This is a genomic window from Halomonas sp. C10-5 (assembly GCF_057169305.1).
In genome coordinates this window covers 1,012,406-1,124,748 of record NZ_CP175665.1, presented here as the reverse complement: position 1 = coordinate 1,124,748, position 112,343 = coordinate 1,012,406, and the positions used below count along the sequence as shown (strand labels likewise).

Genomic DNA, 112,343 nt, shown 5'->3' with positions numbered 1-112,343 from the left:
GAATCTCATCCTCCCAGAGAATCAACGTGGCCAGCGCATGTCCACGGGCCGCCCAGTGCTCGGCGGCATCCTGCATCAACTCCAGGAAGGCGGCCATGGCGGCCACCTCGGCAGCAGCGACCGGCACCACCACCACCCGGGCCCTCCCCGCCTCCCACTCCAGTTCCGTCAGGCAGTCCCAGGCGGCATCCCAGTTGCGCCCGAAGTACTCGGGGAACCCCAGGCTCTCGGCCAGGCCATCGAGCAGTGTCTCGCGGCTCCAGAACGGCGCCGATCCCAGGCGACGGCAGTCGAGCCCCACCGTGCCGGCCGCCTCCGCGTCCAGCCCCGCGGCATGCGACGCCTCGAGGCCATACACCCCGGCATGGGCCGGGTCTTGCAGATAGCGAGCCAGGGCTTCCAGCGAGGTCAGAGGGGCAGTCAACGTCGATCCTCCAGCACCCGGAACGAATCGTAGTGGTCATCGGTGTAGTAGAAGACCTCGGGTGGCTGGCCACCGGTCACGATGCGGCGAGCCCCGCGATGGGATAGCCCCGGGGTCTCCACGGTGTATTCGCGATAGTAGCCCCGTGGTTCCTGCGGCAAGTGGCCCTCGCGGTTGAAGAAGGTGGTGCCGTCCTGGGAGTGGGGGAAGGGACCGCCGCGCTCGATCAGCCCAAGGGTCGCGTCGATCTGCGCCTGCCCCGGCAGTTGCTGCTCCACGGCGGGTGGCTCACCGCCGCCACGCCAATCCAGCGACCCCTCGAACCAGGAGAGACCCGCCAGGGCCAGCAGCGCCACCAACAACACTCTCTTCATCACGACCTCGTTACCAAGCCAAACGGCTCCCATGATGCCGCGGGGTGCCGACAACCGCCAGCGCACGCTCCTGCACGCCTGGGCAGGGGGCCCGGCCTGGGGTATGGTGCCGACAGGGACACTCCCTGCCACTTCTTCTGATTCGACCCGAGGAGCCGCCCATGACGCTCGCCATCACACTGCACGTTCTCGCCGCCGTGATCTGGGTGGGCGGCATGTTCTTCGCCTGGGTCGTGCTGCGCCCGGTGGCCGCCAGCCAGCTCGAGCCACCCGCTCGCCTGACCCTGTGGCGCGGCGTGTTCGCGCGTTTCTTCCCTTGGGTGTGGGCCGCCGCCGCGCTCCTTCTGGCCACTGGCCTGTGGATGCTCTTCGCGGTGTTCGGGGGCATGGCCGGGGCACGCTGGCATATCCACCTGATGCTGGCCCTGGGCCTGGCCATGATGGCCATCTACCTGCACCTGTGGTTCGTGCCCTGGCAGCGCCTGCAGCGGGCCGTGGATGGCGAGGCCTGGCCCGAAGGCGGCCAGCAGCTGGCCAGTATCCGCCGCCTGGTGGGCCTCAACCTAATCCTCGGCCTGTTGACCAGCGCCATCGCCGCCGGCGGACGCTATCTGGCCTGACATCTAGCCGTCACGCTTCTGTCACATTGGCATGACAATGTAATCGCCTTCCACCCTTCTGACTCGGGAGATGCCCCTTGCGCATGCTGGCCCTCTACAGCATCAAGGGCGGCGTCGGCAAGACGGCCTCGGCGGTCAACCTGGCCGCCGAGGCGGCCGCCGACGGTCAGCGTGTCCTGCTCTGGGACCTCGACCCCCAGGCGGCCACCACCTTCTATCTGCGTGCCAAACCCAAGGTGCGCGGCGGGGTCGCCCGGCTGGTCAAGGGCAAGGCCGCCTACGACAAGGTGATCCGCGCCACCCAGGTCGAGAACCTCGACCTGTTGCCGGCGGCGCTGGCCTCACGCGAACTGGACCACCTGCTCGCCGAACGGCGTGACAACCAGCTCCGGCGTATCCTCAAGCCGATCCGCGATGACTATGACCTGGTGATCCTGGACTGCCCTCCCACGCTCTCGACCCTCTCCGAGAGCGTCTTCGCCAGCGTCGATGCGCTGCTGGTGCCCATCGTGCCCACGGTACTCTCGCTGCGCACTCTGGAGCAGCTGCGTGCCTTCCTGGACGAGCGCGATGTGCCCTGCCCGGTCTGGCCCTTCGTCACCCTGGCCGACCGCCGCCGCACCCTGCACCGTGAGATCATCGACTCGTTGTCCGAACGCTGGCCGCTACGCCTCTCGCAAACCATTCCCAGCGCCAGCGTGGTCGAACGAATGGGACTCGAGCGCGCCCCGCTGTGCAGCTTCGCGCCGCGCACTGCCGCCGCCCAGGCCTACCGCCGGCTATGGGAGGAGATCGCCCAGCGCTTGGCCTGAATGCCCGGCCCTTGGGTCAACTAGAGACTCTGCCCGCAGGCCACGCCGCTGGCCCAGGCCCACTGGAAATTGTGCCCCCCCAGCTCCCCGGTCACATCCAGCACCTCGCCGATGAAGCGCAGCTGGGGCAGCCCCGCCACCGCGAAGTCCCGGGACGAAATGGCACGAGTATCGACCCCGCCCAGGGTCACCTCCGCGGTGCGCCACCCCTCGGTGCCGGCGGGCTTGAGCCGCCAGCGGTTCAGCGCCTCGGCCCAGGCCTGTAGGCGAGCGTTGCCGCACTCCGCCAGCACCCCGTCGTCGCCCTGCCACTCCACCATTGCCTGGGCCAGCCGTTTCGGCAGGCGCTCACCGAGCCAGGTGGAGAGGCGCCGCTTCGGCGTCGCGTCGCGGGCGGCGCACAGCGCCGCGAAGGCGTCCTCGCCGGGCAGCAGGTCGATGGCAATCTCGTCGCCGGGTTGCCAGTGGCTCGAGACCTGCAGCATGGCCGGGCCGGAGAGGCCGCGGTGGGTAAACAGCATCGGCTCACGGTAGCGTCCGTCTCGGCAGCTGGCCTCCACCTCACAGCTCACCCCGGCCAGCGCCTCGGCGCGCGCCTTCCACTGCGAGGTCAGGGTGAAGGGCACCAGCGCGGGGCGCGTGTCGGTCACCGCCAGGCCGAACTGGCGGGCGATCTCGTAGCCGAAGCCGCTGGCCCCCATGCTGGGAATCGACAGGCCACCACTGGCCACCACCAGGGCACCGGCATCGACCCTACCCGCGGACGTCGCCAGACGGACGCCCTCCCCCCGCCGCTCCACCGTGTCGATGTGCGTCTTCAGGCGAATCTCGACCCCCGCCCAGTCGCACTCGGTGAGCAGCACGCGCACGATCTCCTTGCTGGAGTCGGCGCAGAACAGCTGTCCCGGGGCCTTCTCCACATACTCCACGGCGTGGCGCTCCACCAGCTCGACGAAGTGCTCGGGTCGATAGCGCTTAAGGGCCGAGATACAGAAGTGCGGATTGCCCGAAAAGAAATTGGCCGGCGTGGAGTTGAGGTTGGTGAAATTGCAGCGCCCGCCGCCGGACATCAGGATCTTCCTGCCGGCCCTGTTGGCATGGTCCAGTACCAGCACCCGGCGCCCCGCATAGCCGGCACTCAGGGCGCACATCAACCCCGCGGCACCAGCGCCGATCACCACCACGTCATATGTCACCCTGCAGCCCTCCCGGCTATTGCCTGTACCGCCAACGGCGAGGCGCGCATTCTAGCAGTCGCACCACCAGGCGCCGAGGGTGGTCTGTCATGTACAAACCTTGTACGTTATTCATTCGGGGGTAACTTGTGCATTGTTGCCATACTCCTGCCGCCGCCATCCGGTTAGGCTTAAAGCACGCCAGCAGGATCGCTGACGTCACTCTCGTCCACCGACCAGAAATCCCCCCCATGTCCCAACGACGCCCTGTTTCACTTCTCTTGCCACTGATAGCCCTGCTGCTCGCCTCGGCGGCACCGCTGCATGCCCAGCAACCCACCGCCGTGATCGCCGCCGAAGTTCGCCAGGAGCCGTGGTCCGATCCCCTGGAGTCGCTGGGCACCCTGCGCGCGGATGAAAGCGTCACACTCTCGGCCACGGTGACCGATGTGGTGCGGGAGCTGAACTTTCGCGATGGCGACAAGGTCGAGGCGGGGCAGCTGCTGGTCCGCCTCGCCGATGACGAGGCCCAGGCCGACCTGCGTGCCGCCCAGGCCCTGCGCGAGGAGCGCCGTAACGCCGTCAATCGCCTGAGCCAGCTCCAGGAGCGCAACCTGGCGCCGCGCGGCGACCTGGAGGATGCCCAGGCGCGACTTCGCCAGGTCGAGGCCGAGATCCAGGCCCTGGAGGCACGGCTCGCCGACTACCGGCTTCGCGCCCCCTTCGCCGGGCGGGTCGGCTTTCGCAACGTCAGTGTGGGGACCCTGGTGACCCCCGGCACCGAGCTCGTCACCCTCGACAAGCTCGACGTAATGAAGCTCGACTTCACGCTTCCCGAGCGAACCCTGGGCGAGCTCATCCCGGGCATGGCACTGACAGCCACCGGTGCCGCCTATCCCGACACCAGGTTCAGTGGCGAGATCGACACCATCGGTACTCGCGTCGATCCCGTCAGCCGCAGCATCACCGTACGCGCCCGGATCGACAACCCCGACGACCGGCTGCGCCCCGGCATGCTGATGAACGTGGCCGTGGAGCGTGAGTCCCGCCAGGCCCTGGTGATTCCCGAGTCATCGCTGATTCCCGAGGGACGCCGCCAGTTCGTGCTCACCCTCGACCCAAGTGACGAGCACCGAGTGACACGCCGCGAGATCACCATCGGCGCCCGTCGCCAGGGCGAGGTCGAAGTCCTCGAAGGTCTGGATGCAGGCCAGCTGGTGGTGGCCCATGGCACCGAGCGTGTGCGCGACGGCCAGCCGACCCGCCTGCTGGGCATCCTCGACGAGAGCACCAGCGTTCCCGAGCTGCTGCGCCAGGACCGTGATGCGGCGGAGGCCAGCGGCTGATGCGACTCTCCGATATCTCCGTCCAGCGGCCGGTGCTGGCAACCGTGCTGGCCGCCCTGATCGTGGCCTTCGGCCTGCTCGCCCTGCAGCGCCTGCCGTTGCAGGAGTATCCCTCCATCGACCCGCCCATCGTCAGTGTCGATACCCGTTATCCGGGCGCCTCGGCCAGCGTGGTGGAGACCCGCATCACCCAGGTGCTGGAGGATCGCATCGCCGGCGTCTCCGGCATCCAGGTGATCTCCTCCTCCAGCCAGGACGGACGCTCCAGCATCAACATCGAGTTCGGTCTCGACCAGGACATCGACTCGGCGGCCAACGATATCCGCGATCGCATCTCGGATGCCGCCGGCAACCTGCCCGATGAGGCCGACCCGCCCGAGGTCGAGAAGGCCGACTCCAGCTCCGAGGTCGTGATCTGGCTGTCGCTCTCCGGCGAGGGCTACACCATGGCCGAGCTCACCGATTACGCCAACCGCTATCTGGTGGATCGCTTCTCGATCCAGCCCGGCGTATCGCGGGTGATCATCGGCGGTGGCCGGGAATATGCCATGCGGGTTTGGCTCGACGCCGATGCCATGGCGGCCCGCGGCCTCACCGCCGGTGACGTGGAGGACGCCCTGCGCGCCGACAACGTCGAACTTCCCGGTGGCTCCATCGAATCCAGCGAGCGCCAGTTCGTCGTGCGCCTGCCACGCGGGTTCGCCACACCGGAGGACTTCCGCAGCCTGGTGCTGGACGAGGCCGATGATGGCTACCTGGTACGCCTCGGCGACATCTCCCGGGTGGAGATCGGCGCCGTGGAGGAGCGCACCATCTTCCGCGGCAACGGCACCCCCATGGTGGGCCTGGGCATGGTCAAGCAGTCCACCGCCAACGTGCTGGAGATCTCCCGAGAGGTGCAGGCCGAGATGGCGCGGCAGCAGCCGGGACTCCCCGAGGGCATGACGCTGGCGCTCAACTTCGACTCCTCGGTATTCGTCGAGGGCGCCATCTCCCAGGTGGTGCAGACCCTGTTCATCGCCATGGGCCTGGTGGTGGTGGCGATCTTCCTATTCCTGGGCAACCTGCGCACCACCCTGATCCCCGCGGTCACCGTGCCCATCGCCCTGATCGGTGCCTTCGGCGCACTGGCAGTGATGGGCTTCACCATCAACCTACTCACCCTGCTGGCCCTCGTGCTGGCCATCGGCCTGATCGTCGACGACGCCATCGTGGTGCTGGAGAACATCCACCGGCGCATGCACGACCACGGCGAGACGCCGCTGGTGGCGGCCTTCCGCGGCACCCGTCAGATCGCCTTCGCGGTGATCGCCACCACCCTGGTGCTGATCGCGGTATTCGTGCCGCTGAGCTTCCTCGAGGGCGATATCGGCCGGCTGTTCTCGGAGTTTGCCCTGACCCTGGCCGCCGCCGTGGCCATCTCCAGCCTGCTGGCGCTGACCCTGACACCGATGATGGCATCCAAGATCCTCAAGTCGGGCATGCACGAGGGACGCCTCGCCCGTGGCGTGCAGTGGGCACTGGAACACTCTCGCTGCATCTATCGTCGCCTGCTCGAGCGGGCCCTGAAGCTGCGCCTGCTGGTGGTGGCTCTGCTCCTCGGGGTGATCGGCGGCATGGTCTGGCTGAATGCCGAGCTGCCCAACGAATACACCCCCCAGGAGGATCGCGGCAACTTCTGGGTGCTGGTCAACGGCCCACCGGGCGCCACCTATGACTACATGCTCGACTACATGGACGAGATCGAGGCCCGGCTGCTGCCGATGCTCGACACCGGTGAGGTCGACCGCGTGGTGGTGCGCGCGCCACGTGGCTGGGGCAATATCGAGAACTTCAACAGCGGCTTCGTGATCGTCAACCTGGCCGACTGGGGGGAGCGGCGCTCCGCCTGGAAGATCATGGAGGAGATCCGACGCAACCTCGCCGACCTGCCCGGCGTACGCGCCTTCCCGGTGATGCGCCAGGGCTTTGGCTCGAGCGTCGAGAAACCGGTGCAGTTCGTGCTGGGTGGTGGCACCTATGAGGAGCTCGCCGAATGGCGCGACACCCTCTTCGAGCACATCCGGGAAGACAACCCGCGGATCACCGAGCTGGACAGCGACTATGAGGAGAGCCAGCCTCAGCTCGAGGTCGACATCGACTACGAGCGAGCCGCCGAACTGGGCGTCACCGTCAGCGAGATCGGCCGCACCCTGGAGACCCTGCTCGGCGGACGGACTGCCACCCGCTATATCGACGACGGCGAGGAGTACGACGTCATCCTCGAGGGCGAACCCGGCGCCCGCCCCAGCCCCCAGAGCCTGGAGAGCCTGCGCGTGCGCTCACAGCGAAGCGGGGAGCTGATTCCCCTAGCCAGCCTGGTGAACATCTCCGACTTCGCCGGCCCCAGCACCCTCAATCGCTTCAACCGGGTGCGCGCCATCACCCTCGACGCCGACCTGGCCGACGGCTACCCACTGGGCGAGGCGCTGGAGTATCTGGAGCAGACGGCGCGGGAGCTGCTTCCCGCCGAGGCCCAGACCGACGTCAAGGGCGCCTCGCGGGACTACCAGGAAGCCAGCGGCGCCACCGGCTTCCTGCTGGGTCTGGGCATCCTCGTGGTGTTCCTGGTGCTGGCCGGCCAGTTCGAGAGCTTCGTTCACCCCTTCGTGATCATGCTCACCGTGCCCCTGGCGATCTGCGGTGCCCTGCTGGGTCTCTACGTCACCGGCCAGTCGCTGAATATCTACAGCCAGGTGGGACTGGTGATGCTGGTGGGACTCGCCGCCAAGAACGGCATCCTGATCGTCGAGTTCGCCAACCAGCTGCGCGACCAGGGCTGGGCCTTCCACGAGGCGCTGGTGGAGGCCTCGGTGACCCGCCTGCGCCCCATCGTGATGACCGCCGCCACCACCATGGCCGGCGCCGTGCCGCTGATCATCTCCAGCGGCGCCGGCGCCGAGACCCGCCTGGTGATCGGCATCGTCATCCTCTGTGGCCTGGCAGCCGCCACCCTGTTCACGCTGTTCGTGGTGCCGGTAGCCTATGACCTGCTGGCACGCCGCACCGGCTCTCCCGGCGACGTGGCCAGGCGCCTGGAGCAGGAGATGGAGGCCACCCCGGAAGGGCATTGAACCCACTCAACGCAAGACGGCCACCTCGGGGTGGCCGTCTTGCGTTGCAACCAGCGTGATCGCTGTCAGCAGTCGCCGATGCGACGGCCCTCGACCTCGGTGACCATCTCCATCTCACCCATCTGCGGCGACTGGACGGTCACCTCCACGCGACCCTCGGTGGTCTCGCCGAGGAAGTCCATATGGCCGACGATGTCCGCCTGACCACCCTCGGCCTCACAGACCATGCGGTAGTCCATGCCATCGACACCGACATTGTGCTCGAGCAGCTCGCACCCCTCCTCTTCCTCGATCATCTGGAAGTCGGGATCGGCGAGGTCGCCCTGAGCGATACACTCGCGGGTCGTCTCGGCCTGGTCGGGGATCGGCATGTCGCCGGAGACCGAGGTGGTGCTGGTGAACTCCCACTCCCCGGGCACGATGTTGGGCGTCTCGGCCAGGGCGGTCATCGGCAGTACCAGCAGCAGGCCGGCAAGCATGGGGGGCAAAGACATGGTACGTAAGGACATGGGACTCTCCCTGTCGTGGATTCGCCCCCAGCATAGCGGACCGGCGCACCCCGGCACAGCCCGGGACGCTACGCAGCCCCCGAGCCGCGGGTACCACCAGTCGAAGCCAGGAAACCGCTTGCATTCGCGCACTTAGGTCGATAATATATGCGCCGTTCTAACGCGAAAGGCCCAGCTGCCCGGGCGTGAGAACCACAATGCGGAGGGGTGTCCGAGTGGTCGAAGGAGCACGCCTGGAAAGTGTGTAAGTCGAAAGGCTTCGAGGGTTCGAATCCCTCCCCCTCCGCCAACGCATTGCAAAAAGCCGCTGAGAAATCAGCGGCTTTTTCTTTGCCTGACGGTTTTCCCTCGTAGATCTCCGCTGTGGCTGTATGCCGTGATGGGCCACACCCGTCCGTTAGGCGTGCTCCTCCAGCCAGCGCCATCACACAGGTTGATCTCTCTCATGTAGCCGCTCTCGCAGCATCGGCTCCATCACCACCTGACCGAAGTTCTCGCGGTTGGTCAAGGCGAGATCATCCACCGAGCCGGCCAGGAACTCCCAGCCCTGACCCACCAGCTGATCGATGAATGGCTTCTCTACGTCCGTGTACTCGGGTCCTGCCATGCCGTGGCTCCCTGAATGAATTCACTCTTCTGAGCATACCAGTCCATGGGCCAGCAGCCCGTTTCGGATATTGCGAGTTTTGTTTATTTCGAATAGCCTGTTAGGTAACGATAAAACACGAGACGGCAGCCAGAAGTAGCGGGCTGCGTGGAGGTCATACCATGAACACCGCCACCCAAGATGCAATGCCCGACAACCTCGAGCTCACCCGTCTGGCCAGGGCCAGCGCCACCGAGCTCAGCCAGCTTCTCCGCGAGCGGCCTGATAGCGACCGGGCGCATATCAAGCTGGATGGGGCGGATCTGGTGCTTCCCCGTCAGGCGCTGGTGCTGCTGCGTGACCTGCTGACCGAGATGGCCCAGGGCAATGCCGTGACCATCTTGCCTACCCATGCCGAGGTGACGACCCAGGAAGCCGCCAACATGCTCAATGTCTCGCGGCCCCATCTGGTCAAGCTATTGGAAGAGGGCGCGATTCCCTTTACCCGGGTGGGCACCCATCGCCGGATTCGCCTGCAGGACCTGTTGGCCTACAAGCGCCAGCAGGAAGAGGCCTCCGAGGCGGCCCTGCAGGAGCTGGCCGACCAGGCTCAGGACCTGGATATGGGCTACTGATGCGCTTAGTGGTCGTCTACGACGCCTGCGTGCTTTATCCCACACCATTGCGGGACCTGCTGATGCGCCTGGCCACCTCGGGGCTGTTCGCCGCACGCTGGACAGAGCAAATCCACGACGAGTGGACGCGCAACCTGCTCAACAAGCGCCCCGAACTGGCGCAGGCACTGCCGCGAACTGTCGAACTCATGAATCGTGCGGTGCCGGATGCCCTGATCACCGGGCACAAGCCGCTGATCCCCGCGCTCGAGCTGCCCGATCCCGATGATCGCCACGTGCTGGCCGCGGCCATTCGCGCCGGTGCGCAGTTGATCGTCACCTTCAACCTGAAGGACTTTCCCGCCGATACTCTCGCTGGTTTCGGAATCGAGGCCGTCCATCCCGATACCTTCCTGGAGCAGCAGTTCGAGCTGAATGAGGGGCTGGTGCTCAGGACCGTCCATCGCCACCGGGCCAGCCTACGCAAGCCGCCGAGAAGCGCCGAGGAGTACCTCGATACGCTTGCAGCCTGTGGCCTGATCGTCACGGCAGATCGGCTGCGAGAGTTCATCGAGGTGCTGTAACAGACCTCAGGCTTCCTTTATCGCCTCCTCGCGGCTCATGTCGCTGCAGGGCGTCAGACGGCTCAGCCACTTCTGATCCAGCTCGCCAGCAGAAAGTGCAGCTGCCTCGCGGAACAGCAACTGTCGGTGCTACGCGCCATGCCTGGCGCACAACGAAGGAAGACGGCGCCACAAGGGCGCCGTCGGGAGCATGGCTTATCAGGTTAGAACGAGACGTCGAAGACCAGTGGCACGATGGTGTAGAGCGCCACCATGATCACCAACAAGCCGATCACATTGAGCCAGATGCCAGCGCGGATCATGTTCTTGATCGGCAGGTCCCCAGTGGCAAAGGCGACGGCGTTGGAAGGTGTCGCCACCGGCAGCATGAAGGCACAGCTGACGGCGAAGGTCACCACGATGGTCATCAGGAAGGGCTCGATACCCAGCCCGACGGCAATGGCGCCCATGATCGGGAAGAAGGCCGCCGCCGTGGCCGTGTTGCTGGTCAGCTCCGTGAGCAGGATGATCACGATGGCGGTGACGGCCAGGATCATGATCGGCGGGAGTCCCGACAGGCCCGAGACGCTCTCGCCGATCCAGACGCTCAGCCCGGTGGCCGTGAACTGCGCGGACAGGGTCAGGCCGCCCCCGAACAGGATCAGTACGCCCCAGGGGACGTCGCGGGTGGCCGTCCACTCCAACAGTGCGCCCTGCCCCTTGGAGGCCGGAATCACGAACATCAGGATCGCGGCCAGGATCGCCACGCTGGTGTCGTTGATGTTGGACAGCCACGGCAGCGCGCCCTGCACCGCAGGAATCCTCGCGATCAGCGGCAGGAACACCCAGCAGAAGACCGCCCCGGCGAAGACCATCAGCACCCGCCCCTCTTCCGGGGTCAGTCGACCCATGGCCTTGAGCTCGGACTCGATCATCTGCCGGCCGCCCTGAATGTCCTCGACCTCGGCGCGGAACACGATCTTGTTCAGCACGAACCACGCCAGGACCAGCATGGTAGCGGAGAACGGCACGCCCATCAGCATCCAGTGGCCGAAGCCGATGGACAGACCATGGGTGTCTTCCATGTAGGCGCGCATCAGCGCCATGGGAGGCTGACCGATCAGTGTCGCCATAGAGCCGATGGTGATGGCGTAGGCGATACCCAGCAGCACGGCGGCCGAGAACTTGGGCGTGTCCTCACCATTCCCCAGCGACTTCACCAGGGCAATGATGGAGCCTCCGATTGGCACCATGATCACCGCGGTGGCGGTGTTGCTGACCCACATGGTGATAAACCAGCTGGCAAACATCAGCCCGAAGACGATCTGCGCCGGCTTGGTGCCCACCGTCAGCACGGTCAGCAATGCGAAGCGTCGATGCAGGTTCCAGCGCTGAGTCGCCAGGCCGAGCAGCACCCCGCCCAGCACCAGGAAGACGATGCTGTGCGCGTATGGCGAAGCCGTGGTCCCCACCGAGGCGATGTCGAAGAAGGGGAACAGCACCAGTGGCAGCAGCGAGGTGGCAGGGATCGGGATGGCCTCGGTCATCCACCAGGTGGCCATCAGCATGGCGATGGCCGCCACGACGCGAGCGTTGACGGCCAACGACTCGGGCAACAGGAAGAACACCCCCAGGCCAATGACGAGTCCCAGCACGAGGGAGAATGGCTTGAAGGCAGCCGCTTCGGTATAGGGCGTCCGTTCGGCCACACCGGTGGAGTTCGACATGATGGTCACCTGCAAGGGAGTAACAGTGCAGACGAGTGTCACGGCTAGGGAAGCGCACCTCCAATACCTCCCGGGTTGGCTCGCATACTCAACAGGACGGAAACCCATCAACTCACACCACGGACTTCATAAAGAATCAGTCGGTTAAATACGTCCGAGGTGGAACCGACTCATCAAGCCCTCACAATCATCCCGCTGGCCAAGGTTCATCCAGCGGCGTGACCGCTGATAGCCTACGACTAATGGATTCTCTGAGCCTACAGCCGGTGGCCAGGAAAGAGGCTGTGAAGTACGCCGAGGCCTGCAGGGTGGCCGACCTGCTGCTCGACAACAGCGACGTGGCCCTGCTCTCGATGGGCAGCCCATCAGCGACGTGCCGGCAGGCCAGGCGGTTGGTGGCGTGGCGCTGGCACTAACAGCTCGAGCGCTGAAGTCCACCCCCGATGCAGCATGGCCTCAGCCGTGCGGGCCGGGGGGTTGGCCTGGCGGCGAAGTCACGTGGTCTTCAGCTTTGCCCGGCGCACGCTGGGACCTCATCATTTCCTCTCGTTCGCCGCCTATGAAGGGGCACGACGTCCGCTGGTTCAGGGGGCATCTGCTGCGCATGACGGATTGTCAGGTGGGCTATACGCTGCCCCCCACGAAGCGCGAGAGCTACCTTCTCTGAAGGAAAATGCGAGACGCCTTCTGCAAACGTCCAAAGCTGTTCGATTGACGGAGGTAGTCCCGGCTTTCCTCCCAGGCCCGCTGCCTGCGCACCCCCTACTCCATCCGCCTATTAAATTTCGCCTTGGTGGACTAGGCTGACCCGGGGCAAGGTTTGATCGGCAACATCCAAGGACGAAAGATGACCGCCACCGAACAGGACCCCGGCACCCGTTTGTCGGGCGCCCATTGTGACGCCTGCAGCCTGCATGGTGTCTGCCTGACCCAGAACCTCTCCGAGGATACTCTGGAGAGCCTCGATGCTCTGCTCGACCAGCCCCGTCCTCTCAAGCGCGGTGAACCGCTGATCACCCAGGGAGACGCCTTCACCAGCCTCTACCTGGTTCGCAGCGGCAGCCTCAAGCAGGTGGTGAGGCCGCTTGGCCAGGAGCTGGAGCACGTAGTGGGCTTCTACCTGCCGGGCGAGACGGTGGGCCTTGAAGGGATCGGCGAATCGCGCTGCCCCGCCTCGGTGGTGGCAATGGAAACCACCTTCGTCTGTGCGCTGCCCTATGCTCGGCTGCGTGAGCTCTACTACAACCACCCTACCCTCAGTGAATCCCTGCTTCGCCACATGAGCCGCGAGCTGCGCGGCGAGAAGCGACAGCTCTGCCTGCTCTCGGGGCGCACCGCCGAACAGCGCCTGGCTGGGTTCCTGCTCGGGCTCTCCGAACGCTTCCAGCAGCGGGGCTGCAGCCGCTATCAGTTCCGCCTGGCCATGTCCCGCGGCGACATCGGCAGCCACCTGGGCCTGGCCCTGGAGACGGTCAGCCGTGTGCTGGGGCGTTTCCAGCGCCAGGGCCTGATCCAGATCGCTACCCGGGAGCTCACCATCCTCTCCCTCGAGGGACTACGTAACATTCTTGAGGAGACGTGACCTGCCGGGTCACGAGTCCATGATATCCTGAGCTCACGACAGCCACCGACGGCCGGGACTTGCGGCTCGGGCACTGTGAGGGACCATGGGATCGACACGACACGGCAAGGCAGGCCCCGCCGGCAGCATTCGCCACCCTCATGTCATCAGGCTGTTGCTCTCCAGTATCACGCTGACGTTGCTCTATTGCCTGGCAGCCAGCTACTTCATATCCAGTAATGCCGAAGCCGAGCTCGAGGTGCTTCAGGCCCGGGAGATGGCCGCAGTGGAAACCGCCGCCGGCATGCTTGTCCATCGCCTCGAGATGGTGGAGGCGGATACGCGCTTTCTCGGCCAATGCCCCGGCCGTGCAAGCCTGGCTCTCCGGCCAGGAGGGCGCGCTGGCACAGGTGGAGGAGTTGCTGCTGGCCTTCGCCGGCGCCCGACACGAGTATGCCCACCTGACCCTTCACGATGCCGCGGGCCATGAGGTCGCGCGCATCAATCGCCGTGAAACGGGCGTGCAACGAGTTTCCCCAGCGCGGTTACAGGACAAGTCCGACCGCTACTACTGGGCCCCCACTGCCCGGCTGGAAAGCGACCAGGTGTATCGCTCGCCCCTCGACCTTAACGTGGAGGACGGCCGGGTAGAGACCCCCTATCGCCCGGCGCTACGCAGCGCGACTCCGCTCCACGACGCCAGCGACCGGCTCGGCGGAATACTGGTCCTGAACCTCGATGCCACGGACATGCTGGCCCGCTTCCGCGAGCTGATGAGCAGCACTGGCGACGCCATGCTGCTCAACCATGACGGCGACTGGCTGGTCGGTCCCCGGGACCAGGAGTGGGGCTTCATGTTCGGAAACCCTGAGGCCTTTGCGCGTCGCTATCCCGAAGCCTGGAGGCAAATGCAACAGTCGCCGCGCGGTCAGCAGTGGACCGACGACGGCCTGCTGCTGCATGCCACCCTCAGCCCCCTGAGTCTGCATCAGCATGCTGCCACAGGCGCGCCGCTTGCCAGCGCCTCCGAAGAGGAAAGCGAGTACGTATGGACGGCGGCCTCCCTGATACCACATCACGCGCTGCCCTCCCGCGGCCTGCTGGCAACCCCGCTGCGTGGCGGCCTCTTCCTCGGCGGCCTCGGCGTGGTGCTGGTCGCCAACCTGGTCACCCTCTACCTGCTGGCCCAGCGCCGCCAGGCCCGCCAGCTGAGCCTGCGCGAGGCCCATCGCCATGAACAGATCACCGCCAACCTCGCCGAGGGGCTCCTGGTCATGGATCGCCAGGGGCGCATCGTTGAGACCAACCCCGAGGCGGAACGACTGCTCGGCTGGCGGCGCGCGGAGTTGCTCGGTCACGATGCCCATCGCACCGTACACCAGCCGCCGGGGGCGGCGGATGACCCCGGCGACGAGTGCCACATCCAGGCCGGGACCCTGGCGGGCGAGCACTATCGCAGCGATCGCGAACGCTTCTACCGCCGTGACGGCGAATCCCTGCCGGTCAACATCAGCGCCGCGCCGCTGCGTGACAACGACACGGTGATCGGCGCTGTGGTCGCCTTCCACGATATCACCGAGCGCCTCGACCAGGAGGCAGCGATCCGGCGCCTGGCCTACCACGATACTCTGACCGGCCTGCCCAACCGGCGCCAGCTGATGGATCGACTGGAGCAGGCCGTGGCGGCCCACCATCGCCATGGTCGGCGCCTGGCGCTGGCATTTCTCGACCTGGATCACTTCAAGGAGGTCAACGACAAACTCGGGCACGAGGCCGGCGATGCCCTGCTGGTGGCGGTCGCCGAACGCCTGACGCGCGTTACCCGCGAGAACGACCTGGTATGCCGCCAGGGAGGCGACGAGTTCGTGGTGCTGCTCGACGGCATCGCCAGCTGCGCAGAGGCCGAGCTCACCGCGGCCAAGCTGATCGAGGCGCTGCAGCGCCCGGTAGAGATCGGCGAGCACCGCATCCTGCCCGGGGTCAGCCTGGGCATCGCCTTGTTGCCCGACCACGGCGAGGACGCCGACAGCCTCATGAAGGCGGCCGATGCCGCCATGTATCGCGCCAAGCAGGCCGGCCGCAACGGCTATCGGCTGGCCGAGAGCTGATCCAGCGGCGCCGGCCGCGCATAGAGGTAACCCTGGAAGCGCCGGCAACCATGCTCCCGCAGCCAGTTCGCCTGCTCCTCGGTCTCCACGCCTTCAGCGATCACCCGCATTCCCAGCCTGTCGGCCAGGGCGATGATGGTCTCGACAATGGCGGCATCGGCGGGGCTGTCGAGCAGATCCCGTACGAAACTCTGGTCGATCTTGAGCTCGTCGAGGGGAAGACGCTTGAGGTAGCCAAGCGACGAGTAGCCGGTGCCGAAATCGTCCAGGGCGAAGCGCACACCCAGGGTGCTGAGTGCCAGCATGGTATCGCGGGCCAGCTCCGGATCCTGGAGGAACAGCGACTCGGTTACCTCCAGCACCAGGTGGCGCGGATCGGCACCGCTTCTCGCCAGTATCTCGCGCACACTGTCGACGAAACCCGCCTGGCGAAACTGCACCGGGCTGACGTTGACCGAAATGGTCAGATCCCGTCGCTGTGGCTGTTCGGCCCATTGCGCCAGCTGCTGACAGGCGCTCGCCAGTACCCAGCCACCGATGGCCACGATACGGCCACTCTCCTCGGCCAGGGGGATAAACACCCCGGGCGAGACCATGCCGCGAACAGGGTGCTCCCAGCGCAGCAACGCCTCCAGCCCCACGGTGACGCCCGTGGTATCGACCTGGGGCTGGAGGAAGAGCCTGAGCTCGTTGCCCTCCAGGGCCCGGTCCAGATCGGCCTCCAGATGAGCCCGCTCTGTCACGCTAGTCTGCATGGCATGGTCGAAGAAACGCAGCGCCGCACCACCCTCGCGTTTGGCTTCGTACATGGCCAGCTCGGCCTGCTGAATCGCCTCGGCGCCATCCAGGTCGTCGTCATGAAACAGCGAGATACCGATGCTGGCCGTGAGTGGCAGGCTCTCGTCGCCGCCACCCGCTGTGCAGGCGATCTCGCGCAACAGCTTCTCCCCCAGCCGTTCGGCCCCCCGGGCGGCGTGGGCCGGCTCGTCCCCCAGGTCCTGAACCAGCAGGGCAAACTGGTCACCGCCCCAGCGCGCCAGGGTGTCACTCTCGCGCAGGCTGCCACGCAGCACCTCGGCCAGGCGGCGCAGCAGGGTGTCGCCGCTGGCGTGCCCGAGGGGCGTGTTATAGGCCTTGAAGTTGTCCAGGCCCAGCAGCAGCAGGGAGGCGTAGTGGTTGCGGCGCCGGGTGTGGCTGACCACCTGCCCCAGGCGGTCGAGCAACAGGCGACGATTGGGCAGGCCGGTCAGCGGATCGTAAAAGGCCAGGCGCTGAATGGTGGACTCAGCCGCCTTGGCCTCGGAAAGATCGCTCAGGGTCGCCACGTAGTGGCGGACTTCGCCCATATCGCCTCGCATCGCGCTGATGGTCAGCCACTGGGGGTAGACCTCGCCGCTCTTGCGGCGATTCCATACCTCCCCCTGCCAGCTGCCCTCGGCGGCAATGGTCTGCCACATCTCGGTATAGAAGGTGGAATCGTGACGACCGGAGGCCCACATGCTGGGGTTACGACCCTTGACCTCATCCGCGGCGTAGCCAGTGATACGGCTGAAGGTGGGGTTGGTACGCAGCACCCGACCCTCGGCATCGGTAATGAACATGCCGAGATGGGTATCGAAGGCCATGGCGGCGATCTTGAGCTCCGCGGCACTCTCCTCGACACGCCGCTGAGCCTCGGCGCGGTGCCGCGTCTCCTCGCGCAGGTGGTCCTTGGCAGCCAGCAGGCTCAGGTGCCGGCGCAGGGCGACAAGGCCCACCAGGGCCAGGAACAGCCAGCCTCCTCCCAGGAGGGCGACCTGATGCCAGAGAATCTGTTGCAGACTGCAATCGGCAAGCGCCGGATAAGCGTCGGTGCCAGGACCACAGGAAGATAACTGGAGCGTCACGCTCCTGAGGGACCAGCCCATCACCAGGCCGGTGACGGCCAGCACGGCGCCATAGAGCAGAAAGGCACGGGCACGCGAGACACACGGCCGCGTGCCGGGGGAAGTGAGTGTGGAGGATGGCAACGGGATTACCCTTGGATTAACCGTCACCAAAGCTTGTCACGCATCAAGGAATCGACACAACCCAAGATTCAGCCCGGCCTGCAATAGCATGACGTGCATCAAACCTGGGCCAGCACCGCGTAGTCGCCGCGGGCTTCCAGGCAGAGGGTGTCGCCGCACCACAGGCGCTGCACCAAGGCGATGCGCCCGCGGCCCTTGTCGGCCAACCGCGCAGCGAGGCGCTCGGGCCCCGCTTCGTCTTCGGGCAGACACTCCAGACGGTAGTCGCCGGTCACCGGGGCCATGAAGCGTTGGGTCGCCTCGGCCACCACGACATCGCGGGAGAGCCCGTGACGACGCAGCCAGAGGGTAGTCCAGCACCAGCCGAGCAGGGTCGTCTGGGCGGCCAGGGCCCCGCCGAAGCCGGTGCCCTTGTCGTTGAGGCTGGGAGCGAGGGCCAACTCCCAGGTGAGCCGGGCGCCGTCGCGACGCATCTCGCGGATGCCGAGATAGCGCACCATGGGAATCGCCTCGCCGAGCCAGGTCAGGAACTCGGCGGGGTCATCCTCGCCGCCGGGAGACGGCAGCGGGAGGCGCGGATGGGGAACACCGACCTCGCGCATCTCAGCGCCAGCGCTCCACGAAGCTCTCGATATCATGCTCGGGGATCGGCTTGTGGCGCCCACCCAAGGTACCCAGGTAAATAAAGGCCACCACCTCGTCCTCTTCCTCGAGCCCCAGCCCCTTGCGCACCACCGGATCGAAGGCGTACTTGCCGCTGCGCCACATGGCGCCGAGGCCGAGGGCGTGGGCGGCGAGCAGGATGGCGTGGGCGGCGCAGCCGGCGGAGATCACCTGCTCCATCTTCGGCACCTTGGGCACGTCCGGGGTCACCCTGGCGATCACCGCGATCACCATGGGCGCGCGCAGCGGCTTCTTGCGGGCGGCGTCCAGGGCGGCGTCACCGACGTGGGGGTCCTCGCGGTAGTCCGCCTCCGCGAACAGTTCGCCCAAGCGCTCGCGGCCCTCGCCGGAGAACTCGATGAAGCGCCAGGGGCGCAGCTCCTTGTGGTCCGGCGCACGCAGCGCCGCCCGGTAGATGGCCTCGAGCTGCTCGGTGTCGGGCGGCGGCCCCATCAGCTTGCCCATGGAGCTGCGTTCATGCAGCAGCGTCATCGCATCCATCGGTCTCTCCCTTGGCTGTCGTCCCACGAGAATCTTTCTCGCTACTCTACCAGCGTGCCGGGGGGGCTGTCGTGCCGACCGCTACTGCCTGGCCAGGCGCAGCGGCGTCGGCGGATGCTCTCCCGGGGTGGCGCGCCAGGGGCTGATGTCGAGCCCGCCGCGGCGTACGTAACGCGCCTGCACCAGCAGCCGCTCGGGCCTGGCGCGGGCCATCAGGTCCATGTAGATATGTTCCACGCAGTGCTCGTGGAAGTCCTGGTGCTGGCGGTAACCCACCAGGTAGCGCAGGAATCCCTCGCGGTCGAGGCGCGGCCCGCGATAGCGGATCAGCACGCTGCCCCAGTCTGGCTGCCCTGTGACCGGGCAGTTGGACTTGAGCAGGTGGGAGTGGAGCGTCTCCTCCACCACCTCGTCGCCGACGCACAGGTGCTCGGCGCTGGGGGTGTAGTCGTCGATGGCGATATCCAGGTCGTCCAGGCACTCGCCAGGCAGCCGGCGCGGCGCGAGCGCCTCATCGTCGACCGCGAAGAGCTCCACCGACACCGGCGCCCCAGCGGCCCGCGACAGGTCCCGCCCCAGGATCTCGATGACCGCCTGACGGCTGGCGAAGCGGCTCTGGTTGAAGCCGTTGAGGTAGAGCTTCCAGGACTTGGACTCGATCAGGTTCGGCGAATCCGCCGGCAGGCGGAAGCGCGCCACGGCCACCACTGGCTTGCCGCGGGCGTTGAGCCAGCTGACCTCGAAGGCGTGCCACTCGTCCTCGCCGACGAAGGGTAGCACGCCCTCCTCGATGCCCAGCGGCGCGCGGTTGGCGGCGCGGGGGATGGGATAGAGCAGCCCAGCATCGTAGTGTCCGGGGTAGGCGGACTCGCGCCCCAGGGGGGCGTCGGCGAGGGTTTCGGGGCGCCGGTTCATGAGCGGATCCCCTGGCCGCGCTCCAGCATGCGCAGGGCGATGGTGAAGAGCACCGCGATGAAGGCGAGGATGGCGGCCAGCGCCCAGCCCACCGGGATGTCCGAGACGCCCAGGAAGCCGTAGCGGAAGACGTTGACCATGTAGAGGATGGGGTTGAGCATCGACACCCCCTGCCAGAACTCCGGCAGCAGCGAGATCGAGTAGAAGACCCCGCCCAGGTAGGTCAGCGGCGTCAGGATGAAGGTCGGCACGATGGAGATGTCGTCGAACTTCTTGCCCAGCAGCGCGTTGATGAAGCCGCCGATGGCGAACAGCGCCGCAGTGAGCACCACCACCAGCAGGGTCAGCAGCGGGTGGGCCACGCTGATGCGGGTGAAGAACAGCGACACGATGGTAACGATCAGCCCCACGCCGAGGCCGCGGGCCATGCCGCCGAGCACGAAGCCGGAGAGGATCACCCAGCTCGGCATCGGCGACACCATCATCTCCTCCACGCTGCGCTGGAACTTGTTGGAGAAGAAGGAGGAGGCGACGTTGGAGTAGCTGTTGGTGATCACCGACATCATGATCAGCCCAGGGACGATGAAGTCCATGTAGCTGTAGCCATCCATCTCGCCGATGCGCGAACCGATCAGGTTACCGAAGATGATGAAGTACATGGTCATGGTGATCGACGGGGGCAGCAGGGTCTGCGGCCAGATGCGCGTGAAGCGCTTGATCTCCTTGACCACCAGGGTCCACAGGGCGATGGCGATCTGACGGGGATTCATGCGCGCGCCTCCTTGTCCTTTCCGGCATTGGCCTCAGCGGCCCGGTCCAGGGCCTCGTTGCCCTGCTCCACCATGCTGACGAACATCTCCTCCAGCCGGTTGGCACGGTTGCGCATGGAGACCACCTGGATGCCCTGCGCGGAGAGCGCCTCGAAGATGTCGTTGAGCCGCTGGCCGCGATGCACCGCCACGCTGAGCTGGGCGGGCTCCGACTGACTGACCTCGAAGCCGGACACCTCCGGCACCTGCTCCAGCGGATGGGCCAGGTCGAACAGGAAGGTCTCGGTATCCAGCTCCATCAGCAGGTCGCGCACGCTGGTGTTACGGATGATCTCGCCATGGTTGATGATCGCCACGTTGCGACAGAGGCTCTCCGCCTCCTCCAGGTAGTGGGTGGTGAGGATGATGGTGGTGCCCTCCTCCCGGTTGATGCGGCGCATGTACTCCCACATGCTGCGGCGCAGCTCGATATCGACGCCCGCGGTGGGCTCGTCGAGGATCAGCAGTCTCGGCCGGTGCATCAGCGCCCGGGCGATCATCAGCCGGCGCTTCATGCCACCGGAGAGCATCCGTGCGCTGCCGTTGCGCTTGTCCCACAGCCCCAGGTCACGCAGCAGCTCCTCGGCACGGGGCAGCGCCTCGCGCCGCGACATGCCGTAGTAGCCGGCCTGGGCGAGCACGATGTCGATGACCTTCTCGAACTGGTTGAAGTTAAACTCCTGGGGCACCACGCCGAGGTGATACTTGGCGCGGGCGAAGTCGCGGTCGATATCGATGCCGAAGATCGACACCTGGCCGGCGCTCTTCTGCACCAGCGACGAGACCACGCCCAGGGTGGTGGACTTGCCGGCACCATTGGGGCCGAGCATCGCGAAGAAGTCCCCCTCGGCGACGTCGAGATCGATGCCCTTCAGGGCCTGGAAGCCATTGCCGTAGACCTTGGTCAGGCCACGGATGGACAGAGCCGGTTCGGCCATGCGCAATCCTTGAAACGGTTCGGGGTTCGATGGCGGGCATGCCGCAAAGGCATATCGATATGGGGACGCCTGGCATGAAGTTCAAGCCGGCGACGGCCACGCCCAGATGTCAGGCACGCGAAATGGCCTGCGCATTGGCAGACTGAATCAACATCGTATAGGAGGGGGGGGGGACGATTGGAGCGGGAAACGAGATTCGAACTCGCGACCCTCGCCTTGGCAAGGCGATGCTCTACCACTGAGCTATTCCCGCTTGATCGGTACCGCTGAGCGAGCGAGGTGGCGTCCCATAGGGGGTTCGAACCCCTGTTCCCGCCGTGAAAGGGCGGTGTCCTGGACCACTAGACGAATGGGACGCAAAATCTTCTTTTCAAGAAGATGGAGCGGGAAAGGAGATTCGAACTCCCGACCCTCGCCTTGGCAAGGCGATGCTCTACCACTGAGCTATTCCCGCTTGTCTCGCACTACTCTTTCTCTTTCAACCGGTACCCTCGACGACTCGCTGCTGCAGCCGAAGAAGTGGCGTCCCATAGGGGGTTCGAACCCCTGTTCCCGCCGTGAAAGGGCGGTGTCCTGGACCACTAGACGAATGGGACGCATGGAGCGGGAAACGAGATTCGAACTCGCGACCCTCGCCTTGGCAAGGCGATGCTCTACCACTGAGCTATTCCCGCACTCCGGTTACCTGATGAGTCGAGTGGCGTCCCATAGGGGGTTCGAACCCCTGTTCCCGCCGTGAAAGGGCGGTGTCCTGGACCACTAGACGAATGGGACGCAATGTCTCGCCTCGTCGAGGTGGCGCGCATATTATCGAGCCCTCGGCAGGGTGTCAAGCCTTGGCATGCCTTCCATATCAGGCAGTTGACAGCCCGCCCCGCGGCAGATAGAGTACGCGCCGCTGGCTACGTAGCTCAGCTGGTTAGAGCACATCACTCATAATGATGGGGTCCCCTGTTCGAATCAGGGCGTAGCCACCAGCCAGACACCGAAAAGCCCGCCTGACATTGTCAGGCGGGCTTTTTTGGCTTCGGGCTTCGCGCAACAGGCAGCCGGCGCCCGACAGGGGTCAGGCCAGCTCGGCGCGATTGCAGAAGGCGGCCAGCACCCGCGTCAAGTAGGCCACGTCCTGACTGCCCGCGGTCTCGCGAATCGAGTGCATGGCCCACTGGGGCACCCCCACGTCCAGGGTCGGCACACCCAGCTCGGTGGCTGTGATCGGCCCGATGGTGCTGCCGCAACCCATGTCGGCGCGGGTCACGAAGCTCTGCACCGGCACCTCGGCCTCGCGACAGAGGTCGCGGAACAACGCCGCGGTAGCGCTGTTGGTGGCGTAACGCTGGCTGGCATTGACCTTGATCACCGGGCCCCCGTTGAGCGCCGGTCCATGCGCGGCATCGTGCTTGTCCTGGAAGTTGGGGTGCAGCGCATGGGCGTTGTCGCAGGAGATCATCCTGGAGGCCTGGATCAGGCGGATGAAGCCCTCCTCGCTGCCGTCGCCAAGCCGCTCGCTGATCCGACGCAGCACGTCCCCCAGGAAGGGCCCCTGGGCGCCGCAGGCGCTGGCGCTCCCCACCTCCTCATGGTCGTTGGCCACCAGCAATGCCCCTTGCCGGCCATCGCTGGCCAGCAGCGCCTCCAGGCCGATAAAGCAGGAGAGCAGGTTGTCGAGCCGGGCGCTGGCGATCAGTTCACCGTTGATCCCCACCCGTGCCGGGGGCTGCATGTCATGGAACCCCAGCTCGAAGTCGAGCAGCTCGACGTCGGCCAGGCCGTGCTGCTCGGCCATCCACGCCTTGAGCAGCTTTTCGAAATCGCCCAGCTCGCCACCCTGCAGCAGCACCGGCGCCATCTCGGTCTGGGCGTTCAGTGTACGCCCGTTGTTGGCCTCGCGGTCGAGATGGATGGCCAGGCTGGGAATGATCGCCACGGCGCGGTCGACATGCAGCAGCCGTCCCTCGAGACGCCCGTCGGGGTGGCGCACATGGACGCGTCCGGCGAGCCCGAGGTCGCGGTCGAACCAAGGGGCGAGCAGCGCCCCGCCGTAGACCTCGACGCCGAGCTGCAGCCAGCCGGCCGCGGCCTGGGCGGCATTGGGCTTGAGCCGCAGCCCGGGGCTGTCGGTGTGTGCGCCGATCATGCGTAGCGCCTCGAGCCTGCCTTCGGGGAGCCGCAGGGCGATGATCGACGAGTCGTTACGCGTCACGTAGACCCGCTCGCCGGGCGTCAGCGCCCAGGCCTCGCGCTCATCGAGGCGCCGGAAGCCGGCCTCCTCGAGGCGGGCGGCCATGTTGGCGGTGGCATGCCAGGGGGTAGGCGAGCGATGCAGGAAGTCGAGAAGCCGCTGGAGCAGATCGTCCTGAGACAACATGGGTTCCTCTGGGGGGTGGAGATGATGGGCGCAGCAGGTAAGCTGCTACAATGCATCCTCGGTCCGCGCAACTCACGGGCCGGATAGGGGTCAAGGGAAATGAGTGTACATCAAACCGGGAGTGCTTCATCGATGAGCCCGCTTGCCCATACGGGACGATCCATGGCCGTGCTGGCAGGCCTGCTGCTAGCCGCCGGCGTCGCCCTGGCACAGCCAGAACCCACCGACGCCCAGCGCCAGGTCGCCACCGAGATAGCAGAATCGCTGCGCTACGGCCACTACGCCGACGTCAGCCTGGACGACAGCTGGTCACGCCAGGCCTTCGAGCGCTATCTCGACGTTCTCGACGGCCAGCGTGCCTTCCTGACCGAACAGGACGTGGCGGAGTTCCTCCCGCTGGAAGAGCAGGTCGATGATGCCCTGATCGATGGCGAGCTATCCCCCTTCTTCGCGCTCTATCAGCGCTACCACGAGCGCGCCGAGGCACGCTTCGAATGGTTGCTGGCGCGCCTCGACGAGGGCCTCGACTTCACCTATGACGGCCAGAAGCGCCTGGAAGTGGACCGCGAGGATGTTCCCTGGGCGGAGGGCACCCAGGCCCTCGACGAGCTGTGGACCCGCCGCCTCAAGAACGCCGCCCTGACTCTGGCGATCAGCGACCAGGACGACGAGCAAATCGAGACCAATCTTCGCCAGCGTTACGAGGGCCAACTCAACCGCCTGCGCCAGACCAAGCCGGAAGATGTCTTCGGCCTGCTGATGGCCGCCGTCACCAGCACCATCGACCCCCACAGCGAGTACCTCTCCCCCCGCCAGGGGGAGTCCTTCGATATCCAGATGCGTCTGTCGCTGGAAGGCATCGGCGCCCTGCTCCAGGCCGACGGCGAATACGTCAAGGTATCGAGCCTGGTGCCCGGCGGGCCGGCGGAACGGGCCGGCGTGCTCGAGCCCGCCGACCGCATCGTCGGGGTCGGCCAGGAAGAGGGCGAGATGGTCAACGTGGTGGGCATGCGCCTGGACGAGGTGGTGGAACTGATCCGTGGCCCCAAGGGCTCGGTGGTCCGTCTCGACGTGGTACCCGCCCAGGCGGTGGACATGACCCGCTCCAAGGAGGTGCAGATCACCCGGGACACCGTGAAGCTCGAGGACCAGGCCGCCCAGAGCGAGGTGATCGAACTCGAGCGTGACGACGGCACCCACCGTGTCGGCGTGATCTCGGTCCCCACCTTCTACGTCGACTTCGACGCCTGGCAGGCCGGCGAGGAGGATTACCGCAGCACCACCCGCGACGTGGCCAAGGAGATCGAGTCTCTCCAGGAGCAGGGGATCGAGGGTATCGTGCTCGACCTGCGCAACAACGGTGGCGGCGCGCTGCAGGAGGCCAACTCGCTGATCGGGCTGTTCATCGACCGCGGGCCCACCGTCCAGGTGCGCGACGCCCGCGGGCGCATCAGCCTCTACGGCGATACCGAGACCGGCGCCGCCTACGACGGCCCGCTGGTGGTGCTGGTCAACCGCCTGTCGGCCTCCGCTTCGGAGATCTTCGCCGGCGCCATCCAGGACTACGGTCGCGGCCTGGTGGTGGGCACCCCCACCTTCGGCAAGGGCACGGTGCAGACCCTCAACGAGCTCAGCCACGGCGAGATCAAGCTGACCCGCGCCAAGTTCTACCGCATCTCCGGCGAGAGCACCCAGCACCGCGGTGTGGAGCCGGACATCATCTTCCCTAGCCTGATCGACCCCGAGCTGATCGGCGAGAGCAGCCTCGACAATGCCCTGGACTGGGACACCGTGCGCTCGGTGCAGTATCGCGAGTACGGCGAGCCGTGGCGCTTCCTGGAGTCGCTGCGCGACCGCCATCGCCAGCGCGCCGAGGCCCACCCCAACTTCCGCTATCTCGAGCAGCAGGCCGAGTTGAACCGCCGGATGCGTGAGGAGACCACCAGCCTCAGTCTCAACCGTGAGCTCCGCCAGGAGGAGGCCGAGGCTCAGGAGGCCGAACAGCTCGCCCTGGAGAACCAGCGCCGCGAGGCCCTGGGCCTGGAACCCCTGGAGGAGTGGATCGACGCCCGGGGCGAGGAAGAGGAGAGCGGCGAAGAACAGGAGGAGGAGCCGGTGGAGCAGGTGCAGGTGCAGGAAGCGGCCCAGATCCTGCTCGACTACGCCCAGCTGGAGAGCAACTTCCGCTTCGCCCACCGCGACTGAGTCGCCCCACCCTGCCGATACACGGCCGTCGCCCCCGGGCGGCGGCCTTTTGCATGGCGGCAGATTGCCGGCACCGCCAACGGACGGACACACGGAAACGCCGGGGCGTGGCCGGACGGGAGTCGCGATGCATGGGTGTGGCTAGTGCAGGGGGAAGAAGGTGGCTCCCGGAGCAGGACTCGAACCTGCGACCCAGTGATTAACAGTCACTTGCTCTACCAACTGAGCTATCCGGGAATGACCTGAGGTGGCGATGACGGGCGGTTGGCTCCTCGAGCAGGACTCGAACCTGCGACCCAGTGATTAACAGTCACTTGCTCTACCAACTGAGCTATCGAGGAATCACGCCGTATCGCTGTGTTGCTGGCGCCGTGTTGGCTCCCGGAGCAGGACTCGAACCTGCGACCCAGTGATTAACAGTCACTTGCTCTACCAACTGAGCTATCCGGGAACGGCGTCGAACACGGGGCGTAGTATACGGATCCGTCCGGCCAGGTCAAGGACCTCCATGATGATCCGTGTTCACCCCCATCAAAACGCACAGCGCCCGCGCGACGGTTGCCGGGCGGGCGCTGGGAGGATCCTGGTGGCTACGCCCTGATTCGAACAGGGGACCCCATCATTATGAGTGATGTGCTCTAACCAGCTGAGCTACGTAGCCTTTTCACAAGATTGCCCGACCTCGGCCGAGCAATGGAGACGCATTATGCACGCGGGCTCGCCGCTTGGCAAGCCCGGCGGCCATCTCCTCAGGAGTCGATATCGAGTGACTCGCGCACCGCGGCAAGGCCCGCCTCGCCATCGAGGGTCTCGACGCCCTCGAGCCACGCCTCGAGCACCTCGGGGTTGGCCTGCAGGTAGGCGCGGGCGGCGTCACGGGGATCCTCACCCTCGTCCATGATCTCGCCCATCAGCTGGTTCTCCATCTCGAGGGTGAACTCGAGGTTGGAAAGCAGGGTGCCGACGTTGCCGCACTCCTCGACGAAGCCGCTACGGGTGTTGGTATAGACCGTGGCACCGCCCAGGTCGGGGCCAAAGTAGTCGCCGGCACCCTCGAGATAGGCCATGTCGAAGTTGGTGTTCATCGGGTGGGGCTCCCAGCCCAGGAATACCATCCACTCCTCGTCCGGCACCCTGGCACCCAGTTCGGACAGCATGCCCGCCTCGCTGGAGTCGATCAGCTGCCAGTCCCCCAGGCCGAAGGCATCGTCGTCGATCATCTGCTGGATCAGCTGATTGCCGTCGTTGCCGGCCTCGATGCCGTGAATGGAGGAATCGAACTTCTCGGCATGCTCGGCGAGATCCTCTACCGAGGTGACCCCGGCATCGTGGACGTACTGCGGCACCGCCAGGGTGTACTTGGCGCCCTCGAGATTGGCACCCAACCGATCGACGCTGCCGTCCTCGACGTAGGGGTCGCTGATCGATGCCATGGAGGGCATCCAGTTGCCCAGGAAGATATCGAAGTCGCCATTCTTCATCCCCTGGTAGGCGATGGGCACGGAGACGGTGTCGATGCGGGTGTCATAGCCCAGCGCCTCGAGCACCTCGGTGGTCAGTGCGGTAGTGGCGGTGATATCGGTCCAGCCGACCTCGGCGAAGCGAAGCGTGCTGCAACTCTCGGACTCCTGGGCGAACAACGGGGTCGCGCCGAGGGCCAGGACAGTGGCGCCCAGGCCAAGGCTGAGGCGGCGATTCAGGGGAGATGCGCTCATGAAATATCCTCCGGTAAGGGGAGTTGAGTATTGTCGGCGTCTGCCACAATTTTATTGATTGAACGTTCAATAAAGAAATGGCAAGCTGTGCCTATCCTAACCGCACATACCGGTGTGGTGGCAAGTCACCCGGACAAGGGAGGGCTCAACGATGCCCAAGGTCGGAATGGAACCCATCCGCCGTCAGCAGCTGATCAAGGCGACCATGGCGGCCATCGATGAGGTCGGCCTGGCCGACACGACCGTGGCACGCATCGCGCGGCATGCCGGCGTCTCCGCCGGCATCATCAGCCACTACTTCGGCGGCAAGGATGGACTGCTCGAAGCCACCATGCGCCAGATCCTCACCGACCTGGGCGATGCCGTTGCTGCCTGCCGCCGCGAACTGCCGCATGACACCCCGCGGGCCCGATTGGAGGCGATCATCGAGGGCAACTTCGACCGCAGCCAGGTGACCGATCCTGTCGCCAAGACCTGGCTGGCTTTCTGGGCCAGCAGCATGCACAAGCCGCGCCTCGCCCGGCTGCAACAGGTCAACGACCGACGCCTCTATTCAAACTTGTGCGTCCAGTTCCGACGGCTGATGCCGCATGAGGAGGCACGCCTGGCGTCACGCACGCTGGCGGCAGTGATCGATGGCCTGTGGCTCCGCGGGGCGCTGACCCCGGAGGGCCTGGACGCCGACGGCGCGCGCCGCGCGGCACTCGCCACCCTCGACCGGCTACTTGCTGCCTCCGCTACCGACACCTCCCCAAGGAGAGACTAATGACCGACACGCCTAGCCTGCCTCTCTACATCGACGGCCGTCACACGGCCGCCACCTCCGGCGAGACCTTCTCGGTGGTCAACCCCTTCGACGGCTCGCGGCTTGCCGAGGTGCAGCAGGCGGCCGAGGCGGACGTGGATGCCGCCGTGGCCGCAGCCCGCAAGGGCCAGCGCGTCTGGGCGGCGATGTCCGGCATGGAGCGTGGCCGCATCCTGAACCGTGCCGTGGCACTCCTCAGGGAGCGCAATGACGAGCTCGCCGAACTCGAGACCCGCAACACCGGCAAGCCGATCAGCGAGACCGCTTCGGTGGACATCGCCACCGGCGCCGACGTGCTCGAGTACTATGCCGGCCTGGCAACGGCCATCGAGGGCAGCCAGATCCCGCTGCGCGAGGACTCCTTCGTCTACACCCGTCGCGAGCCGCTGGGGGTGATCGGTGCCATCGGCGCCTGGAACTACCCCATCCAGATCGCCTGCTGGAAGGCCGCCCCGGCACTCGCCGCCGGCAACGCGGTGGTCTTCAAACCCAGCGAGGTCACCCCGCTGACCACCATGAAACTGGCCGAGATCTTCACCGAGGCCGGCCTGCCCGACGGTGTGTTCAACGTCATCCACGGTGACGGTAGCGTCGGCGCTCTGATGACCGGTCACCCCGGCATCGACAAGATCTCCTTCACCGGCGAGGTGGGCACCGGCCGGAAGGTGATGGCCGCCGCCGGGGGCTCCACCCTCAAGGACGTCACCATGGAATTGGGCGGCAAGTCGCCGCTGATCGTCTTCGCTGATGCCGACCTCGACCGCGCTGCCGACGCCGCCATGATGGCCAACTTCTACTCCAGCGGGCAGATCTGCACCAACGGCACCCGGGTCTTCGTCGAGAGCGCCGTCAAGGAAGCCTTCGAGGCCAGGATCGCCGAGCGGGTGGCGCGCATCAGGGCCGGCGACCCCCTGGACCCCAGCGTCAACTTCGGCCCCCTGGTGAGCTTCGAGCACCAGGAGAAGGTGCTCTCCTATATCGCACTGGGCAAGCAGGAAGGCGCCAGGGTGCTGGCCGGCGGCGATGCCTGGAACCAGGGAGAAAAGGCGAACGGCGCCTGGGCGGCTCCCACGGTGTTCACCGACTGCAGCGACGAGATGCGCATCGTGCGCGAGGAGATCTTCGGCCCGGTGATGTCGATTCTCGCCTTCGAAGACGAGGAGGAGGTGATCCGCCGCGCCAACGACACCCACTACGGGCTGGCCGCCGGTGTCTTCACCGAGGGCCTCAACCGTGCCCATCGGATGATCCACCGCCTCGAGGCGGGCATCTGCTGGATCAACACCTGGGGCGAGTCCCCCGCCGAGATGCCGGTGGGCGGTTACAAGCAGTCGGGCGTGGGTCGCGAGAACGGCCTCGAAACCCTGGCCCACTACACCCAGACCAAGTCGGTGCAGGTGGAGATGGGCCCCTTCGAGTCGGTATTTTAAGGAGACCCCATGCCCCAGATCCGTGAATTCGACTACGTCATCATCGGCGCCGGCTCGGCCGGCAACGTGCTCGCCACCCGCCTCACCGAGGACTCGGACGTCTCGGTACTGCTGCTCGAGGCCGGCGGTCACGACCACCGCTTCGACTTCCGTACCCAGATGCCGGCGGCCCTGGCCTATCCACTGCAGGGCAAGCGCTACAACTGGGCCTTCGAGACCGACCCCGAGCCGCACATGAATGGCCGGCGCATGGAGTGCGGCCGTGGCAAGGGGCTGGGGGGCTCCTCCCTGATCAACGGCATGTGCTACATCCGCGGCAATGCCCTGGACTACGACCACTGGGCCGAGGCGCCGGGGCTTTCGGACTGGAGCTACGCCGACTGCCTGCCCTACTTCAGGAAGTCCGAGACCCGCGATATCGGCCCGAACGACTATCATGGCGGCGACGGGCCGGTGAGCGTGACCACCCCCAAGGAAGGCAACAACCCCCTCTACCACGCCTTTATCGAGGCTGGGGTCCAGGCCGGCTACCCGGAGACCGAGGACGTCAACGGCTACCAGCAGGAGGGCTTCGGCCCAATGGACCGTTTCGTCACCGCCAACGGGCGGCGCGCCTCCACCGCCCGTGGCTACCTCGACCAGGCGAAGCAGCGAGCGAACCTGACCATCGAGACCCGCGCCATCACCGACGTCATCGAGTTCGAGGGCAAGCGGGCGGTGGGCGTGCGCTACCGGCGCCGCGGCCAGGAGCAGCGGGTACGTGCCCGCCGCGAGGTGCTGCTGTGCGGCGGGGCGATCGCCTCGCCGCAGATCCTGCAGCGTTCCGGCGTGGGGCCCCGCGAGGTGCTCGACGAGTTCGGCATCGAGGCGGTGCACGTCAACGACAACGTCGGCGCCCACCTCCAGGATCACCTGGAGATGTACATCCAGTACGAATGCACCCAGCCGATCTCGCTTTACCCGGCATTGAAGTGGTGGAACCAGCCGAAGATCGGCGCCGAGTGGCTGTTCCTCGGCCGCGGCATCGGCGCCAGCAACCAGTTCGAGGCGGCGGGCTTCATCCGCTCCAATGACCAGGAGGCGTGGCCCAACCTGCAGTACCACTTCCTGCCCATCGCCATCAGCTACAACGGCAAGAGTGCAGTGCAGGCCCACGGCTTCCAGGCCCACGTGGGCTCCATGCGTTCCGAGAGCCGCGGCCGCATTCGGCTGACCTCACGGGACCCCGAGGCGGCGCCGAGCATCCTGTTCAACTACATGTCCACCGACAAGGACTGGCAGGAGTTCCGCGACGCCATCCGTCTGACCCGCGAGATCATCAATCAGCCCGCCTTCGACGCCTACCGCGGCCGGGAGATCTCGCCGGGGCCGGACGTGCAGTCCGACGCCGAGCTGGACGCCTTCGTGAAGGCGCATGCCGAGACCGCCTACCACCCCTGCGGCAGCTGCCGAATGGGCGAAGGTGACGACGCCGTGGTGGATGGCCAGGGTCGGGTGCACGGCGTGGCGGGACTGCGGGTGGTGGATGCCTCGCTGTTCCCGCAGATCCCCACCGGCAACCTCAACGCGCCGACCATCATGCTGGCCGAGAAGATCGCCGACCGCATCCGCGGCCGCGAGCCGCTGCCGAAGAGCGACGCTCCCTACTACGTGGCGGGCGACGCCCCCGCTCGCGGCGAGCCGCTGCGCCGCCTCGAGGCATAGCGCCGCCCCTCGCTGCCCCAACGCCCCGCCCTGCCCTGCAGCGCGGGGCGTTTTGCAAAAGACGATGCCGTTACCTGCGGCGAGAGCGAACTCCCCCTCCCCCCGATCAAGCCTAGCGCCGGGAAAGCCTTGAGCATGTAGGTCATGAGTGCCGAGGCCAAGATGTTTCGTGGGCACTGGCCGGTTGCAGCGATGTGGGCTAACCTGCAAGAATTCAAACATCTGTTCGAATCCTTGCGACTTACAACAACCGGAGTCTCTCCATGCTCACCTTGATCCTGCTGCTTGCGGCCATCGTCGGCCTGCTCGCGGTGATGCGCCGCGAGGCGGGCGCCCTGCCCGCCCTGGCGGTGCTCGCCGTCACCGGTCTGATAAGCCTGCTCGTCGCCTCCGCGGTGCTTGGCGTCATCCTGCTCGCCGCAGCCGCGGTCATCGCCGCGGCCGGCCTGCCTGCCCTGCGCGGCAAGTGGCTGACCCCGCGCCTCTTCGCCATGTTCAAGAAGGTCTCGCCGAAGGTCTCGGACACCGAGCGCACCGCGCTGGAGGCCGGCAGCGTGGCCTGGGACGGCGAGCTCTTCACCGGCAAGCCGAACTGGCAGGCGCTGCTGGACTATACGGACGATGGCCTTACCGAGGAGGAGCGCGCCTTCATCGACCACCAGTGCTCCGTGGCCGCCGGCATGTGCAACGCCTGGGATATCGCCAAGGAGCGTGCCGACCTGCCCCAGGAACTCTGGGACCACCTCAAGCAGGAGCGCTATTTCGGGATGATCATCCCGAAGGAGTACGGCGGCCTGGGTTTCTCCGCCAAGGCCCAGTCCCTGGTGCTGCAGAAGCTCTCCATCAACGAAACCCTGATGGTCACCGTGGGCGTGCCCAACTCCCTGGGCCCGGGGGAGCTGCTGCTCAAGTACGGCACCGACGAGCAGAAGAACCACTACCTGCCGCGCCTGGCCGACGGCCGCGAGATCCCCTGCTTCGGCCTCACCGGCCCCCGCGCCGGGTCTGACGCCACCTCGCTGCCCGACACCGGCGTGGTCTGCAAACAGGAGATCGAGGGCAAGGAGGTGCTCGGCGTGCGCCTCAACTTCGAGAAGCGCTGGATCACCCTGGCCCCCATCGCCACCGTGGTGGGCCTGGCCTTCCGCCTGTTCGACCCGGAGAAGCTGCTGGGCGACGAGGAGGACCGCGGCATCACCCTGGCGCTGATCCCCCGCGATACCGCGGGCATGGAGATCGGCCGTCGACACCACCCCATCGGCAGCCCCTTCCTGAACGGCCCGATCAGGGGCAAGGATGTCTTCGTGCCGATGGACACCATCATCGGGGGCGAGGCGATGATCGGCCAGGGCTGGCGGATGCTGGTGGAGTGCCTCTCGGTGGGCCGCTGCATCACCCTGCCCTCCGGCGCCACCGGCACCGCCCGCTACGCCATCGGCTGGAGCGGCGGCTTCGCCCGAATCCGCCGCCAGTTCAACGTGCCGGTGGCCGAGATGGAGGGGGTCCAGGAGCCCCTGGCCCGCATGACGGCGCTGGGCTATATCGCCCAGGCGGCGGTCTACCAGACCGCCAACACCATCGACCGCGGCGAGAAGCCGGCGGTGCCCTCGGCGATCCTCAAGAGCCAGCTCACCGAGTTCCAGCGGGTGATCCTCGGCGATGCCATGGATATCCACGGCGGCAAGGCGGTGACCCTGGGCCCGCGCAACTACTTAGGGATAGGCTACAGCGCCAATCCGGTGGCAATCACCGTGGAAGGCGCCAACATCATGACCCGCAACCTGATGATCTTCGGCCAGGGAGCGATCCGCTGCCATCCCTATGTGCTGGAGGAGCTGGCCGCCAAGGATGCCGACGATATCCAGGCCTTCGACCGCGCCTTCTTCGGCCACGCCGGCCTGATCTTCGGCAACGCCGCCCGCGCCTTTACCCAGGGGCTGGGCATCGGCAAGCCGGCGGTCCCCTTCGATGGCGAGGCGCAGCACTACGCCCAGGAGATCGCCCGCCTCTCCGCCGGCTTCGGGCTGTGCGCCGATGCCGCCATGGCGAGCCTCGGTGCCACCCTCAAGCTGCGCGAGATGCTCTCGGCACGCCTCGGCGACGTGCTGTCGAACCTCTACCTCGCCTCCATGGTGCTCAAGCAGTGGCACGAGGGGGACAAGGTGGAAGGCGAGGAGGCGCTGCTGCACTACAGCTGCCAGCTGCTGCTGGGCCGTGCCGAACAGGCCCTGGGCGAGCTGTTCGACAACCTGCCCAACCGGCTGCTCGCCGGCGTGCTGCGCCGGGTGGTGATGCCGCGCGGCAAACGCCTCAAGCGCCCCCACGACGACCTGGCCCGCAGCATCGCCCAGGCGGTCTCACGGGACAGCGCCCTGCGCGAGAAGCTGCTGGCCAATACCTGGAGCGCCGACGACGGCGAACAGGCGAACCCCCTGGCGCAGTACAACGCCCTGCTGGCCACCCAGGAGCGTGCCGAGACCCTCTACCGCACCGTCAACAAGGCCTACGCCAAGGGCGAGCTGCCTACCGAGGCCCTGCATCCGGAGCAGCGTGTGGAAGAAGCGGCCAGGGCCGGCATCATCAGCGAAGAGGATGCCGCCTTTATGCGCGAGCGCGAGGCCCAGGTGCTGGAACTGCTTACCGTGGACGACTTCGAGTACGATGCCTTCGTCACCGACAAGGCCAAGGTACTGCGCCACCACGCCGCCTGACAGTTCTCATCCCCGCCAACCCCACGCCCCGGCCATGTGCCGGGGCGTTTTCATAGCGGCCACACCAGCAAGATCATCGGAATGGCCACCGCCAGCACCACCAGGGAGAGCGGCAGGCCCAGTTTCCAGTAATCGCCGAAGCGGTAACCGCCGGGCCCCATCACGAGGGTGTTGGACTGGTGGCCGATGGGGGTCAGGAAGGCGCAGGAGGCGCTCACTGCCACCACCATCAGGAAGGGGTCCACCGAGGCATCGAAACCGGTTGCCAGGCTCGCCGCGATGGGCGCCATCAGCAGCGCCGCGGCGGCGTTGTTGACGATATTTGAAAGCACCATGGAGAGCAGGAAGAGCACCACCAGGGTGACCACCACCGGCCACTCGCTGCCCCAGGCGAGCATCGCCTCGGCGACCAGCGCCGCCCCGCCACTGGTTTCCAGCGCCTCGCCCACCGGGATCATCGCCCCGAGCAGCACGATCACCGGCCCATCGATGGCCTGGTAGCCCTCGCGTAGTGGCAGCACCCCGACCAGCAGCGAGACCAGTGCCGCCGTGGAGAGCGCTACCGCCGCCGGCAGCAGGTCGAAGAGCATGGTGAGGATGGCGATAGCGAAGATCGCGATGGAGACCAGCAGCATGCGGGGCTGGCCCAGGGTCAGGTTGCGGTTGGCCAGTGGCAGGCAGCCCAGGGTGGCCAGGCTCTCGGCCAGTTCGCTCTCGCCGCCCTGCAGCAACAGGACATCACCGGGGCGAAAGCGGATCTCGTGCAGGCGCTGCTTGAGGCGGCCGCCATCCCGGGCCACCGCCACCAGGTGCAGGCCGAACTGGTTGTGCAGGCGCAGCTGGGTAACGGTGCGATTGACCATCATGGAGTCGTTGCGCACCACCGCCTCGACCAGTTGCAGTCCCTCGGTGTCGACACCGCTCCTGTCCTCCTTTTCCTTCTCCTTCTTCTTTCGCTCCCTGACCTGGTCTTGCTCCTCGTCCATGTTGTCCGGCTCGCTGCTGTCGGTCGGCTGTCGGCCCTGCTCACCTGCCTCTGCCTGCTCCGCGTTGTCTGCTTCCCGCTCTTCTTCTTCCGCTTCCTGTTCCTCTTCCTCGGCTTCCTTGCCCAGGCGCAGGCCCGCCTTGTCCTCCAGCAGCTTCATCTCCTCGGGACCGGCCTCCATCAGCAGGATATCCCCCTCACGCAGGTTGCCGAAGAAGGCGTGACCCGCCCGACGCCTGTCGTCGCGCACCACGGCCAACACCGGGATGGTCTCCTCCAGCTCCTGCTGGAGTTCGCGCAGGCTCATGCCGTTGGCCTTGGAGTCTTCACCGACACGCAGTTCGACCAGGTAGTGGGCGGTATCGAACATCGCCTCCGTGGAGGCCTTGCCCGCCCGCTGTGGTACCAGCCGCCAGCCCAGCAGCAGGATGAAGGCAAACCCCGCCAGGGCCACCACCACGCCCACCGGCGAGAACGAGAACATGCCGAAGCTGTCGCCGGTGACGCTGCCACGGTAGCTGGCAATGATGATATTGGGTGGGGTGCCGATCAGGGTGGTCAGTCCACCCAGCAGCGAACCGAAGGCCAGCGGCATCAGCAGCAGCGACGGTGAGGCGTCGTGCTCACGGGCCAGGCGCATGGCCACCGGCAGCAGCAGGGCGAGGGCTCCGACGTTGTTCATGATGCCCGAGAGCACCACCACGGTGCCCACCAGCACCAGCAGCTGGAGGAAGAGTCGCTCCCCCACCTTGAGCACCTGCTCGGCGATGACATCCACCACCCCGGAGCGCTCGAAGCCGCGGCTCAGCACCAGCACCGCGGCCACGGTGATCACCGCCGGATGGCCAAAGCCCATGAAGGCCTCGTCGCCGGGCACCAGGCCCAGCATTACCGAACCGAGCAGCGCGGCCAGGGCCACCAGGTCGTAGCGGAAGCGGCCCCAGACGAAGGCGACCAGGGTCAGCCCGAGCACGATAAAGACCAGGGTGCTGTCGGCCATCGGTTCACCTCCCTGTGAGATCGGATGGCCCCAGCATCGCCAGGCCGGCGGATGGCGACAAGGATTATTTCGCCATCTTCTCCAGCATGGCGTTGACCGCCTCCAGGTGCTCGGGCTCGTTGTGGCACATGCCCTGAAACACCGCGCAGAGGTCGAGGAAGTCCTTGAGCTCGGTGCGCTGCGCCATCTTCATCAGCCGCTTGGTGAGACGCGTCGCCCTGGGCGGCTGGGCGGCGATGCGGCCGGCCAGCTCGCCCACCTTCTCCATCAGCGCCTCGGGCTCGGTCACCTCCAGCACGATGCCGTACTCCTTCGCCTCCTCGGCGTCGATCACCCGGCCCGAGAGCGTCAGCTCGAAGGCGCGCTGGTAGCCGATCAGGCGCTGCATGAACCAGGCGCCGCCGTCGCCGGGGATGATTCCCAGGTTGAGGAAGGTCTCTCCGAACTTCGCGCGGGAGGAGGCGATGCGGATATCCGCCATGTTGGCCAGGTCGAAGCCGGCGCCGATGGCCGGGCCGTTGACCGCGGCGATGATCGGCACCTCCACCTCGGCAAGCGCCAGCGGGATGCGCTGGATGCCGCGACGATAGCGCGCCGACACCTCGGCCACGTCGCCGGCGAAGTCGCCGCCGCGGCTGGCCATGTCCTTGACGTTGCCGCCGGCCGAGAAGGCGCTGCCGGCGCCGGTGATCACCAGCACCGAGACCTCGTCGCAGGCGTTGACCCATTGCGCCACGGCGATGATGTCATCGACCAGGGCCGTGCCGGTCAGGGCATTGCGCACATCGTGTCGGTCCAGGGTCAGGGTGGCCACCCGCCCCTCCAGGGTAAGGCGGGCATCGGTCAGCTGCGGCTGGTGCTGGCTCATGCGTCTGCGTCCTTGTCGTTGGGTTCGGCGTCACGGTCGACGATAACCCGGGCATCCACCACAGCATAGCCGTCGGCGTTGACGATCACCGGGTTGAGGTCGAGCTCGGCAAGTGCCGGGTAGGCCTCGACGATGCGCGATACCTTGAGCAGCAGGTCGACCAGCGAGGCCTTGTCCACCGCCTTCTCGCCGCGCACCCCACCGAGGATCTTCTTGGCCTTTATCTGCTCCACCATGGACTCGGCGTCGTGGCGCGAGAGCGGGATCGAGCGGAAGGCCACGTCCTCGAGGATCTCGACGAAGATGCCGCCGAGGCCGAACATCAGCACCGGGCCGAAGATGGGGTCGCGGATCACCCCGAGGATCACCTCCACCCCCTTCTTCGCCATGGGGGTGACCAGCACGCCCTCGATCTCGGCGCTGGCGTCGTACTCACGGCAGGAGGCGAGGATCGCCTCGCGGGCATCCCGCATCGCGGCCTCGCCCACCACGTTGAGCTTCACGCCACCGGCATCGGACTTGTGCAGGATGTCCTTGGAGACCACCTTCATGGCCAGCGGTGTCTCACCGCTCTCTCCAGCAAACCGACCGGCGGCGTCCGCCAGTTCCGCCTCGTTGCGCACAACCAGCTCCAGCGGTACCTCGATGCCGTGGTCGCGAAGCAGGCGCTTGGCCTCGTACTCGAAGAGGTCCCTGCCCTCCGCCTGGGCCTGCTGGAACATGGCGCTGAGCTCGGGGAGCGGCTCTACGCTGCGCTCGCGACTCTGGCGATGGTACTGGGCCAGATACTGGCCACGCTCGCCCAGCGCCGAGAGCACGCGCACCGCATGCTCGATGGAGGCGTAGACCGGCAGCCCCGCCTCGTGCAGGCGGCGCAGCGCCGGCGGCTTGACCGGGGTATACAGGCTGTAGATCACCAGCGGCTTCTCGGTGGCATTGGAGAGGTCCACCATCGCCTCGGCGCCACGCATCTCGTCACCTAGCAGCGACTCGGCGAAGCGCTGGCTGTAGCCGCCGAACATGCCCACCAGGAAGACGCTATCGACGTTGTCATCGGCGGCGACGATCTCCATGCAGGTGGCCAGCAGCGAGGGATTGGCGTCGGTGGAGCCGGCCACGTCCACCGGGTTGACGGTGGAGGCCTGGGGGAAGAGCACCTCGCGCAGTTTCGCCCGGGTCGCCTCGGAGAGCTCGGCCAGCTCCAGTCCGGCCTCGGTCAGGCGGTCGGAAGCGATGGTGGCCTGGCCACCGCCGTCAGAGACGACGGCCACCCGCTTGCCGCGCGCCTTCTGCAGCAGCCCCAGCCCCTCGGCCACGGGCAGGATCTCGTCGGACTGGTGGACCACGCTGACACCCGACTGCTTGAGCAGGTCGACCGTCATGGCGTAGCTGCCTGCCAGCGCCCCGGTGTGGGAGCTGGCCGCCTTCTGGCCCGCCGCGGTGGAGCCCGACTTGTAGACCACCACCGGCTTCATGGCGGCGACCTCGCGGGCCACCTCCAGGAACTTGCGCCCGTCGCGGAAGCCCTCCACGTAGAGGGTGGCGACGCGTGTGTGGTGGTCCTCGCCGAGGTAGCGCAGGTAGTCGTTGAAGCCGATGTCGCTCTGGTTGCCGGGGCCGACATAGGTGGAGAAGCCCACCTGGCCGTTGTGCTGCGCCTCCAGCGCCAGCGACAGCAGCATGTTGCCGGACTGCGAGATGATCCCCACGTCACCGGGCATGACGTTGTCCAGCGACAGCAGGTTGACCTTGTGGTGCAGGTTGAAGATGCCCGAGGTATTGGGGCCGATGATCCGCACGCCGTGGGCGCGCGCCTTATCCATCATCTCGCGCTCGAGCGCTGCGCCCTCCTCGCCGGTCTCGGCGAAGCCGCTGGCGAGTATCACCGCCCCCTTGATGCCGCGCCGGCCGCACTCGGCGATCAGCCCGGGTACCGAGGGTGCCGGGGTGCAGATCAGCGCCAGCTCGGGATTGCCGGGGATGGCGGTGACCGAGGGCCACGCCTTGACCCCGAGGATCATGTCGGCCTTGGGGTTGACCGGGTAGATCTCGCCCCGGTAGCCATCCTTGATCAGACCCACCATGGCCTTGTAGCCGCGCTTGGTGGGATCGGCGGAGGCGCCCACCACGGCGATGCCGCTGGGGGCCAGGATGTCGTGCAGCGGGCTGCGGGTGGGGAGGTGTCCTTCGATGGGATTCATATGCTGGCTGACCTTGCCCTCGGGGGCGAATGACGAGTTTGGTTCCGGCCCGGCGGTGGCCGGGCGATAGAGATTCGACGGTGTGTGGCGCCGTGTGTCAGCGGCCCTCGAAGCGCGGTGCGCGCTTCTCGGCGAAGGCGTCGATGCCCTCCTGCCAGTCCCGGGTCGTGCCGACGAACATCATGCCCTCAAGCTCGGCGGTCAGGCAGGCATCCAGGGTACGCTCGCCGGACATGGTCAGCTGCTCCTTGGCCAGCGCCATGGAGAACGGCGCCTTGCCGGCCACCTTCTCGGCAAATGCCAGGGCGGCGTCAAGAAAGTCCTCATCGGGATAGTGGCGATTGGCCAGGCCGATGCGTACCGCCTCGGGACCGTCGATGCGCTCCCCCAGGAAGACCAGTTCGCGAGCCTTGGCCAGGCCGACCAGGCGCGGCAACAGCCAGGTGACACCACCGCCCAGGAAGTTTCCGATGGAGACCTCGGGCAGGCCGATCTGGGCGCTGTCGGCCATCAGCAGGAAGTCGGCGGCGAGGGCGATCTCGGCCCCGGCACCCAGGGCGAAGCCATTCACCGCGGCAATCACCGGGGTCTTCATCTGCATCAGGCGTTTGCAAACGATCTGCTCACCCTGCAGGTACTGGCGGCGATCGAAGGCGGTGCGCCCGGCCTTGTGCTCCTTGAGGTCGGCGCCGACACAGAAGGCGCGACCCTCGCCGGTGATCACCACCACGCGCACCTCGGGATCCTGCTCGGCCACGGTCAGGGCATCATTGAGCTCGTCGTAGAGCTCCTGGGTCACGGCGTTGAGGCGATGGGGTCGGTTGAGGCGAATCTCCTGCACCTGCCCGTGGCGGCGAAGGATGAGGGTCTCGGGGTCTGACGAGGCAGCATGGCTCATGGTGTCGAAAGCGCTCCGGCATGTGGTGATCAAAAACGCGGCGATCAATAACGGGTGACGGACGTTTCCGCCACTGAAAACAAACGTGTCATTATCGATGGGTTTTCAGCACGCTTGTTTTGCCTGCATCCTAACCAAGGGCCGCCCCATGGTCAACACGTGCGTGCCACATGTATTGATTTACAGAAACGATTGTTTCACCACCATGCCGAACACATCGGTTACAATGCGCGCCCCTGCCTCATCCACGACCACTCAGGAGACCGCCGTGCTGGAAAACGATCGCCAAGACGACGCCCCGGTGGACGCCAGCCCGAGCCGCCTGGACGCGGTCAACCAGCAGCTCGCCGAGGCCTATCCCGAGCTCAGCCCACAGCTCAAGCTGGCCGCAGGCTACGTGCTGGAACACCCGGTGGAGATCGCCTTCCAGTCGATCCGTAAGTCGGCCTCGGCGGCCGCGGTCACCGCCTCGTCGCTGGTGCGCCTGGCCAAGCGCCTGGGCTTCGACAGCTATGAGCAGTTTCGTGAGGTGTTCCAGTCGGCGGTACAGGCCGGCCCGGTGGAGCTCTCAGGACGCGCCAGCCAGCTGCGCAGCCTGGCCAGCCAGACCGATGACCAGGTGTTCCTCGATGTGGGGGATGCCGCCTTCGACAATATCGGGCGGCTGTTTACCGCGGACAACCAGGCACGGGTGCGCGAGGCCGCCCGGCTGCTGCTGGGGGCCGACAGGATCGCCGTGGTGGGGTTTCGCGACACCTTCGCCTGCGCCTACCACTTCGCCTATGTGGGGCGCATCGCCATGCCCAATATCCAGCTGATCCGCGGCCAGGAGGGGGGGCTGCTTACCGAGCTTGCGCCCTTCGGCGAGGGGGACGTGGTGGTGGCCTTCGGTTTCGAGCCCTACTGCGCCGAGACCATGCGGGCTCTCGAGATCACCCGGGCGGCGGGGGTAAGTGCCATCGTCATCACCGACACCCTGCGCTCGCCGCTGGTGCCGGGGGCCACCATCACCTTCCCGGTCGCCAACGCCACGCCGCACTTCTTCCCGTCGATCCTCTCCGCCATCACCCTGGTGGAGACGCTTCTCGCCGAGTGTGTGGCCTTCGGCCCGGACGACCTGGTGGACAACGTGGCAAGCTTCGAGTCACGGATGCGGGCGATGGGCGCCTATGTGGAGAGCGGATAGCCACAAGGAGAAAGCCGCAAGCCATGAACAGGGCAACCGCAGTTAGCCATGCTGCGATAGCGAAAGGCGCCGGGGACAGGTCGGAGAGGGGGTCCGAGGACCAGGGACGGCCGAGGTAGCGTACAGGGAGGTATTCATAGCGCCCCCTCGAAGACCTGTCGCCGGGGAAGCCTTGAGCGGTGTCGCCATCTGCGATAGCACTTAAGCCGCAAGGGGTTCCCTTGCGGCTTGCTCCTTGTCACTGGCCGCAGGCCTTCAGGGAAGGAGGATGGTGGAGCCGGTGGTCTGGCGGCCCTGCAGGGCGTCCTGGGCCTTGCCCGCCTCGGCGAGCGGGTAACGGCTCGAGATATCGACCTTCACCTTGCCGCTCTCCAGCATCTCGAACAGCTCGGCGGCCATCGCTTCCAGGCGCTCGCGGGTGTCGGCATAGCCGTTGAGGCTGGGACGCGTGGTATAGAGCGAGCCCTTCTGGTTGAGGATCCCCAGGTTGACGCCTTCCACGGCGCCGGAGGCGTTGCCGAAGCTGACCATCAGCGAGCGTGGCTTGAGGCAGTCCAGGGAGGTCTCCCAGGTATCCTTGCCCACTGAGTCGTAAACCACGTCGCACATCGCGCCGTCGGTCAGCTCGCGCACCCGCTCGACCACATCCTCCTTGGTGTAATCGATGGTCGCCCAGGCGCCGTTCTTCTCGGCCAGCGCCGCCTTCTCCGGCGAGCTGACGGTGCCGATCAGCCTGACACCCAGCGCCCTGGCCCACTGGCAGGCGATGGAGCCCACCCCACCGGCGGCGGCGTGCCAGAGGATGGTCTCGCCGGCCTCGACCCGGTGGGTCTGACGCATCAGGTACTGCACGGTCAGGCCCTTGAGCATGCTCGCCGCGGCGGTCTCGAAGTCGATGCCGTCGGGCAGTACCACCACCTTGTCGGCGGGAAGGGTGTGCAGCTCGGCGTAGGCGCCCAGGGGGCCCTGGGCGTAGGCGACGCGATCGCCCACCTGGAGGTGGGCCACACCATCGCCCACGGCGTCGACCACGCCGGCCGCCTCGGTGCCCAGCCCGGAGGGGAGCGAGGGTGCCGGGTAGAGGCCGGTGCGGAAGTAGATGTCGATGAAGTTGAGGCCGACGGCACGGTTGGCGACCCTCACCTCGCCGGGGCCCGGCTCCGCCGGGGTGACGTCGACGAGTTCGAGGACCTCCGAGCCGCCGGTACGGGCAAACTGGATACGCTTGGCCATGAAGGTATTTCCTTGTGCTGCCTGCTGGATGAGCCCACCAGTCAAGCGCCATGGCCCGGCAGGGTCAAGTCACCCCGCCTTTACAGTGTGGCAGGAAAGGCCTCCAGGCCACGGATGAAACGCGCCTTGTAGTCATCGAACTGCTGGCGATCCTGCTTGAAGGACTGGATCACCGCCGCCTCGTCGAAGGTCAGTGCCCGGGGCAGGTCCTCGAGGGAGCTGGCCGGATGCCTGGGACCCAGCCCGATACGCAACCCGGCCTTGCCGTCCAGCCAGCGCGAGATGCCCGCCTCGCGAAAGCGTGCCTCCTGCTCGACGTCCCGGGCATCGACACGCAGGGGAGCCTTCTGCGCCAGCTCGGCGACCAACCGCTCGGCGGGTCTGTCCACGCCCGGCGGTTCCTGGTCGAGTTCGGCCAGCAGCATCACGGTCATGCTGCTGCCACGCTCGTCGAGCACCAGCAGCGCCAGTGCCACCGGGCGTGAATGATCATCCACCAGCGCCAGCACCCTGGCTGCCTCCTGCTCGATCAGTACCCCCAGGGTACCGGCGAAGGTCGCCAGCGGCCGCAGTCCCGCCTCATGGCCATAGGATTCGGCACACAGCCGGGCCAGACAGGCCTCGCGCTGGCCGGGATTCTTGATATGCACGACTCTCATCTCGCTCTCCTCGCATCGTGGGTACCGCTACCACCAGGGCCCAAAATCGCGCAGCCTACCATATCCAGGCCGGGGTGGATGGCGCTACGCTACCGGAAGGTTCCCCGCCGCCAGTGACGGCGCCTCGCTGACCAGGATGACGGCCCATGCCCCACCCCGACATTTCGCTCCCCCGCCTGATCGCCCACCGTGGCCTGTCCGCCCATGCCCCGGAGAATACCCTGGCCGCCGTGCGCGCCGCCCACGCCGCCGGCTGCATCTGGGTCGAGCTGGATGTGCAGCTGCTGGGCGATGGCACCCCGGTCATCTGGCACGATGCCGGGGTGCGCCGCTGCTCGGACGCCAGCGGCCGACTCACCGACCTGGACCTGCCCACGGCCCGCCAGCTCGATGTGGGGGCCTGGTTCGGCGACGCCTTCCGTGGCGAGCGCATCGCTACCCTGACCGAGATGCTCAAGCTGATCGACGAGTGCGGGATGGGACTCAACCTGGAACTCAAGGTCAACCGCGGGCGCAGTGCCGCGGCGCTTGTCGAGGAGGCGGTACCCGCCGCCCTCGATGCCCTGCCGCCGGAGCGGCTGATCGTCTCCTCCTTCAATGACGATGCCCTGGCCTGCGCCCGCGAACTAGCGCCCGCCTCACGGCTCGCGCTGGGTGTGCTCTTCGAGGGGATCGGCCGTGGCTGGCGGAGCCGCTGCACGGAGCTGGAGGCATTCAGCGTCCACGCCGACTGGCGTCGCCTGAGCCGGCGCGGGGCCACGGCGGTCAAGGATGACGGCTACGCCCTGCTCTGCTATACGCCCAACGACCCGGCAGCCTTCGCCCACCTGTGGCAGTGGGGCGTGGATGCCGCGATCAGCGACGATCCGAGCCGCTTCATCTCCCACCTGCCCTGACTCTGCACCGCGCTCCTCCAACACGACGACGGGCCGCCCAAGGGCGGCCCGTCGTGGCGCGAACGCGGCACAATCAGCGTGTGACGGGCTCTGGCTCCTCGCTTTCCACCGCCATGTCATCCTCGACATGGATCGGCTCCTGCTCTTCGGCCTCGCGGGCGCCCCGCAGGCGGTGCTCGACCATGAAGTAGAGCACCAGCCCGACGCCCAGACCCCAGGCGGCTCCGTGGGTAGCCAGCACCACGCCCATGATCCCGGCCACGCCCATGGCGGTGGCGTTCTTGATCTGCTCGACGGCCACGGCGATGCACAGGTAGCCGGTGATCAGCAGGGTGATGGAGAGCGCGATGGGCAGCACCGGACGGAACAGGGTGATCAGCGGCAGCATGAACAGGGCCAGGAAGCCGACGATCCAGAACACCGAGGCACCACCGTAGATGGTATCCATCGCCTTGCGCCCATACCGGTAGCGCTCGGCCACGGTGGCCATGGCGCCGGTGAACAGAGGGCCGGCCAGGCCCGGATAGGGGGCCAGCAGCGAGTGCATCAGGTTGCGCAGGCCGGTGATCAGGTGGACCCGGTCCACGTTGACCTCGATCTGCTCGTCGGGGCGCAGGTGGTCGACGCGCTTGATCAGGCTCTGGCCGACGATGATGTCGCCGAAGGCGATGATATAGGCGATGATCGCGGTGGGGATCGCGGCAATCAGCAGCTCGACGCCGGGTAGCCCGACCGTGAAGGGCAGGTAGGCCCAGATGCCGCTGAAGTCGGGCACGGCCACGCCCCACTCGACGGTGGGCAGCGGATACTCGCCCATGCCCCAGCCGATGGCCATGGTCACCAGCATGCCGGGGACCATGCCGTAGGCGGCGATGTTGCGCGCCCAGCGATACTTCTCGGTGAGGTCGCGGAAGGAGAGCGAGAACAGCACGTAAAGGGTCACCAGGCCACCGATTCCCAGCGAGATCGGCGTGTTGTAGAGACGCCCCCCTTCGCTGATCTCGCCGCTGATGGCGGCGATGCCGGCGCCCAGCAGGATACCCGCCTTGATCGAGTCCGGCACGTTGTTGACCAGCTTCGAGCCGAGTCGGGTGACCGCCATGATCAGGAAGATCGCGGTCACCACCAGCTGCAGCGCGACCATGGCACGAATCGCTTCCGGGCCGGGCGTGAAGTCGCTCAGGAACAGCAGCACCACCGGAATCGCCGGGGTAATCCAGCCGGCGATAAAGGGCACGCCCAGCAGCGGCGGCAGCATGAAGCCCACCCCGCACACCACCACGTATGCCAGCGCCACCTCGTAGGGCAGCCCCAGATACTGCTCGAGCAGCGGGATCATGCCCATGGCGATGACGAACATCACCAGCGCCTGGATGGTCTCGGGAATCTCCCAGCGGAAATGGATGAAGGGCAGGCGGAGCTTGAAGGGGCCCAGCGGCCAGTAGGGGTGTTCCTCACCGTGTTCGCGTTTCAGCAGCACGTCGTATCCTCATGAATTCTGGTTATTCACCTGTAGGTCCTCTCGTCGTCGTTGTTGTTATGGTCATGGGGTTTTACGTGCATGCTGCAGCCGCGAACATTCGACTTTGGGTCAGCGCCTCACGCGGTAATGCCGCGAAGATTGTCGACAGAAAACCGTCGATCGGTGGCTTATCGCCGGATAACGACGCGTTAGACGCAGATAGGCGCCGTTTCTGTCGACAGAAACGGCGCCTATCCGCTGGGTGACGTTGACGTAAACTTTAGTCCTACTCGACCTTGGTCACCCCTTCTTCACCTTGCTGATCACCCACAGCAGGATCACCGCGCCGACCACGGCACTGAACAGCGAGCCGAGGAAGCCGCCGGTACCCATGCCGAGGATCTGCTGGAAGATGAAGCCACCGATCACCGCGCCGACCACGCCGACACCGATGTTGCCGAGGATGCCGAAGCCCCCTCCCCGCATGATATGGCCGGCTATCCAGCCGGCCAGCCCGCCGATGATCAACCAGGCGATGATTCCCATGGTGCCTCCTGTTTTCGTGGATAGGATGAAAAGCGTGACGTGGTGATGATGCTAGAAGGAAGAGCCCGGCTGCGCCAGGAACGCCAGCTCCGCTGGAGTGGAAACCCGGCCGAGGATGGTGTTGCGATGTGGATAGCGTCCGAAGCGCAGGATGATGTCGCGATGGCGATGCTCGAAACGCAGGTTTTCCTCGAGCCCCGGTTGAGCGAACAGGCGCAGCGCCTGCTCGTGGATCGCCGCCGACTCGCTGTGCATGAATGGCATGTAAAGAAAGGCCCGCCACGCCGGTGGCAATGCCGCATCGTCGCCGCGGGCCACCGCCTCCTGGGCCAGCCCCAGGGCCAGCGGGTCGGCCGCGAAGGCGTCAGGCGTGTCGCGATGGACGTTACGCGAGAACTGGTCGAGCACGACCACCTCGGCGAGGCGACCCTCCGGTGTCTCACGCCAGCCCCACAGCTCGGTGCGTCGGGCCGCCTGCAGGCAGGCACCGAATCGCTCGGCGATCTCGGCATCCAGCGCCGGGTCTCGGCGAAACCACTGGGCCGGCACGAGCTCGTCGAACCAGAAGGCCAGCACCTCCTCCGAAGTCAACATCTCTCCTCCCTGTTCGCTGCCGCTGGGCCTGCTCTCCTGATACCATCCCCGGCGTGACACCACAAGCGAGGAGCGGCAGCGCATGAACCCCGACCCCATCTGGTCGATGATCACCTACGTCTTGAATATCCTCGGCATGCTGGTCTGCCTCGGCGGCCTGACCCTGGCCCATACCACTCGCCATCTCTGGCCGGGGCGGGTGATAGCCGGCGCAGGATTCCTGCTGGCCGCCTCACCGACTCTCTACGGCCTCATCACCGGCTGACGGAGCCCACAGCATGCGCCAGCCCCTCGCCCGTGAACTCCAGGATCTGCTCGAGCGCGGCCGCGACCGTCAGCTGCGTCTGGCCGTCACCGGCCTCTCCCGCTCGGGCAAGACCGCCTTCCTTACCTCCCTGGTCAACCAGCTGCGCCATGCCGGCCTGGAGGCGCACCTGGACCTGCTGCCCGCCGCCAGGGAGGGCCGTCTGCTGGGAGCCCGTCGCGTCAACCAGCAGGACCTCGGCGTGCCGCGCTTTCCCTATGACCAGGCCATGGCGGCGCTGTCGGCAACACCGCCGCGCTGGCCGGAGCCCACCCGCGGCATCAGCGAGCTGCGCCTGGCGATCCGCTATCGCCCGGCACGGCGCGGCCTGCTCGGTGGCGATTCCCGTCAGCTGACTCTGGACCTCTTCGACTACCCGGGTGAGTGGTTGCTCGACCTGCCGCTGCTGGGGCTCGACTACCCCGGCTGGTGTGCGCGCCAGCGTGCCCTGGAGGGACGACAGCGGGCATCCCACTTCAGCGCCTGGCAGGCCGCGGCAGCTAGGCTCGACCCCGCCGCCGAGGCCGACGAGGCACAGCTGGCCGAGGTCGCCGACCACTTCGCCGCGGGGTTGCGCGGCGCCCGGGAGGCGGGCTTTGCGGACCTGCAGCCGGGCCGCTTCCTGCTGCCGGGAGACCTCTCGGGTGCGCCGGTGCTGCAGTTCTTCCCGCTGCCCGGTGTCGCCGAGGCGGATCCCGAGACGCTGGCCGCCCTGCCCGATTCGAGCAACTACGCCACCCTGGCGCGACGCTTCCGCTACTACCAGCAGCATATCGTGCGTCCCTTCTACCGCGACCACTTCCGACGCTTCGATCGCCAGATCGTGCTGGTGGACCTGCTGGGGGCGCTGAACGCCGGGCCCGAACGCTTCCAGGACCTCTCCCGGGCGCTCGCCAACCTGATGCAGAGCTTCGATTACGGTCAGCGCAGCCTGCTCTCACGGCTGTTCGCCCCGCGCATCGACCGCCTGGCCATCGCCGCCACCAAGGCCGACCATGTGACCCCCGAGCAGCACCCCCGCCTGGTGGCACTGCTCGAGGCGATGCTCGCCGAGCCGCTCAAGGACCTGCGCTATGCCGATGTCCCGGTGCGCGCCCTGTCGCTGGCGGCGATCCGTTCAAGCGAATCACGCGAGGTCGAGACCCAGGGGCGGCGCATGCCGGCACTGCGCGGCACCGGCCTCGATGGCGAGCCGCTGCTGATGTATCCCGGCGAGGTGCCGGAACGGCTCCCCGACGACGCCTTCTGGGCCCGCCAGGGCTTCGACTTCCCTGCCTTCCGCCCGCTCCCCCTGGAGAGCGGGGCCCTGCCCCATATCCGCATGGATGCCGCCCTCGACTGGCTGATCGGAGACAAGCTGACGTGAGCACGCCCCGCGACCCCCGCCCCGGTCGGCACTTCCCCCCCGAGGAGCCGGCCCCGGCCTCCACGGCAGCCGACCCGCGCCCACCCCGGACCTTCGCTCCCGACCTGCCGAGCCAGGCGCTGACACCGAGCGAGGAGCCGGCCGAGCCAGCGCTTGCAGCCAGCCTGGGGCGGCCACGCCGACGCCGCTGGGGACTGCTCATGCTGCTGGGCGGCAGCCTCGGGCTGGGCGCGGTCGAGGCCGGTACCACCCTCTACGCCGCCGGCCTGGGCGGTGACTGGCTGGCCGGCGCCTGGAGCCTGCTGCTGCTGCTCGCCCTGGCACTGGGCGGAGGCGCCCTCGGCCGCGAGCTGTGGCGCCTGCGCCGGCTGCGTCGCCACGATCGGCTGCGCGAGCGACTGGGCGATCTCTCCGCGGCCTCCCGCCGCGAGGCCGATGCCACCGCCGAGACCCTGCGTCGTGCCCTGGACCTGGAGACCGACCACCCTCACTGGCAGGCCTTCCTGGCCGCGAGACAGCCTCATCACGGCGGAGCCGAGCTCCATACCCTGCTCGACCATCACCTGCTGGCCCCCAGAGATCGAGCGGCTCGCCGCCTGGTATCGCGGATGTCCGGCGAGACCGCGGTGATGGTGGCGGTGAGCCCGCTTACCCTGGTCGACATGGCGCTGGTGGCCTGGCGCAGCCTGGCCATGGTCGACCGCCTGTGCCGGCTCTATGGCCTGGAACTGGGTTATGCGGCGCGGCTGCGCCTGCTGCGCGAGGTGCTTCGCCAGATGGCCTTCGCCGGGGCCACCGAGATGGCCGGCGACGCCGGCATGGAGATGCTCTCGATGAACCTCGCCGGACGCCTCTCCACCCGGGCCGCCCAGGGCCTGGGTATCGGCCTGACCAGCGCCCGGCTGGGGCTGCGCACCCAGCGCCTGACGCGCCCGCTGCCCTTCCGCGCGAACCAGTCCCCGCGCCTGGCCGACCTGCGCCGGGAGTTGTGGCAGCAGCTGCGTCGGCTTGAGGCGGACGGCGAACGCCAGCAGCCGTGATGCAGGTCAAGGTTGCGCCTGCCGGGCGGCATGGCAGATGACCCCGGCGGGGAAAACCGCTAGGCTCGAGATAGCCCCCACCGACAAGGAGTCTCTCCATGTATACCTCCATCCTGGTTCCCGTCGACGGCTCCGAGCACGCCCAGAAGGCCCTCGCCGTGGCCTGCCAGCTGGCCCGCCAGGAGGGTAGCCTCCTGCACCTGCTGCATATCCCCGAGGAGCTCTCCCACGAGACCACCCTGGTATGGGGCATCGGCGCCATCGCCATCGAGGCCTCCCGCGAGGAGCGTGAGGAAGCCGGCAAGCAGGTGATCAGCCGCGCCGCCGAGGCGGCCCGCGAGCAGGGCGCAACCAAGATCGAGACGGTGATCGCCCAGGGCGACCCGGCACGCGCCATCCTCAGCGAATCGCGCAAGCGCGGCGTCGATGCCATCGTCATGGGCAGCCGCGGCCTCAGCGACCTCAAGGGCTTCGTGGTCGGCAGCGTCTCTCACAAGGTGGCACACACCGCCGAGTGCACGGTGATCACGGTACGCTGATCCCGCTTTCCCGGGTCACTTGCGACGGCGCCGACAGGCGCCGTCATGCGTTCCGCAGCCCTGGCCTCGCGCCAAGCCACTGATTCGCGGTATCCCCCGACGCCAGGTTTGGCGCGGCGCACGGGAATCCGTATAGTGGCCAGCCTACCCCCGCCACACGTTCGTGATCATGCTGCAGAACAACGCCCTGCTTGCCCAACTCAAGCAACAGATTCGCTCCACCACCCCTCGTGTCGAGGGCGTGATCAAGGCCACCGAGAAGGGCTTCGGCTTCCTCGAGACCGACGAGGGCGACTCCTACTTCGTGCCGCCCCCCGCCATGAAGCAGGTACTGCACGGCGATCGCGTCGCGGCGGTGCTGCATGAGGAGGGCGACAAGAAGAGTGTCGAGCCCGACACCCTGATCGAACAGGGCCTCGACCGCTTCATCGCCCGGGTCCAGAAGCGCGAGGGCCGTCTGGCCGTGGTGCCGGACCACCCCTCGATCAAGAATGTCCTCAAGGCACGCATCAAGCGCAGCCTCGATGAAGCCACCATCGGCGACGCCGACTGGGTCGTCGCCCGCCTGGTGCGCCACCCCCTCAAGGCCGACGATCGTGGCTTCTTCACCCAGATCGACGAGCTGGTGGCCAAGGCCGACGACCCGGCGGTGCCGTGGCGGGTGACCCTGGCCCGCCACGCGCTGGAGCAGGAGTGCCCGGATGCCGGCGACGACTGGCCGCTGCGCGATGAGGGCCTGGTGCGTGAAGATCTGAATGCCGAGCCCTTCTTCACCATCGACGGCGAGAAGACCCGCGACATGGACGATGCCCTGCGCATCGTGCCCCGCACGGATGGCGGCTGGGACCTCAGCGTGGCCATCGCCGACCCCACCGCCTATGTCGAGGAGGGCCACGCCGCCGACCTCGAGGCCCGCACCCGCGCCTTCACCGTCTACCTGCCGGGGCAGAACGTCACCATGCTGCCCGAGCAGCTGGCCGACGACCTCTGCTCGCTGTGGGAGGGCAAGGAGCGTCCGGTGCTGGCCTGCACGCTGACCGTGCATGCCGATGGCAGCCTGGGCGACTATCGCTTCTTCGCCGCCACCGCCACCTCCCACGCCAAGCTGGTCTACGACCACGTCTCCGACTGGCTCGAGGGCCAGGGCGAGTGGGCGCCGGCGGCGGAGATCGGCGAGCAGCTCAAGGCACTGCGCGACCTCACCGAGGCCCGTGCCGCCTGGCGCGCCGAGCATGCCCTGGTATTCAAGGACCGTCCCGACTTCGTCTTCGACCTGGATGCGGCCGGCAACGTGCTGGATATTCGCACCGAGGAGCGGCGCATCGCCAACCGCATGATCGAGGAGTCGATGATCGCCGCCAATGCCTGCTGCGCCCACCTGCTCGCCGAGCACGTCGGCCACGGCATCTTCAACGTGCACCGCGCCTTCGAGGACGACAAGGCCGAGGCCGCCCAGGAGTTCCTGGCCAGCCAGGAGATCGAGGTGGAGCGCGAGGCGCTCACCGAGCTCCCCCGCTACAAGGAGCTCAAGCGCGAGCTCGAGGGGCGCGACGATGCCTGGCTCGACGCCCGCCTGCGTCGCTTCCAGGGCTTCACCAGCATGTCGGCCAAGCCCGGCCCGCACTTCGGCCTAGGGCTTCCGGCCTACGCCACCTGGACCTCGCCGATCCGCAAGTATGGCGACATGGTCAACCATCGCCTGATCAAGCGGGTCCTCAAGGGCGAGCAGGCCCCGGCCGAGGCGAGCCTGGCACTCACCGAGCAGCTCACCGAGCGTCGCCGCCTCAACCGCATGGCCGAGCGCGACGTCAAGGACTGGCTCTACGTGCGCTACCTGAGCCCCGCGGCCGAGGCCCAGGAAACCTTCGACGCCGAGGTCATCCAGATCAACCGTGGCGGCATGCGCGTGCGCCTTACCGCCAACGGCGCCACCGCCTTCGTGCCGGCGCCGATGATGCACAGCGAGCGCAACAAGGTGGCCATCGACGACAAGGAGGGACGTATCCAGGTGGAGAGCGAAGAGCGCTACAAGCTGGGCGACCACCTGCGCGTGGCGCTGGTCGAGGCCCGCGAGGAGACCCGCTCCCTGGTGGCCCGCCCGGCCGACTGAGCCGCGCATCCCAGCCATTGGTAATGAGCGACACCACGGCGGCCCGAGGGCCGCCGTGTTGCGTTATGGCCGGACACCCCCCGCTGTCTTCGAAGTGTCGCATACAGGCCCTAGCCTGACGGTTCGACCCACCGTCAGGAGGCCAAGTGCACCTCGTCGACATCACCATGTTCCACGCCCCTGCCAGCGGCGGCGTTCGCACCTACCTGCAGGCCAAGCATCGCCTCCTGGCCCGCCACCCCGATCTGCGCACCAGCCTGCTGGTACCCGGCGCGGAGCGCGGTTCGCTGGGCGGAGTGCACACCCTCCCCGCCCCGCGCCTGCCGCTGGGCCAGGGCTATCGCTTTCCGCTGCGCCGCGCGCCCTGGCGGGAGGCCCTGATCGACATGGCGCCGGACCTCATCGAGGCCGGCGACCCCTACGTGACCGCCTGGGCAGCCGTGGAGGCGGGCCAGCACCTGGGAGTGCCCACGGTCGGCTTCTTCCACTCCGATCTGCCGCGGCTGATGGGAGATCGCTTCGGCGGTGGCGTCCGACGACGCCTGGAGCGCTATGTGGGGGAGCTATATGGCCACTTCGACAGCGTCCTGGCGCCGTGCACCGCCATGGCCGAACGCCTGGCCGACTGGGGCGTGAGCAAGCTGCGGGTCCAGCCCCTGGGAGTCGACCTGGAGACCTTCCACCCCCGCCATCGCGATCCTGAACTGCGCCGACGCCTGGGGCTCGGCGATCACCAGCATCTGCTGGTCTTCGCCGGGCGCCATTCACCGGAGAAGCACGTCGATGTACTGCTGGCGACGATGGGGCGGCTGGGAGCCGACTACCACCTGCTGCTGATGGGCCCGGGGATGCCCGGTCGGGTCCCCGCCAATGTCAGCGTGGTGCCTCGCTACTGCCCACCAGGAGAGGTCGCCACGGCCCTGGCCAGCGCCGATGCCATGCTGCACGCCGGCACCCGCGAGACCTTCGGCCTGGTGGCCCAGGAGGCCATGGCCAGCGGGCTACCGGTCGTGGCGGCACACGCCGGTGCCCTCAAGGAGTATGTGCCGTTGGGCGCCGGTATCCTCTGCGGCCCCCGTGATCCCGACGACATGGCGCGGGCGACCCGCGAGCTGTTCCTCAACGACCCACAGGCCATGGGACGCCACGCCCGGCGTCACGTGGAACGCCACTTCGACTGGGAACGGGTCATCGATGACCTGCTGGGCCACTATCGGCAGCTGTGTCACGGCAACCAGGGCCAGGCGACCTCCCGGAATGGCTGATCCTCGCCGCCATCTGCCACGCTGGCGGCCATGGCACGGCGTGCTGATCCTGATGGCGCTGCTGGCCCCACTGGGGGTGACCGCCTGGCTGGGCGGTGCCGATGCCCTGGCGGCGGCCAGGGACTTCCCACCGGCCATACTCGCCCTGATGCTGCTGATCGCATTCCTGTGCTGGAACCTCAACGCTGCCCGGCTGCGCCTGATGCTGGACGGCCGCGCGGGCCGGCTCGGACAGCGCGGCGCCCTGGGCATCGAGCTAGCCTCCAAGTTCGCCCTGTGCGCCACCCCGGGAGGCGGCGGAGGCCCCGCCACCCTGCTGGTGCTGCTCTCCCGGCGCGGCCTTCCGGCCTCACGCGGAGCCGCCGTCTTCCTGCTCGACCAGGGCTGTGACCTGCTGTTCTTCCTATGCATGCTCTCGGCAGTGGTGGCCTACTCTCTGCTGGGTGAACCCCACTGGCCCTACCCCTCGCTGATCCAGCTGGCCCTGATCGCACTCGCCCTGGTGATGCTTGGCGGCGGCCTGGCGATCGGCTGCCTGCCACGCCTGCTGCGCCGCCCCTCAGCACCGCTGGCACGCTGGCTGAGCGGCTACCGTCGCCGTTGGCTGGCCCGCCGCCTGCTCAGGTGTCGGCAGTCGCTCAGGACGACCCTGGGGCTGCCTACCACGACGCTGTTAGCGGTGCTGATGCTCACGGCGGCGCATTGGCTGCTGCGCTACAGCCTGCTCTACCTGGCGGTGCTGGGTGCCGGAGGCGACATCGACTGGCTGTGGACCTTTCTGACCCAGATGCTGGCCATGGCCGCGAGCCAGTTCAGCTTCCTGCCCGGCGGTGCGGGAGCGGCCGAGCTGGGCGTCGGCGGGCTGCTGCTGCCGGTGGTCGGTCGCGAACAGGCCGCTACAGCGGTGCTGGTGTGGCGCCTCGCCTCCTACCACCTCTACCTGGCCGCCGGCGCGCCGCTGTTCCTTCTGCTGGCCTGTCGTCTTGCACGGTCGCGTCTCCCCGGCCGGTCCTGAGGGGCTGCCTGTCGGGACGGGGCCCTCAGTCGGCACGCAGGGCGCGTGCGAGCATGTCCTCCAGTGGCCTGAGCAGGTAACTGGCCAGTGTCCGCTCGCCAGCCTGCAACCTTACCTCCGACGGCATCCCGGCCCGCAGCGGCATGCGCTCGGGGTCCGCCTGGGCCGCGAGCCGGACCCGTATCCGGTAGAAGGGGCGCCCCGAGGCCTCGTTCCGCTCGCTGTCGGCGGAGACGCGTTCGACCCGTCCCTCGAGGCTGCGGGTACGTCGCTGATGGTAGACCGTGAGGCGAATCTCGGCGGCCTGCCCGACGGCAACCCGGTCGATGTCGTGATCGGCCACCCGCGCCTCGACCACCAGGGGGTCCGAATCGGGCACCAGTTCCAGCACTTGGGCCCCGGGCTCGATGACCGCACCCGGCGCATGCACGGCGAGGCCAACCACGCTTCCGGAGACCGGTGCCACGATCGTCGCCCGCCGCCGCTGCTCCTCGAGCCGAGCCAGACGCTCCTCGGCATCGGCGACCCGCCGGCGCACCGCGTGCAGCGCCTCGCCGACCTCCTCCCGGAAGGTCTCGTCATGCCGCGCCCTCTCCCGGTCATTCGCCGTGATGCGCGAGGCGAGTCGGAGGCGCTCGAGGCGATACCCCTCGATTCGCCCTTCCTCCTCCAGCACCTCTCGCTCCAGCTCATTGAGCCGTCGTCGATCCCCCAGCCCATCGCGGTAGAGGGAGCCTAGGGCCTCGACCTCCTCACGCAAGTTGTCGAGCCGTCGTGAGGCGATAGCCGCTTGGGTCGAGACGCCCGCGATGCGCTCCCGCAGGCGGTTGTTCTGTCGTACCAGGGCCTCCCGCTCTTTCGCCCGGGAGTGACGCCGAAGCTGCTGGAGCCCGCGTTGCAGCGCCATAATCCGGCTGGCCTCCGGATCCCCGGCGTCGGCCAGCGCCGACGGAAAGGGCGGGTTCGCCTCGCCCTCCTGTTCGGCCACCAGGCGCGCCTCTTCGGCCAGGGCCAGTCGATGGCGAGTGCGGGCGGTCTCCAGCCGCCGCTCGAGCAGGTCGGTCTCCAATACAACCAGAGGCTCGTCCTTGGCAACACGTGCGCCCTCCGATACGACGATACGCTCCACAACGCCCCCGACGGGATGCTTCACGACCTTGTTGGAAGAGGCGGCCACCAGATGGCCCGGGGCGATGACCGCTACCGCCAGCGGGGCCGTGGCCGCCCAGCCGCCGACGCCCCCCAGGCAGACCAGCAGCACGAGCAGGCCGAGACGTCGCGGCCAGCGGTCATCCACCGGCGGCGAGGTCTCGCCGCGAGGGTCACGGTGGTGCCTCATGGATCGCCCCTCCCGGAAGTTCGCCACTGCTCTCCGGCCAGACGTGCCAGAACGCGTTCCCGGGGACCATGGAGGGCGACGCGGCCACCTTCCAGCACCAGCAGCCTATCCACTCGTCGCAGGATCCCCATCCGATGGCTACTCACCACCACGCTGACGCCCTCCTTCCGGAGCCGCTGAAGGGCCTGCGAGAGCGCCCGCTCCCCCTCTAGGTCCAGGTTGGCATTGGGCTCATCGAGCACCACCAGCGCCGGGTCGCCGTGCAGTGCCCGGGCCAGTCCAAGGCGCTGACGCTGGCCGGTGGAGAGCACACTGCCTGCCGCCGAGATCCGGGTGTCGTAACCGTCAGGCAGGCTCAGCACCGTCTCATGCAGGCCAGCGTGCCTGGCCGCCGCGATCACCCGCTCGGCGCTGACCTCCCCGAAGCGGGCGATGTTCTCGGCGACAGTGCCCTCGAAAAGCTCGATGTCCTGGGGCAGGTAGCCGATGTCTGGACCGAGCGCCTCCCGGTCCCAGCGGGCGATGTCGGCACCGTCCAGACGCACGATGCCCACCTGGGCGGGCCAGATGCCGAGCAGGACACGCAAGAGGCTCGACTTGCCCGAGGCGCTAGGGCCGATCACGCCGAGCTGCTCGCCTGGTTCGACCGTGAGGCTCACGCTCCGCAGGACCGGCTCCCGGCCGCCCGGTGGCGACGCCGTGACGCCCTCGGCGACAAGGCGGCCGGCCGGTCTGGGCAGGGCCATCCGCTCCCCTGGCGGCTCGCTACCGGCCAGCAGCCGCTGGAGGCGGTGGTAGGCCGACCTTGCACCCACCAGGTCACGCCAGTGGGAGGCCATCAGGTCCACGGGTGCCAGGGCTCGCCCCATCAGGATGGACGCCGCGATCATCATGCCGGGAGTGATCTGCTCCTCGATCACCAGCAGGGCCCCGACGCCCAAGATCAGGGACTGGAAGAGCAGCCGCAGCACACGAGTCAGGACCGAGAGGAGCCCGGCCCGGTCACTGGCGCGCGACTGGAACGCCAGCCAGCGCCGCTGATCGTGCCGCCAGCGGCCACCAAGGGCGGGGCCCATCCCCATGCCCTTGAGCACCTCGGAATGACGCAGGTGGGTCTCCACCCTGCCCCGCGCCCTGGCCTGCTCGTCGCCGGCCGCCTGGAGCAGACCGCGCGTGATACGTTCGGCGATCACCAGCAAGAACAGCAGCACGCCCCCAGAAAACATGGCGAAGGCACCGAGCCAGGGGTGAAACAGGAACAGCAGCATCAGGTAGAGGGGCACCCAGAGCGCATCGAACAGCGCGATCAGGCCGCCACCGGCCAGCGCCTGGCGCAGAGCGGCGAGATCATCGAGCGGCCAGGCGCTGGGAGCACCCTGCCACGGGGCATGCGCCACCAGAGTCCGGTGCAGCCCCTCATCCAGCCGGGTCTCGAGACGGTTGCCAACCCGGATCAGCACCCGAGCCCTCACGCCCTCCAGCAGGCCCATCACCACGAACAGGAAGAGCACCGCCAGGGTCAGCAGCAGCAGCGTCTCGCGACTGCCTGTGGTGATGACGCGATCGTAGACCTGCAGCATGTAGAGGGCCGGGGTCAGCATCAGCAGGTTTATCACCAAGCTGAATCCCCCCGCCCACAGCAGGGAGGAGCGACAGGCGTACAGGGCTCCTGGCAGGCTGAATGACGCCGTCTCTTTCATGTCTTCCCGAAAATGGGCTAGCCATTAATACTTGGATTTCGATGCCAACATTTCTACATTATTGGGGTATATCACGGCAACCTATCGTGACATAAATCGCCATTTCTCATGGATTAACTGTTACTAATTAGTGACATAGGCACGCGATAATAATCACCCTTATCCCTATATTGAAGGCATCTTTGCCACACCAATCGTCTCAATATTGCGACAAAATAGGAGCCCCCCATGGCCGACATCCACGATATCTCCACTGGCACCTCGGCCGAGGAGATCAACGACTTGATCCGGGATGCCGCCCCGGGATCGACCCTGAGATTTTCTGCCGGCAACCACCGCCTCGACGATGCGCTGACGGTAGAGCGCTCCGACATCGCATTGGTGGGTGCCGGTTCCGGCGACACCACCCTGACCTTCACTGACCTCGCCCTGGAGAAGAACGATGACCACGCCATCCACCTGGATGGTGTGCGCACCCGCTTCCAGGGCCGCCTAGAGACGGACCTCCAAGAAGGGGGGCGCCGGCTGTCGCTGGACCGCGACCACGGCCTGGCACCGGGTGATACCGTGAGGCTCTGGCAGGACAACGACGACGCCTTCTTCGATGCCATCGGCGACACCTCATGGCGGCGGGTAGAATACGCCGAGCTGCGCACCAGCATGGCCAGGGTAGAAGCGGTTGAGAGCGGTGAGGTCGTGCTGGACCGCGGGGTGCACTTCGACCTCGAGGCCGGCGACACCCGGCTGGCCCGCCTGGATAGCGTCGATGACGTCAGGCTGGAAGGCTTCAGCGTCGCCTTCGAGCTCGGCGAACCTGACCCCGGCACCTTCGAGAACACCAGGGAAGCCCTGGAGGGCTACCAGGCCGTGCTGATGGAGGGAACCGTAGGCACGCGGCTGGACGATATCGAAGTGATCAACGGTCCGTCCACTGCCTTTCGCTTCTCCAAGACCCTGGATCCGCAGGCCGACGGGATCACCGCTCGGGGCGCCTTCAACAAGGGCAGCGGCGGCAACGGCTATGCCTACGAGATGCACGAGAGCTACGACGGCACGCTAACCGGTCTCGAGGACACCGGTATGCGTCACGGCCTCACCTTCGCCTCATGGCGCTCCTCCGTGGGCAACGACATCGAGGTGGCCTTCACCGATCGCGACATCAACTTCCACGGCGGCCAGGACCACGACAACCGCGTACGGGTCGAGCAGTCCATCCGCGACCCCGAGGCCGACGACCTCTCCCCCTCCTTGTGGCTCAACCAGGGGGGCGAGAGCTTCGGCGCCATCACCGACTCCGAGGCCAACGAAGTGCTCTTTGACTACCTGGTCGGCTCCCGTCGCTCGGACGAGGTGGAAGGGTCCGACGCCGGCGTCTACCTGAATGGCGGCCTGGGACACGACAGCCTTAGCGGTGGCGCCGGCAATGACATCCTGCAGGGAGGACCAGGCGATGACTGGTTCGACGGCACCGACCATCTGGATGGCGGCACAGGGATCGATACCGCCCGCTATACCGGGGACTACGGCGATCACGAGGTGCTCATGGGCGAGGAGGAGACCCTGATCCTCGGCCGCGGCAGCCAGGACACCCTGGTCGACATGGAGTTCGCGACCTTCGGGGACGGCACCACCCTGCACCTCGCCTCGGGCAACGCCTTCCACGGTGAACCACTCGAGCGCCCCGAACCGGAAGCAGTGCTGCAGGGCCAGCGCCAGCTGCCGGGGATCATCGAGGACGACACCGACCTGCTGGTCACGGGCAACATCACCAGCAGCTGGTCCTCTGGCTATGTGGCTGAGCTCTTCGTTCAGAACCTCTCCACCGAGGAGGTCGTCGACCCACGGGTGCGCTTCGATCTGCCCGCCGACATCGACACGTTGTGGAACGGTAACGTCGAAGATACCGATGGCGGTTATCTCGTGGGCGACGATACCCCGGCCACCCTCGAGCCCGGTGAGGCCTGGCGCTTCGCCTTCAAGGCCTACGGGGATGACCAGTCACTCCCGGACACCCTAAAGGCCGAGGCCGAGGGCAACCGCCTGCAGGTCCAGGTGCTGGGCCTCGGCGATGATCAGATCGAGGAGGTGGTCGGCTGAGCCGCGGTGACGCGGCCCTGCACGAGAAAGGGCGCCCGAAGGCGCCCTTTCGACATCGCCGAAGGCGTGCTCGGCTTACCAGCCGGTCACTTCCTTCAGGGCGCTGCCGATCTCGGCCAGGGAGCGCACGGTCTTGACGCCCGCAGCCTCCAGGGCGGCGAACTTGTCGTCCGCGGTGCCCTTGCCACCGGCGATGTAGGAGACCACCGGCTTGGAGACGTTGGCCTTGATGTAGGCGGCCATGGCACGGGCTGACGATCGTGCTGACGCTGCTGGCCCCTCTGCTGGCCCCTCTGCTGGCCCCTCTGCTGGTCACCGCCTGGCTGGGCGGTGCTGAGTCCCTGGCGGCGGTCAGGCAGTTCCCGACAGGGGTCATGGGCCTGATGGTGCTGGTGGCCTTCACCTGCTGGAACCTCAACGCCGCGCGATTGCGCCTGATGCTCGCCGGCCGGGCCGGGTGGCTCGGCCAGCGTGGCGCGCTCGGCATCGAGCTGGCGTCCAAGTTCGCTCTGTGCGCCACGCCGGGCAGCGGCGGACCGGCCACCCTGCTGGTGCTGCTGGCCCGGCGCGGCTTGCCGCCCTCCAGGGGCGCCGCGGCCTTCCTGCTCGACCAGGGCTGCGACCGGCTGTTCTTCCTGTGCATGCTGACGGCAGTGGTGGCCTACTCCCTGCTGGGTGAGCCACGCTGGCCCTACCCATCGCTGATCCAGATGGCCCTGATCGCTCTGGCTCTGGTGACGCTTGGCGGCAGCCTGGCGATAGGCTGTCTGCCACGCCTGCTGCGCCGCCCCGCAGCATCGCTGGCACGCTGGCTGAGCGGCTACCGTCGCCGTTGGCTGGCCCGCCGCCTGCTCAGGTGTCGGCAGTCGCTCAGGACGGCCCTAGGGCTACCCATCACGACGCTGTTGGCGGTGCTGATGCTCACGGCGGGGCATTGGCTGCTGCGCTACAGCCTGCTCTACCTGGCGGTGCTGGGTGCCGGAGGCAACATCGACTAGCTGTGGACCTTCCTGACCCAGATGCTGGCCATGGCCGCGAGCCAGTTCAGCTTCCTGGCCGGCGGCGCGGGAGCGGCCGAGCTGGGCGCCGGCGGGCTGCTGCTGCCGCGGTGCTGGTATGGCGCCTGGTCTCCTACCATCTCTATCTGGCTGCCGGTGCCCCCTTCTTCCTGGTCCAGACCGCCCGCTGGCTGGTGCGTTCGCCGGCTGGCTGATTGCCTCCCTCCCAGGAGAGCGCTCTAAGGTGCCATCGCAATGAAAACGGCGCATGGTCCACCGGCCGCCCGCCTCCTCAGCCGCAGCGGGCGGGGTCGGCATTGCGGTAGCGCGCCAGGGCCGCGTCCATGGCGGCCTCGAGGCCCTGGATGCGGGAGTCATGGGCCGGGTGAGTGGAGAGGAACTCCGGCGGCTGGCCACCGCCGGCAGCGGCCATGTTGCGCCACAGCGCGGTGCTCTCGCGGGGATCGAAGCCCGCTTCGGCCATGATGGCGAGCCCCATGGCATCGGCCTCCTCCTCGTGGGCGCGGCTGAACGGCAAGGCGATGCCCAGGTGGGCACCCAGGCCCAGCGCCCGCATCAGGGGTTCGCCGGCCAGGTCGCCCTCGCTGAACAGTCCCACCACCAGCAGCACCGCGCGAATGCCGAGCTGCTGGGTGAGACGCTCGTTGCCGTGCTCGGCCAGCACATGGGCCACCTCGTGGCCGAGAACTGCCGCCAGCTGGGCGGGGGACTCGGCGACCCGCAGCAGCCCGGTATGCACGCCGATCCGCCCGCCGGGCAGGGCGAAGGCGTTGGGGCTGGGATCCTCGAACAGCACCACCTCCCAGGCATCGGGCAGGGTGACACCGGGATAGACGGCGCCCGCGGCGGCCGCCACCTCGCGGGTGACGCACTGCACCAGGGCATTGGCCGGCGTGCCGGTCACCTCGGGGCGCCGGCGGCGCATCTCCGCGAAGCTCTGCTCGCCCATCTGGGCCAGCATGCCCTCGGGCACCAGCGCCAGGCGCGAGCGCCCGGTGGGGGCCTCGCTGCAGCCGGCGAGCAGCAGCGCACCAGCCACCAGTATCCAGACGAACCGCGTCATTCCCCTCTCCCCTCCCTGGCGTCCTGTCGCCCTGGCATGATACGAGAAAGGGCGCCCGAAGGCGCCCTTTCAACATCGCTGGAGGAGCTCTCGGCTTACCAGCCGGTCACTTCCTTCAGGGCGCTGCCGATCTCGGCCAGGGAGCGCACGGTCTTGACGCCGGCCTCCTCGAGGGCGGCAAACTTGTCGTCTGCGGTGCCCTTGCCGCCGGCGATGATCGCACCGGCGTGGCCCATGCGCTTGCCCGCCGGAGCGGTGACGCCGGCGATGTAGGAAACCACCGGCTTGGAGACATTGGCCTTGATGTAGGCCGCCGCCTCTTCCTCGGCGGTACCGCCGATCTCGCCGATCATCACGATCGCCTCGGTGGCCGGGTCCTTCTCGAACATCTCGAGGATGTCGATGAAGTTGGAGCCCGGGATCGGGTCACCGCCGATGCCCACACAGGTGGACTGGCCGAAGCCGTGATCGGTGGTCTGCTTGACCGCCTCATAGGTCAGGGTGCCGGAACGCGACACGATACCGACCTTGCCGGGCTTGTGGATGTGGCCCGGCATGATGCCGATCTTGGTCTCGCCGGGGGTGATCACGCCCGGACAGTTGGGGCCGATCAGGCGCACGCCCAGCTCGTCACACTTGACCTTCACGTCGAGCATGTCGAGGGTCGGGATGCCCTCGGTGATGCAGACGATCAGCTTGATGCCGGCGTTGGCGGCCTCGAGGATGGAGTCCTTGCAGAACGGGGCCGGGACGTAGATCACGCTGGCCTCGGCGCCGGTCTTCTCCACGGCTTCCTTGACGGTGTTGAACACCGGCAGGCCGAGGTGCTCCTGGCCGCCCTTGCCCGGGGTCACGCCGCCGACCATCTGGGTGCCGTAGGCGATCGCCTGTTCGGAGTGGAAGGTCCCCTGGCCGCCAGTGAAGCCCTGGCAGATGACCTTGGTGTTCTTGTCGATCAGGATGCTCATTACTTGCCCTCCGCTGCCTTGACTACCTGTTGAGCCGCATCGGTGAGGCTCTCGGCAGCGATGATGTTGAGTCCGCTGGATGCCAGCTTCTCGGCGCCCAGCTCGGCGTTGGTGCCTTCCAGGCGCACCACGACCGGCACGTTGACACCGACCTGCTCGACGGCACCGATGATGCCCTCGGCGATCATGTCGCAGCGCACGATACCGCCGAAGATGTTGACCAGCACGGCCTTGACGTTGTCGTCGGAGAGGATCAGCTTGAAGGCCTCGGCCACGCGCTCCTTGGTGGCGCCGCCGCCGACGTCAAGGAAGTTGGCCGGCTTGCCGCCATGCAGGTTGACGATGTCCATGGTGCCCATGGCCAGGCCGGCGCCGTTGACCATGCAGCCGATGTTGCCGTCCAGGGCCACGTAGTTGAGTTCCCACGCCGCCGCCTCGGCCTCGCGCTCGTCCTCCTGGGAGGGGTCGCGCATCGCCTGCAGGTCCGGGTGACGATAGAGGGCGTTACCGTCCAGGTTGATCTTGGCGTCGAGGCAGTGGAGGTTGCCTTCGTCGGTGATCACCAGCGGGTTGATCTCGAGCAGCGCCAGATCCTTGTCGTGGAACAGCTTGGAGAGGCCCAGGAAGATCTTGGTGAACTGCTTGATCTGGTCGCCCTTGAGGCCCAGGGCAAAGGCCAGCTCGCGCGCCTGGTAGGGCTGCGCGCCCACCAGCGGATCGATCTCGGCCTTGAGGATCTTCTCGGGAGTCTCCTCGGCAACCTTCTCGATCTCGACGCCGCCTTCGGTGGAGGCCATGAAGACCACGCGGCGCGTGCCACGGTCGACCACGGCACCCAGGTAGAGCTCATTGGCAATGTCGGTGCAGGTCTCGACCAGGATCTTGGAAACCGGCTGGCCGTTGGCGTCGGTCTGGAAGGTCACCAGGTTCTTGCCCAGCCATTGCTCGGCGAAGGCCTTGGCTTCGTCCGGGCTCTTGATCAGCTTGACGCCGCCCGCCTTGCCGCGACCGCCGGCGTGGACCTGGGCCTTGACCACCCACATGTCGCCGCCGATCTTCTTGCAGGCTTCCGCGGCTTCCTCGGGGGTGTCCACGGCGAAGCCCTTGGACACCGGCAGACCATAGTCGGCAAACAGCTGTTTGCTCTGATACTCGTGAAGGTTCATCGATTCATGCCATTGGTTGCATGTGACTCGAACGGCGACCCTGCTCGACCTCGGTGGTCTGACTCATGGGGCGCCACCGTCCCCTCCGATGCATGGCCGGAAGGGGCACGCCGCCCGATGGGCGGCGCTTGTTGTCCTTACTTCTTCTTCTTGCGATTGGCCATGTGGATGGCATGGCCTTCCACGGCCAGCGCCGCCTCATGCACCGCCTCCGACATGGTCGGGTGGGCATAGCAGGTCAGCGCCAGATCCTCGGCACTGGAGCCGAACTCCAGGGCGATGACACCCTGGGCGATCATCTCGCCGGCGTGCTGGCCGACGATATGCATGCCCAGCACACGATCGGTCTCGGCGTCGGCGATGATCTTGGCCTGGCCCTCGGTGGCGTTGTTGGCCATGGCACGACCGCTGGCCGCGAACGGGAAGGAGCCGGTCTTGACCTCGATGCCCTTGGCCTTGGCATCCTGTTCGGTCATGCCCACCCAGGCCACCTCGGGGAAGGTGTAGATCACGTTGGGGATGGCGTCGTAGTTCATCTCCGCCTTGTGGCCGGCGATGATGTCGGCGACCATCACGCCCTCTTCCGAGGCCTTGTGGGCCAGCATCGGACCGCGCACGCAGTCGCCGATGGCGTAGACGCTCGGCACGCTGGTACGGCACTGGTCGTCGACCTGGATGAAGCCGCGCTCGTCGGTCTCCACGCCCACGCCGTCGGCGACCACACCCTGGGTGTAGGGCTTGCGACCGACACAGACGATCAGCTTGTCGAAGGTCATCTCCTGGTCGTTGTCACCATCGCTGTACTTGACGATGACCTCGCCGTCCTTGACCTCGGAGCCGGTGACGCGAGCGCCCAGCTTGATGTCCAGACCCTGCTTCTTGAGCAGTTTCTGGGTCTCCTTGGCGATGGCGCCGTCCACCATCGGCAGGAAGCTGTCCATGGCCTCGAGCACGGTGACCTCGGAACCCAGGCGGTTCCAGACGCTGCCCAGCTCCAGGCCGATCACGCCGGCGCCGATCACGCCCAGGCGCTTGGGCGTCTCGGTGAATTCCAGGGCACCGGTGGAATCGACGATGATGTCGTCGGTGAGCGGGGTCGGCGGGATCTCCACCGGCACGGAGCCGGCGGCGATAATGATGTTGTCCGCTTCAAGGGTGGTGGCCTTGCCGTCCTGGTCGGTGACCTCGACCTGCTTGCTGCCGGTCACCTTGCCGGTGCCCTCGATGCCGGTGACGCCATTGGCCTTGAACAGGCCGGCGATGCCACCGGTGAGGTTCTTCACGATCTTGTCCTTGCGGGCGATCATCTTCTTGACGTCCATCTGGACGTCGCCGGCCTGGATGCCCATGTCATCGAAGTCATGCTTGGCCTCGACGAACTTGTGGGAAGCCTCGAGCAGTGCCTTGGAGGGGATGCAGCCTACGTTCAGGCAGGTACCGCCGAAGACCACCTTGCCTTCCTTGCCGATCCACTTCTCGACACAGGCGGTCTTGAGACCCATCTGGGCGGCACGAATGGCGGCCACGTAGCCGCCCGGGCCCGCACCGATCACGATCACATCATACTTGTCGGCCATGTTGACTCCTGTTGCATGTCTTGGGTTCAGGCGCCGCCGGGATCAGCCGGCGGCTCGTGCCGCTCAGATGTCCAGTAGCAGGCGCGCCGGATCTTCCAGAAGCTCCTTGATGGTAACCAGGAACTGCACCGCGTCCTTGCCATCGATCATGCGGTGGTCATAGGAGACCGCCAGGTACATCATCGGGCGAATCTCGACCTTGCCGTTCACCGCCATGGGACGCTCCTGGATCTTGTGCATGCCCAGGATGGCGGTCTGCGGCGGGTTGATGATCGGCGTGGACATCAATGAACCGAAGATGCCGCCGTTGGTGATGGTGAAGGTGCCGCCCTGCATCTCGTCGATGCCGAGCTTGCCGTCACGGGCCCGCTTGCCGAAATCGACGATGCCCTTCTCGACGTCGGCGATCTTCATGCTGTCGGTGTCGCGCAGCACAGGTACCACCAGGCCGCGGTCGGTGGAGACCGCCACGCCGATATCCTGATAGCCGTGATAGACGATGTCGGTGCCGTCGATGGAGGCGTTGACGTCCGGGAAGCGCTTGAGCGCCTCACTGGCCGCCTTGACGAAGAAGCCCATGAAACCGAGCTTGACGTCGTGGGTCTTGACGAAGGTGTCCTTGTACTGGGCGCGCAGGTCCATGACGGCGCCCATGTCCACCTCGTTGTAGGTGGTCAGCATGGCGGCGGTCTGCTGGGCCTGGACCAGGCGCTTGGCGATGGTCTGGCGCAGGCGGCTCATCGGCACGCGCTTCTCGGGGCGCTCGCCCTCGACGGCGGGAGCCGCGGCGGCGGCCTTGGCGGCACCACCACCGGAAGCCTTGGCGGACTTGCTGGCCGAGCCCTCCTTCACGGCGCGCTGCACGTCCTCCTTGAGGATGCGCCCGCCCTTGCCGGTGCCCTCGATCTTGCTGACATCGAGGTCGTGCTCGGCGACCAGCTTGCGCGCGGCCGGCGCGAGGATCTTGTCGCCCACCTTCTCGTCGCTGGCGCCGTCATCGGCGGAGGCCGCCGGTTCGGCGTCGGCGGCGGTACCGGCCTCGCCGCCGGCACCCTCGGCAAAGATCGCCAGCACCTGCTCGGAGGTGACCTGGCTGCCTTCCTCGGCCTTGATCTCGGTGAGCGCACCGTCGGCGGGGGCGACCACCTCGAGAACCACCTTGTCGGTCTCGATCTCGGCCAGCACCTCATCGCGCTTGACCGCCTCGCCGACCTGCTTGTTCCAGCTGGCTACGGTGCCTTCCTGAATGGATTCGGGGAAGGTCGGCGCCTTGACCTCATGCTGCTGGCCGCCACTCGCGGCGGGCTTCTCGGCCTTGGCATCGTCCTGCTTGGCGGACTTGGCATCGGCCTTGTTGGCCGCCGGCTTGTCGCCGCCCCCGGCCTTGCCTTCGCCGATCCGTCCCAGCACCTGCTCGGACTCCACGGTGTCGCCCTCTTCCACCAGCACCTCGTTGAGGGTGCCGGCCTCGGGGGCCACGACCTCGAGCACCACCTTGTCGGTCTCGATCTCGACGATCAGCTCGTCACGCTCGACGCTGTCGCCGGGCTTCTTGTGCCAGGCCGCTACGCTGCCCTCGGCGACGGATTCCGGAAAGGTGGGTGCCTTGATATCGGTAGCCATGTCGTATCCCTTGTCTGTTCTCTCTCGTCCCGGTGGGCGCCTTACAGATTGAAGGCGTCTTCCACCAGCTGGCGCTGCTGTTCGGTATGCACGGACATGTAGCCCGCCGCGGGTGCCGCCGATGCCGGGCGACCGGCAAACTTGAGCTTGCCTCCCAGGCCGTCCTTGAGCATGTCAGCCACGGCACGCATGTGGTGCTGGCTCGGATACCAGGCGCCCTGGTTGAGCGGCTCCTCCTGGCACCAGACGATATCGGTGACGTTGGTGTAGTCCTGGATCGCCTCGAAGAGCTCCTCCTTGGGGAAGGGGTAGAGCTGCTCGACGCGCAGGATGGCCACGTCGTCCCGGGCGTTCTCCTCGCGCCAGGCCGCCAGATCGTAGTAGACCTTGCCGGCACACAGGATGATGCGCTCCACCTTGGCCGTCTCGAGGTTGGCCTGGTCGGACAGCACCATCTCGAAGCGGCCCTCGGCCAGCTGGTCGAGGCTGGAGGTGGCGTCCTTGTGGCGCAGCAGGCTCTTGGGAGACATCACCACCAGCGGCTTGCGCACCTTGCGGATCACCTGGCGACGCAACAGATGGAAGATCTGCGCCGGGGTGGTGGGCACGCAGACCTGCATGTTGTGCTCGGCGCACATCTGCAGGAAGCGCTCCAGGCGCGCGGAGGAGTGCTCCGGGCCCTGCCCCTCGTAGCCGTGGGGCAGCAGCATGGTCAGGCCACACAGCCGGCCCCACTTGGTCTCACCAGAGGAGATGAACTGGTCGACCACCACCTGGGCGCCGTTGAAGAAGTCGCCAAACTGCGCCTCCCAGATGACCAGGTCATTGGGTGCGGTCGTGGCGTAGCCATACTCGAAGCCGAGCACCGCCTCCTCGGAGAGGAAGGAGTCGTGGATGGTAAAGCGTGGCTGACCATCGGCCATGTGCTGCAGGGGCACGTAGGCGCTGCCGTCCTTCTGGTTGTGCACCACCGCATGGCGGTGGGAGAAGGTGCCACGACCGACGTCCTGACCGGTGATGCGTACCGGATGCCCCTCGTCGAGCAGGGTGGCATAGGCCAGGGTCTCGGCGAAGCCCCAGTTGAGCGCCCGACCGCCGGCCTGCATCTTGCGGCGATCCTCGTAGATCTTGGCCACCTGACGCTGGACCTCGACCCCGTCGGGGATCTCGCACATCTTCGCCGCCAGGCGCTGCAGCTTCTTCATCGGCACCGAGGTGTCGGCGTGGCCGGTCCACTCGTGTCCCAGGTAGGGCTTCCAGTCGACGAACAGTGAGGTGTTGGGCTCCTGGACCAGGGCATTGGCTACATGGTTGCCGGCCATCAGGTCCTCGCGATAGGTCTCGATCATCGCCTTGGCCTCGTCCTCGCTGAGCACGCCTTGCTCAACCAGACGCTGCGCGTAGACGGCCCGCGAGGAGGGGTGATCCTTGATCTTGCGGTACATCATCGGCTGGGTGCCGCTGGGCTCGTCGGCCTCGTTGTGACCGCGGCGGCGGTAGCAGACCAGGTCGATCACCACGTCCTTCTTGAACTGCTGGCGGTAGTCGAGCGCCACCTGGGTAGCGTGCAGCACCGCGTCCGGATCGTCGCCGTTGACGTGGAAGATTGGCGCCTGGACCATCTTGGCGATATCGGTGCAGTACTCGGTGGAGCGCGAGTCCTCGGGATGCGAGGTGGTGAAACCGACCTGGTTGTTGATGACGATGTGCAGCGTGCCGCCGGTCTTGTAGGCACGGGTCTGGGACATCTGGAATGTCTCCATGACCACGCCCTGACCGGCGAAGGCGGCGTCGCCGTGCACGTTGATCGGCAGTACCTTGGTGCCATCGCTGTCGTCACGGCGATCCTGGCGGGCACGCACCGACCCCTCGACCACGGGGGAGACGATCTCCAGATGGGAGGGGTTGAAGGCCAGCGCCAGGTGTACCTCGCCACCCGGCGTCATCACGTTGGAGCTGAAGCCCTGGTGGTACTTGACGTCACCGGAGCCACGCTCGATCACCTTCTTGCCGTCGAACTCGTCGATCAGGTCGCCGGGGTTCTTGCCAAGGATGTTGACCAGCAGGTTGAGGCGCCCGCGGTGGGCCATGCCGATCACCACTTCCTTGACCCCGTAGCCGCCACCGCGCTGGATCAGCTCATCCATCATCGGAATGAAGGACTCACCCCCCTCCAGGCCGAAGCGCTTGGTGCCGGGATACTTGGAGGCCAGGTAGTTCTCCAGCCCCTCGGCGGCGGTCAGTCGCTCAAGCACATGCTGGCGCACCTCGTTGCTGAACTTGGGCGCGCTGCGCACCGACTCGAAGCGCTGCTGCAGCCAGCGCTTCTCCTCAGTATCGACGATATGCATGATCTCGCAACCGATGGAGCGGCAGTAAGTCTGCTCCAGGGCGTCGACGATCTCCTTGAGCGGCGCCTTGTCCATGCCCAGGAAGAAGGAACCGGTCTGGAACTCGGTATCGAGGTCACTCTTCGAGAGCTGATGGAAGGAGAGGTCGAGGTCGGGAATCGGCAGCTGGCTGCGCAGCCCCAGCGGATCGATGTTGGCCTTCTGGTGACCGCGGAAGCGGTAGGCGTTGATCAGCTGCAGCACCCTGACCTGCTTGCGATTCTCCTCGCCATCGGCTGCGGCGGGAGCCAGTGCCGTTCGGCGCTGCTTGGCGAGCTGGTGGAACTGTTCGCGGACCGGGGCCAGGGGAACATCGTGGGAGGGGCCGTCGTCGGGGCGCGGCAGCTGGTCAAAATACTGGCGCCACTCGTCGGGAACGGCGGAGGGGTCATCGAGGTACTGCTCGTAGAGCGCTTCCACGTAATGGACGTTGCTGCCACTGACGTGTGAGGAGCGCCACATCAACTCCATTATGCCTTGTTGCATCTCTCGGTCACCCTGCACTGATGGGGTGTGATCGCCGTCACCGCGACGCGGCCACGACATCGGTGGTGCCCTGCCGGCTGGGCCCTATGCATTTCCGGCGCTTCCGGCCGTCGCTGGCAGGAAAGCTTGAATTCCATGGTCAGAAGCCGGCACCCAGGGCACCGGCTTCCAACGCTATGTCCCGACCGCCCGCGACCCAAGGTCGCAGGCGATGAGCTGCGGCATATGATAACAAGCCGCGGGACACGATTTAAGTGCCATCGGCTCAGGTGCCGTCGGCCAGCAGCATCTCACGGATCTTGCCGATCGCGCGGGTGGGGTTGAGCCCCTTGGGACACACCGCCACGCAGTTCATGATGCCGCGGCAGCGGAACACGCTGAACGGATCCTCCAGCTCGGAGAGACGATCGCGGGTGGCGGTATCGCGGGAGTCCACCAGGAAGCGGTAGGACTGCAGCAGCCCCGCGGGCCCCACGAACTTGTCCGGGTTCCACCAGAACGACGGGCAGGAGGTGGAGCAGCAGGCGCACAGGATGCACTCGTAGAGGCCGTCGAGCTTGTCGCGATCCTCCGGCGACTGCAGGCGCTCGATGGCCGGCGCCGGCTCATCGTTCTGCAGGTAGGGCTGGATGCGCTCGTACTGCTGGTAGAACAGCCCCATGTCGACGACCAGGTCGCGGATCACCGGCAGGCCCGGCAGCGGGCGCAGCACCAGCTTGTTGCCCTTGACCACCTCGGAGAGCGGGGTAATGCAGGCCAGGCCGTTCTTGCCGTTCATGTTCATGCCGTCGGAGCCGCACACGCCCTCGCGGCAGCTGCGACGATAGGCCAGGCCGTTATCCTGCTCCTTCATCATGTGGAGGACGTCGAGAACCATGACGTCGCGGCCCTGGGTGTCGACCTGGAACTCCTGCATGTAGGGCGCGGAGTCGGTCTCCGGATTGTAGCGGTAGATGGATACCTGAAGCATCGTGGCTCACCCTCGTATTTGCTGAATTAGTAGGTACGGACTTTCGGCTCGAAGGTGTCGACGGTCCTGGGTGCGAAGTTCACATCGCGCTTGCCGACCGTCTTGTCGGCCGGGAAGTAGAGCGAGTGCTTCAGCCAGTTGACGTCGTCACGGTCCGGGTAGTCGTAGCGAGAGTGGGCGCCACGGCTCTCCTTGCGCTCCAGCGCAGCGATGGCGGTGGCCTCGGCGACCTCCATCAGGTTGTCGAGCTCGAGGGCCTCGACGCGGGCAGTGTTGAAGGCGTTGCTCTTGTCGGGCAGGTAGGCGTTGGCGATGCGGCCACGCAGTTCGGCCAGCTGCTTGACGCCCTTCTGCATGTTCTCCTCTTCGCGGAACACGCCGAAGGAGTTCTGCATGATGGCCTGCAGCTCGCGCTTGAGCTCCGGCACAGTCTCGCCGCCCTCGGACTCGTTCCAGCGGGTGATGCGCTTCATCGCGGTCTCGACATCGGACTCGGAGGCGTCCAGGTAGTCGATGCCCTCGTTGAGCGCGCCCTCGATGAACATGCCCGCCGCGCGGCCGAACACCACCAGGTCGAGTAGCGAGTTGCCACCCAGGCGGTTGGCGCCGTGGACCGAGACACAGGCCGCCTCGCCACAGGCGAACAGGCCGTTGACGATCTGGTCCTTGCCGTCTTCACCACGCATGATGGCCTGGCCGTGCACGTTGGTCGGCACGCCACCCATCATGTAGTGACAGGTCGGCACCACCGGGATCGGCTCCTTGGCCGGATCCACGTGGGCGAAGGTCTTGGAGAGCTCGACGATGCCGGGCAGGCGCTTGCCGAGGACTTCCTCGCCCAGGTGATCCAGCTTGAGGTAGACGTGGTCGCCGTTCTCGCCGCAGCCACGGCCCTCGAGGATCTCCATGACCATGGAGCGGGCGACCACGTCGCGGCCGGCCAGGTCCTTGGCGTTGGGCGCATAGCGCTCCATGAATCGCTCGCCATCCTTGTTGACCAGGTAGCCACCCTCGCCACGGCAACCCTCGGTGACCAGGGTGCCCGCACCGTAGATGCCGGTGGGGTGGAACTGCCACATCTCCATGTCCTGCATCGGGAAGCCAGCACGCAGCGCCATGCCGATGCCGTCACCGGTGTTGATCAGGGCATTGGTGGTGGAGGCGTAGATGCGCCCGGAACCACCGGTGGCCAGCACGGTCGCCTTGGACTTCACGTGCACCACTTCGCCGGTCTCGATGTCCATGGCGATGCAGCCCACCACGTCGCCGTTGGCATTCTTGACCAGATCGACGGCATACCACTCGTTGAGGAAGGTGGTGTTGTTCTTCAGGTTGTTCTGATAGAGCGTATGCAGCAGGGCGTGACCGGTACGGTCGGCCGCCGCACAGGTGCGTGCCGCCTGGCCGCCGGCACCGTAGTCCTTGGACTGGCCGCCGAACGGGCGCTGGTAGATGCGACCGTTGTCGAAGCGCGAGAACGGCAGGCCCATGTGCTCGAGCTCGAAGACGGCCTTGGGCCCCTCGGAACACATGTATTCGGCGGCGTCCTGGTCGGCGATATAGTCGCCGCCCTTGACGGTGTCGTACATGTGCCAGCGCCAGTCGTCGTTGGGATCGGCGGAGGCGATGGCACAGGTGATGCCACCCTGGGCAGACACGGTGTGCGAGCGTGTCGGGAAGACCTTGGAGAGGACCGCGGTCTTCTTGCCGGACTTGGCGAGTTCCAGGGCGGCCCGCAGGCCGGCACCACCACCGCCGATAATGATGGCGTCGAAGGTCAGGCTACGCATGTTGGACATGAATCAGGCTCCCCACAGAATCTGAATGCCCCAGACCAGGAAGGCAAAAATGGCCAGGATGACAAGAAGTTGAACGGTCACGCGGATGGCGGTCGGCTTGAGATAGTCGGTGGTCACGGTCCACAGCCCCACCCAGGCGTGGCCAGCCAGAGAGACGAAGGCCAGCAGCGAGAAGATGCGCATCCAGGTCTGGGCGAACAGGCCGCTCCAGGTCGCGTAGTCGAGATTCGGGTTGAACAGCAGGTAGAGAACGATGAAGATCGTATAGAGCGCCAGGATGATGGCCGAGACCCGCTGGATCAGCCAGTCAGAGAGGCCACTGCGGCCGAGGTTCGTGACGTTGGTTACCATACCCAGACTCCCGCCAGAATGATCAGTACGGCGCTCACCACCACGGTGATCTGCGCCTTCTTGTGGCCGCCCTCGAGGGTCACGCCGATATCCATGTCCATCAGCAGGTGCTTGATGCCGGCAACGAAGTGGAATGCCAGGGCAGACAGCAGACCCCAGGCGACCAGCTTGGCCAGGAAGTTGCCGGCCAGTGCATCGCTTACCGCGACAAAGCCTGCCGGGGAGGAGAGCGATGTGCTCAACGCCCAGAAGGCAAAGATCAGGCCAATGAAAAGGATGACGCCGGTGATGCGGTGAGCGATCGACGTCAGGGCGGGTAGCGGAAACTGTATCGTGGACAGATCCAGATTTACGGGTCGTTTGCTATTCACGGCTCTCTACACACTCTCTATGGCCCGCTTTGGGAAGCCTGGACAGGCGCCGGGCGGGCGGTGGTTTCGGGAAGGCATCGGCCGTTGCCGGAGGGCGGCAAGACCGGCTGTACCTGCCAGTCGCGCGGGGTGGATTATAGGGGCCCGCCCGCCCCATGACAAACCGGGCGCCCCCCGACTAGACCATGGTACAAAGCTCTCGCCCTTCCCTTTTCTCCGCTGTGCCGGCGTGAGCCGCCGGGCAGCCCCGCACAATGGTGCTTTGCACCATTTCCTATGCAAACCCTATGCAAAAAGAACACCAACGTAGATGAGAGCCCTCGCCATGGGCTAATTGACAATCGCTGGGACGCTTCTATAGTGGGCGAACCTTTTTCGCCGGCATCCCCTGCGAAGACGCCAAAGAATGAATGACTTATCGCCCTAATCACGAACTCGAGAGGAGGCCTTTCATGGCTGACAGGAAAGCGACGCTGACGGTTGACGGCCTGGACAAGACGATCGAACTGCCCGTCTACTCGGGCTCCCTGGGTCCCGACGTCGTCGACGTCCGTGGACTCGGCGCCGAGGGCTTGTTCACCTATGATCCCGGCTTCATGGCCACCTCCTCCTGCCAGTCGGCCATCACCTACATCGATGGTGGCCAGGGCGTCCTGCTGCATCGCGGCTACCCGATCGACCAGCTGGCGAAGGAGTCGAACTTCGTCGAGCTCTGCTACCTGCTGCTGTTCGGCGAACTGCCCAACGACGAGCAGTACGCCGACTTCGAGTCGCGGGTCAGCAACCACACCATGGTCCACGACCAGATCAACAACTTCTTCAAGGGCTTCCGTCGTGACGCCCATCCGATGTCGATCCTGTGCGGCGTGGTGGGTGGCCTGGCCGCCTTCTATCACGACCACATGGACATCAACGTCGAGGAGGATCGCATCATCAGCGCGATCCGCCTGATCGCCAAGATGCCGACCATCGCCGCGATGTCCTACAAGTACAATGTGGGCCAGCCGTTCAACTACCCGCGCAACGACCTGAACTATGCAGAGAACTTCCTCTACATGATGTTCAGCACGCCGTGCGAGGAGTACAAGATCAACCCGGTCTACGCCAAGGCGATGGACCGCATCTTCATGCTGCATGCCGACCACGAGCAGAACGCCTCCACCTCCACGGTGCGCCTGGCGGGCTCCACCGGCGCCAATCCGTTCGCCTGCATCAGTGCCGGCATCGCGGCCCTGTGGGGCCCGGCCCACGGCGGCGCCAACGAGGCGGTGCTCAAGATGCTCGACGAGATCGGAGACGATTCCGAGGAGAACATCCAGCGCTTCATCGACAAGGCCAAGGACAAGGATGATCCCTTCAAGCTGATGGGCTTCGGCCACCGTGTCTATCGCAACTTCGACCCGCGCGCCAAGGTGATGAAGGAGACCTGCGATGAGGTCCTGGCCGAGCTCGGCATCGACGACCCGCAGCTAAAGATCGCCAAGCGCCTGGAGCAGATCGCCCTGGAGGACGAGTACTTCGTCGAGCGCAAGCTCTACCCCAACGTCGACTTCTACTCCGGCATCATCCTCAAGGCCATGGGCATCCCGACCAACATGTTCACCGTGATCTTCGCGGTGTCGCGCACCATCGGCTGGATCTCCCACTGGCACGAGATGCTCAGCGACAGCTACAAGATCGGTCGCCCGCGCCAGCTCTATACCGGTCACGATCAGCGCGACTATCCTGCCAAGTAAGTCGCTGGCAGGCATCGCGTCCCATCACAGAAAGCCGCCTTCGGGCGGTTTTCTGCGTTATCCCAACCCGAAGAACAAGGAATTCTCCATGAGCCAGAAGATCTCCACCGTCGCCTTTATCGGCCTGGGCGTGATGGGCTACCCCATGGCCGGCCACCTGGCCCGCTCAGGCCTCGAGGTGCGCGTCTACAACCGCACCGCGGCCAAGGCCGAGGCCTGGACCGGGGAGCACGGCGGCAGCCACCACGCAACGCCGTGCGAGGCCGCCAGCGGTGCCGACCTGGTACTGGTCTGCGTGGGCAACGACGACGACGTACGCGAGGTCACCACCGGCGAGAACGGCGCCCTCTCCGGCATGACCGAGGGCAGCCTGCTGGTGGACCACACCACGGCTTCCGCTGATCTCGCCGAGGAGCTGGATGCCGCTTGCCGCGAGCGCGGCATCGGCTTCGTGGACGCCCCGGTCTCCGGCGGCCAGCAGGGCGCCGAGAACGGCGCCCTGACCATCATGTGCGGTGGCGATGACGCCGATTTTTCCCGCATCGAGCCGCTGCTCGGCCACTACGGTCGCGCGGTAACGCTGATGGGCCCCGCCGGCAGCGGCCAGCTCACCAAGATGGTCAATCAGATCTGCATCGCCGGCCTGGTCCAGGGGCTGGCCGAGGGGCTGCACTTTGCCGAGCAGGCCGGTCTCGACCGCCAGCGGGTAGTGGACGTGATCTCCAAGGGGGCCGCCGGCTCCTGGCAGATGGAGAACCGCCACGGGACCATGATCGCCGATGAATATGAGCACGGCTTCGCCGTTGACTGGATGCGCAAGGATCTCGGCATCTGCCTTGAACAGGCACGCCGACTCCAGGCTCGCCTGCCGGTAACCGCCCTGGTCGACCAGTTCTATGCCGACGTCCAGGTAATGGGCGGCGGTCGCTGGGACACCTCCTCGCTGCTGCGTCGCCTGCGCGCCGTGAAGCCCGACTGACCCTTTCCCGCGGCGGCCTTCAGGGCCGCCGCAAGGTTGTTTTTCCACCGCCCCGGCGTTTTCCACACATTCTGTGGATAACCCTGTTCAAAACCCCTCGAAAAGGTCTCACAATCGCCATGATCAGCGGCCTGAGCTTAGATTGATCATTTTTTGATCGCGCATAAACTATTGTTTTTAAAGGGATTTAATTAAAAGCCAGGCAGCACGGGCCTTTGCGGCCAAACTATGCACAGACAGCCGCACGGAACCATGCCGAGTGGACAAGTCAAGCGGAAATCGCCACGAAATCGGCGTCAGGGAGGGGGTATAACGTGAGAAATGTCAACGCTGGCAACAGGCGCTTTGAGGTACCACCGGGGAACAAAAAGGGCACCCACAAGGGGGTGCCCTTTTTGAATCAAGATGGCGTCCCATAGGGGGTTCGAACCCCTGTTCCCGCCGTGAAAGGGCGGTGTCCTAGGCCACTAGACGAATGGGACGTAACCTTCACGCTGCGCACGAATTGGTGGAGCCTAGCGGGATCGAACCGCTGACCTCAACACTGCCAGTGTTGCGCTCTCCCAGCTGAGCTAAGGCCCCAACGTGCCGTGAAGACGAGGCGTATGTTACTGATCCGCCCCGACTTCGTCAACTCTTTTTCAGAGCTCCCTGTATTCCTTCTCGAAGCGCTTGGCCTGCTTCTTGGAGACACCGCCCAGCACCTCGATGGCGTGTCGAAGGCGGGCGCGGGTCATGTCCGAGCCGAGGATCGCCATGGCATCCATCACCGAGGTGCTGGAGGGCGAGCCGGTCACGGCAATGAACACCGGAGCCAGGAACTCCTTCATCTTGAGCTCGAAGTGTGCCGCAAGCGCCTTGACCTCGGCGAGCAGCGCCTCCTTGTGCCAGGCGGGTAGCGTCTCGAAACGCCACACCAGGAACTGCAGCAGCTTGAGCAGGTCCTCGCGGCCCAGCTTCACACCGTCGAAGCTCTCCTCGGTGATGCGCGGCAGGCCGGAGAAGAAGTGCCCCGCGAGCGGCACCACTTCGGAGAGGGTCTCCACGCGTGGGCGCACCTGGGGCAGGATCTCCCTGACGTAGGGCTCGTTGAAGGCCCACTCCATCAGCGCCTTGAGGAAACCCTCGTCGTCCAGCTCCTCGCGGATATAGAGGCCGTTGAGCCAGGTCAGCTTCTCCAGGTCGAAGACCGGCCCGCCCAGCGAGACTCGCTGGATGTCGAAGTGGGCCATCATCTCGTCGAGGCTGAACTTCTCGCGCTCATCCGGCATCGACCAGCCCATGCGACCCAGGTAGTTGGTGACCGCCTGGGGCAGATAGCCCATGCGCCGGTAGTAGTTGATCGAGGTCGGGTTCTTGCGCTTGGAGAGCTTCGACTTGTCCGGGTTGCGCAGCAGCGGCATATGGCAGAGCTGCGGCATCTCCCAGCCGAAGTACTCGTAGAGCAGCTGGTGCTTGGGGGCGGAGTTGATCCACTCCTCGCCGCGCAGCACATGGGTGATGCCCATCAGGTGGTCATCCACCACATTGGCCAGGTGGTAGGTGGGCATGCCGTCGGACTTGAGCAGGATCTGGGCATCCACCTGGGCCCAGTCCACCTCGATGGTGCCGCGCAGCATGTCCTGCACCACACAGGTGCCGCTCGCCGGCACCTGCATGCGCACCACATGCGGCCACCCCTCCTTCTCGCGGCGTGCCTGCTCCTCGGCGGGCAGAGCCAGATCGGCGGGCTTGAGCGCCAGGTGCATGCCCGCGGCCTTGCGTGCCTCGCGCAGCTCGTCCAGCTCCTCGCTGGTGCGGTAGCAGCGGAAGGCGTGGCCCGACTCGATCAGCTGGCGGGCGTACTCCGCGTAGATATCGCCGCGTTCGCTCTGGCGGTAGGGGCCATGGGGGCCGCCCACGTCGGGCCCCTCGTCCCACTCCAGGCCCAGCCAGCGCAGCGAGTCGAGGATCATCTGTTCCGATTCGGCGGTGGAGCGCACCCGGTCGGTATCTTCGATGCGCAGGATGAACTGACCGCCATGCTGGCGGGCGAAGCACAGATTGAACAGGGCGATGTAGGCGGTGCCGACGTGGGGGTCGCCGGTCGGTGATGGCGCGATACGCGTGCGTACGGTCATGTCGTTACGGTGTCCCGGGTCCGATGGTGGATGGATGGCGGCATTATACGCACCTGCCGACGCCTCGGCAGCCGTGGCGGGGAATCATCCTGCCTGACCGGGGTCAATGTCTGGTCATCTGCGAAGGAGAGCGTGATGCTCGGCCAACTCCCCGAGGGCTTTACCGCCCTGATCACCGGTGCCGGAGGCGGCATCGGCGCGGCCGTGGTGGACGCCCTGCTGGCGAGTCCGCGACCCGGCCGCGTGATTGCCGTCAGCCGCCAGCCGACAAGCCGCAACGACGAGCGCTTCGAGGGCCTGGCCCTGGATCTCGCCACACCTGAGGGACGCGCGGGCCTGTCCCACCATCTCGACGGCCGCCCGCTGCACCTGCTGTTCAATGCCATCGGCCTGCTTCACGACGAGGGCCAGGGGATCCACCCGGAGAAGCGCCTCGACGACCTCGATCCACAGGCGCTGGCGCAGCTGTTCGAGATCAATGCCACCCTGCCGGCGATGCTGCTCCAGGCACTGCAGCCCGCCCTGAAGGGAAGCCACCCCACGCTGGTGGCCAGCCTATCGGCTCGAGTGGGCTCCATCGGGGACAATCGCCTGGGTGGCTGGTACGCCTATCGCGCCAGCAAGGCGGCCCATAACATGCTGATGAAGACCGCGGCGGTGGAGCTGCGCCGCCTCAACCGCGCCAGCACCGTGGTCTGCCTGCACCCCGGTACCACCGACTCCCCGCTGTCGGCGCCCTTCCAGGCCCGGGTGCCCGAAGGCAAGCTGTTCACCCCGGCCTTCGTCGCCGAGCGGCTGCTCGCCGTGCTGGGCGAGCGCACCCCGGAGGAGAGCGGCAGCTTCTGCGACTGGGCTGGCGAGCCGGTCGCCTGGTAGCCGGCCGCTGATGCAGCGTTGGCTGCACGCTATTGCACAGGCCCAGGTGATCGCAGATCATCCCGGGTCATCACAACAACCTCACGAAAGTCGACAGGATGGAGACATGCACCAACTAGGCCCGCGGATCAAGGCGTTGCGCGAGGAAGCCAAGCTCAACAAGGCCGCCCTCGCTCGCCGGGTGGGCGTCTCGGACGTGACCATATCCTACTGGGAGTCCGGGGCCATCAAGCAGATCGGTCACGAGCGCCTGGTCGCCCTGGCCCGCGCCCTGGAGTGCCCGCTCTCCCGCCTGCTGGAGGGTGACAGCAGTAACCGCGCCGCGCCGCTCTATCTGCGGCGACTCCCGCCGGCTCCCTGGCATGATCGCCACGCCGGGCGCATCGACCTGCCCTTTGAACTGGTGCCCGAACTCGAGTGGGAGGGCGACTGCTTCCTGGTCACGCCGGCCCCCGACGAGCCCTTCGACTATCTCGCCCCCGGTGACCTGGTCGCAGTGGCGCCCACCGACATCTTCCGCCGTGCAGGGCTCTACCTGATCCAGCAGGAGGGAGAGCACCGCGTGCGCCATGTGACCCAGGCGACAAATGGCGCGTTGCGCTTCGCCCACCCCGGCGCCGACACCTCCTCGGGCTACACCACCGACACCCTGCTGCTGGGCAAGCTGCTGGCACGCTGGCAGCCCGGCCTGCTACAGACATGACCGACTAGCGGCGTCTTGCCGACGGGCGTCTACTCGACTCGCAGCACTTCCACCTGATCGTGGGTACGGCGCGTCTCGCTGCCCACCAGGAAACGCTGGCTGTAGCTGGCCACCTGCCCCAGGCCATGCCGGGATTGCCCCACCAGGGGGCCGCTGAGGTGCTCGTTCTCCTCGCCCAGGCGGTCACGCACCGAACGTGGCTGAACGCTGCCCTCCTGCACATCGACGGTGACACGATAGCCACCATCCGGTAGCCCGCTGCCGGGGCCGAAGGGACCCGCCACGAAACCGCCAGCCTCCACCGACACGCGCTCGCGCCAGCGCACCCCGCTAAGTTCCCTCTCCACGATGACCTGAAGGCGAGTTGCCTCGGGCAGGTTGGTATCGCCCTCCACCGTCAGGCGCCGATCGCTACCCAGTCGGGAGGTAATCTCGATAGCCACCGGCTGGTCGAAGGTCGGCACCTCGGGTGACTCGGGCGCAGCCTCCGACTCGGGAGTCTCGGCGGCGGAGCTCGTCTCGGCAGGCTCGCTCACCGCCTGCTCCTCACCACCACTGCAGCCGGCCAGCATCACCATCAGCAAGCCTGCTGCCATTGCTCGATACCACGCCCTCATTCACTCCTCCCACCCGATCGATGACTGGCCAGACTACCACCTTTCCCCGGCGCGACGCCTTCACTCAGGCGGATTCGGCGCAGGTGCGACACAGGGTGGTATAGGGCACCGCCGCCAGCCGGCGGCTATCGATGGGTTCACCACACCGCTCGCACTCCTCTCCCTCGCCATCGTCGATACGCTTCAGCGCATGCATCACCTGGCGAAGCTCGTCCTCGACCTCCTGCTGCAGGGCCTCGACCACTTCATCGTTCTGCAGCTCGATGGACTGGTCCTCCATGTCCTTGTCCAGCGGACCACCCCGCTGCTCCTTGTGGGCCTTGTAACGGTCGAAACGGTCGATCAGCTCGTTGCGCAACGCTTCCAGCTCCTGCTTGCGATCCATCATGGCTCGCTCCTCCTGAGGGTAGGTGGGGACAGTATGGACGAAGAAGACCCGCCGCGGCTTGGTACCAGATCAAGACGCGATAAACGCCAGGCGTCGATGGCCAGTGGTTGGCCAGAATTTGACCAGTGCTGATACACTATGCACCTTCTCGACCGACACCCGTGATGCCGATGCCCCAGCTCGACCGTACCTTCTCCGTGGCGCCCATGATGGACTGGACGACCCGCGACTACCGCGCCTTCGCCCGGACCCTGACGCGCCACGCCCTGCTCTATACCGAGATGGTGACCACCGGGGCCATCCTGCACGGCAGTCCGCGCGAGCGCTTCCTCGGCTTTGATGAGGTGGAGCATCCCCTCGCCCTGCAGCTGGGCGGCAGCGATGCCGGCGAGCTGGCCGAGTGCGCGGCCATCGCCGAGGCGTGGGGCTATGACGAGGTCAACCTCAACGTCGGTTGTCCCAGCGATCGGGTGCAGAACAACCTGATCGGCGCCTGCCTGATGGGCCACCCGGAGAAGGTGGCCGCCGCCGTGCGCGCCATGCACGAGGCGGTATCGATCCCGGTCACCGTCAAGTGTCGCATCGGCATCGACGACCAGGACGAGGACACGGATCTTTCGCGCTTCATCGATATCGTCGCCGACGCCGGCTGCGACACCTTCATCGTGCATGCGCGCAAGGCGTGGCTGGAGGGACTCTCCCCCAAGGAGAACCGCGATGTGCCACCGCTCAACTACCCCCGGGTGCATCGTCTCAAGGCGAACCGCCCCGAGCTGCATATCGGCATCAACGGGGGATTAAAGACGCTCGATGCCTGCCGCGAGCAGCTCGAATACGTCGACAGCGTGATGGTCGGCCGCGAGGCCTACCAGAACCCCTGGCTGCTGGCCGGCGTCGATGAGGCGCTCTACGGCGAGCAGGGGCCGGCAGTGAGCCGCCATGCAGCGGCCCGCGCCCTGCGCCCCTATATCGCCCGACGCCTCGAAGAGGGCGCCAAGCTCAACCACCTCACCCGCCACCTGCTGGGCCTCTTCCAGGGCCAGCCGGGCGGGCGCAAGTTCCGCCGCCACCTCTCCGAGAACGCCCATCGCGAGGGCGCGAGCCTGGCGGTGTTCGACGACGCCCTGGGCCTGGTCGCCGAACGCGAGGCCGCCGCCGTGGCCTGAGGCCGCTCAGTAGAGCGGGTCGGGTGGCGGCTCCAGGCTGGAGTGGAAGTCCTCGATGGCGCTCTCCGCCTCCTCGATGGCATCGAAGCGCGCGATATGGAACAGCGCCTCGCCCTCGTTGGCCAGCGGCAAGCGGCTCATGCCGATGACGATACCGTCGGCCATGGCATGCACCTCTCCTTCCGCGTTGCCGAAGGGATCCGCCACCCGGCCCAGCACATCGTCCTTGGCCACCCGGGCACCCAGGCGCACCTTGGGGCGCAGGATGCCGTCGATGGGTGCCCGTGCCCAGCTCGAGCCATTGGCCACCTCGGCGGCCGGCGGATCGCGACGACGCCGCTCACCGGCCAGCATGCCCAGACGACGCATCACTCGCAGAACCCCGCGCACGCCGGGGGTGATCGCCCACTCGTCGAAGCGCAACGCCTCGCCGGCCTCGTAGGTGAGCACCGGGATGCCGCGGTTCTGGGCATAGTGGCGCAGGCTCCCCTCGCGCAACTCGGCGTTGAGGATCACCGGCGCACCGAAGGCGTTGGCCATGCGCTCGGTCTCGCTGCCGGGCACCAGCTGGGCGCGGATCTGGGGCAAGTTGGTGCGATGGATCGCCCCGGTGTGCAGGTCGATGATATGGGTGGCCTGATCGACGATCGCCTCGCGGAAAAGCGACGCCATGCGCCCGCCCAGAGAGCCCGACTCGCTGCCCGGGAAGCAGCGGTTGAGATCGCGCCGGTCGGGCAGGTAGCGACTGTGCTGCACGAAACCGAAGACGTTCACGATGGGGGCGGCGATCAAGGTGCCGCGCAGCCCCTGCAGCTGCTTTGAGCGCAACAGACGCCGTACGATCTCCACGCTGTTGATCTCGTCACCGTGGATGCCCCCGCACACCAGCAGCGTCGGCCCTGCCTGGCGGCCGTGAACCACCTCCACCGGGATCGAGAGTGGCGCATGGGTATAAAGGCGTGCGGCGGGCACATCGATCTGGGTGCGGCTGCCGGCGGCAATTCTGACACCGGCGAGGTCGAAGGGGGCTCTGGCCATCGGGCACTCCTGAGGCAATCGTTCACCTGATTCTTATACGCCTCGCACAGGATATTGGCGAGCCCATGGAACTGCCGTAGCCTCCACGCCCCTCGGCGGCCCGGCACACCGGGAGCCGTCGCCGGAACAGCCTCGGGTAGCCACGGCCGCTTTGACGGCCACCTCAAGCATACATTCGTGCATGTAAAATGCCCTGTGATCGGGTAGAATGGAAGCCTGTTATCCGCATGAGATTCTGCCCATGGCCAGACGCACCAAGGCCGAGGCCGCCGCCACCCGCGAGGCCCTGCTCGACGCCGCCGAGGAGGTTTTCCTGGAGAAGGGGGTCGCCCGGACCTCCCTCGAGCAGATCGCCCGCCACGCCGGCATGACCCGCGGTGCAGTCTACTGGCATTTCCGCAACAAGGCCGACCTCTTCCAGGCGATGCTCGGCCGGGTGCGCATGCCATTCCAGGAACTGGTTGCGGAGATCGGTGATCCAAGTCTGGTGGAGCGCCCCCTGGAGGCCATTCGACTGGCCATCCTGAAGGGGTTCGAGCGTCTGGAGCAGCCCCACTACCGGCGAGTCCACGCCATCCTGATTCACCACTGCGAGGTGTTCGGCGATATCGACCCGCTGGCCATGCAGAACGAGATGGCCGACGAGGCCTGCGGTGCGCTGGCCGACTACTTCGCCTGCGCCGCCCGCCTGGGCCATCTGCGCGACGACCTCTCGCCGGTCATCGCCGCCGAGCTGATGCAGGCGATGCTCGGCGGCCTCTTCCACGACTGGCTGCGCAACCACGAGCGCTTCTCGCTGGTGGCCAAGGGCCGCGAGCTGGTGGATACCCAGCTCGCCCTGATGCGTCGCGCCTAACCACTCAGATCCATCAAACGGTGGCCGAGCGGCCTCCACCAAGGCGCAGGCGGTGGAGGTGTGAGCGCGCCTCACGAAACTCCCCGGCGTCGACGCTGCGATAGGCCCCCTCCTCCGCCACATACTTGACCAGCACCCGGTGTTCACCGACGCGTGGCATGCTGCCCTCCTTGCCGTGCAGACGCACCTCATGCTGCGGGTCATCGAGCAGGGAGGCGCGGGTCCACCCATCGCCATCCGGTTCGGCCAGTACCTCGACATGCTCACCGAGCAGGCAGCGCTGGTGGCCGAGCAGGTGGCGATGAAACCAGCGACGCATCGAACCGCAGAGTGCCGCGGCCAGCGGTGAGGCGATGGCGAAGGCGCCCCACAGCACCACCACCCCCAGCGGCACCCGGAACAGGCCCAGCTCCAGCCAGCGCAGGCCGAGCAGCTCCACCGCCAGGGTGATGGCCGCGGCCAGCAGCAGCAGTACCGAGAGCGAAAACGAGGCCGGCACGCCGGCGAAGCCCAGGGCGACCAGCGAGCTTGAGAGATAGTCCCCCTTCAGGCTGTCGTGCTCGAAGAGCTCCAGCGGCGCCAGGTGCAGCGCCACCAGTACCCAGTAGAGCAGTGCCAGCGGCAGCAGCACGCTGAACACCACCACCGGAAAACTCAGCGCAATCTCCATGACGAACTGCATGACTACCTCCTCACGGTAATACTTAGCGGACGAAACAACTGCTGACCCTCACTATAGCCGATCCCACGCGCCCCGTGGCCCCCGTGCCCTGACCTGGGTCATGGGCGGCGCAGCGGGTCCTGAAACGCCAAGGGGCGCCTCCCGAGAGGCGCCCCTTGGCGCGGTTGCCACCATCCGCACAGGTCAGCCCTGTTCGGACGCCGTGGCCTCACGCTGCGTATCCTTGCCAAGCAGCTTGCGTCCCAGCCAGGCGGAAATCGAGGCGATCATGGCGTAGAAGCTGGGAATGAAGAAGCTGCCCAGCACGGCCACCGAGCCCATGCCCACCGCCACCGTGGTACCGATATGGTGGCTGCTGACGTCACTCGCCCCGCTGGCCAGGGCCAGTGGCAGGGTACCGAAGATAAAGGCCAGCGAGGTCATCACGATGGGCCGGAAGCGCAGCTCCGCCGCACTGATGGCCGCCTCGCGGATCGTCTTGCCCAGCTCCTTGCGCTGCAGCTCGGCGAACTCGACGATCAGGATGGCGTTCTTGGCCGCCAGGCCCACTACCACCAGCATGCCGATCTCCACATAGACGCTGGTATCCAACCCGCGCAGCACGATGCCACCGATGCCACCCAGGAAGGCGAAGGGCGTGGCGGTCAGTACCGCCAGCGGCAGCGACCAGCTCTCGTACTGGGCGGCGAGGATCAGGAACACCATCAGCAGGCCGAAAATGATCGCCAGACTGGCGGTGCTGCCCATCTGACTCTCCTGATAGGCGGTGCCGGTCCAGCCCATGCCCCAGTTGTTGCCGAGCTCCTTCGCGACGATCTCCTCCATGGCAGCGATCGCCTCGCCGGAGCTGTAGCCCGGTGCCGGGCCGCCCTGGAACTGGGCCCCCAGATAGACACCGAAGCGCGACACCACCGCCGGCTTGGCCTGGCGCTCCAGGGTCACGAACTCCGAAAGCGGAATGCGCTCGCCATTGCCTCCGCGCACATAGACCTTGCCCATGTCATCCGGCGTCTTGCGGAACTCGTCCTCGTTCTGCAGGTAGACCTGGAAGTTGCGGTTCTGGTAGCTGAAATAGTTGACGAAGCCATTGCCGAAGGTATTGGACAGAGTGGAGTTGAGCTGCTGCAGCGACACGCCATAGCTCAACGCCTTCTGCTGGTCGATCTCGGCGCGGTAACCCGGCACGTTGACATTGAAGGTGGTAAAGACGCGCTGCAGGACAGGATGCTCACCCGCCGCCTGCATCACCTTGAGCGAGGCCTGGAAGAGCTCCTGGGGAGTGGCACCCTCGAAGGACTGCAGGTAGCCGGTGAAACCGCCGGTGGTGGAGAGCCCCATGATCGGTGGCACGTTGAATGCCATGGCCGAGCCGCCGGGGACCTGTGCGCCTAGCTGCATGATCCTGCCCACCAGCTCATCGGCGGTCAGCTCACGCTCCTCCCAGGGCAGCATGTTGATGAACATGACACCGCGGGCGGAGTTGACCGCACTGGAGAGGATGTCATAGCCCGCCACGGCGGAGCTGTACTCGACCCCCTCGATCTCCTCGATTCGGGAGCTCAGCTCGTCCATATAGGCGCGAGTCCGGTCCAGCGAGGCAGAATCGGGCAACTGTATGCTGGCGAGCACCACGCCCTGGTCGGTCTCCGGCACAAGCGTCGAAGGGGTGGTCTGGTACAGCCACCAGGAACCGCCGATCACCAGGCCGGTAAGCAGCAGCGCCAGGCCCCAGAAGCGCACCAGCACCTTGACCACCCACATGTAGCCGGCGGTGATGCCGGCAAACAGGCTATCGAACAGACGCAGCGGGGTGTTCACGGCGCGCATCAGTTTCGACTCACCCAGCTGCGGCTTGTGCTTGATGAACACGGCCGACAGGGCCGGGGTGAAGGTCAGCGCCATCAGCGCCGAGAAGGCCACCGAGATCGCCACGGTCAGAGCGAACTGCTGGTAGATCTGTCCGGTGAAACCGCCCAGGAAGGCCACCGGCACGAATACCGCCGCCATGATCAGCGAGGTAGCGATGACTGGGCCACCGACCTCCTTCATGGCACGGATGGTGGCCTGGGTGACCGTGATCTCCTCGTCCTCGCTGAGCACCCGCTCGACGTTTTCCACCACCAGGATGGCGTCGTCCACCACGATGCCGATGGAGAGCACCAGGGCGAACAGCGTCAGCAGGTTGATCGAGAAGCCGAACATGTAGAAGCCGGCGAAGGTGGCCAGCACCGAGACCGGCACCACCGACATGGCAATCACCGTGAAGCGCCAGTTCTGCAGGAAGATGAACAGGATCACACCGACGATCAGGAACGCCTCGATGAATACCTTGGTCACGGTGTCGACGGAGGCGCCGATGAACAGGGTGGTGTCGTAGGGCACCACGTACTCGAGTCCCGGCGGGAAGCGCTCCTCCAGCTCGGCCATGGTGTCGTGGACCGTCTGGGCGGTCTCCAGGGCGTTGGCGCCGGGCTGCTGGTTGATGATGATCGGCGTCATGGTGGCGCCGTTGAGCTTGGCACCCACCCCGTAGAATGATGCGCCCAGCTCGATGCGCGCCACGTCCTGCAGACGCAGCGACGAGCCGTCGGGGTTGGTGCGCAGGAAGATCTCGCGGAAGTCGTCGACGTTGTTGAGACGACCACCGGCGGTGATGGTGTAGGTGAAGGCGCGTGGCTCGCTCTGGGGCGTACTGGCCAGGCTGCCCGCCGGCACTTCGGTGTTCTGGGAGCGTATCGCCGCCGCCACTTCGGTGGGTGTGAGGTCGTACTGGGCCAGCTTGTCGGGATCCATCCAGATGCGCATGGCGAACTCGCCGCCCCCCAGCACCTCGGCCTCACCCACGCCGGGAACCTGGCGCAGCTCGTCGAGGATGTTGAGGGTGGCATAGTTCTGCATGAAGACGTTGTCGTAGTCGCCTTCCGGAGAGATCAGCGCGACCAGCATCAGGATCGAGCTGGAGCGCAGTTCCACGGTCACGCCCTGGGACTGCACCTGCTCGGGCAGCTGCGACAGCGCCCCCTGCACCCGGTTATTGACGTTGATGGTGTTGATATCGCCATCGGTGCCGATATCGAAAGCCACGCTGAGGCTCATCATGCCGTTGTCGGCACTGGTCGAGGTCATGTAGAGCATGTCCTCGACGCCATTGATGGCCTCGGCCAGGGGGGCGGCCACCGTCTGGGCCACCGTCTCGGCGTCGGCACCGGGGAACTGGGCGGTCACCGAGACGGTGGGGGGCACCACGCTGGGATACTGCTCGATGGGCAGCACGCGCATGCTGGCCACCCCGACCACCGTCAGGATGATCGCCAGTACCGTGGCGAAGATCGGCCGCTTGATGAAGAAGTTGGAGAAGCTCATGAGGCGTCGTCCTCAGCGCCCTCCGCGGGTGCCCCCGACTCGGCCTCGGCCGCCGCTTCCACTTCCTGCTGCTCGGCCTGGCGCTCCTGCTCCTCGACCTCCCCGACGATCTCGCCGGCCTCGCCATCGAAGGGCTGCGGGTCGATGGTCACCCCCGGCTCGATGCCAGCCAGGTCACCGACCACCACGCGCTCGCCCTCCTCGACGCCGTCGCGCAGGATCTGCCAGGGTCCGGCCACCTCGCCCAGGCCGACCGGACGGGCACGGGCCACATTGTCCTCGTCGAGCACGAATACCTGGGGCCCCATCAGGCCCTGGCCGACGGCGATCTCGGGCACCGCCAGCACCTCGAAGCGCTTGAGTCCCTCGAGCCCGACACGCACGAACTGCCCGGGAAGCACACGCCCCTCGGGGTTGGTGAAGGTGGCACTGGCCTGAACGGTACTGGTGCCCTCCTCCACACGGGAGCCGAGGAAGTCCAGGCGCCCCTCGAGGCGCTCGCCGGCGTCGCCATCCAGGCCAGGCACCTGCAGAACCGCTCTGATCTCGGCGATATCTCCGCTGCCCGCCAGCTGGCGGCGCAGCTCGAAGGCATCGCGTTGGGGCAGCTGGAAGCGCACCTCCAGCGGGTCCAGCGGCGTGATGGTGGCAAGCTGGGTGCCGTTGCTCACCAGGTTGCCCACGTTGACCCGGGAGAGGCTGATCATTCCCGACACCGGCGCGGTGACCTCGGCGTAGTCGAGATCGATGCGCGCGCTGGCCAGGGCCGCCTCGGCCTGGGCTACCGCTGCGCGCGCCACGCCGAGCTCCGAGCGTGCCTGGTCATACTGCTGGCGACTCACCGAGTTCTGGCTGAGCAGGCGCTCGAAGCGGTTGGCATCGCGTTGGGCGCGCTCCAGCTCGGCACGGGCACTTTGCAGGTCGGCCTCACGCTGGTTGACCACCGCCTGGTAGACATCCGGCTCGATGGAGTAGAGCACCTGTCCCTCCTCCACCATCTCGCCGGGTTCGAAGTGGCGCTGCTCCAGGGTACCGGTGACGCGCGCCACCAGGGTGACCTCGTCGTCGCTGCGCAGCAGCGAGGGATAGGAGCGCTCCAGGGCAACATCCTGGCGGGACAGCTCGGCCACCTCCACCGGGTGCGGCGGCTTCTCCTGCCCGCCCTGCTGGGCCTGCGCAGGTGCCTCGTCCTGACCACAGGCGGCCAGGAACAGGCCGGCGACCAGGACGAGGAGGCCCGCCCGGCCGAATCGGAATGCAGTCTTCATGTGCGTGGGGTTCCCGTTATGACGTCAAGGTGGAACGAATCTTACATTCATTCTTGTATGGATGTAAACATTAGCCGCCTAAGTAAAGCCCAGACGGCCAATGCCCGCAATACCTGCCGCTAGGGCGTGGGGCGCTCGCCGATATCCATCACCGGGTCGCTCCCACCCTCGTCCGGTAGCTGAAAATCAACGCTGCCGCCATCGAGCCAGGCGTTGACCTCGGCCAGGGCCTCCTCGTCGAGGGTGCCGGCCTGCTGACGCAGCGTCAGCAGGTTGATCACGTAGTCGTAGCGGGCGCTGGCCAGTTCAGCGATGGCGTTGTAGAGGTTCTGCTCGGCGTTGAGCACATCGACGATATTGCGGGTGCCCACCTCGTAGCCGGCGCGGGTGGCATCCAGGGCGCTCTGGTTGGAGACTACCGCCTGGGCACGCGCCTCCACCGTGGAGACGTCGTTGGTCACCCGGGTATAGCTGGAGCGTACATCCTGGATGGTGCTGCGCCGCTGATCCTCGAAGTCGTACTGGGAGGACTCCAGCAGATAGGTGTTCTGACGCACCGAGGCGCTGGTGCGTCCGCCGGTATAGAGGGGCAGGCTGACCCCCACCCCAACCTGGCTACTCGAGTCATGTCCGTCGATGCCATCGGCATCGCTGTCCGAATAGTTGTAGTTGGCGAAGGCGTTGACCTGGGGGAGGCGCCCGGCGCGGGCGATCTCCACCGCACTGCGCGACACCTCGATGCCGGCCTGGCTGGCCAGTACCTGGGGGTTGTTCTGCATGGCCAGCTCCACCCAGGCACCGCGATCGGTCGGTGCGGGTGGGGCGATGGCAAGTTCCTCGCCCAGGGCGTCGATGCTCTCGTAGCGCTGCCCGGTAAGCCGCTCCAGGGCCTCGAAGCGCACCTGCAGGTCGCTCTCGGCGGCGATGCGGATCGCCCTGGCCTGGTCGAAGGCCGCCTTGGCCTCCTCCACCTCGGTGATGGCGATCAGGCCCACTTCGAACTGCTCACGGGCCTGCTCGAGCTGGCGGTTGATGGCGCGCTCCTGGGCACGGCGCGCCTCCAGCACCTCATGGGCACGCAGGATCTCGAAGTAGGCGCTCGACACGTTGATCAGCACGCCCTGCTCGGTGGCAGCCAGGCGATAGAGTTGCTGGTCGATCTCACGCTCGCTGCGCTCCACCTGGCGACTATCGATGGCATTGAACAGCGCCTGGGTGGCCTCGAGGGTGATTCCGAAGCGGTTGACGTTGTCATCTCCCTGCGGCTGCCCAGGGCTGGACTGTGCATCGTACTGGCGGTTATGGGTGAGGTTGCCGGAAGCACTGACCTGGGGCAGCAGGTCGGCCCTCTCCACGTCACGCCCCGCCTCGACGCCGCTGGTCTGGGAGCGCGCCGAGGCCAGCTCGGCGTTGTTCTGCAGGGCGTCCTGGGCGATGGTCAGCAGGTCCGCCGCCTGGGCAGGTGCCGCCAGGGCGGAAGCCACCATCATCGGCAGCAGGGCGCGGCGCAACACTCGTGCAGGGCGGGCACAAAGCGACGGGCAGGGTGACGTCATCGGCTCATCCTCGATCGATGGAAGGTTGATATACATACATTGTCGCATGTTCGTGGATCGATTCCACCTTATCATCGAGGATAAATATGGCATATCGTGGTAACCCCGGCGGCGGAGGCGCAGCATGCAGCACCTTGAATGGATCAGCGTAGACGATCTCGACGTCGGCGTGAGGGTCTGGCACCCCGCGGCCTCCCGCACCCTGGTGGCCTGGCACGGCCTGGCCCGTCACGGTGGTGATTTCGCGGCCCTCGCCCAACGCCTCGGCCCCGAGTGGCGGGTGCTGGCACCGGACACCCCGGGGCGTGGACTCTCGGCCTGGTCGACCCGCCCCGAACACGACTACACCTACGCCCGCTACGCCGAGATCGCCCGCGTCCTGCTCGACCACTTCGCCCTCGAGCGCGTAGCCTGGCTGGGCACCTCCATGGGCGGCCTGCTGGGCCTGCGCCTGGCCGCCGAGCCGGCCACCGCCTCGCGCATCGAGCGCCTGGTGCTCAACGATATCGGGCCCGAACTCGAGCCGGCCGGCCTGGCGGAGCTCGGCGACTATTTCTCGCGTCCCCATGAATTTCCGACCTTCCAGGGCCTCGCGGTGGAGCTGCGCCATCACTATGCCGGCTTCGGCATCGTCGATGACGACACCTGGCGTTGCCTGGCGCTGGAGAGCGCACGCCGCCTGCCCGACGGGCGCTGGAGTTTCCACTACGACCCTGACATCACCGTGCAGTTTGCCCACGATACCCCGCGGGACCTGTGGGCCGACTGGCACGCCCTGCGTTGCCCGGCGATGGTGATCCGCGGCGCCGACTCGCCCCTGCTCGCCGCCACCACGGTGGCGCGCATGGCCGAGACCCAGCCCGGACTCATCACCCTGGAGGCGGCCGGCTGCGGTCATGCCCCCTTCCTCGATCGCGACAGCCAGGTCGAGCCGCTGCGTCGCTTCCTCGCCGCCGAGGAGCCCTGAGTTGGCATCGCAACCCGGAGAGCTGCTCCTCGAGGCGGGCACCCCGCGCCCGCGTGGCGACTGGACCCTCGAGCACCACACCAACCTACGCCACCGCATCGATGAGGCTCGCCGAGCGGGAGCCGGAGCTCCCGAGTCGCTTGACGAGATCGCCGCCATCGATACCGCAGGTGCCGCCCTGCTTGCCGAGCTCACCGGTGCCGAGTATCTGGCTGGAATCGATGAGTGGGCCCCGGGACTGCCCGCCGAACGCCGAGCCCTGCTGCGAGCGGTGGGCGAGGCACTCACCCGCTGCGAGGCGCCGGCCGCGCCACGCCCCCATCTCCTGCGCGGCCCGCTGGCCGATATCGGACGCCGCATGGAAGGCATCGGCCGTCAGCAGACGCAGCTGCTCGGCTTTATCGGCCAGGTTCTCGCCAGCCTGGCCACCAGCCTCTGGCGGCCCAGGCGCTGGCGCCTCACCTCGGTGGTCGCCCAGGTCCACCAGACCGGCCTGGATGCCCTGCCCATCGTCGCCCTGCTCACCTTCCTGGTGGGGGCGGTGGTGGCGTTTCTCGGCGCCACGGTGCTGCGCGACTTCGGCGCCACCCTCTACACGGTCCACCTGGTGGCCTACGCCTTCCTGCGCGAGTTCGGCGTGATCCTGGCCGCTATCCTGCTGGCCGGGCGTACCGCCAGCGCCTTCACCGCCCAGCTCGGCGCCATGAAGGCCAACGAGGAACTCGACGCCCTGCGCACCCTGGGCCTCGACCCGGTGGAACTGCTGGTGCTGCCGCGGGTGGCGGCACTCTGCATCAGCCTGCCGATCCTCACCTTCGTGGGGATGCTCAGCGGCATCCTCGGCGGCGCCATGGTCTGCCTGGTGGCCCTGGACATCTCGGCGGCCCAGTTCCTGGCCATCCTCGAACGCGACATCGCCGTGCAGCACTTCCTGGTGGGCATCGGCAAGGCGCCGCTGTTCGCCTTCGTGGTCGCGGTGATCGGCTGCCTGGAGGGCTTCAAGGTCAGCGGCAGCGCCCAGTCGGTGGGCGAACACACCACCTCGAGCGTGGTGCAGTCGATCTTCATGGTGATCCTGCTCGATGCGGTGGCCGCGCTGTTCTGCATGGAGATGGGCTGGTGAGCGAGATGCCGCAACCACTGATTCGCGTGCGCGACCTGGAGAACCGCTTCGGCCGCCATGTCGTGCACCAGGGGCTGGACCTGGACCTCTACCCGGGTGAGATCCTCGGCGTGGTGGGCGGCTCCGGCACCGGCAAGTCGGTACTCTTGCGCAGCATCGTCGGCCTTCTGCGCCCCAGCGCCGGCAGCATCGAGGTGTTCGGCCAGGACCTGCAGCGCCTGGCCGCCGCAGAGCGCTCGCACCTAGAGCAGCGCTTCGGCGTGCTCTTCCAGCGCGGGGCACTGTTCACCTCGCTGACCCTGGCCGAGAACGTCGCCCTGCCGCTGATCGAGCATGCCGGCCTGCCCCGGCCCGAGGCCGAGGCGCTGGCACGGCTCAAGCTGGCCCTGGCCGGACTGCCGGGCCAGGCCGCCACCCAGTACCCGTCCGAGCTCTCCGGCGGCATGATCAAGCGCGCCGCCCTGGCCCGCGCCCTGACGCTGGACCCCGAGGTCCTGTTCCTGGATGAGCCCACCGCGGGCCTGGACCCGATCGGGGCGGCCGCCTTCGACCAGTTGCTGCTGACCCTGCGTGACGCCCTGGGGCTGAGCGTGTTCCTGGTCACCCACGACCTGGATACGCTCTACACGGCCTGCGACCGGGTAGCGGTGCTGGCCCACGGGCACGTGCTGGTGGCCGACCGCCTCGAGAGCGTGGCGGCCACCGATGATGACTGGATTCGCGACTACTTTCACGGCCCACGTGGCCGCGCGGCCGAAGGCGCCGCTCGCACCGCCAAGGAGAGTTGACCATGGAGCCCCGCGCCCACCACGTGCTGATCGGCCTGTTCACCGTGCTCGCCCTGGGTGGCGCCCTGCTGTTCGCGTTATGGATGGGCAAGTCGAGTCTCGACCGCAATGACACCTGGTACGAGGTGGTCTTCGACCGGGCGGTCAGCGGCCTGGCCGAGGGCAACGCCGTGCAGTACAGCGGCATCGAGGTGGGCAACGTGGCCGAACTGCACCTCGACCCCAAGGATCCACGCCGGGTGCGCGCGCTGATCCGTATCGATGCCAGCGTGCCGATCAAGGCCGATACCCGCGCCAGCCTGGCACTCGCCAATATCACCGGCAGCATGAACATCCAGCTCTATGGCGGCACCCCGGAGAGCGAGCGCCTGGTGGGCAATCGCGAGAACCCACCGGTGATCCGGGCCCGCCCCTCACCACTGAGCTCGCTGCTCAGCAACAGCGAACAGCTGATGATCCGCTTCAATCGCCTGCTCGATGGCGCCAGCGAGCTGCTCTCCGATGACAACGTCGCGCACCTGTCGCGGAGCCTGGCCAACCTGGAGCAGGCCACCGCCCGCCTCTCCGGCGACGAGCTCGACCTTGCGGCCCTCGGCGAGCGCGTTGAAGCCACCCTGATCCAGGCCGAGGCGACGCTTGCGACCTACGCCCGACTTGGCGAGCGTGCCGACCGGCTTCTCGACGAGGAGGGCCGGCGCACCCTGAGCCGCGCCGAGCGCGCCATGGCCTCCCTGGAAGAGGGTGCCGGCCGGCTGGCCCGCCTGACCGCCGACCACGAACAGGAGATCGCCCGCGGACTGCAGGGCATCGGCGAGCTCGATCCTGCCATGCGGGAACTGCACGCCGCGCTGCGCGCCCTCAACCGCCTGGTGCGGCGCCTCGAGGATAGCCCCGCCGACACCCTGCTGGGCCGCGACCCGCTGCCCCAGTACGACCCTTGAAAGTACACCCCTTGAACGTACACACATGAGAGGCCAGCCCATGAGCCCACGCCACCTTGCCCCCACGCTGCTGGCCCTGCTGCTGGTGCTTGCGGCCGGCTGCACGATCCTGCCCGAGCGCGAGCCCCAGCGGCTGTTCGCGCTGCCCGGGGGTACCGATATCGATGCCTCGGGCCCGGCCACAAGCGCTACCCTGCGCATCGATTCGCTGACCGCCAGCGCGCCTCACGGCGGCAACCGGCTGCTGGTGATGCCTGCCCCGGACGAATACGAGGCCTGGGCCGGCGTGCGCTGGCGGGACGATGCCCCGCGACTCCTTCAGGAGCGGCTGCTCGAGGCCTTTCGTCATGCGGGACGCCTGAATGGCGTCATCGACGATAACAGCAACGCACGCAGCGACGCGGTCCTGAGCGGCCATCTTGCCGCCTTTCACCTGCGCCTCGATGGCGATGCTCGCCGGGCCGTGGTTCGCCTGGACGCCCAGCTGATCGACGAATCCAGTCGCAAGCTGCTGGCCAGCCGCCGCTTCGAGACCATGGCCGAGGCCAGCGACGCCACGCCCGAGGCGGCGGTGATGGCCTTCGGTGTGGCAAGCGATGAGCTCGTCGAAGTTCTGACAGGCTGGGCGATAGAGGTTCTGGATGACCAGTAGATCATCAAGATGCCACAGCTCCTTGATATAGCTCACGACACCTCCGGCGGATAACGTGCATCATCAAGGGAGTTTCAGGAATGGGGAGAATCGGCATGGGCAAACGCGTTACCGGGCGCTTGCTGAAGGCGGTCCTTGTCATGGCAGCGCTTGCCTTGCTGGCAGGGGTAGCCTGGTGGGCCCTGCAGCCGGAAACCGAGCATCCGGGCCTGACATCGGGAAATGGCCGAATTGAAGCCACCGAGATCGATGTTGCCACGCGGCTTCCCGGTCGCCTTGCCGAGGTACTGGTCGACGAAGGCGAGATCGTCGAGACCGGCCAAGCAGTTGCCCGCATGGATACCGCGACCCTGGAGGCCGAACTCGCCCAGGCCCGGGCCCAGCGGCGCCGCGCCGAGAATGCCCTGGAAACGGCCCGGGCCATGGTGGCACTCCGCGAGAGCGAGCTGAGCGCCGCCCAGGCGGTGGTCAGCCAGCGCCAGGCCGAGCTCGAGGCGGCACGCAAGCGCTACGAGCGCGCCACCAGCCTGGTGGAGCGTAATGCCATCTCGCGACAGCAGTTCGATGACACCCTGGCCGCCTGGCAGAGCCAGCAGGCGGGCCTGGCCTCGGCGAATGCCCAGGTGCTCTCCGCCCGTGCCGCCATCCGCGCCACCGAGTCCCAGGTGATAGAAGCCCAGTCCCAGGTCGAGGCCAGTGAAGCGACCCTGACGCGTATCCAGGCCGACCTGGATGACAGCGTGCTGACGGCAGACCGCCTGGCCCGCGTGCAGTACCGGATCACCGAGCCCGGCGAGGTACTGGGGACCGGGGGCAAGGTGCTCAACCTGGTCGATCTCACCAACGTCTACATGACCTTCTTCCTGCCCACCCGAGAGGCGGGCCGGGTGGCCATCGGCGACGAGGCCCGCCTGGTGCTGGACGCCGCGCCGGAATACGTGATCCCCGCGCATGTCAGCTATGTGGCCAGCGTCGCCCAGTTCACCCCCAAGAGCGTGGAGACCGAGAGCGAGCGTGAGAAGCTGATGTTTCGCGTGCGCGCCAGGATCGATCCCGAGCTGTTGCGCCGTCATATCGAACAGGTCAAGACCGGGCTGCCGGGCCTGGCCTACCTGAAGCTCGACGACGCAGCCAACTGGCCCGACACCCTCGAGATCCGAGTCACGCCATGAGTCCGCAGCAGGCAGCTCAGGTGGCCAGCATCGCGGGGGTAACCCAGCGCTACGGCGAAACCCTCGCCCTGGACAATATCAGCATGGACCTTCCGGCCGGCCAGATGGTCGGCTTGATCGGCCCCGACGGGGTAGGCAAGTCCAGCCTGCTGGCGCTGCTCGCCGGGGCTCGACGCCTGCAGCAGGGTCGAATCGTGGTACTGGGCGGTGACATGCGCGATGCCCACCACCGGCGCCTTACCTGCCCGCGCATCGCCTATATGCCCCAGGGACTGGGCCGGAACCTCTACCCCACCCTATCGGTACGCGAGAATCTCGAGTTCTTCGGCAGGCTGTTCGGTCAGGATGGCGTCGAACGGGATCGGCGTATCGCGGCGCTGACCCGCGCCACGGGGCTGGCTTCCTTTACCGAGCGTCCGGCGGCCAAGCTCTCCGGCGGCATGAAACAGAAGCTGGGGCTGTGCTGTGCGCTGATCCACGACCCTGACCTGTTGATCCTCGACGAACCCACCACCGGTGTCGACCCGCTATCACGCAGTCAGTTCTGGGCGCTGATCGCGGGCATCCGCAGAGCGCGCCCGGAGATGAGCGTGATCGTTGCCACCGCCTATATGGATGAGGCCCAGCACTTCGATCACCTGGTCGCCATGGATGCCGGCCGCCCCCTGGCCAGCGGGTCGCCTGCAGAATTACTGGAACGCACCGGGACGCACGATCTGGAGAACGCCTTCATCGGCTTGCTGCCCGAGGCGAGGCGCCGCCAGCATCACCCCGTCAGCATCCCGCAACGCACCGCCTGCGACAGCATCGCCATCGCGGCCCGCGGGCTGACCAAGCGCTTCGGCCACTTCACCGCCGTTGACAGCGTGGACTTCCGCATCGCCCGTGGCGAGATCTTCGGTTTCCTAGGCTCCAACGGCTGCGGCAAGAGCACCACCATGAAGATGCTCACCGGCCTGCTGCCGGCAAGCGAAGGCGAGGCCGAGCTGTTCGGCCAGCGGGTCGATCCCCGGGATCTGGCGATCCGACGCCGGGTGGGCTACATGTCCCAGGCATTCTCCCTGTATGGCGAGCTCAGTGTGCGCCAGAACCTCGCTCTGCACGCGCGGCTCTTCCATCTGCCCCAGGCCGGACACGAGGCGCGTATCGAGGAGATGCTCGAGCGCTTCGCATTGACAGCGGTTGCCGACAGCCTGTCGGGTGGGCTGCCGCTGGGCATTCGGCAGCGGCTCGCCCTGGCCGTGGCCGTGCTGCACCGCCCCGAGATGCTGATCCTCGACGAGCCCACCTCCGGGGTCGATCCGGTGGCCCGGGATGCCTTCTGGCGCGAACTGGTCAGGCTCTCGCGGGAAGAGGGCGTGACCATCTTTATCTCCACCCACTTCATGAACGAGGCCCAGCGCTGCGATCGGATCTCACTGATGCACGCGGGACGTGTACTGGCCTGTGACACTCCCGAGGCGCTACGCAAGGAACGCGGCACCGACACTCTCGAAGAGGCCTTTATCGCCTGGCTTGAGGAGGCCTCCGACGATCCCCCCGCCGACCTGCAGGCCACGCCCCGTGCAACCGGGTCGACCGCCCCCCAGCGCGATCCGCCGGTCTTCAGTCTCAAGCGTCTGATGAGCTACGCCCGGCGGGAGAGCATGGAGCTGCGCCGCGACCCACTGCGCGGCATCCTGGCCCTGTTCGGCAGCGTACTGCTGATGTTCATCATCGGCTACGGCATCAGCCTGGATGTCGAGAACCTCGACTATGCGGTCCTCGACCACGACCAGACCACCACCAGCCAGGCCTATGCCCTCAACCTGGCCGGTTCGCGCTACTTCACCGAACGCCCGGCATTGACCAGCCAGGCCGAGATGGAGGCACGAATGCGCAGTGGCGATATCAGCCTGGCGGTGGAGATCCCACCCAGCTTCGGTCGTGACCTCAAGCGCGGCGCGGTTCCCGAGATTGCCTTCTGGATCGACGGTGCCATGCCCACCCGAGCCGATACCATCAAGGGCTACGCCTTGGGCCTGCATGCCCACTTCCTGAAGACCCTGGCTCGCGAGTCGGGAGCTCCCGTGGCAACCCCGGGTGTGGAGATCGCCCTTCGCTACCGCTACAACCCCGACGTGGAGAGCCTGCCCGCCATGGTGCCGGCGGTGATTCCACTGCTGCTGATGATGATTCCGGCCATGCTCACCGCGCTCGGCGTGGTGCGCGAAAAGGAGATGGGATCGATCACCAATTTCTATGTCACGCCGGTCACCCGTACCGAGTTCTTGCTCGGCAAGCAGCTGCCCTACGTGGCCATGGGCATGGTCAACTTCGTCACCCTGGTGGCACTTTCGATATGGGTCTTCAAGGTCCCCATCAGCGGCAGCCTGGCAACCCTTGGCCTGGCCGCCCTGCTCTATCTGCTGTGTGCCACCGGCCTGGGGTTGCTGATCTCATCGCTGCTGCGCAGCCAGATCGCTGCCATCTTCGGCACCGCGGTTCTCACCCTGATCCCAGCGGTGCAATTCTCGGGAATGCTCCACCCGGTCTCGGCCATGGAGGGCATCAGTGCCCTGATCGGCCAGGCCTACCCCACCACGCACTTCCTGATCATCACGCGGGGAGTATTCTCCAAGGCCCTGGGCTTCACCGAGCTGTGGCCCTACTTCGTGCCGCTGCTGGTGGCGATTCCGCTACTGACGCTGGCCAGCGTGGCCGGCCTGCGCGACCAGGAGAAATAAGATGCCATCACTGGGCAATATCCTGCAGCTGGGGATCAAGGAGCTGCGCAGCCTGGCCCGGGACCCGGCGATGGTACTTCTGATCCTCTATGCCTTCAGCCTGAGTATCCATACCAGCGCCACGGCCATGCCCGAGTCGCCGCATCGCGCCACCGTCGGGGTGGTGAACGAAGACGCCTCGGCCCTCTCCTGGCGGCTGATCGACGCCCTGCAAATGCCCTACTTCCTACCCCCCGAATCAATTACCCGGGAACAGATGGACACTGGCATGGATAGTGGTCGCTTTACCTTCACCCTGGACATCCCCCCCGACTTCCAGCGCGATCTGCTCGGTGGACGCGGTGCCGCAATCCAGCTCAACGTCGACGCCACCCAGATCTCCCAGGCCTTTACCGGCGCCGGCCATATCCAGCAGATCATGAACGCCGAGGTGGCCGAGTTCCTGGCCCGCCACCGCGCCGAACCGGTCATGCCGGTGGAGGCGGTGATACGCACCGCCTACAACCCCAATCTGGATCGTGCCTGGTTCGGTGCGATCAACTCGGTGATCGACCAGATCACCATGCTGTCGATCATCCTCACCGGGGCCGCGCTGATCCGCGAACGCGAACACGGCACCATCGAGCACCTGCTGGTGATGCCGGTCACGCCACTGGAGATCATGCTGGCCAAGGTATGGTCCATGACCGCTGTAGTGCTGGTCGCCTCGGCGCTGGCCCTGCGCCTGGTAGTCCAGGGCTGGCTGGAGGTACCGGTGCGAGGTTCGGTGGAACTGTTCCTGCTCGGCGCCGCTCTGCACCTTTTCGCCACCACCTCCATGGGCATCCTGTTCGGCACCCTGGCCCGATCGATGCCTCAGCTGGGCCTGCTGATCATCCTGGTGCTTATCCCACTGCAGATCCTCTCCGGTGGCATGACACCTCGCGAGAGCATGCCCGAGTTGGTGCAGCAGATCATGCTCGCTGCCCCCACCACCCACTTCATCCAACTGGCCCAGGCGGTGCTGTTCCGCGGCGCCGGAGTCGCGGTTATCTGGCCCCAACTGCTGGCCCTGGCCGCCATCGGTGCCGGCTTCTTCGTGATTGCCCTGTCACGCCTGCGTCGCTCGCTGCAGTAACATTCAAGATATGCCGGCCTCCAGCCGCGCTACCGCACGTTCCACGGCTCCACGGTAGCCACCGCCGAACAGCAACAGATGATTGAGCAGCGGGTAGAGCTGGAACAGCGTCTCGCGGCGAGGCCACTCCACTGGCGGCTCGCCATCCCAGTAGGCCTCGAGGAAGGCCTCGCCCGGCGCACCGAACAGGGTCAGCATCGCCAGGTCCACCTCCGGATAGTGGCGATAGACCGCCGGGTCGATCAGCGCAGGCCCCGACGTCGTGAAGAGCACGTTGCCCGACCACAGGTCACCATGCACCAGGCTCGCGGGGGCGTCAGGCAGCCATGCCTCCAGACCGTGGGCGATGGCCTCCACCCGGGCGCGCAATCGATGATCGAGTAGACCCTGCGCATGGCACGCCTCGGCCAGCGGCAGCAGCCGTCGCTCGCGCTGGAAGGCACGGCCATCGGAGAGCGGCGCATTGGGCTGGGGAGTCCGCCCGCAGGCGTTGTCGCAAGGCCAGCCATGGGGCTCGCCGGTAGCCTCATGCAACCGTCGCAATCCCTCGCCCAGGGCCACCGGATCACGGCGACCGGGTGCCACCTCAAGCGCCTCCATCACCAGCCAGCCATCGCCTTCGGCCAGCACCTCGGGCACCACCAGTCCCGAGCCTGCCGCCGCCAGGGCACGCAGCCCATCGGCCTCACCCGCCAGGCGCTCGGCGTCGTCGCGCTTGACCACCACCTCGCCACGGCCGGTGGCCAGGCGATAGACCGCGGCGATATCGCCACCCGAGAGCGGCTCGAGCTCACCTCTCGGCGTCAGCCCGACTGCGGCCAGGCAGCTCTGCAGACTCGACTCCATGCGTTTCCTCCCACTGTGGCCAGAAGCATCAGGCTTGCCGGCGCAGCGACGGCCGTCAAGGGGGCACCCGGCACAAAAAAGCCGCCCGGGGCGGGGCGGCAAGCAGGGACAGAGCATGGACTAGCGGATCAGCGGTATCCCGCTGGAACTCACTCCGGCATCAGCACGCTGTCGATCACGTGGATGACACCGTTGCTGGTCTCGATATCGGCCTGGATGACGGTGGCGTCATCGATCATCACGCTGCCATCCATGGTGGTGATGGTCAGGTCCTGACCCTGGACGGTGGTGGCGCTGTCGGCGTCCATGGCGTCCTCGGCCATGATCTTGCCGGACACCACGTGGTAGGTGAGGATCGACTGAAGCTGGTCGCGATTCTCCTCCTCCAACAGCGACTCCACCGTGCCCTCGGGCAGGGCGGCGAAGGCCTCGTCGGTGGGGGCGAATACGGTGAAGGGCCCCTCGCCCTTGAGGGTCTCGACCAGGCCGGCGGCCTGCACCGCGGCCACCAGGGTCTCGAACTGGCCGGCTTCCACGGCGGTATCGACGATATCCTTCTTCATTCCGTGATGGTCGGCCTGGGCGGCGGCGGAAAGCAGCACGCCTGCGGCAGCGGCGGTCATCCAGCCAACGGTCTTCATCTTCTTGTGGATCATGGTCTCACCTCGTTCACGGTGGCCCCGGCAAAGGGCCTGGTGTGGTCAGGGGAACGACCCGGCGGCGACTGCCGCATAGCTGTACAGGTCAACATATTTGTACATTTGTTGAACAATAAGTTCACCCCTGTCGCAGAATTTTTTTGCGACGGCAGGCGAAGGGCTGACGAGGCGGCCCGGGGTATGGCACAAGAGAGTGGACGACAGACAGTCGAGGAGAGCGATCATGTACAAGCTGGCCTTCTTCGTCCCCGTGGAGGACGCCGAGGCGGTAAAGGAGGCGGTATTCGCCACCGGCGCCGGGCGCATCGGTGACTACGAGGCGTGCTGTTTCCAGACCCGGGGCACCGGGCAGTTCCGGCCGCTAGAGGGCGCCGACCCGCACATCGGGCGGGTCGGTGAGCTGGAGCGGGTGGAGGAGCTCAAGGTAGAGCTGGTGTGCGAGGATTCCCTGATCCGCGAGGCAATCGCGGCGCTGAAGCGGGCCCACCCCTACGAGGAGCCGGCCTTCGACGCCTGGCGGCTGGAGCTGTTCGAATGAGGGTAGCCTGACCCTGGCGCCGTCACGCCGAGCCCATGAGCGGGTCAGGCGGAACCCCAGTCAGGCGGAACCAAAGTAGCGTTCCCGATCCTCAGCGGTGATGTCGCTGATATGCAGCGGAAAGTCGCCTTCCAGGCGGTCGCGGTAGAAGTACCGCAAGGTGCGCTCGATGGTCGGGAAGGCGAGTTCGTCCCAGGGAATCTCATGCTCCTCGAAGAGCGCCACCTCGAGGCTCTCTGGCCCGGCGTCGAAGCCGCCGACCAGGTCGGCCCGGAACATCATGTAGACCTGGTTGATATGCGGCAGGTTGATCAGTGTGTAGAGGCCATGCACGGTCACCTCGGCGCAGGCCTCCTCGAGGGTCTCCCGGGCGGCCGCCTCGACGGTAGTCTCGGCATTCTCCATGTAGCCTGCCGGCAGGGTCCAGTAGCCCTTGCGCGGGGCGATGGCGCGGCGACACAACAGCACCCGGCTGCCACTCACCGGCAGCGTGCCGGCGACGATCCGCGGGTTCTGGTAGTGGATGGTGCCGCACTCGTCACACAGGTAGCGGGGGCGGTCATCCCCTCGGGGGATCGCGAAACGCACGGTATGGCCACAGTGGCTGCAGAAGTTCATGGGGCTCCCAGGCAGGCGGGCGGGCTTGACGCCGCGGAAGGCAGCCGGGTAGAAGATAGCAAACCCGACGGAAACTCCATGTTAGAGAAACTTCGTGAACGCCTGCAAGCGCACCGCCCGAGCCGCCTGACCCTGCGTCTGGCCGAGGCGGCAGTGCTGATGCCCATCGTCGACCGCCCCGAGCCGACCCTGCTGTTCACCCGCCGCGCCGCTCACCTCAATACCCACAGCGGCCAGGTGGCCTTTCCCGGTGGCAAGCGCGAGGCCCACGATCCCGACCTGCTGACCACCGCCCTGCGCGAGTCCGAGGAGGAGATCGCCCTGCCCCCCCAGCGCGTGGAGCTGCTCGGCCGGCTATCGGAGGTGGTCTCGCTGCATGGCCTGAGAGTCACTCCCTTCGTGGGGCTTATTCCGCCCGACCTGCCACTGGTCGCCGACCCCACCGAGCTGGACATCATCTTCGAGGTGCCGCTGGTACTGTTCCTGGAGGATCGCCGCCACCATACCGACGTCATCCCGGTGGACGGCCGCCCCTGGTATGTGCCCAACTACCACGTCGACGGCCAGGTGATCTGGGGGCTCTCGGCGATGATGCTGGTGGAACTGCTGGCCGAGGGCTTCGGCCAGCCGATCGACCTGCATCGCGAACCTCCGGGGCCGCTGTGCTATTTTCCCGATCGCCTGCTGCGCATCCAGCAGCACGCCACCACCTGAGCCGCGGACCCGACGCCGAATGCAGATTGCCACGCCGAATGCCCCTCCCGTGCTGTCCCCAGCGACCCTGCCCCACCTGATCAACGCCCTGGTGGAACAGGGCTGGTACCTGGGCGAAGGGGTACTCGATGCCGGAGTCTGCGCCGCCCTGCATGCCGAGCTATGCGAGCGCGCCGAGCGCGATGCCCTGGCCGCGGCCGGTATCGGCCGCGGCAACGAGCACGCCCTGCGGCGCGACATCCGCGGCGACGCCATCCACTGGCTCGACCGCGAGAGTCAGGCCCAGCGGCGCTACCTGGCCGCCATGGGCGAACTGCAGCATTCGCTCAACCAGGCGCTGTTCCTGGGGCTCTTCGAGTACGAGGCGCACTTCGCCCACTATCCGCCCGGGGCCTTCTATCGCAAGCATCTCGACAGCTTCCGTGGCCGCGCCAACCGAGTGATCTCCACGGTGGGCTACCTCAATCCCGACTGGCCCAAGGACGGCGGCGGCGAGATGCTGATATTCGCTGCCGACGACCCCGAGCGCGAGGTGGCTCGAGTCCGGCCGGCGGCCGGCAACTTCGCCTGCTTCCTCTCCGAGACGGTACCCCACGAGGTGCTCCCCACCCGCCTGCCCCGCGCCAGCATCGCCGGCTGGTTCCGGCGCAATGCCTCGCTGGGCGGCCTGGTCGACCCGGCGCGCTGATGACCAGGCAAGGCGACAGCACCACCCGCCTGGCCGACCTGGAGGCGCGTTGTGCCGAGCTGGAGGAGCACAACCGCGCCCTCGCGGCGCAGCGCGACCACTACCAGTGGCTGGCCGAGAGCAGCACCGACCTGATCTCGCGCCATGCCCGGGATGGCACCTTCCTGTACGCCTCCCGCGCCGCCCGCGACCTGCTCGGCTATGAGCCGGAGGAGCTGGTCGGGGTCTCCGCCTACGACCTCTTCCACCCCGCCGACCTGGCCGACCTGCTCAACAAGTCGCCGCGGGTCTACTACCACGACGGCTTCTACCAGCAGACCTACCGCTTCCGCGCCCGGGACGGCCACTACGTCTGGTTCGAGACCACCAGCCGCACCCGGCGCGACCCGCAGAGCGGCGAGCTGCTCGATATCCTCTGCGTCTCCCGGGACGTGGGCCGTCGCATCCACGCCGAGGCCAACCGCGAACGCCTGGCGCGGGTGGTGGAGTCGACCACCGAGTTCGTGCTGTTCATGGATGACGATGAGCGGCTCTTCTACGCCAACCAGGCCGCACGCCATCTCCTGCAGCTGCCGCGCACGGGCGGTACCGTGCACCTGTCCGATGCCTATGTCGAGGGCTCGCTGACCGACCTGCGCGATATCGTGTTGCCCGCCGTGGCCCGCTACGGCTCCTGGAGCGGGGAGCTGGAGATGCGCGGCCCCGAGGGGCCGGTGCCGGTACTCAGCGTGGTCATGGCGCACTCGGGCCCCGGCTCCGAGCCTGGCCATGTGTCGTTGCTCAATCGCGATATCCGCCTGCGCCAGGCCGCCGAGGAGCAGGCGCGCCAGCATCAGGCGCAGATCGCCCATGCCAATCGGCTGGCGACCACCGGCGAGCTGGCCTCCAATATCGCCCACGAGCTCAACCAGCCACTGGGCACCATCGCCAACTACGCCAGCGGCGCCCTGCTCAAGCTCGATGCAGGCCAGCCCGCCGAGGCATTGCGCCTGCCTCTCGAGCGGATCCAGGCACAGGTAGAGCGCCTCGCGGAGCGCCTGCGCCATATCCGCAGTTTCGTGCGCAAGGGACAGGTCCGGTCGCGCCCCGTGACGCTGGCCGAGGTGGTGGACGCCGCCTGCCGGCTCTGTGAATGGCAGTACCAGCAGGCCCGGGTCGACCTCGAACTGGTCCTCGCGGACCCGTTGCCACGGGCGGTCGCCGACCCGGTGGCGCTGGAACAGGTACTGGTCAACCTGCTGCTCAACGCCCTGGAGGCGAGTCGCGAGCAGCCCCGCGCCGGGCGGGTCGAGATCAGGGCCTGGCGCAGTGGGCGTCGCGAGGTGACCCTGACGGTCAACGACCGGGGCCCCGGGGTACCGGTCGACCAGGCAGAGAGCATCTTCGCCCCCTTCCACTCGGGCCGGGCCGAGGGCCTGGGCATGGGCCTGGCCATCAGCCGCTCTCTGATGGAGGCCATGGGCGGCAACCTGCGCCTGCTCTCGCCGGATGGTTCCGGCGGCGCCACCTTTGCCGCTACACTGCTCGCCGAACCCTCCCACGCCGACGCCATGACGCGCCCATGACCGACACAGCTCCACCCTGCATCGCCATCGTCGACGACGATGAGGCCCTGCGTGACTCCCTGGCCTGGCTGCTGGATTCCGTGGGCATCGCCAGCCGCCCCTTCCCCGACGGTGAGGCCTTCCTGGCCGCCGATCCTACAGGCTTCGACACGGTGCTGCTGGACGTGCGCATGCCCGGCCTCTCGGGCCTCCAGGTGCAGCAGCGCCTCGCCGAGCGGGAGAACACCCCGCCGGTCATCTTCATGACCGGCCACGGCGACGTGCCCATGGCCGTCGCCGCCCTCAAGGCCGGGGCCCGCGACTTCCTCGAGAAGCCCTTCAACCACCAGCAGCTGATCGATACCGTGCAGCAGGCTCTGCTGACCCACCAGCAGGCGCGCCAGGCCCTCTCCCGCCTGGAAGCACTGCGTGAACGCTATGCGGCGCTGCGCCCCAAGGAGCGCCAGATCCTGGTCCACGTGGCCCGGGGCCTGACCAGCCGCGAGGTGGCCGACCATCTCGGGATCAGCCCCAAGACGGTGGAGGTCTACCGGCTGCGCGCCATGAAGGCGCTGGGCGCCGCCAACCTGGCCGAGCTGGTGCGCCTGTGCGTGGCGCTGGGCCTGGTGGAAGCGCTGCCGCAACATCCCGCCGACAGCGACTGATCCATCCGTGATTCGTGACAGGCAGCCCTTGACCATGAGGCAACCCATAGGTTCTGACACTCCCCGCCCGCCGCGCTTCGCGCTTTGGGCGAGGGTTCTGAGGTCACCCCCAGAACCTTCCTGCTTCGACACGCCTTCACTAGGCCGTGGCTAGGCCACGGCCCCCGCTCCAGTCGCTCCACAGGCTAACCCCGCCAGCCCGGCGGTTCGGATATTTCTGGCCGCGTTGATATCACGGTCGATGGCTTGGCCGCAGCCCTCGCAGTGCCAATGGCGTTGCGATAGCGGCAGTTTCTCAACTTGGTGCCCACAGCCGTGGCACCGCTTGCTGCTCGGCAGCCACTGGCTGACTTTCACCAGTTGCCGGCCCGCCCAGGCGGCCTTGTATTCGAGTTGGCGCACAAACTCTCCCCAGCCGGCATCGCTGATGGCCTTGGCCAAGGAACGGTTTTTTACCATGCCCACGATATTGAGCGATTCGACACACAGCACTTGGTTTTCGTTAATCAGCGTGCGGGTCGCTTTGTGGATCGCATCGCGGCGGCAGTCCGCGATCCTGGCATGTAGCCGCGCCACTTTCTGGCGCAGCTTGTGGCGGTTGTGCGAGCCTTTCTGCTTTTTCGACAACCGGCGTTGCAGATAGGCCAGCTTGGCCTCATAGCGTTTGAGATGACGCGGGTTGCCCGACTTCATGCCCTCGCTGGTGATGAATAGGTCGGTCAGGCCGAGATCGATGCCTACCATCTTCGGCGTGACCGGCAGCGTCTCCGGCTCGAACTCGCACAGGCAGCTGATGAAATAGCGGCCGGCACGATCCCGCGAAATCGTGATGCTGGAGGGTTCGCTGGGCAGCGGGCGGCTCCAGCGGATCGGCAGCGGCGCCGTGGTCTTGGCGATGGTGATCTCGCCATCGCGATAGCTAAATGCCGCCTTAGTCAGCCGGATCGACTGCCGGCCGTCCTTACGCTTGAAGCGCGGATAGCGCGCCTTGAGTTTGGGGTTGAAAAAATTGTCGAAGGCCGCCTTTTGATCGCGCAGCGTCTGCTGCAGGATCACGCTGGAGACATCCTTCAACCAGGGATAGTTGGCCTTGAGCGCGACCAGGCGCTTTTCTGCGGCGGCGTGCGACACCGGCTCGCCGCGCTGCTGATAGGCCAGCGTATTGTTCCAGACAAAACGGGTACATCCGAACGACTGCGCCAGCAGCACCGCCTGCTCGGGGGTGGGGTAGAACCGTTCTTTGTAGGCACGCTTTGTCATACTGGAAAGATATCAGGGGTTCGAGGCAATATCCATTCAGCACCGCTTCGCGGTGCGCGCTTGTATCACCGCCCGATTGAGCGATGCTTTACGCGCTGTTTGGTAAGCTCATGATGAATGCCAGTCTCGTCGCTCCCCTGTCGCGGGAGGTGACGTCCCTACCCTCGTCAGGATGAGGAGAAATACCATGGGCAACTACAAGCAGATTCTTGCCATCGCACTGGCTGCAGGCCTCGGCATCGCCGCCAGCGGCGCTGCCTCGGCTCAAGGCATGCAGCAGGGCGGCATGGGCCCGGGCATGATGGGCTACGGCCAGGCCGGCATGGGCCCGGGCATGATGATGGGATACGGCCAAGGCGGTATGGGGCCAGGCATGATGGGCTACGGACAGCACGCGATGGGCCCCGGCATGATGGGCGGCGGCCATCCCGGCATGCTGCCCTGCCCGCTGACGGCCGAAGGCATGGGCATGATGCACAGACTCGAACCCGAGCAGCGCAGCGAGATGCACGAGCTGATCCAGCAGCACCGTCCCGCCCAGTTCGAGCGCATGGGGAAGATGATGGACCTGCGCCTGGAGCTGATGGAAGCGATGCACGCCGAATCGCCCGATCCCGAGCAGGTAGAGCGCCTGCATGGCCAGATGGGCGAGCTCCAGGGGGAGATGATGGCCGAGATGGTGCGCATGCGCGGCAAGATGCTCGACCTGCTCACCGACGAGCAACGCGAGCAGTTGAAGCAGGGTGCCGCGTCTCCCGCTGACCCCCAGTGACGACACCCGGTGGCGAAGACCCGTCGCCACCTTGACTGCCATTGCCCTGGATCATTTCGCCCACAGCACGACCGGGGCAGAATGTCGCATCGACAATCAGGACAACTCATGTATGGCAAGGCCTTGATCGCTTGCCGGCATCATCAGGAGGACCGCGCATGACTCGCTTCGCCCCCACCCTGCTCTTCTCCGCGTCGCTGTTGCTGGGTGCCGGTACCGCCCACGCCGCCCTGCCCGCCGAGGCGACCCTCTACAAGAACCCGCAGTGCGGCTGCTGCGACGAGTACGCCCGCCATCTCGAGGAGCATGGCGTCGAGGTGACCATCGTCGATGATGTCGAGCTGGGCAAGGTCAAGCAGGACGCCGGCCTGCCCTATGGCCTGGGCTCCTGCCACACCATCGAGATGGGCGAGTATGTCATCGAGGGGCATGTGCCCATGGAGGCGCTGGAGAGGCTCTTCGAGGAGCGCCCTGACACCGATGGCATCGGCCTTGCCGGCATGCCCATCGGCACTCCCGGCATGCCGGGACCCAAGCAGGAGGCATGGAACGTCTACCAGTTCCGCGACGGCGAGGCCCAGCCCTTCATGAACTTCTGAGCCCGCTCCCCGGCAATCTCCACAGCAAGTAACGCCGCCCTCGGCCTTGGCCGAGGGCGGCGTCGTCATCAGCGCTACCGAATGCCAGCCGCCTTCAGTGGCGGGCACCGCTGTCGAGCATCGCCAGGTACTGGGCGAGCACCACGGCGTTGTTGTGGCGCTCGTCCCTGGCGGCGAACACCAGGGTCACGGGCTCCCGGGCGGCGCGCTCGGCCAATGGGCGCAGGGTCTCGCGGTACGCCTTGAGCTCGGCCAGGTAGCGGCGCCGGAACTCGCCCCAGCCGAGCTCGCCGGCATGGAAGGCCTTGCGTAGGGCGTCGCTGGGAGCGACCTCCTTCGGCCAGTCATCGATACGGGCGTCGGCCTTGGCCACGCCGCGTGGCCATAGCCGGTCGACCAGCACACGGTGTCCATCCTCGGGGGCAGGCGCCTCGAAGGCGCGCTTGAGGGCCAGGCTCATGGGCGTCCTCCTGTGATGGGTGACGCCCCCAGTGTAGCCGACCGACCTCAGGCCTTGAGCACGTAGCGCAGGATCTCGACCACCTGGTCGGTGGTGGTGCACCAGGCCTGGGCCTCGGCATCGACCTCCTTGAGCGGATGGACGATCTCCTCGCCATGCAGGGTCACGTAGGGCTTGCCGAGTGCCGCGCAGTAGCCGGCGTCGAAGGCCGCGTTCCACTGCTTGTACTTGTCGCCGAAACGCACCACCACCATGTCACTCTGCTCGATCAGGGTGCGGGTACGGATGGCGTTGACCTTGGAGGACTGGTGGTCGCGCCAGAACTGGCTGGGGGTCTCGCCGAGGTGGTCGCCGGCGGCATCGCTGGCGTCATGGTCTGTCACCGGAGCGGTGAACACCACGTCGAGGCCGGCCGCCTCGGCGCCACGCCGGATCTCGTCGCGCCAGTCGGTATGGATCTCGCCGGATAGATAGACGTGAAAGCTCATGCAGGGCTCCTGAATGTCGAGGCTGAAGCTCCATGATAACGCGGCGAGCAGTTATTGGAAAATAGTTCCACTATACACCCTCAGACGCTCAGGAAGGAGCGATGGATCTCGCTTCCATAGCGCCGGACAATCGCCCGCTTGGTGGCGTGAAAGTCGGCGACACTGCCCTGGCGCCCCGATTTCTCCAGGGTGCGCGTGGCCAGTTCCTCGGCGATCACCTCCAGGAAGAGCTCGGCCAGCAGCAGCCGGGCGGAGTCACGGAAGTGGCCACGGCCATCCACGTAGAGCTGTACCGTCGGGGCCCCGGTGTTGATCAGGATCTTGCGCTCCCCGGGGCTGTAGACGGCACGGTCCAGGGTCTCCTCGAGGTTGCGGAACTCGTAGCCCAGGAACATCGCCTCGCCATGATCACGCGACGGGCCGCGACGCGGCGCATGGGGCACGCCGCCAAGGCCGTGGTGGGAGGCGTGGCGGGCCAGCACGATCTCGCACCAGGCCCAGTAGGCGCCAGCACGCACGTTGATCTCGCCCCGGGCCCCCTCCTCCTCACCGCTCAGGGTCCAGGTCAGGCGCCCCTCCTCGCCGAGTTCCGCCACCCTCACCTGCGTGGGGGAAGCATCGATGGCGAGCGAGTCGGGCAGCGCATAGTCGATGGCAAGTTCCGCCCCCTCGGGAAGCTGGGCGCGGTCCACCAGCAGCGTGACATGGAAGGAGTGGCCCGGCCGGCGGTAGTAGAAGGGGGTGGTAAAGCGCAGGGCGGTGTCGAGCGCAGGTGACTCGGCGAGCTCGCTCGCCAGCGGTGGCGTGAGCCCCAGGTCCTGCACCGCCGCGCGGCTCATGCGCTGCAGTAGGTGCTCGATCATATGGTCGGTGCGCTGCGAGGTGGTCGCCCGAGCCAGGTGCTTGAGCTTCTCCTGCTCGGCGAGCACGTGAGGCGCAACCAGACGGCTGACGGCGCGGGAGAAGGCCTTGACAAAGGGGTTGCGGGGATTGAGCCCCTCGCGCTCATCACTGATGATCGCCTCGCCCTCGGCGAGCTTCTCGAGCAGCGCCGGGCAGCGCACGCTGCCGAACAGGTACTCGGTGCCCACCTGGTTCTCGAACTCAAACAACTGGCAGTCCAGGGCCGCCATGCCGGAGAACACCACCAGGCCGTTGGTGCGATCGTCGCCGTGCTGGGTCAGTTCGGCCTCGCGGGAGCGCTTGAGTGTGAGGGTGAAGGGGAACTCCTGCTGCTGGAAGATGAAGCTGCTCGCATGCTCCGGCCCGACCAGCAGCAGCGACGTCGGCTCCTGGAAGCGGATCCGCCCACTCTCCTCCACCAGCCCGCCGCGCCTCAGGTGCGCCAGGCTCACCTCGCGCCGCTCGAGGATATCGCGCAGGTAGACGTTGTCGGCCAGGGCCTGCACCAGGGTATGGAACTGGGAGATGGCGACCTGGAGGTTCTCCACCACGATGGTCACCCGGGTGCCGTTGCGACGGATACCGAGCCGACGCTGGTCCCCTTCGGTGGCTTCCCGGTCGCCTTCGCCGTCATCGAAGAGGTAGCCGCCGTTGGCATCGCGAAACAGCTCGATGCGCGTATGACGCCCCTCATGCAGGGTCTCCAGCCAGCCGTGGCCGAGGCCGTAGATCGCCTGCTTGAGGCCACGACCGAAGAAGCCGCGCCCCTCCCCCTCGCCGCGGGAGAGCGGGCTGTGGGCCCCGCCGTAGGTCAGGATGCTGGCGGCTCGTGCGAACGACATGCCCTCGGCCTGGTCGGTGACCTTCAGCAGGGCGCCGTTCTGGTGGCGCTCGTACTCGATACGGATTTCGCCGCACGGGGCGTCGCCCGCCCGCTCGAGGCGCCCGTAGCTGTCGTCGCTGTTGGTGATCAGCTCCACCAGAGCCTTCTCGATGGAAGCGAAGCGGCGCGAGTCGATGCCGATGACCCGCTGGTCGACGGGAATGGCGCCAATGGTCATGAGCGTGTCCTCACGGTGATGTCATCGCCTACCGAAAGCCTCGCCCCTTCACCTTCGAGGACGATGGCATTCTGGCCAAAGTAGCCGCCGGGAGCGGCGCGGGTACTCATCTCCACCAGGGTGCGCAGCGGCTCGCCGGGCACGATAATCTCGCCGCTGTGCTGGTCCACGGTGGTGATCTTGCAGCGCTGGCAGGGCTTGCGCAGCCCGAGACGCCAGGCGCCGTCGGCCGCGGCCAGGGTGTCCCAGCCATCCTCGGCGAAGGGAGTCGCGTGATTGACCACCAGGCTCGGCCGGAAGCGG

Annotated in this window: 97 protein-coding genes, 14 tRNA genes and 1 pseudogene (2 of these 112 running past the window's edge); 48 read left to right on the top strand and 64 right to left on the bottom strand. The window is 66.8% G+C overall.

Features of this window, described 5'->3' with window-relative positions; all coding sequences use genetic code 11:
- On the bottom strand, nucleotides 1–424 hold the 5' portion of the coding sequence (locus ACJ7IV_RS05300) for a barstar family protein (protein ID WP_483866088.1). 50 nt of this gene lie to the left of the window's left edge; 424 of the gene's 474 nt are visible here — the first part of the coding sequence; the start codon lies at nucleotides 422–424; the stop codon falls past the left edge of the window.
- Entirely contained in the window at nucleotides 421–798 is a 378-nt protein-coding gene (locus tag ACJ7IV_RS05295; RefSeq protein WP_483866087.1) for a guanyl-specific ribonuclease, read from the bottom strand. Before ACJ7IV_RS05295 ends, ACJ7IV_RS05300 begins: the two co-directional genes overlap by 4 nt.
- Nucleotides 799–959: 161 nt before the next feature.
- Between ACJ7IV_RS05295 and ACJ7IV_RS05290 the strand changes: the two genes are divergently transcribed.
- Complete coding sequence (locus ACJ7IV_RS05290) at nucleotides 960–1,418, top strand: DUF4149 domain-containing protein (RefSeq protein ID WP_483866086.1); 459 nt, start codon at nucleotides 960–962, stop codon at nucleotides 1,416–1,418.
- Nucleotides 1,419–1,495: 77 nt separating this feature from the next.
- A complete protein-coding gene (locus ACJ7IV_RS05285) occupies nucleotides 1,496–2,230 on the top strand; it encodes a ParA family protein (RefSeq protein ID WP_483866085.1) in 735 nt (244 codons plus the stop codon).
- A 20-nt stretch (nucleotides 2,231–2,250) separates the two neighbouring features.
- On the opposite strand, the gene ACJ7IV_RS05280 is transcribed toward ACJ7IV_RS05285, so the two are convergent.
- Nucleotides 2,251–3,426 carry a BaiN/RdsA family NAD(P)/FAD-dependent oxidoreductase gene (locus tag ACJ7IV_RS05280; protein WP_483866084.1) on the bottom strand — a complete coding sequence of 392 codons (1,176 nt, stop codon included), beginning with the start codon at nucleotides 3,424–3,426 and terminating at the stop codon, nucleotides 2,251–2,253.
- Between the two features lie 230 nt (nucleotides 3,427–3,656).
- Between ACJ7IV_RS05280 and ACJ7IV_RS05275 the strand changes: the two genes are divergently transcribed.
- Nucleotides 3,657–4,751 carry an efflux RND transporter periplasmic adaptor subunit gene (locus ACJ7IV_RS05275; RefSeq protein ID WP_483866083.1) on the top strand — a complete coding sequence of 365 codons (1,095 nt, stop codon included), beginning with the start codon at nucleotides 3,657–3,659 and terminating at the stop codon, nucleotides 4,749–4,751.
- The gene (locus ACJ7IV_RS05270) at nucleotides 4,751–7,864 is read left to right on the top strand and encodes an efflux RND transporter permease subunit (RefSeq protein ID WP_483866082.1); all 3,114 of its coding nucleotides are present in this window, start codon (nucleotides 4,751–4,753) and stop codon (nucleotides 7,862–7,864) included. Before ACJ7IV_RS05275 ends, ACJ7IV_RS05270 begins: the two co-directional genes overlap by 1 nt.
- A gap of 65 nt (nucleotides 7,865–7,929) precedes the next feature.
- Here the strand turns inward: ACJ7IV_RS05270 and ACJ7IV_RS05265 are convergent, their stop codons facing one another.
- Nucleotides 7,930–8,373, bottom strand: a complete 444-nt coding sequence (locus ACJ7IV_RS05265; protein ID WP_483866081.1) for a DUF3617 domain-containing protein — start codon at nucleotides 8,371–8,373, stop codon at nucleotides 7,930–7,932.
- A 201-nt stretch (nucleotides 8,374–8,574) separates the two neighbouring features.
- Here ACJ7IV_RS05265 and ACJ7IV_RS05260 point away from each other — a divergent pair.
- Nucleotides 8,575–8,662, top strand: a tRNA-Ser gene (locus ACJ7IV_RS05260).
- A 135-nt stretch (nucleotides 8,663–8,797) separates the two neighbouring features.
- On the opposite strand, the gene ACJ7IV_RS05255 is transcribed toward ACJ7IV_RS05260, so the two are convergent.
- A complete protein-coding gene (locus tag ACJ7IV_RS05255; RefSeq protein ID WP_483866080.1) occupies nucleotides 8,798–8,980 on the bottom strand; it encodes a hypothetical protein in 183 nt (60 codons plus the stop codon).
- Between the two features lie 161 nt (nucleotides 8,981–9,141).
- Between ACJ7IV_RS05255 and ACJ7IV_RS05250 the strand changes: the two genes are divergently transcribed.
- Nucleotides 9,142–9,594 (top strand): helix-turn-helix domain-containing protein, encoded by a 453-nt coding sequence (locus ACJ7IV_RS05250; protein WP_483866079.1) that lies wholly within the window; start codon nucleotides 9,142–9,144, stop codon nucleotides 9,592–9,594.
- Nucleotides 9,594–10,157, top strand: a complete 564-nt coding sequence (locus ACJ7IV_RS05245) for a PIN domain-containing protein (protein ID WP_483866078.1) — start codon at nucleotides 9,594–9,596, stop codon at nucleotides 10,155–10,157. Before ACJ7IV_RS05250 ends, ACJ7IV_RS05245 begins: the two co-directional genes overlap by 1 nt.
- Nucleotides 10,158–10,360: 203 nt before the next feature.
- On the opposite strand, the gene ACJ7IV_RS05240 is transcribed toward ACJ7IV_RS05245, so the two are convergent.
- The gene (locus ACJ7IV_RS05240) at nucleotides 10,361–11,863 is read right to left on the bottom strand and encodes an SLC13 family permease (protein ID WP_483866077.1); all 1,503 of its coding nucleotides are present in this window, start codon (nucleotides 11,861–11,863) and stop codon (nucleotides 10,361–10,363) included.
- Nucleotides 11,864–12,147: 284 nt separating this feature from the next.
- Here ACJ7IV_RS05240 and ACJ7IV_RS05235 point away from each other — a divergent pair, with 284 nt between their 5' ends.
- From ACJ7IV_RS05235 to ACJ7IV_RS05225, 3 genes are all read left to right on the top strand, one after another.
- The gene (locus ACJ7IV_RS05235; protein ID WP_483866076.1) at nucleotides 12,148–12,279 is read left to right on the top strand and encodes a hypothetical protein; all 132 of its coding nucleotides are present in this window, start codon (nucleotides 12,148–12,150) and stop codon (nucleotides 12,277–12,279) included.
- A gap of 431 nt (nucleotides 12,280–12,710) precedes the next feature.
- The gene (locus tag ACJ7IV_RS05230) at nucleotides 12,711–13,445 is read left to right on the top strand and encodes a helix-turn-helix domain-containing protein (RefSeq protein ID WP_483866075.1); all 735 of its coding nucleotides are present in this window, start codon (nucleotides 12,711–12,713) and stop codon (nucleotides 13,443–13,445) included.
- 347 nt (nucleotides 13,446–13,792) lie between these two features.
- Nucleotides 13,793–15,532, top strand: coding sequence for a diguanylate cyclase domain-containing protein (locus ACJ7IV_RS05225; RefSeq protein ID WP_483866074.1), 1,740 nt, complete (start codon nucleotides 13,793–13,795; stop codon nucleotides 15,530–15,532).
- Here ACJ7IV_RS05225 and ACJ7IV_RS05220 read toward each other — a convergent pair.
- The 12 genes from ACJ7IV_RS05220 to ACJ7IV_RS05165 form a co-directional block, all read right to left on the bottom strand.
- The gene (locus ACJ7IV_RS05220; protein WP_483866073.1) at nucleotides 15,511–17,541 is read right to left on the bottom strand and encodes a putative bifunctional diguanylate cyclase/phosphodiesterase; all 2,031 of its coding nucleotides are present in this window, start codon (nucleotides 17,539–17,541) and stop codon (nucleotides 15,511–15,513) included. The two genes, ACJ7IV_RS05225 and ACJ7IV_RS05220, sit on opposite strands and share 22 nt — an antisense overlap.
- Nucleotides 17,542–17,639: 98 nt before the next feature.
- Complete coding sequence (locus ACJ7IV_RS05215; protein WP_483866072.1) at nucleotides 17,640–18,143, bottom strand: YiiD C-terminal domain-containing protein; 504 nt, start codon at nucleotides 18,141–18,143, stop codon at nucleotides 17,640–17,642.
- 1 nt (nucleotide 18,144) lies between these two features.
- Nucleotides 18,145–18,705 carry a nitroreductase family protein gene (locus ACJ7IV_RS05210; RefSeq protein WP_232912534.1) on the bottom strand — a complete coding sequence of 187 codons (561 nt, stop codon included), beginning with the start codon at nucleotides 18,703–18,705 and terminating at the stop codon, nucleotides 18,145–18,147.
- 81 nt (nucleotides 18,706–18,786) lie between these two features.
- The gene (queF, locus tag ACJ7IV_RS05205; protein ID WP_483866071.1) at nucleotides 18,787–19,620 is read right to left on the bottom strand and encodes an NADPH-dependent 7-cyano-7-deazaguanine reductase QueF; all 834 of its coding nucleotides are present in this window, start codon (nucleotides 19,618–19,620) and stop codon (nucleotides 18,787–18,789) included.
- Nucleotides 19,617–20,390, bottom strand: coding sequence for an ABC transporter permease (locus ACJ7IV_RS05200; RefSeq protein ID WP_282041913.1), 774 nt, complete (start codon nucleotides 20,388–20,390; stop codon nucleotides 19,617–19,619). Before ACJ7IV_RS05200 ends, queF begins: the two co-directional genes overlap by 4 nt.
- Nucleotides 20,387–21,367, bottom strand: coding sequence for an ABC transporter ATP-binding protein (locus ACJ7IV_RS05195; protein WP_483866070.1), 981 nt, complete (start codon nucleotides 21,365–21,367; stop codon nucleotides 20,387–20,389). Before ACJ7IV_RS05195 ends, ACJ7IV_RS05200 begins: the two co-directional genes overlap by 4 nt.
- A gap of 178 nt (nucleotides 21,368–21,545) precedes the next feature.
- Nucleotides 21,546–21,620: transfer RNA gene (locus ACJ7IV_RS05190), tRNA-Gly, on the bottom strand.
- 27 nt (nucleotides 21,621–21,647) lie between these two features.
- A tRNA-Glu gene (locus ACJ7IV_RS05185) sits at nucleotides 21,648–21,723 on the bottom strand.
- 23 nt (nucleotides 21,724–21,746) lie between these two features.
- Nucleotides 21,747–21,821: transfer RNA gene (locus ACJ7IV_RS05180), tRNA-Gly, on the bottom strand.
- Nucleotides 21,822–21,887: 66 nt separating this feature from the next.
- Nucleotides 21,888–21,963: transfer RNA gene (locus ACJ7IV_RS05175), tRNA-Glu, on the bottom strand.
- Nucleotides 21,964–21,966: 3 nt separating this feature from the next.
- Nucleotides 21,967–22,041, bottom strand: a tRNA-Gly gene (locus tag ACJ7IV_RS05170).
- Nucleotides 22,042–22,065: 24 nt separating this feature from the next.
- A tRNA-Glu gene (locus ACJ7IV_RS05165) sits at nucleotides 22,066–22,141 on the bottom strand.
- Nucleotides 22,142–22,267: 126 nt separating this feature from the next.
- Between ACJ7IV_RS05165 and ACJ7IV_RS05160 the strand changes: the two genes are divergently transcribed.
- Nucleotides 22,268–22,344, top strand: a tRNA-Met gene (locus tag ACJ7IV_RS05160).
- Between the two features lie 89 nt (nucleotides 22,345–22,433).
- On the opposite strand, the gene ACJ7IV_RS05155 is transcribed toward ACJ7IV_RS05160, so the two are convergent.
- On the bottom strand, nucleotides 22,434–23,735 hold the full coding sequence (locus tag ACJ7IV_RS05155; RefSeq protein ID WP_483866069.1) for a M18 family aminopeptidase: 1,302 nt from the start codon (nucleotides 23,733–23,735) through the stop codon (nucleotides 22,434–22,436).
- 132 nt (nucleotides 23,736–23,867) lie between these two features.
- On the opposite strand from ACJ7IV_RS05155, the gene ACJ7IV_RS05150 reads away from it, so the two are divergent.
- Nucleotides 23,868–25,940, top strand: a complete 2,073-nt coding sequence (locus ACJ7IV_RS05150) for a carboxy terminal-processing peptidase (RefSeq protein ID WP_483866068.1) — start codon at nucleotides 23,868–23,870, stop codon at nucleotides 25,938–25,940.
- Between the two features lie 161 nt (nucleotides 25,941–26,101).
- Here the strand turns inward: ACJ7IV_RS05150 and ACJ7IV_RS05145 are convergent.
- From ACJ7IV_RS05145 to ACJ7IV_RS05125, 5 genes are all read right to left on the bottom strand, one after another.
- A tRNA-Asn gene (locus ACJ7IV_RS05145) sits at nucleotides 26,102–26,177 on the bottom strand.
- A gap of 28 nt (nucleotides 26,178–26,205) precedes the next feature.
- Nucleotides 26,206–26,281 (bottom strand) — tRNA-Asn (locus ACJ7IV_RS05140).
- A gap of 34 nt (nucleotides 26,282–26,315) precedes the next feature.
- A tRNA-Asn gene (locus ACJ7IV_RS05135) sits at nucleotides 26,316–26,391 on the bottom strand.
- A gap of 133 nt (nucleotides 26,392–26,524) precedes the next feature.
- Nucleotides 26,525–26,601: transfer RNA gene (locus tag ACJ7IV_RS05130), tRNA-Met, on the bottom strand.
- Between the two features lie 88 nt (nucleotides 26,602–26,689).
- Entirely contained in the window at nucleotides 26,690–27,655 is a 966-nt protein-coding gene (locus ACJ7IV_RS05125) for a choline ABC transporter substrate-binding protein (protein ID WP_483866067.1), read from the bottom strand.
- 151 nt (nucleotides 27,656–27,806) lie between these two features.
- Here ACJ7IV_RS05125 and betI point away from each other — a divergent pair, with 151 nt between their 5' ends.
- From betI to ACJ7IV_RS05105, 4 genes are all read left to right on the top strand, one after another.
- Entirely contained in the window at nucleotides 27,807–28,421 is a 615-nt protein-coding gene (betI, locus tag ACJ7IV_RS05120) for a transcriptional regulator BetI (RefSeq protein ID WP_483866066.1), read from the top strand.
- Complete coding sequence (betB, locus tag ACJ7IV_RS05115) at nucleotides 28,421–29,890, top strand: betaine-aldehyde dehydrogenase (protein WP_483866065.1); 1,470 nt, start codon at nucleotides 28,421–28,423, stop codon at nucleotides 29,888–29,890. The genes betI and betB overlap by 1 nt, the downstream gene beginning before the upstream one ends.
- A gap of 9 nt (nucleotides 29,891–29,899) precedes the next feature.
- Complete coding sequence (betA, locus tag ACJ7IV_RS05110; protein ID WP_483866064.1) at nucleotides 29,900–31,594, top strand: choline dehydrogenase; 1,695 nt, start codon at nucleotides 29,900–29,902, stop codon at nucleotides 31,592–31,594.
- A gap of 263 nt (nucleotides 31,595–31,857) precedes the next feature.
- Nucleotides 31,858–34,305: an acyl-CoA dehydrogenase gene (locus ACJ7IV_RS05105; RefSeq protein ID WP_483866063.1), complete on the top strand. Its 2,448-nt coding sequence runs from the start codon at nucleotides 31,858–31,860 to the stop codon at nucleotides 34,303–34,305.
- 50 nt (nucleotides 34,306–34,355) lie between these two features.
- Here the strand turns inward: ACJ7IV_RS05105 and ACJ7IV_RS05100 are convergent, their stop codons facing one another.
- From ACJ7IV_RS05100 to ACJ7IV_RS05085, 4 genes are all read right to left on the bottom strand, one after another.
- Nucleotides 34,356–36,290, bottom strand: a complete 1,935-nt coding sequence (locus tag ACJ7IV_RS05100) for an SLC13 family permease (protein WP_483866062.1) — start codon at nucleotides 36,288–36,290, stop codon at nucleotides 34,356–34,358.
- Nucleotides 36,291–36,354: 64 nt separating this feature from the next.
- Nucleotides 36,355–37,158, bottom strand: a complete 804-nt coding sequence (locus ACJ7IV_RS05095; protein ID WP_483866061.1) for an enoyl-CoA hydratase-related protein — start codon at nucleotides 37,156–37,158, stop codon at nucleotides 36,355–36,357.
- Nucleotides 37,155–39,359 (bottom strand): acetate--CoA ligase family protein, encoded by a 2,205-nt coding sequence (locus ACJ7IV_RS05090; RefSeq protein ID WP_483866060.1) that lies wholly within the window; start codon nucleotides 39,357–39,359, stop codon nucleotides 37,155–37,157. Before ACJ7IV_RS05090 ends, ACJ7IV_RS05095 begins: the two co-directional genes overlap by 4 nt.
- Nucleotides 39,360–39,456: 97 nt before the next feature.
- Nucleotides 39,457–40,257 carry an enoyl-CoA hydratase/isomerase family protein gene (locus ACJ7IV_RS05085; protein ID WP_483866059.1) on the bottom strand — a complete coding sequence of 267 codons (801 nt, stop codon included), beginning with the start codon at nucleotides 40,255–40,257 and terminating at the stop codon, nucleotides 39,457–39,459.
- Between the two features lie 268 nt (nucleotides 40,258–40,525).
- Here ACJ7IV_RS05085 and ACJ7IV_RS05080 point away from each other — a divergent pair, with 268 nt between their 5' ends.
- On the top strand, nucleotides 40,526–41,443 hold the full coding sequence (locus ACJ7IV_RS05080; RefSeq protein WP_483866058.1) for a MurR/RpiR family transcriptional regulator: 918 nt from the start codon (nucleotides 40,526–40,528) through the stop codon (nucleotides 41,441–41,443).
- A 255-nt stretch (nucleotides 41,444–41,698) separates the two neighbouring features.
- Here ACJ7IV_RS05080 and ACJ7IV_RS05075 read toward each other — a convergent pair whose 3' ends face one another.
- Both ACJ7IV_RS05075 and ACJ7IV_RS05070 read right to left on the bottom strand, forming a co-directional pair.
- Complete coding sequence (locus ACJ7IV_RS05075; RefSeq protein WP_483866057.1) at nucleotides 41,699–42,676, bottom strand: NADPH:quinone reductase; 978 nt, start codon at nucleotides 42,674–42,676, stop codon at nucleotides 41,699–41,701.
- An 80-nt stretch (nucleotides 42,677–42,756) separates the two neighbouring features.
- Nucleotides 42,757–43,335, bottom strand: a complete 579-nt coding sequence (locus ACJ7IV_RS05070; RefSeq protein WP_483866056.1) for a hypothetical protein — start codon at nucleotides 43,333–43,335, stop codon at nucleotides 42,757–42,759.
- A 146-nt stretch (nucleotides 43,336–43,481) separates the two neighbouring features.
- Between ACJ7IV_RS05070 and ACJ7IV_RS05065 the strand changes: the two genes are divergently transcribed.
- Entirely contained in the window at nucleotides 43,482–44,231 is a 750-nt protein-coding gene (locus ACJ7IV_RS05065) for a glycerophosphodiester phosphodiesterase family protein (RefSeq protein WP_483866055.1), read from the top strand.
- Nucleotides 44,232–44,304: 73 nt separating this feature from the next.
- Here ACJ7IV_RS05065 and ACJ7IV_RS05060 read toward each other — a convergent pair whose 3' ends face one another.
- The 3 genes from ACJ7IV_RS05060 to ACJ7IV_RS05050 form a co-directional block, all read right to left on the bottom strand.
- Entirely contained in the window at nucleotides 44,305–45,711 is a 1,407-nt protein-coding gene (locus tag ACJ7IV_RS05060; RefSeq protein ID WP_483866054.1) for a xanthine/uracil/vitamin C permease, read from the bottom strand.
- Nucleotides 45,712–45,993: 282 nt separating this feature from the next.
- Nucleotides 45,994–46,239, bottom strand: a complete 246-nt coding sequence (locus ACJ7IV_RS05055) for a GlsB/YeaQ/YmgE family stress response membrane protein (RefSeq protein ID WP_161432494.1) — start codon at nucleotides 46,237–46,239, stop codon at nucleotides 45,994–45,996.
- Nucleotides 46,240–46,290: 51 nt separating this feature from the next.
- Nucleotides 46,291–46,833, bottom strand: a complete 543-nt coding sequence (locus ACJ7IV_RS05050; protein ID WP_483866053.1) for a DUF924 family protein — start codon at nucleotides 46,831–46,833, stop codon at nucleotides 46,291–46,293.
- 82 nt (nucleotides 46,834–46,915) lie between these two features.
- Between ACJ7IV_RS05050 and ACJ7IV_RS05045 the strand changes: the two genes are divergently transcribed.
- From ACJ7IV_RS05045 to gpgF, 7 genes are all read left to right on the top strand, one after another.
- Complete coding sequence (locus ACJ7IV_RS05045) at nucleotides 46,916–47,098, top strand: hypothetical protein (protein ID WP_483866052.1); 183 nt, start codon at nucleotides 46,916–46,918, stop codon at nucleotides 47,096–47,098.
- Between the two features lie 13 nt (nucleotides 47,099–47,111).
- Complete coding sequence (locus ACJ7IV_RS05040; RefSeq protein ID WP_483866051.1) at nucleotides 47,112–48,503, top strand: YcjX family GTP-binding protein; 1,392 nt, start codon at nucleotides 47,112–47,114, stop codon at nucleotides 48,501–48,503.
- Complete coding sequence (locus ACJ7IV_RS05035) at nucleotides 48,500–49,543, top strand: TIGR01620 family protein (protein WP_483866050.1); 1,044 nt, start codon at nucleotides 48,500–48,502, stop codon at nucleotides 49,541–49,543. The genes ACJ7IV_RS05040 and ACJ7IV_RS05035 overlap by 4 nt, the downstream gene beginning before the upstream one ends.
- Nucleotides 49,544–49,641: 98 nt before the next feature.
- Nucleotides 49,642–50,082, top strand: coding sequence for a universal stress protein (locus ACJ7IV_RS05030; protein ID WP_161432499.1), 441 nt, complete (start codon nucleotides 49,642–49,644; stop codon nucleotides 50,080–50,082).
- A gap of 169 nt (nucleotides 50,083–50,251) precedes the next feature.
- On the top strand, nucleotides 50,252–52,192 hold the full coding sequence (locus tag ACJ7IV_RS05025) for an exoribonuclease II (protein WP_483866049.1): 1,941 nt from the start codon (nucleotides 50,252–50,254) through the stop codon (nucleotides 52,190–52,192).
- 146 nt (nucleotides 52,193–52,338) lie between these two features.
- Nucleotides 52,339–53,457, top strand: a complete 1,119-nt coding sequence (gene gpgS / locus ACJ7IV_RS05020; protein ID WP_483866048.1) for an N-acetylglucosaminyl phosphatidylglycerol synthase — start codon at nucleotides 52,339–52,341, stop codon at nucleotides 53,455–53,457.
- Entirely contained in the window at nucleotides 53,450–54,472 is a 1,023-nt protein-coding gene (gene gpgF / locus ACJ7IV_RS05015) for a glucosaminyl phosphatidylglycerol flippase (protein WP_483866047.1), read from the top strand. Before gpgS ends, gpgF begins: the two co-directional genes overlap by 8 nt.
- A gap of 25 nt (nucleotides 54,473–54,497) precedes the next feature.
- On the opposite strand, the gene ACJ7IV_RS05010 is transcribed toward gpgF, so the two are convergent.
- Both ACJ7IV_RS05010 and ACJ7IV_RS05005 read right to left on the bottom strand, forming a co-directional pair.
- The gene (locus ACJ7IV_RS05010) at nucleotides 54,498–55,811 is read right to left on the bottom strand and encodes an HlyD family type I secretion periplasmic adaptor subunit (protein ID WP_483866046.1); all 1,314 of its coding nucleotides are present in this window, start codon (nucleotides 55,809–55,811) and stop codon (nucleotides 54,498–54,500) included.
- Nucleotides 55,808–57,511 carry a type I secretion system permease/ATPase gene (locus ACJ7IV_RS05005; RefSeq protein WP_483866045.1) on the bottom strand — a complete coding sequence of 568 codons (1,704 nt, stop codon included), beginning with the start codon at nucleotides 57,509–57,511 and terminating at the stop codon, nucleotides 55,808–55,810. The genes ACJ7IV_RS05010 and ACJ7IV_RS05005 overlap by 4 nt, the downstream gene beginning before the upstream one ends.
- Before the next feature lie 228 nt (nucleotides 57,512–57,739).
- On the opposite strand from ACJ7IV_RS05005, the gene ACJ7IV_RS05000 reads away from it, so the two are divergent.
- On the top strand, nucleotides 57,740–59,608 hold the full coding sequence (locus ACJ7IV_RS05000) for a cellulose binding domain-containing protein (RefSeq protein WP_483866044.1): 1,869 nt from the start codon (nucleotides 57,740–57,742) through the stop codon (nucleotides 59,606–59,608).
- A gap of 75 nt (nucleotides 59,609–59,683) precedes the next feature.
- On the opposite strand, the pseudogene ACJ7IV_RS04995 reads toward ACJ7IV_RS05000, so the two are convergent.
- A pseudogene (locus ACJ7IV_RS04995) lies at nucleotides 59,684–59,848 on the bottom strand (succinate--CoA ligase subunit alpha); the annotation flags it as partial.
- Between the two features lie 20 nt (nucleotides 59,849–59,868).
- Between ACJ7IV_RS04995 and ACJ7IV_RS04990 the strand changes: the two are divergent.
- On the top strand, nucleotides 59,869–60,606 hold the full coding sequence (locus tag ACJ7IV_RS04990) for a lysylphosphatidylglycerol synthase domain-containing protein (RefSeq protein WP_483866043.1): 738 nt from the start codon (nucleotides 59,869–59,871) through the stop codon (nucleotides 60,604–60,606).
- Between the two features lie 292 nt (nucleotides 60,607–60,898).
- Here ACJ7IV_RS04990 and ACJ7IV_RS04985 read toward each other — a convergent pair whose 3' ends face one another.
- The 10 genes from ACJ7IV_RS04985 to sdhC form a co-directional block, all read right to left on the bottom strand.
- The gene (locus tag ACJ7IV_RS04985; protein WP_483866042.1) at nucleotides 60,899–61,690 is read right to left on the bottom strand and encodes a M48 family metallopeptidase; all 792 of its coding nucleotides are present in this window, start codon (nucleotides 61,688–61,690) and stop codon (nucleotides 60,899–60,901) included.
- A gap of 95 nt (nucleotides 61,691–61,785) precedes the next feature.
- Nucleotides 61,786–62,658 carry a succinate--CoA ligase subunit alpha gene (sucD, locus tag ACJ7IV_RS04980; RefSeq protein WP_161432506.1) on the bottom strand — a complete coding sequence of 291 codons (873 nt, stop codon included), beginning with the start codon at nucleotides 62,656–62,658 and terminating at the stop codon, nucleotides 61,786–61,788.
- A complete protein-coding gene (gene sucC, locus ACJ7IV_RS04975) occupies nucleotides 62,658–63,824 on the bottom strand; it encodes an ADP-forming succinate--CoA ligase subunit beta (RefSeq protein ID WP_483866041.1) in 1,167 nt (388 codons plus the stop codon). Before sucC ends, sucD begins: the two co-directional genes overlap by 1 nt.
- A gap of 137 nt (nucleotides 63,825–63,961) precedes the next feature.
- Nucleotides 63,962–65,401, bottom strand: a complete 1,440-nt coding sequence (gene lpdA, locus ACJ7IV_RS04970) for a dihydrolipoyl dehydrogenase (protein ID WP_483866040.1) — start codon at nucleotides 65,399–65,401, stop codon at nucleotides 63,962–63,964.
- A gap of 63 nt (nucleotides 65,402–65,464) precedes the next feature.
- On the bottom strand, nucleotides 65,465–67,024 hold the full coding sequence (odhB, locus tag ACJ7IV_RS04965) for a 2-oxoglutarate dehydrogenase complex dihydrolipoyllysine-residue succinyltransferase (protein ID WP_483866039.1): 1,560 nt from the start codon (nucleotides 67,022–67,024) through the stop codon (nucleotides 65,465–65,467).
- Nucleotides 67,025–67,065: 41 nt separating this feature from the next.
- A complete protein-coding gene (locus ACJ7IV_RS04960) occupies nucleotides 67,066–69,900 on the bottom strand; it encodes a 2-oxoglutarate dehydrogenase E1 component (protein ID WP_483866038.1) in 2,835 nt (944 codons plus the stop codon).
- Between the two features lie 265 nt (nucleotides 69,901–70,165).
- A complete protein-coding gene (locus ACJ7IV_RS04955) occupies nucleotides 70,166–70,870 on the bottom strand; it encodes a succinate dehydrogenase iron-sulfur subunit (RefSeq protein WP_483866037.1) in 705 nt (234 codons plus the stop codon).
- Between the two features lie 26 nt (nucleotides 70,871–70,896).
- Nucleotides 70,897–72,669 carry a succinate dehydrogenase flavoprotein subunit gene (sdhA, locus tag ACJ7IV_RS04950; protein ID WP_483866036.1) on the bottom strand — a complete coding sequence of 591 codons (1,773 nt, stop codon included), beginning with the start codon at nucleotides 72,667–72,669 and terminating at the stop codon, nucleotides 70,897–70,899.
- 3 nt (nucleotides 72,670–72,672) lie between these two features.
- On the bottom strand, nucleotides 72,673–73,020 hold the full coding sequence (sdhD, locus tag ACJ7IV_RS04945; protein ID WP_483866035.1) for a succinate dehydrogenase, hydrophobic membrane anchor protein: 348 nt from the start codon (nucleotides 73,018–73,020) through the stop codon (nucleotides 72,673–72,675).
- Nucleotides 73,014–73,391, bottom strand: coding sequence for a succinate dehydrogenase, cytochrome b556 subunit (sdhC, locus tag ACJ7IV_RS04940; protein WP_232912903.1), 378 nt, complete (start codon nucleotides 73,389–73,391; stop codon nucleotides 73,014–73,016). Before sdhC ends, sdhD begins: the two co-directional genes overlap by 7 nt.
- 452 nt (nucleotides 73,392–73,843) lie before the next feature.
- Here sdhC and gltA point away from each other — a divergent pair, with 452 nt between their 5' ends.
- Both gltA and ACJ7IV_RS04930 read left to right on the top strand, forming a co-directional pair.
- Nucleotides 73,844–75,127: a citrate synthase gene (gltA, locus tag ACJ7IV_RS04935; protein WP_483866034.1), complete on the top strand. Its 1,284-nt coding sequence runs from the start codon at nucleotides 73,844–73,846 to the stop codon at nucleotides 75,125–75,127.
- Between the two features lie 88 nt (nucleotides 75,128–75,215).
- Nucleotides 75,216–76,106 (top strand): NAD(P)-dependent oxidoreductase, encoded by an 891-nt coding sequence (locus tag ACJ7IV_RS04930; protein ID WP_483866033.1) that lies wholly within the window; start codon nucleotides 75,216–75,218, stop codon nucleotides 76,104–76,106.
- A gap of 406 nt (nucleotides 76,107–76,512) precedes the next feature.
- Here the strand turns inward: ACJ7IV_RS04930 and ACJ7IV_RS04925 are convergent.
- The 3 genes from ACJ7IV_RS04925 to gltX all read right to left on the bottom strand — a co-directional run bounded on the left by ACJ7IV_RS04925 (nucleotide 76,513) and on the right by gltX (nucleotide 78,226).
- Nucleotides 76,513–76,588: transfer RNA gene (locus ACJ7IV_RS04925), tRNA-Glu, on the bottom strand.
- Between the two features lie 24 nt (nucleotides 76,589–76,612).
- Nucleotides 76,613–76,688: transfer RNA gene (locus ACJ7IV_RS04920), tRNA-Ala, on the bottom strand.
- 59 nt (nucleotides 76,689–76,747) lie between these two features.
- Nucleotides 76,748–78,226: a glutamate--tRNA ligase gene (gltX, locus tag ACJ7IV_RS04915; protein ID WP_483866032.1), complete on the bottom strand. Its 1,479-nt coding sequence runs from the start codon at nucleotides 78,224–78,226 to the stop codon at nucleotides 76,748–76,750.
- A gap of 135 nt (nucleotides 78,227–78,361) precedes the next feature.
- On the opposite strand from gltX, the gene ACJ7IV_RS04910 reads away from it, so the two are divergent.
- The gene (locus ACJ7IV_RS04910) at nucleotides 78,362–79,102 is read left to right on the top strand and encodes an SDR family NAD(P)-dependent oxidoreductase (protein ID WP_483866031.1); all 741 of its coding nucleotides are present in this window, start codon (nucleotides 78,362–78,364) and stop codon (nucleotides 79,100–79,102) included.
- Nucleotides 79,103–79,208: 106 nt separating this feature from the next.
- Entirely contained in the window at nucleotides 79,209–79,805 is a 597-nt protein-coding gene (locus tag ACJ7IV_RS04905) for a helix-turn-helix domain-containing protein (protein WP_483866030.1), read from the top strand.
- Between the two features lie 29 nt (nucleotides 79,806–79,834).
- Here ACJ7IV_RS04905 and ACJ7IV_RS04900 read toward each other — a convergent pair whose 3' ends face one another.
- Nucleotides 79,835–80,401, bottom strand: coding sequence for a hypothetical protein (locus ACJ7IV_RS04900; protein ID WP_483866029.1), 567 nt, complete (start codon nucleotides 80,399–80,401; stop codon nucleotides 79,835–79,837).
- 85 nt (nucleotides 80,402–80,486) lie between these two features.
- Entirely contained in the window at nucleotides 80,487–80,810 is a 324-nt protein-coding gene (locus ACJ7IV_RS04895; RefSeq protein ID WP_483866028.1) for a TraR/DksA family transcriptional regulator, read from the bottom strand.
- A gap of 170 nt (nucleotides 80,811–80,980) precedes the next feature.
- Between ACJ7IV_RS04895 and dusA the strand changes: the two genes are divergently transcribed.
- A complete protein-coding gene (gene dusA / locus ACJ7IV_RS04890; protein WP_483866545.1) occupies nucleotides 80,981–81,976 on the top strand; it encodes a tRNA dihydrouridine(20/20a) synthase DusA in 996 nt (331 codons plus the stop codon).
- 6 nt (nucleotides 81,977–81,982) lie between these two features.
- Here dusA and ACJ7IV_RS04885 read toward each other — a convergent pair whose 3' ends face one another.
- Nucleotides 81,983–83,014: a succinylglutamate desuccinylase/aspartoacylase family protein gene (locus ACJ7IV_RS04885; protein ID WP_483866027.1), complete on the bottom strand. Its 1,032-nt coding sequence runs from the start codon at nucleotides 83,012–83,014 to the stop codon at nucleotides 81,983–81,985.
- Nucleotides 83,015–83,255: 241 nt separating this feature from the next.
- On the opposite strand from ACJ7IV_RS04885, the gene ACJ7IV_RS04880 reads away from it, so the two are divergent.
- Nucleotides 83,256–83,870, top strand: coding sequence for a TetR family transcriptional regulator (locus ACJ7IV_RS04880; protein ID WP_483866026.1), 615 nt, complete (start codon nucleotides 83,256–83,258; stop codon nucleotides 83,868–83,870).
- 13 nt (nucleotides 83,871–83,883) lie between these two features.
- Here the strand turns inward: ACJ7IV_RS04880 and ACJ7IV_RS04875 are convergent, their stop codons facing one another.
- From ACJ7IV_RS04875 to ACJ7IV_RS04860, 4 genes are all read right to left on the bottom strand, one after another.
- Nucleotides 83,884–84,552, bottom strand: coding sequence for a hypothetical protein (locus ACJ7IV_RS04875; RefSeq protein ID WP_483866025.1), 669 nt, complete (start codon nucleotides 84,550–84,552; stop codon nucleotides 83,884–83,886).
- A 183-nt stretch (nucleotides 84,553–84,735) separates the two neighbouring features.
- Nucleotides 84,736–87,915, bottom strand: coding sequence for an efflux RND transporter permease subunit (locus ACJ7IV_RS04870; RefSeq protein ID WP_483866024.1), 3,180 nt, complete (start codon nucleotides 87,913–87,915; stop codon nucleotides 84,736–84,738).
- Nucleotides 87,912–89,183: an efflux RND transporter periplasmic adaptor subunit gene (locus ACJ7IV_RS04865; RefSeq protein WP_282038189.1), complete on the bottom strand. Its 1,272-nt coding sequence runs from the start codon at nucleotides 89,181–89,183 to the stop codon at nucleotides 87,912–87,914. Before ACJ7IV_RS04865 ends, ACJ7IV_RS04870 begins: the two co-directional genes overlap by 4 nt.
- 119 nt (nucleotides 89,184–89,302) lie before the next feature.
- Complete coding sequence (locus ACJ7IV_RS04860) at nucleotides 89,303–90,739, bottom strand: TolC family outer membrane protein (RefSeq protein WP_483866023.1); 1,437 nt, start codon at nucleotides 90,737–90,739, stop codon at nucleotides 89,303–89,305.
- Nucleotides 90,740–90,863: 124 nt separating this feature from the next.
- On the opposite strand from ACJ7IV_RS04860, the gene ACJ7IV_RS04855 reads away from it, so the two are divergent.
- The 8 genes from ACJ7IV_RS04855 to ACJ7IV_RS04820 all read left to right on the top strand — a co-directional run bounded on the left by ACJ7IV_RS04855 (nucleotide 90,864) and on the right by ACJ7IV_RS04820 (nucleotide 100,225).
- Complete coding sequence (locus tag ACJ7IV_RS04855; RefSeq protein ID WP_282038193.1) at nucleotides 90,864–91,706, top strand: alpha/beta fold hydrolase; 843 nt, start codon at nucleotides 90,864–90,866, stop codon at nucleotides 91,704–91,706.
- A gap of 1 nt (nucleotide 91,707) precedes the next feature.
- Nucleotides 91,708–92,829, top strand: a complete 1,122-nt coding sequence (locus tag ACJ7IV_RS04850) for an MlaE family ABC transporter permease (RefSeq protein ID WP_483866022.1) — start codon at nucleotides 91,708–91,710, stop codon at nucleotides 92,827–92,829.
- 5 nt (nucleotides 92,830–92,834) lie between these two features.
- Nucleotides 92,835–93,617: an ABC transporter ATP-binding protein gene (locus ACJ7IV_RS04845; protein ID WP_483866544.1), complete on the top strand. Its 783-nt coding sequence runs from the start codon at nucleotides 92,835–92,837 to the stop codon at nucleotides 93,615–93,617.
- A gap of 2 nt (nucleotides 93,618–93,619) precedes the next feature.
- Nucleotides 93,620–94,558, top strand: coding sequence for an MlaD family protein (locus ACJ7IV_RS04840; RefSeq protein WP_483866021.1), 939 nt, complete (start codon nucleotides 93,620–93,622; stop codon nucleotides 94,556–94,558).
- A gap of 40 nt (nucleotides 94,559–94,598) precedes the next feature.
- Entirely contained in the window at nucleotides 94,599–95,210 is a 612-nt protein-coding gene (locus ACJ7IV_RS04835) for an ABC-type transport auxiliary lipoprotein family protein (RefSeq protein WP_483866020.1), read from the top strand.
- Nucleotides 95,211–95,350: 140 nt separating this feature from the next.
- A complete protein-coding gene (locus ACJ7IV_RS04830; RefSeq protein ID WP_483866019.1) occupies nucleotides 95,351–96,382 on the top strand; it encodes an HlyD family secretion protein in 1,032 nt (343 codons plus the stop codon).
- Nucleotides 96,379–99,108, top strand: coding sequence for a ribosome-associated ATPase/putative transporter RbbA (gene rbbA / locus ACJ7IV_RS04825; protein ID WP_483866018.1), 2,730 nt, complete (start codon nucleotides 96,379–96,381; stop codon nucleotides 99,106–99,108). The genes ACJ7IV_RS04830 and rbbA overlap by 4 nt, the downstream gene beginning before the upstream one ends.
- Before the next feature lies 1 nt (nucleotide 99,109).
- Complete coding sequence (locus ACJ7IV_RS04820; RefSeq protein WP_483866017.1) at nucleotides 99,110–100,225, top strand: ABC transporter permease; 1,116 nt, start codon at nucleotides 99,110–99,112, stop codon at nucleotides 100,223–100,225.
- Between the two features lie 3 nt (nucleotides 100,226–100,228).
- Here the strand turns inward: ACJ7IV_RS04820 and ACJ7IV_RS04815 are convergent, their stop codons facing one another.
- Together ACJ7IV_RS04815 and ACJ7IV_RS04810 are read right to left on the bottom strand one after the other, a co-directional pair.
- Nucleotides 100,229–101,071: a fructosamine kinase family protein gene (locus ACJ7IV_RS04815; protein ID WP_483866016.1), complete on the bottom strand. Its 843-nt coding sequence runs from the start codon at nucleotides 101,069–101,071 to the stop codon at nucleotides 100,229–100,231.
- A 149-nt stretch (nucleotides 101,072–101,220) separates the two neighbouring features.
- A complete protein-coding gene (locus ACJ7IV_RS04810) occupies nucleotides 101,221–101,727 on the bottom strand; it encodes a fasciclin domain-containing protein (protein WP_483866015.1) in 507 nt (168 codons plus the stop codon).
- 226 nt (nucleotides 101,728–101,953) lie between these two features.
- Here ACJ7IV_RS04810 and ACJ7IV_RS04805 point away from each other — a divergent pair, with 226 nt between their 5' ends.
- A complete protein-coding gene (locus ACJ7IV_RS04805; RefSeq protein WP_483866014.1) occupies nucleotides 101,954–102,268 on the top strand; it encodes an NGG1p interacting factor NIF3 in 315 nt (104 codons plus the stop codon).
- A 60-nt stretch (nucleotides 102,269–102,328) separates the two neighbouring features.
- Here the strand turns inward: ACJ7IV_RS04805 and ACJ7IV_RS04800 are convergent, their stop codons facing one another.
- Nucleotides 102,329–102,886 carry an NUDIX hydrolase gene (locus ACJ7IV_RS04800; RefSeq protein ID WP_483866013.1) on the bottom strand — a complete coding sequence of 186 codons (558 nt, stop codon included), beginning with the start codon at nucleotides 102,884–102,886 and terminating at the stop codon, nucleotides 102,329–102,331.
- A gap of 78 nt (nucleotides 102,887–102,964) precedes the next feature.
- On the opposite strand from ACJ7IV_RS04800, the gene ACJ7IV_RS04795 reads away from it, so the two are divergent.
- Genes ACJ7IV_RS04795 through ACJ7IV_RS04780 form a run of 4 tightly spaced genes read left to right on the top strand, consistent with a single transcriptional unit; the run spans nucleotide 102,965 to nucleotide 106,497 of the window.
- The gene (locus ACJ7IV_RS04795) at nucleotides 102,965–103,600 is read left to right on the top strand and encodes a CoA pyrophosphatase (protein ID WP_483866012.1); all 636 of its coding nucleotides are present in this window, start codon (nucleotides 102,965–102,967) and stop codon (nucleotides 103,598–103,600) included.
- Between the two features lie 19 nt (nucleotides 103,601–103,619).
- Nucleotides 103,620–104,288, top strand: a complete 669-nt coding sequence (locus tag ACJ7IV_RS04790; RefSeq protein WP_483866011.1) for a 2OG-Fe(II) oxygenase — start codon at nucleotides 103,620–103,622, stop codon at nucleotides 104,286–104,288.
- Nucleotides 104,288–105,853, top strand: coding sequence for a PAS domain-containing sensor histidine kinase (locus ACJ7IV_RS04785; RefSeq protein ID WP_483866010.1), 1,566 nt, complete (start codon nucleotides 104,288–104,290; stop codon nucleotides 105,851–105,853). The genes ACJ7IV_RS04790 and ACJ7IV_RS04785 overlap by 1 nt, the downstream gene beginning before the upstream one ends.
- Complete coding sequence (locus ACJ7IV_RS04780) at nucleotides 105,850–106,497, top strand: response regulator transcription factor (protein WP_483866009.1); 648 nt, start codon at nucleotides 105,850–105,852, stop codon at nucleotides 106,495–106,497. Before ACJ7IV_RS04785 ends, ACJ7IV_RS04780 begins: the two co-directional genes overlap by 4 nt.
- 150 nt (nucleotides 106,498–106,647) lie before the next feature.
- On the opposite strand, the gene ACJ7IV_RS04775 is transcribed toward ACJ7IV_RS04780, so the two are convergent.
- Entirely contained in the window at nucleotides 106,648–107,757 is a 1,110-nt protein-coding gene (locus ACJ7IV_RS04775; protein ID WP_483866008.1) for an RNA-guided endonuclease InsQ/TnpB family protein, read from the bottom strand.
- A gap of 187 nt (nucleotides 107,758–107,944) precedes the next feature.
- Between ACJ7IV_RS04775 and ACJ7IV_RS04770 the strand changes: the two genes are divergently transcribed.
- Both ACJ7IV_RS04770 and ACJ7IV_RS04765 read left to right on the top strand, forming a co-directional pair.
- Nucleotides 107,945–108,529, top strand: coding sequence for a Spy/CpxP family protein refolding chaperone (locus tag ACJ7IV_RS04770; protein WP_483866007.1), 585 nt, complete (start codon nucleotides 107,945–107,947; stop codon nucleotides 108,527–108,529).
- 158 nt (nucleotides 108,530–108,687) lie between these two features.
- Nucleotides 108,688–109,128: a DUF411 domain-containing protein gene (locus tag ACJ7IV_RS04765; RefSeq protein ID WP_483866006.1), complete on the top strand. Its 441-nt coding sequence runs from the start codon at nucleotides 108,688–108,690 to the stop codon at nucleotides 109,126–109,128.
- Between the two features lie 94 nt (nucleotides 109,129–109,222).
- On the opposite strand, the gene ACJ7IV_RS04760 is transcribed toward ACJ7IV_RS04765, so the two are convergent.
- The 4 genes from ACJ7IV_RS04760 to ACJ7IV_RS04745 all read right to left on the bottom strand — a co-directional run.
- Nucleotides 109,223–109,588: a DUF488 domain-containing protein gene (locus tag ACJ7IV_RS04760; protein WP_483866005.1), complete on the bottom strand. Its 366-nt coding sequence runs from the start codon at nucleotides 109,586–109,588 to the stop codon at nucleotides 109,223–109,225.
- 47 nt (nucleotides 109,589–109,635) lie between these two features.
- Complete coding sequence (locus ACJ7IV_RS04755; protein ID WP_023005146.1) at nucleotides 109,636–110,076, bottom strand: YtoQ family protein; 441 nt, start codon at nucleotides 110,074–110,076, stop codon at nucleotides 109,636–109,638.
- Nucleotides 110,077–110,156: 80 nt separating this feature from the next.
- A complete protein-coding gene (locus tag ACJ7IV_RS04750; protein ID WP_483866004.1) occupies nucleotides 110,157–112,040 on the bottom strand; it encodes a hypothetical protein in 1,884 nt (627 codons plus the stop codon).
- A protein-coding gene (locus ACJ7IV_RS04745) for an MOSC domain-containing protein (RefSeq protein WP_483866003.1) crosses the window boundary here: on the bottom strand, nucleotides 112,037–112,343 show its 3' portion. The gene runs 542 nt beyond the window's last position; only the last 307 of its 849 coding nucleotides appear in the window; the start codon falls outside the window, past its right edge; the stop codon is at nucleotides 112,037–112,039. Before ACJ7IV_RS04745 ends, ACJ7IV_RS04750 begins: the two co-directional genes overlap by 4 nt.

Bases quoted from the DNA above. Each gene is read 5' to 3' on its own strand.
- ACJ7IV_RS04835 (WP_483866020.1), top strand. From the start codon at position 94,599: ATGAGCCCACGCCACCTTGCCCCCACGCTGCTGGCCCTGCTGCTGGTG.
- ACJ7IV_RS05295 (WP_483866087.1), bottom strand. From the start codon at position 798: ATGAAGAGAGTGTTGTTGGTGGCGCTGCTGGCCCTGGCGGGTCTCTCC.
- ACJ7IV_RS05055 (WP_161432494.1), bottom strand. From the start codon at position 46,239: ATGGGAATCATCGCCTGGTTGATCATCGGCGGGCTGGCCGGCTGGATA.
- dusA (WP_483866545.1), top strand. From the start codon at position 80,981: ATGCCCCAGCTCGACCGTACCTTCTCCGTGGCGCCCATGATGGACTGG.
- rbbA (WP_483866018.1), top strand. From the start codon at position 96,379: ATGAGTCCGCAGCAGGCAGCTCAGGTGGCCAGCATCGCGGGGGTAACC.
- ACJ7IV_RS04885 (WP_483866027.1), bottom strand. From the start codon at position 83,014: ATGGCCAGAGCCCCCTTCGACCTCGCCGGTGTCAGAATTGCCGCCGGC.
- ACJ7IV_RS04900 (WP_483866029.1), bottom strand. From the start codon at position 80,401: ATGGCAGCAGGCTTGCTGATGGTGATGCTGGCCGGCTGCAGTGGTGGT.
- ACJ7IV_RS04985 (WP_483866042.1), bottom strand. From the start codon at position 61,690: ATGACGCGGTTCGTCTGGATACTGGTGGCTGGTGCGCTGCTGCTCGCC.
- ACJ7IV_RS05005 (WP_483866045.1), bottom strand. From the start codon at position 57,511: ATGAAAGAGACGGCGTCATTCAGCCTGCCAGGAGCCCTGTACGCCTGT.
- ACJ7IV_RS05100 (WP_483866062.1), bottom strand. From the start codon at position 36,290: ATGGCCGACAGCACCCTGGTCTTTATCGTGCTCGGGCTGACCCTGGTC.
- ACJ7IV_RS05240 (WP_483866077.1), bottom strand. From the start codon at position 11,863: ATGTCGAACTCCACCGGTGTGGCCGAACGGACGCCCTATACCGAAGCG.
- ACJ7IV_RS04800 (WP_483866013.1), bottom strand. From the start codon at position 102,886: ATGAACTTCTGCAGCCACTGTGGCCATACCGTGCGTTTCGCGATCCCC.
- ACJ7IV_RS05030 (WP_161432499.1), top strand. From the start codon at position 49,642: ATGTATACCTCCATCCTGGTTCCCGTCGACGGCTCCGAGCACGCCCAG.
- ACJ7IV_RS04820 (WP_483866017.1), top strand. From the start codon at position 99,110: ATGCCATCACTGGGCAATATCCTGCAGCTGGGGATCAAGGAGCTGCGC.
- ACJ7IV_RS04780 (WP_483866009.1), top strand. From the start codon at position 105,850: ATGACCGACACAGCTCCACCCTGCATCGCCATCGTCGACGACGATGAG.
- ACJ7IV_RS04875 (WP_483866025.1), bottom strand. From the start codon at position 84,552: ATGCAGTTCGTCATGGAGATTGCGCTGAGTTTTCCGGTGGTGGTGTTC.
- ACJ7IV_RS05045 (WP_483866052.1), top strand. From the start codon at position 46,916: ATGAACCCCGACCCCATCTGGTCGATGATCACCTACGTCTTGAATATC.
- ACJ7IV_RS05250 (WP_483866079.1), top strand. From the start codon at position 9,142: ATGAACACCGCCACCCAAGATGCAATGCCCGACAACCTCGAGCTCACC.
- ACJ7IV_RS05010 (WP_483866046.1), bottom strand. From the start codon at position 55,811: ATGAGGCACCACCGTGACCCTCGCGGCGAGACCTCGCCGCCGGTGGAT.
- ACJ7IV_RS05195 (WP_483866070.1), bottom strand. From the start codon at position 21,367: ATGGCCGAACCGGCTCTGTCCATCCGTGGCCTGACCAAGGTCTACGGC.
- ACJ7IV_RS04810 (WP_483866015.1), bottom strand. From the start codon at position 101,727: ATGATCCACAAGAAGATGAAGACCGTTGGCTGGATGACCGCCGCTGCC.
- ACJ7IV_RS05090 (WP_483866060.1), bottom strand. From the start codon at position 39,359: ATGAATCCCATCGAAGGACACCTCCCCACCCGCAGCCCGCTGCACGAC.
- ACJ7IV_RS04805 (WP_483866014.1), top strand. From the start codon at position 101,954: ATGTACAAGCTGGCCTTCTTCGTCCCCGTGGAGGACGCCGAGGCGGTA.
- betA (WP_483866064.1), top strand. From the start codon at position 29,900: ATGCCCCAGATCCGTGAATTCGACTACGTCATCATCGGCGCCGGCTCG.
- ACJ7IV_RS05000 (WP_483866044.1), top strand. From the start codon at position 57,740: ATGGCCGACATCCACGATATCTCCACTGGCACCTCGGCCGAGGAGATC.
- ACJ7IV_RS05270 (WP_483866082.1), top strand. From the start codon at position 4,751: ATGCGACTCTCCGATATCTCCGTCCAGCGGCCGGTGCTGGCAACCGTG.
- gltA (WP_483866034.1), top strand. From the start codon at position 73,844: ATGGCTGACAGGAAAGCGACGCTGACGGTTGACGGCCTGGACAAGACG.
- ACJ7IV_RS05075 (WP_483866057.1), bottom strand. From the start codon at position 42,676: ATGGCCAAGCGTATCCAGTTTGCCCGTACCGGCGGCTCGGAGGTCCTC.
- ACJ7IV_RS05210 (WP_232912534.1), bottom strand. From the start codon at position 18,705: ATGGATGCGATGACGCTGCTGCATGAACGCAGCTCCATGGGCAAGCTG.
- ACJ7IV_RS04785 (WP_483866010.1), top strand. From the start codon at position 104,288: ATGACCAGGCAAGGCGACAGCACCACCCGCCTGGCCGACCTGGAGGCG.
- ACJ7IV_RS04910 (WP_483866031.1), top strand. From the start codon at position 78,362: ATGCTCGGCCAACTCCCCGAGGGCTTTACCGCCCTGATCACCGGTGCC.
- ACJ7IV_RS05265 (WP_483866081.1), bottom strand. From the start codon at position 8,373: ATGTCCTTACGTACCATGTCTTTGCCCCCCATGCTTGCCGGCCTGCTG.
- ACJ7IV_RS04895 (WP_483866028.1), bottom strand. From the start codon at position 80,810: ATGATGGATCGCAAGCAGGAGCTGGAAGCGTTGCGCAACGAGCTGATC.
- ACJ7IV_RS04845 (WP_483866544.1), top strand. From the start codon at position 92,835: ATGCCGCAACCACTGATTCGCGTGCGCGACCTGGAGAACCGCTTCGGC.
- lpdA (WP_483866040.1), bottom strand. From the start codon at position 65,401: ATGGCCGACAAGTATGATGTGATCGTGATCGGTGCGGGCCCGGGCGGC.
- ACJ7IV_RS05050 (WP_483866053.1), bottom strand. From the start codon at position 46,833: ATGTTGACTTCGGAGGAGGTGCTGGCCTTCTGGTTCGACGAGCTCGTG.
- ACJ7IV_RS05025 (WP_483866049.1), top strand. From the start codon at position 50,252: ATGCTGCAGAACAACGCCCTGCTTGCCCAACTCAAGCAACAGATTCGC.
- ACJ7IV_RS04865 (WP_282038189.1), bottom strand. From the start codon at position 89,183: ATGAAGACTGCATTCCGATTCGGCCGGGCGGGCCTCCTCGTCCTGGTC.
- ACJ7IV_RS04960 (WP_483866038.1), bottom strand. From the start codon at position 69,900: ATGCAACAAGGCATAATGGAGTTGATGTGGCGCTCCTCACACGTCAGT.
- sucD (WP_161432506.1), bottom strand. From the start codon at position 62,658: ATGAGCATCCTGATCGACAAGAACACCAAGGTCATCTGCCAGGGCTTC.
- ACJ7IV_RS05065 (WP_483866055.1), top strand. From the start codon at position 43,482: ATGCCCCACCCCGACATTTCGCTCCCCCGCCTGATCGCCCACCGTGGC.
- betI (WP_483866066.1), top strand. From the start codon at position 27,807: ATGCCCAAGGTCGGAATGGAACCCATCCGCCGTCAGCAGCTGATCAAG.
- ACJ7IV_RS04790 (WP_483866011.1), top strand. From the start codon at position 103,620: ATGCAGATTGCCACGCCGAATGCCCCTCCCGTGCTGTCCCCAGCGACC.
- ACJ7IV_RS05230 (WP_483866075.1), top strand. From the start codon at position 12,711: ATGACCGCCACCGAACAGGACCCCGGCACCCGTTTGTCGGGCGCCCAT.
- ACJ7IV_RS05105 (WP_483866063.1), top strand. From the start codon at position 31,858: ATGCTCACCTTGATCCTGCTGCTTGCGGCCATCGTCGGCCTGCTCGCG.
- betB (WP_483866065.1), top strand. From the start codon at position 28,421: ATGACCGACACGCCTAGCCTGCCTCTCTACATCGACGGCCGTCACACG.
- ACJ7IV_RS04815 (WP_483866016.1), bottom strand. From the start codon at position 101,071: ATGGAGTCGAGTCTGCAGAGCTGCCTGGCCGCAGTCGGGCTGACGCCG.
- ACJ7IV_RS04760 (WP_483866005.1), bottom strand. From the start codon at position 109,588: ATGAGCCTGGCCCTCAAGCGCGCCTTCGAGGCGCCTGCCCCCGAGGAT.
- queF (WP_483866071.1), bottom strand. From the start codon at position 19,620: ATGAACCGGCGCCCCGAAACCCTCGCCGACGCCCCCCTGGGGCGCGAG.
- ACJ7IV_RS04930 (WP_483866033.1), top strand. From the start codon at position 75,216: ATGAGCCAGAAGATCTCCACCGTCGCCTTTATCGGCCTGGGCGTGATG.
- odhB (WP_483866039.1), bottom strand. From the start codon at position 67,024: ATGGCTACCGATATCAAGGCACCCACCTTTCCGGAATCCGTCGCCGAG.
- ACJ7IV_RS05290 (WP_483866086.1), top strand. From the start codon at position 960: ATGACGCTCGCCATCACACTGCACGTTCTCGCCGCCGTGATCTGGGTG.
- ACJ7IV_RS05095 (WP_483866061.1), bottom strand. From the start codon at position 37,158: ATGAGCCAGCACCAGCCGCAGCTGACCGATGCCCGCCTTACCCTGGAG.
- ACJ7IV_RS05040 (WP_483866051.1), top strand. From the start codon at position 47,112: ATGCGCCAGCCCCTCGCCCGTGAACTCCAGGATCTGCTCGAGCGCGGC.
- ACJ7IV_RS05155 (WP_483866069.1), bottom strand. From the start codon at position 23,735: ATGTTGTCTCAGGACGATCTGCTCCAGCGGCTTCTCGACTTCCTGCAT.
- ACJ7IV_RS04830 (WP_483866019.1), top strand. From the start codon at position 95,351: ATGGCAGCGCTTGCCTTGCTGGCAGGGGTAGCCTGGTGGGCCCTGCAG.
- ACJ7IV_RS05070 (WP_483866056.1), bottom strand. From the start codon at position 43,335: ATGAGAGTCGTGCATATCAAGAATCCCGGCCAGCGCGAGGCCTGTCTG.
- ACJ7IV_RS05255 (WP_483866080.1), bottom strand. From the start codon at position 8,980: ATGGCAGGACCCGAGTACACGGACGTAGAGAAGCCATTCATCGATCAG.
- ACJ7IV_RS04795 (WP_483866012.1), top strand. From the start codon at position 102,965: ATGTTAGAGAAACTTCGTGAACGCCTGCAAGCGCACCGCCCGAGCCGC.
- ACJ7IV_RS05200 (WP_282041913.1), bottom strand. From the start codon at position 20,390: ATGAATCCCCGTCAGATCGCCATCGCCCTGTGGACCCTGGTGGTCAAG.
- gltX (WP_483866032.1), bottom strand. From the start codon at position 78,226: ATGACCGTACGCACGCGTATCGCGCCATCACCGACCGGCGACCCCCAC.
- ACJ7IV_RS04765 (WP_483866006.1), top strand. From the start codon at position 108,688: ATGACTCGCTTCGCCCCCACCCTGCTCTTCTCCGCGTCGCTGTTGCTG.
- ACJ7IV_RS04770 (WP_483866007.1), top strand. From the start codon at position 107,945: ATGGGCAACTACAAGCAGATTCTTGCCATCGCACTGGCTGCAGGCCTC.
- ACJ7IV_RS04860 (WP_483866023.1), bottom strand. From the start codon at position 90,739: ATGACGTCACCCTGCCCGTCGCTTTGTGCCCGCCCTGCACGAGTGTTG.
- ACJ7IV_RS04905 (WP_483866030.1), top strand. From the start codon at position 79,209: ATGCACCAACTAGGCCCGCGGATCAAGGCGTTGCGCGAGGAAGCCAAG.
- sdhD (WP_483866035.1), bottom strand. From the start codon at position 73,020: ATGGTAACCAACGTCACGAACCTCGGCCGCAGTGGCCTCTCTGACTGG.
- gpgF (WP_483866047.1), top strand. From the start codon at position 53,450: ATGGCTGATCCTCGCCGCCATCTGCCACGCTGGCGGCCATGGCACGGC.
- ACJ7IV_RS05150 (WP_483866068.1), top strand. From the start codon at position 23,868: ATGAGCCCGCTTGCCCATACGGGACGATCCATGGCCGTGCTGGCAGGC.
- ACJ7IV_RS04880 (WP_483866026.1), top strand. From the start codon at position 83,256: ATGGCCAGACGCACCAAGGCCGAGGCCGCCGCCACCCGCGAGGCCCTG.
- ACJ7IV_RS04840 (WP_483866021.1), top strand. From the start codon at position 93,620: ATGGAGCCCCGCGCCCACCACGTGCTGATCGGCCTGTTCACCGTGCTC.
- sdhA (WP_483866036.1), bottom strand. From the start codon at position 72,669: ATGTCCAACATGCGTAGCCTGACCTTCGACGCCATCATTATCGGCGGT.
- ACJ7IV_RS05275 (WP_483866083.1), top strand. From the start codon at position 3,657: ATGTCCCAACGACGCCCTGTTTCACTTCTCTTGCCACTGATAGCCCTG.
- ACJ7IV_RS04870 (WP_483866024.1), bottom strand. From the start codon at position 87,915: ATGAGCTTCTCCAACTTCTTCATCAAGCGGCCGATCTTCGCCACGGTA.
- ACJ7IV_RS04775 (WP_483866008.1), bottom strand. From the start codon at position 107,757: ATGACAAAGCGTGCCTACAAAGAACGGTTCTACCCCACCCCCGAGCAG.
- ACJ7IV_RS04855 (WP_282038193.1), top strand. From the start codon at position 90,864: ATGCAGCACCTTGAATGGATCAGCGTAGACGATCTCGACGTCGGCGTG.
- ACJ7IV_RS04750 (WP_483866004.1), bottom strand. From the start codon at position 112,040: ATGACCATTGGCGCCATTCCCGTCGACCAGCGGGTCATCGGCATCGAC.
- sucC (WP_483866041.1), bottom strand. From the start codon at position 63,824: ATGAACCTTCACGAGTATCAGAGCAAACAGCTGTTTGCCGACTATGGT.
- ACJ7IV_RS05215 (WP_483866072.1), bottom strand. From the start codon at position 18,143: ATGCGCGAGGTCGGTGTTCCCCATCCGCGCCTCCCGCTGCCGTCTCCC.
- ACJ7IV_RS05245 (WP_483866078.1), top strand. From the start codon at position 9,594: ATGCGCTTAGTGGTCGTCTACGACGCCTGCGTGCTTTATCCCACACCA.
- ACJ7IV_RS05125 (WP_483866067.1), bottom strand. From the start codon at position 27,655: ATGAGCGCATCTCCCCTGAATCGCCGCCTCAGCCTTGGCCTGGGCGCC.
- ACJ7IV_RS04755 (WP_023005146.1), bottom strand. From the start codon at position 110,076: ATGAGCTTTCACGTCTATCTATCCGGCGAGATCCATACCGACTGGCGC.
- ACJ7IV_RS05085 (WP_483866059.1), bottom strand. From the start codon at position 40,257: ATGAGCCATGCTGCCTCGTCAGACCCCGAGACCCTCATCCTTCGCCGC.
- ACJ7IV_RS04955 (WP_483866037.1), bottom strand. From the start codon at position 70,870: ATGCTTCAGGTATCCATCTACCGCTACAATCCGGAGACCGACTCCGCG.